This window comes from Pseudomonas sp. LBUM1662, from assembly GCF_059695915.1.
Genome location: NZ_CP166793.1, coordinates 5,574,790 through 5,688,257, shown reverse-complemented (window position 1 = coordinate 5,688,257; position 113,468 = coordinate 5,574,790). Strand labels below are relative to the sequence as shown.

109 protein-coding genes, 2 tRNA genes, 1 other RNA gene, 2 pseudogenes and 1 riboswitch (2 of these 115 only partly in view) are annotated in these 113,468 nt (G+C 60.0%); of the genes and pseudogenes, 62 read left to right on the top strand and 52 right to left on the bottom strand.

Annotated features, from left to right (window positions below):
• Nucleotides 1–1,148: the 5' portion of a short-chain fatty acid transporter gene (locus tag ACA049_RS25855; RefSeq protein WP_497330872.1), read on the bottom strand. 271 nt of this gene lie to the left of the window's left edge; the window shows 1,148 of its 1,419 coding nt (coding positions 1–1,148); the start codon lies at nt 1,146–1,148; the stop codon falls past the left edge of the window.
• Between the two features lie 201 nt (nt 1,149–1,349).
• Here ACA049_RS25855 and ACA049_RS25850 point away from each other — a divergent pair, with 201 nt between their 5' ends.
• From ACA049_RS25850 to ACA049_RS25835, 4 genes and pseudogenes are all read left to right on the top strand, one after another.
• Complete coding sequence (locus ACA049_RS25850; RefSeq protein ID WP_497330870.1) at nt 1,350–2,663, top strand: MFS transporter; 1,314 nt, start codon at nt 1,350–1,352, stop codon at nt 2,661–2,663.
• A gap of 80 nt (nt 2,664–2,743) precedes the next feature.
• Nucleotides 2,744–3,568 (top strand): annotated as a pseudogene (locus tag ACA049_RS25845) (PAS domain-containing protein); the annotation flags it as partial.
• Complete coding sequence (locus ACA049_RS25840) at nt 3,548–4,108, top strand: methyl-accepting chemotaxis protein (RefSeq protein WP_497336979.1); 561 nt, start codon at nt 3,548–3,550, stop codon at nt 4,106–4,108. The pseudogene ACA049_RS25845 and the gene ACA049_RS25840, both read left to right, overlap by 21 nt.
• Before the next feature lie 57 nt (nt 4,109–4,165).
• Nucleotides 4,166–4,765 (top strand): flavin reductase family protein, encoded by a 600-nt coding sequence (locus ACA049_RS25835; protein WP_497330868.1) that lies wholly within the window; start codon nt 4,166–4,168, stop codon nt 4,763–4,765.
• Nucleotides 4,766–4,777: 12 nt separating this feature from the next.
• Here ACA049_RS25835 and ACA049_RS25830 read toward each other — a convergent pair whose 3' ends face one another.
• The gene (locus ACA049_RS25830) at nt 4,778–5,146 is read right to left on the bottom strand and encodes a cupin domain-containing protein (protein ID WP_497330866.1); all 369 of its coding nucleotides are present in this window, start codon (nt 5,144–5,146) and stop codon (nt 4,778–4,780) included.
• A 77-nt stretch (nt 5,147–5,223) separates the two neighbouring features.
• A complete protein-coding gene (locus tag ACA049_RS25825) occupies nt 5,224–6,033 on the bottom strand; it encodes an AraC family transcriptional regulator (protein ID WP_497330864.1) in 810 nt (269 codons plus the stop codon).
• 151 nt (nt 6,034–6,184) lie between these two features.
• Between ACA049_RS25825 and ddlA the strand changes: the two genes are divergently transcribed.
• Entirely contained in the window at nt 6,185–7,279 is a 1,095-nt protein-coding gene (ddlA, locus tag ACA049_RS25820; RefSeq protein WP_497330862.1) for a D-alanine--D-alanine ligase, read from the top strand.
• A gap of 33 nt (nt 7,280–7,312) precedes the next feature.
• Entirely contained in the window at nt 7,313–7,657 is a 345-nt protein-coding gene (locus ACA049_RS25815) for a gamma-glutamylcyclotransferase family protein (RefSeq protein ID WP_497330860.1), read from the top strand.
• A gap of 84 nt (nt 7,658–7,741) precedes the next feature.
• Here ACA049_RS25815 and ggt read toward each other — a convergent pair whose 3' ends face one another.
• Nucleotides 7,742–9,574 carry a gamma-glutamyltransferase gene (gene ggt / locus ACA049_RS25810; RefSeq protein ID WP_497330858.1) on the bottom strand — a complete coding sequence of 611 codons (1,833 nt, stop codon included), beginning with the start codon at nt 9,572–9,574 and terminating at the stop codon, nt 7,742–7,744.
• 165 nt (nt 9,575–9,739) lie between these two features.
• On the opposite strand from ggt, the gene ACA049_RS25805 reads away from it, so the two are divergent.
• Nucleotides 9,740–10,849: a DUF2817 domain-containing protein gene (locus ACA049_RS25805; RefSeq protein ID WP_497330856.1), complete on the top strand. Its 1,110-nt coding sequence runs from the start codon at nt 9,740–9,742 to the stop codon at nt 10,847–10,849.
• 72 nt (nt 10,850–10,921) lie between these two features.
• On the opposite strand, the gene ACA049_RS25800 is transcribed toward ACA049_RS25805, so the two are convergent.
• Both ACA049_RS25800 and ACA049_RS25795 read right to left on the bottom strand, forming a co-directional pair.
• A tRNA-Met gene (locus ACA049_RS25800) sits at nt 10,922–10,998 on the bottom strand.
• Nucleotides 10,999–11,114: 116 nt separating this feature from the next.
• Nucleotides 11,115–13,172: a methyl-accepting chemotaxis protein gene (locus ACA049_RS25795; RefSeq protein WP_497330854.1), complete on the bottom strand. Its 2,058-nt coding sequence runs from the start codon at nt 13,170–13,172 to the stop codon at nt 11,115–11,117.
• Between the two features lie 332 nt (nt 13,173–13,504).
• Here ACA049_RS25795 and ACA049_RS25790 point away from each other — a divergent pair, with 332 nt between their 5' ends.
• A complete protein-coding gene (locus ACA049_RS25790; protein ID WP_497330852.1) occupies nt 13,505–14,722 on the top strand; it encodes an MFS transporter in 1,218 nt (405 codons plus the stop codon).
• Between the two features lie 173 nt (nt 14,723–14,895).
• Here the strand turns inward: ACA049_RS25790 and ychF are convergent, their stop codons facing one another.
• The 8 genes from ychF to ACA049_RS25750 form a co-directional block, all read right to left on the bottom strand.
• Entirely contained in the window at nt 14,896–15,996 is a 1,101-nt protein-coding gene (gene ychF / locus ACA049_RS25785) for a redox-regulated ATPase YchF (RefSeq protein WP_046053455.1), read from the bottom strand.
• A gap of 22 nt (nt 15,997–16,018) precedes the next feature.
• Nucleotides 16,019–16,603: an aminoacyl-tRNA hydrolase gene (pth, locus tag ACA049_RS25780; RefSeq protein WP_046030136.1), complete on the bottom strand. Its 585-nt coding sequence runs from the start codon at nt 16,601–16,603 to the stop codon at nt 16,019–16,021.
• A 170-nt stretch (nt 16,604–16,773) separates the two neighbouring features.
• The gene (locus ACA049_RS25775) at nt 16,774–17,376 is read right to left on the bottom strand and encodes a 50S ribosomal protein L25/general stress protein Ctc (RefSeq protein WP_109634809.1); all 603 of its coding nucleotides are present in this window, start codon (nt 17,374–17,376) and stop codon (nt 16,774–16,776) included.
• A gap of 141 nt (nt 17,377–17,517) precedes the next feature.
• Complete coding sequence (locus tag ACA049_RS25770; protein ID WP_003208392.1) at nt 17,518–18,459, bottom strand: ribose-phosphate pyrophosphokinase; 942 nt, start codon at nt 18,457–18,459, stop codon at nt 17,518–17,520.
• 45 nt (nt 18,460–18,504) lie between these two features.
• A tRNA-Gln gene (locus tag ACA049_RS25765) sits at nt 18,505–18,579 on the bottom strand.
• 36 nt (nt 18,580–18,615) lie between these two features.
• Complete coding sequence (ispE, locus tag ACA049_RS25760) at nt 18,616–19,467, bottom strand: 4-(cytidine 5'-diphospho)-2-C-methyl-D-erythritol kinase (protein WP_497336977.1); 852 nt, start codon at nt 19,465–19,467, stop codon at nt 18,616–18,618.
• 2 nt (nt 19,468–19,469) lie between these two features.
• Nucleotides 19,470–20,087 (bottom strand): lipoprotein insertase outer membrane protein LolB, encoded by a 618-nt coding sequence (gene lolB, locus ACA049_RS25755; protein WP_497330850.1) that lies wholly within the window; start codon nt 20,085–20,087, stop codon nt 19,470–19,472.
• A gap of 4 nt (nt 20,088–20,091) precedes the next feature.
• Complete coding sequence (locus tag ACA049_RS25750) at nt 20,092–21,816, bottom strand: tetratricopeptide repeat protein (RefSeq protein ID WP_497330848.1); 1,725 nt, start codon at nt 21,814–21,816, stop codon at nt 20,092–20,094.
• A gap of 182 nt (nt 21,817–21,998) precedes the next feature.
• On the opposite strand from ACA049_RS25750, the gene hemA reads away from it, so the two are divergent.
• The 6 genes from hemA to ACA049_RS25720 all read left to right on the top strand — a co-directional run bounded on the left by hemA (nt 21,999) and on the right by ACA049_RS25720 (nt 27,365).
• On the top strand, nt 21,999–23,288 hold the full coding sequence (gene hemA, locus ACA049_RS25745; protein WP_438657660.1) for a glutamyl-tRNA reductase: 1,290 nt from the start codon (nt 21,999–22,001) through the stop codon (nt 23,286–23,288).
• On the top strand, nt 23,285–24,367 hold the full coding sequence (gene prfA, locus ACA049_RS25740) for a peptide chain release factor 1 (RefSeq protein ID WP_497330845.1): 1,083 nt from the start codon (nt 23,285–23,287) through the stop codon (nt 24,365–24,367). The genes hemA and prfA overlap by 4 nt, the downstream gene beginning before the upstream one ends.
• Nucleotides 24,368–25,198 carry a peptide chain release factor N(5)-glutamine methyltransferase gene (prmC, locus tag ACA049_RS25735; RefSeq protein ID WP_497330843.1) on the top strand — a complete coding sequence of 277 codons (831 nt, stop codon included), beginning with the start codon at nt 24,368–24,370 and terminating at the stop codon, nt 25,196–25,198.
• Nucleotides 25,192–25,947: a molybdopterin-synthase adenylyltransferase MoeB gene (locus ACA049_RS25730; protein WP_497330841.1), complete on the top strand. Its 756-nt coding sequence runs from the start codon at nt 25,192–25,194 to the stop codon at nt 25,945–25,947. Before prmC ends, ACA049_RS25730 begins: the two co-directional genes overlap by 7 nt.
• A complete protein-coding gene (gene murI / locus ACA049_RS25725) occupies nt 25,940–26,731 on the top strand; it encodes a glutamate racemase (RefSeq protein WP_497330839.1) in 792 nt (263 codons plus the stop codon). Before ACA049_RS25730 ends, murI begins: the two co-directional genes overlap by 8 nt.
• Before the next feature lie 115 nt (nt 26,732–26,846).
• Complete coding sequence (locus ACA049_RS25720) at nt 26,847–27,365, top strand: acyloxyacyl hydrolase (protein ID WP_497330837.1); 519 nt, start codon at nt 26,847–26,849, stop codon at nt 27,363–27,365.
• Nucleotides 27,366–27,494: 129 nt separating this feature from the next.
• Here the strand turns inward: ACA049_RS25720 and ACA049_RS25715 are convergent, their stop codons facing one another.
• The 12 genes from ACA049_RS25715 to ACA049_RS25660 form a co-directional block, all read right to left on the bottom strand.
• Complete coding sequence (locus tag ACA049_RS25715; protein WP_497296102.1) at nt 27,495–27,800, bottom strand: YkgJ family cysteine cluster protein; 306 nt, start codon at nt 27,798–27,800, stop codon at nt 27,495–27,497.
• A gap of 53 nt (nt 27,801–27,853) precedes the next feature.
• Entirely contained in the window at nt 27,854–28,357 is a 504-nt protein-coding gene (locus ACA049_RS25710) for a DUF2878 domain-containing protein (protein ID WP_497330835.1), read from the bottom strand.
• Nucleotides 28,350–29,621, bottom strand: coding sequence for a class I SAM-dependent methyltransferase (locus tag ACA049_RS25705; protein WP_497330833.1), 1,272 nt, complete (start codon nt 29,619–29,621; stop codon nt 28,350–28,352). Before ACA049_RS25705 ends, ACA049_RS25710 begins: the two co-directional genes overlap by 8 nt.
• The gene (locus ACA049_RS25700) at nt 29,608–30,423 is read right to left on the bottom strand and encodes a DUF1365 domain-containing protein (protein WP_497330831.1); all 816 of its coding nucleotides are present in this window, start codon (nt 30,421–30,423) and stop codon (nt 29,608–29,610) included. The genes ACA049_RS25705 and ACA049_RS25700 overlap by 14 nt, the downstream gene beginning before the upstream one ends.
• Nucleotides 30,420–31,667: an NAD(P)/FAD-dependent oxidoreductase gene (locus ACA049_RS25695; protein WP_497330829.1), complete on the bottom strand. Its 1,248-nt coding sequence runs from the start codon at nt 31,665–31,667 to the stop codon at nt 30,420–30,422. The genes ACA049_RS25700 and ACA049_RS25695 overlap by 4 nt, the downstream gene beginning before the upstream one ends.
• A complete protein-coding gene (locus ACA049_RS25690; RefSeq protein ID WP_462028666.1) occupies nt 31,664–32,446 on the bottom strand; it encodes an SDR family NAD(P)-dependent oxidoreductase in 783 nt (260 codons plus the stop codon). The genes ACA049_RS25695 and ACA049_RS25690 overlap by 4 nt, the downstream gene beginning before the upstream one ends.
• Nucleotides 32,443–32,865, bottom strand: coding sequence for a nuclear transport factor 2 family protein (locus tag ACA049_RS25685; RefSeq protein ID WP_497330826.1), 423 nt, complete (start codon nt 32,863–32,865; stop codon nt 32,443–32,445). The genes ACA049_RS25690 and ACA049_RS25685 overlap by 4 nt, the downstream gene beginning before the upstream one ends.
• Nucleotides 32,858–34,303, bottom strand: coding sequence for a deoxyribodipyrimidine photo-lyase (phrB, locus tag ACA049_RS25680; RefSeq protein WP_497330824.1), 1,446 nt, complete (start codon nt 34,301–34,303; stop codon nt 32,858–32,860). Before phrB ends, ACA049_RS25685 begins: the two co-directional genes overlap by 8 nt.
• Before the next feature lie 11 nt (nt 34,304–34,314).
• Nucleotides 34,315–35,256 carry a MerR family transcriptional regulator gene (locus tag ACA049_RS25675; RefSeq protein ID WP_497330822.1) on the bottom strand — a complete coding sequence of 314 codons (942 nt, stop codon included), beginning with the start codon at nt 35,254–35,256 and terminating at the stop codon, nt 34,315–34,317.
• Nucleotides 35,256–36,218, bottom strand: a complete 963-nt coding sequence (locus ACA049_RS25670) for a YbgA family protein (RefSeq protein ID WP_497330820.1) — start codon at nt 36,216–36,218, stop codon at nt 35,256–35,258. Before ACA049_RS25670 ends, ACA049_RS25675 begins: the two co-directional genes overlap by 1 nt.
• Nucleotides 36,219–36,436: 218 nt before the next feature.
• Entirely contained in the window at nt 36,437–36,652 is a 216-nt protein-coding gene (locus ACA049_RS25665) for a TIGR02450 family Trp-rich protein (protein WP_497330818.1), read from the bottom strand.
• A complete protein-coding gene (locus ACA049_RS25660; RefSeq protein ID WP_497330816.1) occupies nt 36,649–37,635 on the bottom strand; it encodes an NAD(P)/FAD-dependent oxidoreductase in 987 nt (328 codons plus the stop codon). Before ACA049_RS25660 ends, ACA049_RS25665 begins: the two co-directional genes overlap by 4 nt.
• Before the next feature lie 196 nt (nt 37,636–37,831).
• Here ACA049_RS25660 and ACA049_RS25655 point away from each other — a divergent pair, with 196 nt between their 5' ends.
• Together ACA049_RS25655 and hemH are read left to right on the top strand one after the other, a co-directional pair.
• Nucleotides 37,832–38,734, top strand: coding sequence for a TIGR01777 family oxidoreductase (locus tag ACA049_RS25655; RefSeq protein ID WP_497330814.1), 903 nt, complete (start codon nt 37,832–37,834; stop codon nt 38,732–38,734).
• Between the two features lie 13 nt (nt 38,735–38,747).
• Nucleotides 38,748–39,773, top strand: a complete 1,026-nt coding sequence (gene hemH / locus ACA049_RS25650) for a ferrochelatase (protein WP_497330812.1) — start codon at nt 38,748–38,750, stop codon at nt 39,771–39,773.
• A gap of 105 nt (nt 39,774–39,878) precedes the next feature.
• On the opposite strand, the gene ACA049_RS25645 is transcribed toward hemH, so the two are convergent.
• Both ACA049_RS25645 and upp read right to left on the bottom strand, forming a co-directional pair.
• Nucleotides 39,879–41,153: a uracil-xanthine permease family protein gene (locus tag ACA049_RS25645; protein WP_131059474.1), complete on the bottom strand. Its 1,275-nt coding sequence runs from the start codon at nt 41,151–41,153 to the stop codon at nt 39,879–39,881.
• A 2-nt stretch (nt 41,154–41,155) separates the two neighbouring features.
• Nucleotides 41,156–41,794, bottom strand: coding sequence for a uracil phosphoribosyltransferase (gene upp / locus ACA049_RS25640; RefSeq protein ID WP_201120549.1), 639 nt, complete (start codon nt 41,792–41,794; stop codon nt 41,156–41,158).
• A 165-nt stretch (nt 41,795–41,959) separates the two neighbouring features.
• Between upp and ACA049_RS25635 the strand changes: the two genes are divergently transcribed.
• The 4 genes from ACA049_RS25635 to ACA049_RS25620 all read left to right on the top strand — a co-directional run bounded on the left by ACA049_RS25635 (nt 41,960) and on the right by ACA049_RS25620 (nt 43,978).
• Nucleotides 41,960–42,517, top strand: coding sequence for a hypoxanthine-guanine phosphoribosyltransferase (locus tag ACA049_RS25635; RefSeq protein ID WP_162437176.1), 558 nt, complete (start codon nt 41,960–41,962; stop codon nt 42,515–42,517).
• A gap of 3 nt (nt 42,518–42,520) precedes the next feature.
• Nucleotides 42,521–42,994: a WbuC family cupin fold metalloprotein gene (locus ACA049_RS25630; RefSeq protein WP_497330810.1), complete on the top strand. Its 474-nt coding sequence runs from the start codon at nt 42,521–42,523 to the stop codon at nt 42,992–42,994.
• 147 nt (nt 42,995–43,141) lie between these two features.
• Nucleotides 43,142–43,627, top strand: coding sequence for a hypothetical protein (locus tag ACA049_RS25625; protein ID WP_461988438.1), 486 nt, complete (start codon nt 43,142–43,144; stop codon nt 43,625–43,627).
• Nucleotides 43,628–43,690: 63 nt separating this feature from the next.
• Complete coding sequence (locus ACA049_RS25620; RefSeq protein WP_157713313.1) at nt 43,691–43,978, top strand: PA4642 family protein; 288 nt, start codon at nt 43,691–43,693, stop codon at nt 43,976–43,978.
• Between the two features lie 169 nt (nt 43,979–44,147).
• Here ACA049_RS25620 and mqo read toward each other — a convergent pair whose 3' ends face one another.
• Entirely contained in the window at nt 44,148–45,656 is a 1,509-nt protein-coding gene (gene mqo / locus ACA049_RS25615) for a malate dehydrogenase (quinone) (RefSeq protein WP_497330807.1), read from the bottom strand.
• A 739-nt stretch (nt 45,657–46,395) separates the two neighbouring features.
• The gene (locus tag ACA049_RS25610) at nt 46,396–46,629 is read right to left on the bottom strand and encodes a hypothetical protein (protein ID WP_010458219.1); all 234 of its coding nucleotides are present in this window, start codon (nt 46,627–46,629) and stop codon (nt 46,396–46,398) included.
• A 205-nt stretch (nt 46,630–46,834) separates the two neighbouring features.
• On the opposite strand from ACA049_RS25610, the gene ACA049_RS25605 reads away from it, so the two are divergent.
• Complete coding sequence (locus tag ACA049_RS25605) at nt 46,835–47,419, top strand: YajG family lipoprotein (protein ID WP_219094382.1); 585 nt, start codon at nt 46,835–46,837, stop codon at nt 47,417–47,419.
• A gap of 176 nt (nt 47,420–47,595) precedes the next feature.
• Here ACA049_RS25605 and ACA049_RS25600 read toward each other — a convergent pair whose 3' ends face one another.
• A complete protein-coding gene (locus tag ACA049_RS25600; RefSeq protein WP_084320502.1) occupies nt 47,596–47,802 on the bottom strand; it encodes a hypothetical protein in 207 nt (68 codons plus the stop codon).
• A 192-nt stretch (nt 47,803–47,994) separates the two neighbouring features.
• Between ACA049_RS25600 and ACA049_RS25595 the strand changes: the two genes are divergently transcribed.
• Nucleotides 47,995–48,273, top strand: a complete 279-nt coding sequence (locus ACA049_RS25595) for a hypothetical protein (protein WP_497330805.1) — start codon at nt 47,995–47,997, stop codon at nt 48,271–48,273.
• A gap of 113 nt (nt 48,274–48,386) precedes the next feature.
• On the opposite strand, the gene ACA049_RS25590 is transcribed toward ACA049_RS25595, so the two are convergent.
• Nucleotides 48,387–49,553 carry a 1-acyl-sn-glycerol-3-phosphate acyltransferase gene (locus ACA049_RS25590; protein ID WP_109634759.1) on the bottom strand — a complete coding sequence of 389 codons (1,167 nt, stop codon included), beginning with the start codon at nt 49,551–49,553 and terminating at the stop codon, nt 48,387–48,389.
• 139 nt (nt 49,554–49,692) lie between these two features.
• Between ACA049_RS25590 and ACA049_RS25585 the strand changes: the two genes are divergently transcribed.
• The 3 genes from ACA049_RS25585 to ACA049_RS25575 are packed head-to-tail and all read left to right on the top strand — an operon-like array spanning nt 49,693 to nt 50,804.
• On the top strand, nt 49,693–49,875 hold the full coding sequence (locus tag ACA049_RS25585) for a CPXCG motif-containing cysteine-rich protein (RefSeq protein WP_497330803.1): 183 nt from the start codon (nt 49,693–49,695) through the stop codon (nt 49,873–49,875).
• A gap of 9 nt (nt 49,876–49,884) precedes the next feature.
• A complete protein-coding gene (locus tag ACA049_RS25580) occupies nt 49,885–50,145 on the top strand; it encodes a putative signal transducing protein (protein WP_497330801.1) in 261 nt (86 codons plus the stop codon).
• A gap of 35 nt (nt 50,146–50,180) precedes the next feature.
• A complete protein-coding gene (locus tag ACA049_RS25575; RefSeq protein WP_497330799.1) occupies nt 50,181–50,804 on the top strand; it encodes an SOS response-associated peptidase in 624 nt (207 codons plus the stop codon).
• 96 nt (nt 50,805–50,900) lie between these two features.
• Here ACA049_RS25575 and ACA049_RS25570 read toward each other — a convergent pair whose 3' ends face one another.
• Together ACA049_RS25570 and ACA049_RS25565 are read right to left on the bottom strand one after the other, a co-directional pair.
• Nucleotides 50,901–51,644 carry a methyl-accepting chemotaxis protein gene (locus ACA049_RS25570; protein ID WP_371916308.1) on the bottom strand — a complete coding sequence of 248 codons (744 nt, stop codon included), beginning with the start codon at nt 51,642–51,644 and terminating at the stop codon, nt 50,901–50,903.
• A gap of 111 nt (nt 51,645–51,755) precedes the next feature.
• Nucleotides 51,756–51,953: pseudogene (locus ACA049_RS25565) on the bottom strand (HAMP domain-containing protein); the annotation flags it as partial.
• Nucleotides 51,954–53,311: 1,358 nt separating this feature from the next.
• On the opposite strand from ACA049_RS25565, the gene ACA049_RS25560 reads away from it, so the two are divergent.
• A complete protein-coding gene (locus tag ACA049_RS25560) occupies nt 53,312–54,130 on the top strand; it encodes a M48 family metallopeptidase (protein WP_497330797.1) in 819 nt (272 codons plus the stop codon).
• A 148-nt stretch (nt 54,131–54,278) separates the two neighbouring features.
• Here ACA049_RS25560 and ACA049_RS25555 read toward each other — a convergent pair whose 3' ends face one another.
• The 3 genes from ACA049_RS25555 to ACA049_RS25545 form a co-directional block, all read right to left on the bottom strand.
• Entirely contained in the window at nt 54,279–54,863 is a 585-nt protein-coding gene (locus ACA049_RS25555) for a TMEM165/GDT1 family protein (protein WP_497313641.1), read from the bottom strand.
• 89 nt (nt 54,864–54,952) lie between these two features.
• Nucleotides 54,953–55,077: riboswitch (yybP-ykoY riboswitch) on the bottom strand.
• Between the two features lie 39 nt (nt 55,078–55,116).
• The gene (locus ACA049_RS25550) at nt 55,117–56,115 is read right to left on the bottom strand and encodes a methyltransferase (protein WP_497330795.1); all 999 of its coding nucleotides are present in this window, start codon (nt 56,113–56,115) and stop codon (nt 55,117–55,119) included.
• A 33-nt stretch (nt 56,116–56,148) separates the two neighbouring features.
• Nucleotides 56,149–57,114, bottom strand: a complete 966-nt coding sequence (locus ACA049_RS25545) for a 2-hydroxyacid dehydrogenase (RefSeq protein WP_497330793.1) — start codon at nt 57,112–57,114, stop codon at nt 56,149–56,151.
• A gap of 243 nt (nt 57,115–57,357) precedes the next feature.
• Between ACA049_RS25545 and ACA049_RS25540 the strand changes: the two genes are divergently transcribed.
• The 7 genes from ACA049_RS25540 (at nt 57,358) to ACA049_RS25510 (ending at nt 68,155) form a co-directional block, all read left to right on the top strand.
• Nucleotides 57,358–57,987 (top strand): LysE family translocator, encoded by a 630-nt coding sequence (locus ACA049_RS25540; RefSeq protein ID WP_497330791.1) that lies wholly within the window; start codon nt 57,358–57,360, stop codon nt 57,985–57,987.
• Between the two features lie 302 nt (nt 57,988–58,289).
• Nucleotides 58,290–59,972, top strand: a complete 1,683-nt coding sequence (locus tag ACA049_RS25535; RefSeq protein WP_497330789.1) for a fatty acid--CoA ligase — start codon at nt 58,290–58,292, stop codon at nt 59,970–59,972.
• 337 nt (nt 59,973–60,309) lie between these two features.
• Nucleotides 60,310–62,196, top strand: a complete 1,887-nt coding sequence (locus ACA049_RS25530; protein WP_497330787.1) for a DUF1302 domain-containing protein — start codon at nt 60,310–60,312, stop codon at nt 62,194–62,196.
• Between the two features lie 28 nt (nt 62,197–62,224).
• Nucleotides 62,225–63,589, top strand: a complete 1,365-nt coding sequence (locus ACA049_RS25525; protein WP_497330785.1) for a DUF1329 domain-containing protein — start codon at nt 62,225–62,227, stop codon at nt 63,587–63,589.
• Nucleotides 63,590–63,877: 288 nt separating this feature from the next.
• Nucleotides 63,878–66,616, top strand: a complete 2,739-nt coding sequence (locus tag ACA049_RS25520) for a winged helix-turn-helix domain-containing protein (protein WP_497330783.1) — start codon at nt 63,878–63,880, stop codon at nt 66,614–66,616.
• A gap of 88 nt (nt 66,617–66,704) precedes the next feature.
• On the top strand, nt 66,705–67,346 hold the full coding sequence (locus ACA049_RS25515) for an MBL fold metallo-hydrolase (RefSeq protein ID WP_010458191.1): 642 nt from the start codon (nt 66,705–66,707) through the stop codon (nt 67,344–67,346).
• 101 nt (nt 67,347–67,447) lie between these two features.
• The gene (locus ACA049_RS25510) at nt 67,448–68,155 is read left to right on the top strand and encodes a YiaD family glycine zipper/OmpA-like lipoprotein (RefSeq protein ID WP_219094406.1); all 708 of its coding nucleotides are present in this window, start codon (nt 67,448–67,450) and stop codon (nt 68,153–68,155) included.
• A gap of 247 nt (nt 68,156–68,402) precedes the next feature.
• Here the strand turns inward: ACA049_RS25510 and ACA049_RS25505 are convergent, their stop codons facing one another.
• Nucleotides 68,403–68,837 carry a Z-ring associated ZapG family protein gene (locus ACA049_RS25505; RefSeq protein WP_010458168.1) on the bottom strand — a complete coding sequence of 145 codons (435 nt, stop codon included), beginning with the start codon at nt 68,835–68,837 and terminating at the stop codon, nt 68,403–68,405.
• 144 nt (nt 68,838–68,981) lie between these two features.
• On the opposite strand from ACA049_RS25505, the gene ACA049_RS25500 reads away from it, so the two are divergent.
• From ACA049_RS25500 to zapE, 3 genes are all read left to right on the top strand, one after another.
• Nucleotides 68,982–69,611 (top strand): alpha/beta hydrolase, encoded by a 630-nt coding sequence (locus ACA049_RS25500; RefSeq protein ID WP_497330780.1) that lies wholly within the window; start codon nt 68,982–68,984, stop codon nt 69,609–69,611.
• 24 nt (nt 69,612–69,635) lie between these two features.
• Nucleotides 69,636–70,991 (top strand): tryptophan--tRNA ligase, encoded by a 1,356-nt coding sequence (locus tag ACA049_RS25495; RefSeq protein ID WP_497330778.1) that lies wholly within the window; start codon nt 69,636–69,638, stop codon nt 70,989–70,991.
• A gap of 91 nt (nt 70,992–71,082) precedes the next feature.
• Entirely contained in the window at nt 71,083–72,177 is a 1,095-nt protein-coding gene (zapE, locus tag ACA049_RS25490; RefSeq protein ID WP_497296013.1) for a cell division protein ZapE, read from the top strand.
• A gap of 197 nt (nt 72,178–72,374) precedes the next feature.
• Here zapE and ACA049_RS25485 read toward each other — a convergent pair whose 3' ends face one another.
• Entirely contained in the window at nt 72,375–73,271 is an 897-nt protein-coding gene (locus ACA049_RS25485) for a GlxA family transcriptional regulator (RefSeq protein ID WP_178082360.1), read from the bottom strand.
• Nucleotides 73,272–73,516: 245 nt separating this feature from the next.
• On the opposite strand from ACA049_RS25485, the gene ACA049_RS25480 reads away from it, so the two are divergent.
• The gene (locus ACA049_RS25480; RefSeq protein ID WP_497330776.1) at nt 73,517–74,653 is read left to right on the top strand and encodes an acyl-CoA dehydrogenase family protein; all 1,137 of its coding nucleotides are present in this window, start codon (nt 73,517–73,519) and stop codon (nt 74,651–74,653) included.
• A 106-nt stretch (nt 74,654–74,759) separates the two neighbouring features.
• Here ACA049_RS25480 and ACA049_RS25475 read toward each other — a convergent pair whose 3' ends face one another.
• Nucleotides 74,760–75,800, bottom strand: coding sequence for an NADP(H)-dependent aldo-keto reductase (locus tag ACA049_RS25475; protein ID WP_497330774.1), 1,041 nt, complete (start codon nt 75,798–75,800; stop codon nt 74,760–74,762).
• 245 nt (nt 75,801–76,045) lie between these two features.
• Between ACA049_RS25475 and rplM the strand changes: the two genes are divergently transcribed.
• From rplM to ACA049_RS25440, 7 genes are all read left to right on the top strand, one after another.
• Nucleotides 76,046–76,474, top strand: a complete 429-nt coding sequence (gene rplM / locus ACA049_RS25470; protein ID WP_007905295.1) for a 50S ribosomal protein L13 — start codon at nt 76,046–76,048, stop codon at nt 76,472–76,474.
• A gap of 14 nt (nt 76,475–76,488) precedes the next feature.
• Nucleotides 76,489–76,881, top strand: coding sequence for a 30S ribosomal protein S9 (gene rpsI, locus ACA049_RS25465; RefSeq protein ID WP_002555064.1), 393 nt, complete (start codon nt 76,489–76,491; stop codon nt 76,879–76,881).
• A gap of 267 nt (nt 76,882–77,148) precedes the next feature.
• Complete coding sequence (gene petA, locus ACA049_RS25460) at nt 77,149–77,742, top strand: ubiquinol-cytochrome c reductase iron-sulfur subunit (protein WP_008060255.1); 594 nt, start codon at nt 77,149–77,151, stop codon at nt 77,740–77,742.
• On the top strand, nt 77,742–78,953 hold the full coding sequence (locus ACA049_RS25455) for a cytochrome b (RefSeq protein ID WP_046819000.1): 1,212 nt from the start codon (nt 77,742–77,744) through the stop codon (nt 78,951–78,953). Before petA ends, ACA049_RS25455 begins: the two co-directional genes overlap by 1 nt.
• Nucleotides 78,953–79,735 carry a cytochrome c1 gene (locus ACA049_RS25450; protein ID WP_497330772.1) on the top strand — a complete coding sequence of 261 codons (783 nt, stop codon included), beginning with the start codon at nt 78,953–78,955 and terminating at the stop codon, nt 79,733–79,735. Before ACA049_RS25455 ends, ACA049_RS25450 begins: the two co-directional genes overlap by 1 nt.
• A 150-nt stretch (nt 79,736–79,885) precedes the next feature.
• Entirely contained in the window at nt 79,886–80,503 is a 618-nt protein-coding gene (locus ACA049_RS25445) for a glutathione S-transferase N-terminal domain-containing protein (protein ID WP_027922678.1), read from the top strand.
• 16 nt (nt 80,504–80,519) lie between these two features.
• Nucleotides 80,520–80,933 (top strand): ClpXP protease specificity-enhancing factor, encoded by a 414-nt coding sequence (locus ACA049_RS25440; RefSeq protein ID WP_008155980.1) that lies wholly within the window; start codon nt 80,520–80,522, stop codon nt 80,931–80,933.
• Between the two features lie 202 nt (nt 80,934–81,135).
• Here the strand turns inward: ACA049_RS25440 and ACA049_RS25435 are convergent, their stop codons facing one another.
• The 4 genes from ACA049_RS25435 to ACA049_RS25420 form a co-directional block, all read right to left on the bottom strand.
• On the bottom strand, nt 81,136–81,714 hold the full coding sequence (locus ACA049_RS25435) for a BON domain-containing protein (RefSeq protein ID WP_010458144.1): 579 nt from the start codon (nt 81,712–81,714) through the stop codon (nt 81,136–81,138).
• A complete protein-coding gene (locus ACA049_RS25430; RefSeq protein ID WP_008025961.1) occupies nt 81,711–82,304 on the bottom strand; it encodes a phosphoheptose isomerase in 594 nt (197 codons plus the stop codon). The genes ACA049_RS25435 and ACA049_RS25430 overlap by 4 nt, the downstream gene beginning before the upstream one ends.
• A gap of 104 nt (nt 82,305–82,408) precedes the next feature.
• Nucleotides 82,409–82,771 (bottom strand): YraN family protein, encoded by a 363-nt coding sequence (locus tag ACA049_RS25425; RefSeq protein ID WP_258699142.1) that lies wholly within the window; start codon nt 82,769–82,771, stop codon nt 82,409–82,411.
• The gene (locus ACA049_RS25420) at nt 82,771–84,582 is read right to left on the bottom strand and encodes a penicillin-binding protein activator (RefSeq protein ID WP_497330770.1); all 1,812 of its coding nucleotides are present in this window, start codon (nt 84,580–84,582) and stop codon (nt 82,771–82,773) included. Before ACA049_RS25420 ends, ACA049_RS25425 begins: the two co-directional genes overlap by 1 nt.
• 175 nt (nt 84,583–84,757) lie before the next feature.
• Here ACA049_RS25420 and rsmI point away from each other — a divergent pair, with 175 nt between their 5' ends.
• The 18 genes from rsmI to lpxC all read left to right on the top strand — a co-directional run bounded on the left by rsmI (nt 84,758) and on the right by lpxC (nt 104,264).
• The gene (rsmI, locus tag ACA049_RS25415) at nt 84,758–85,663 is read left to right on the top strand and encodes a 16S rRNA (cytidine(1402)-2'-O)-methyltransferase (protein WP_167362276.1); all 906 of its coding nucleotides are present in this window, start codon (nt 84,758–84,760) and stop codon (nt 85,661–85,663) included.
• A gap of 76 nt (nt 85,664–85,739) precedes the next feature.
• An RNA gene (rnpB, locus tag ACA049_RS25410) (RNase P RNA component class A) lies at nt 85,740–86,093 on the top strand.
• 355 nt (nt 86,094–86,448) lie between these two features.
• Complete coding sequence (mraZ, locus tag ACA049_RS25405; protein ID WP_008147486.1) at nt 86,449–86,904, top strand: division/cell wall cluster transcriptional repressor MraZ; 456 nt, start codon at nt 86,449–86,451, stop codon at nt 86,902–86,904.
• Nucleotides 86,901–87,848 (top strand): 16S rRNA (cytosine(1402)-N(4))-methyltransferase RsmH, encoded by a 948-nt coding sequence (gene rsmH, locus ACA049_RS25400; RefSeq protein ID WP_497330768.1) that lies wholly within the window; start codon nt 86,901–86,903, stop codon nt 87,846–87,848. The genes mraZ and rsmH overlap by 4 nt, the downstream gene beginning before the upstream one ends.
• The gene (ftsL, locus tag ACA049_RS25395) at nt 87,845–88,138 is read left to right on the top strand and encodes a cell division protein FtsL (RefSeq protein ID WP_438657758.1); all 294 of its coding nucleotides are present in this window, start codon (nt 87,845–87,847) and stop codon (nt 88,136–88,138) included. Before rsmH ends, ftsL begins: the two co-directional genes overlap by 4 nt.
• Complete coding sequence (locus ACA049_RS25390; RefSeq protein ID WP_497336974.1) at nt 88,138–89,877, top strand: peptidoglycan D,D-transpeptidase FtsI family protein; 1,740 nt, start codon at nt 88,138–88,140, stop codon at nt 89,875–89,877. The genes ftsL and ACA049_RS25390 overlap by 1 nt, the downstream gene beginning before the upstream one ends.
• Nucleotides 89,877–91,340, top strand: coding sequence for a UDP-N-acetylmuramoyl-L-alanyl-D-glutamate--2,6-diaminopimelate ligase (locus tag ACA049_RS25385; RefSeq protein WP_109634712.1), 1,464 nt, complete (start codon nt 89,877–89,879; stop codon nt 91,338–91,340). The genes ACA049_RS25390 and ACA049_RS25385 overlap by 1 nt, the downstream gene beginning before the upstream one ends.
• Nucleotides 91,333–92,700: a UDP-N-acetylmuramoyl-tripeptide--D-alanyl-D-alanine ligase gene (locus tag ACA049_RS25380; protein ID WP_497330765.1), complete on the top strand. Its 1,368-nt coding sequence runs from the start codon at nt 91,333–91,335 to the stop codon at nt 92,698–92,700. The genes ACA049_RS25385 and ACA049_RS25380 overlap by 8 nt, the downstream gene beginning before the upstream one ends.
• Nucleotides 92,700–93,782, top strand: a complete 1,083-nt coding sequence (mraY, locus tag ACA049_RS25375; RefSeq protein ID WP_109634708.1) for a phospho-N-acetylmuramoyl-pentapeptide-transferase — start codon at nt 92,700–92,702, stop codon at nt 93,780–93,782. Before ACA049_RS25380 ends, mraY begins: the two co-directional genes overlap by 1 nt.
• A 5-nt stretch (nt 93,783–93,787) precedes the next feature.
• Nucleotides 93,788–95,134, top strand: coding sequence for a UDP-N-acetylmuramoyl-L-alanine--D-glutamate ligase (gene murD, locus ACA049_RS25370; RefSeq protein ID WP_497330763.1), 1,347 nt, complete (start codon nt 93,788–93,790; stop codon nt 95,132–95,134).
• Nucleotides 95,131–96,348 carry a putative lipid II flippase FtsW gene (ftsW, locus tag ACA049_RS25365; RefSeq protein ID WP_374039706.1) on the top strand — a complete coding sequence of 406 codons (1,218 nt, stop codon included), beginning with the start codon at nt 95,131–95,133 and terminating at the stop codon, nt 96,346–96,348. The genes murD and ftsW overlap by 4 nt, the downstream gene beginning before the upstream one ends.
• Nucleotides 96,338–97,408 carry an undecaprenyldiphospho-muramoylpentapeptide beta-N-acetylglucosaminyltransferase gene (gene murG / locus ACA049_RS25360; RefSeq protein ID WP_497330761.1) on the top strand — a complete coding sequence of 357 codons (1,071 nt, stop codon included), beginning with the start codon at nt 96,338–96,340 and terminating at the stop codon, nt 97,406–97,408. Before ftsW ends, murG begins: the two co-directional genes overlap by 11 nt.
• A complete protein-coding gene (gene murC / locus ACA049_RS25355) occupies nt 97,401–98,861 on the top strand; it encodes a UDP-N-acetylmuramate--L-alanine ligase (protein ID WP_497330759.1) in 1,461 nt (486 codons plus the stop codon). Before murG ends, murC begins: the two co-directional genes overlap by 8 nt.
• Entirely contained in the window at nt 98,858–99,826 is a 969-nt protein-coding gene (locus tag ACA049_RS25350) for a D-alanine--D-alanine ligase (protein ID WP_497330757.1), read from the top strand. Before murC ends, ACA049_RS25350 begins: the two co-directional genes overlap by 4 nt.
• A gap of 4 nt (nt 99,827–99,830) precedes the next feature.
• On the top strand, nt 99,831–100,700 hold the full coding sequence (locus tag ACA049_RS25345; protein WP_497330755.1) for a cell division protein FtsQ/DivIB: 870 nt from the start codon (nt 99,831–99,833) through the stop codon (nt 100,698–100,700).
• Nucleotides 100,701–100,715: 15 nt separating this feature from the next.
• Entirely contained in the window at nt 100,716–101,975 is a 1,260-nt protein-coding gene (gene ftsA / locus ACA049_RS25340) for a cell division protein FtsA (RefSeq protein ID WP_008147519.1), read from the top strand.
• 71 nt (nt 101,976–102,046) lie between these two features.
• The gene (ftsZ, locus tag ACA049_RS25335; RefSeq protein ID WP_007943486.1) at nt 102,047–103,240 is read left to right on the top strand and encodes a cell division protein FtsZ; all 1,194 of its coding nucleotides are present in this window, start codon (nt 102,047–102,049) and stop codon (nt 103,238–103,240) included.
• A 112-nt stretch (nt 103,241–103,352) separates the two neighbouring features.
• The gene (gene lpxC / locus ACA049_RS25330) at nt 103,353–104,264 is read left to right on the top strand and encodes a UDP-3-O-acyl-N-acetylglucosamine deacetylase (protein ID WP_095130494.1); all 912 of its coding nucleotides are present in this window, start codon (nt 103,353–103,355) and stop codon (nt 104,262–104,264) included.
• 181 nt (nt 104,265–104,445) lie between these two features.
• Here the strand turns inward: lpxC and ACA049_RS25325 are convergent, their stop codons facing one another.
• The 8 genes from ACA049_RS25325 to ACA049_RS25290 form a co-directional block, all read right to left on the bottom strand.
• Nucleotides 104,446–105,942, bottom strand: coding sequence for a sensor domain-containing diguanylate cyclase (locus ACA049_RS25325; RefSeq protein ID WP_497330753.1), 1,497 nt, complete (start codon nt 105,940–105,942; stop codon nt 104,446–104,448).
• Between the two features lie 148 nt (nt 105,943–106,090).
• Entirely contained in the window at nt 106,091–107,410 is a 1,320-nt protein-coding gene (locus tag ACA049_RS25320) for an OprD family porin (RefSeq protein WP_497330751.1), read from the bottom strand.
• A 195-nt stretch (nt 107,411–107,605) separates the two neighbouring features.
• A complete protein-coding gene (locus tag ACA049_RS25315; protein ID WP_497330749.1) occupies nt 107,606–107,830 on the bottom strand; it encodes a hypothetical protein in 225 nt (74 codons plus the stop codon).
• 79 nt (nt 107,831–107,909) lie between these two features.
• The gene (locus ACA049_RS25310; RefSeq protein ID WP_497330747.1) at nt 107,910–108,125 is read right to left on the bottom strand and encodes a hypothetical protein; all 216 of its coding nucleotides are present in this window, start codon (nt 108,123–108,125) and stop codon (nt 107,910–107,912) included.
• Nucleotides 108,126–108,130: 5 nt separating this feature from the next.
• Complete coding sequence (locus ACA049_RS25305; protein ID WP_497330745.1) at nt 108,131–109,495, bottom strand: heavy metal sensor histidine kinase; 1,365 nt, start codon at nt 109,493–109,495, stop codon at nt 108,131–108,133.
• Nucleotides 109,485–110,162, bottom strand: coding sequence for a heavy metal response regulator transcription factor (locus tag ACA049_RS25300; RefSeq protein WP_077044915.1), 678 nt, complete (start codon nt 110,160–110,162; stop codon nt 109,485–109,487). The genes ACA049_RS25305 and ACA049_RS25300 overlap by 11 nt, the downstream gene beginning before the upstream one ends.
• Before the next feature lie 9 nt (nt 110,163–110,171).
• Nucleotides 110,172–113,273 carry a multidrug efflux RND transporter permease subunit gene (locus ACA049_RS25295; protein ID WP_497330743.1) on the bottom strand — a complete coding sequence of 1,034 codons (3,102 nt, stop codon included), beginning with the start codon at nt 113,271–113,273 and terminating at the stop codon, nt 110,172–110,174.
• Nucleotides 113,270–113,468 carry the end of an efflux RND transporter periplasmic adaptor subunit gene (locus tag ACA049_RS25290; RefSeq protein WP_497330741.1) on the bottom strand. It continues 962 nt past the right edge of the window, so 199 of the gene's 1,161 nt are visible here — the last part of the coding sequence; the start codon falls outside the window, past its right edge; its stop codon occupies nt 113,270–113,272. Before ACA049_RS25290 ends, ACA049_RS25295 begins: the two co-directional genes overlap by 4 nt.

Here is a 113,468-nt window from a genome sequence, read left to right as displayed (position 1 = left end):
TTACCGCCGCCGGACGGAATGAAGAAGCCGAGGATCGCCGAGTACACGCCCATCAGCAGCGCATAAGTGTCATGGGACGCGATGCTGACGAAGAAGGTCGAGATGTGGTGCGCCAGGGTCTGCGCATCGGTGCCTTTGACCGTGGTCATCAGCGCCGCGATCGAGCCATACAGCGGAAACTGGATCAGCACGCCGGTGGTGGTCGGCACGGCTCGGGCCACGGCATCGAGGAAACTGCGTGGACGCCAGTGCAGCAGCGCGCCGAGCATGATGAACAGGAAGTTGTAAGTGTTCAGGCCCGAGATCGCGCTGATCGCCGGTTTGGTCGAAAACTCATGGAACAACCATCCCGCCGCCAGCAGCACCAGCAGAATCGTCAGCAGCGGACTGTGCTCCAGCCATTCGCCGGGACGAGTGCGCGGTTGCAGCGGTGGCAGATTAAAGCTGGGGTCGATGCCACAGGCTTCGGCGTCGCGAGCAGTTTTCGGCCCCGGCGCAGTGGCGTAGGCGATGATCAGCGAGATCACGATCAGCGCCAGCAACATGACGCCCGACTGCCAGAGGAAGATGGTCTGGGTGAACGGAATGACGCCAGTGATCGACAGAATCGATGGCGGCAGACTGGCCGGGTTGGCCTGCAATTGCGCAGCGGACGACGACAGGCCCAAGGCCCACACGGCACCAAGGCCCAGATACGCGGCAGCACCGGCGGCGCGGTAATCCATTTTCAGGTCGGTGCGGCGGGCGAGGGCGCGCACCAGCAGACCGCCGAATACCAGCGACAAGCCCCAGTTCAACAGGGATGCAACCATGGAGATCAACGCGACCCAGGCCACGGCCGAGCGCCCGTTTTTCGGGATCCGGGCCAAGCGGTCGATGAGTTTCACCGCCGGCGGGGAGCTGGCGACCACATAACCACCGATCACCACGAACGCCATCTGCATGGTGAACGGGATCAGGCTCCAGAAACCATCACCAAACGCCATCGCCGCATCGGTCGGTTTTGCGCCCATGAACAGGGTCGCCACGGCCACGATGATCACCGCCAGCGCGGCAAATACCCAGGAGTCGGGGAACCAGCGTTCGGCAAAGCTTGAACAGCGCAGGGCAAAGCGGGCGGAGCGGGTATCTTCGATATCAGCGGCCACGGGAGTACCTCGAATTTTTATGTTTATTGTGGTCTTTGGGGCGGCAAAGGCCCGTCTGGACAGGTGCCAACAGTAAATCAATCAGTCATATTTTGTGACGAAGATTAACCAGTCTGAGACTTTGGTCTAACGGGTTGTCCGTGGGCGCATTTACGTAGACCATGGGCGCCTTGGTTTTTTGCCCGTGCCAGAGTTCTTTTCATGACTGCCCACACCGATTTGCGCCCGGCGCCGTTCAGCCGCTCGGACTACAAGACCCTTGGCCTGGCGGCCCTTGGTGGCGCGCTGGAAATCTACGACTTCATCATTTTCGTATTTTTCGCGCTGACCCTCAGCCAGCTGTTCTTCCCGCCGGAAATGCCCGAGTGGCTGCGCTTGCTGCAAAGCTTCGGGATCTTCGTGACGGGTTATCTGGCGCGCCCATTGGGCGGCATTCTGATGGCGCATTTCGCCGACCGACTGGGGCGCAAGAAGGTCTTCAGCCTGAGCATCCTGATGATGGCGCTGCCGTGCCTGCTGATCGGGATCATGCCGACCTACGCGCAGATCGGCTATTTCGCACCGCTTTTGCTGTTGATCCTGCGGGTTCTGCAAGGCGCGGCGGTCGGCGGAGAAGTGCCGAGCGCCTGGGTGTTCGTCGCCGAACACGCGCCGGCCGGGCATCGCGGTTATGCCCTTGGCTTCCTGCAGGCCGGGCTGACCTTCGGCTACCTGATCGGCGCCCTGACGGCGACCTTTCTGGCGCAGGCGTTCACCCCGGAGGAAATCCTCGATTACGCCTGGCGCTACCCATTCCTGCTGGGCGGCGTGTTTGGCGTGATTGGTGTCTGGCTGCGTCGCTGGCTCAGCGAAACCCCGGTGTTCATGGCCATGCAGGCGAAGCGCGATGCCGCTGTCGAACTGCCGTTGCGTACGGTCTTGCGTGAACATCGCCTGGCGATATTGCCAGCGATGCTCCTCACCTGCGTGCTGACCTCGGCGGTGGTGGTGTTCGTCGTCATCACCCCGACCATGATGCAGAAAACCTTCGGCATGACCGCCAGCCACACCTTCGCCTTGAGCGCGTTGGGCATTGTGTTCCTGAACATTGGCTGCGTACTCGCCGGGTTGCTGGTCGATCGCATCGGTGCCTGGCGCACGGTCATGCTGTATAGCCTGTTGCTGCCGCTGGGCATCGGCGTGCTTTATACGTGCCTGATCACCGGCGGCGACTGGATCGGCTTGGCGTACGCGATTGCCGGGCTCGGTTGCGGGGTCGTCGGCGCGGTGCCGTCGGTGATGGTCAGCCTGTTTCCGGCGCGGATTCGCGTCTCGGGGATTTCCTTCACCTACAACATTGCCTACGCGGCATGGGCAAGCATCACACCGCTGTTGCTGATCGGTCTGATGCCGTGGAGTCCGTGGATTTGCGTGATCTTCAGTGCGGTAATGGGCGCGGTGGGCGTGAGCAGCGCGGCGTATTTCGGCACACGCATGCCACGGGTTGAACACTGCCCGGCCGCCGGCACGGCATGAATGAAAGACCCGTCAGGCGGGCCGCAACTATTTTTGTAGGACAAGCCTGAAACACTCTTCAGAAAATATTCGCAAGGCCGATGGCTAGGCTGCATGCCGCTTTCCATCCCTGTCCATCGGTGCTTTCCATGTTCAACAAACGCTTGAAGCAGGAGCTGTCGGCTCTTCGCGAAGAACTCTCCAGCCTTCAGCAAGTGAAGGAAAGTCTGGAAAGCGAGATGCTGGTCCTGACCCTCGATCCCGAGGGGCGGATTCAATCGGTCAATCAGAACTTCCTCGGCGAGATGCTCTACAAGAGCAGCGACCTGATCGGCCGGCACATCGAAGACATCGTCCCGGCCCATGTGAAATCGGATGAATTCCATCACCGCTTCAAAGCTGCGCTGAACCGTGGCGAACACTTCGCCGGTGCCGTGCGTTTGTTGCGAGGCAATGGCCAGGAAGCCTGGCTGCGCTCGATTGCGCAACCGGTGCGGTCTTCGGAAGGGCGCATCAAGCACTTCTCGGTTTACTCCAGCGACCTGACCCGCACCATTGAGGCATCCCGCGAGCACGAGAACCTGATCGGCGCCCTGGTGCGTTCGACGGCGGTCATCGAATTTGATCTCAATGGCAACGTGCTGGCGGCCAACGAGCGGTTCCTCAGCGGCATGGGTTACAACCTGGCGCAGATCAAGGACAAACATCACCGTACATTCTGCGAACCCGAGGAACACAACAGCGCGGAATATCAGAATTTCTGGCGCCGCCTGAACGCCGGCGAGTTCGTGGCGGGCCGGTTCAAGCGTGTGGACAGCCACGGTCGTGTGGTCTGGCTGGAGGCGTCCTACAACCCGGTGGTCGACGCCAACAACACGCTCTATAAAGTGGTGAAGTTCGCCACGGTGATTACCGATCAGGTCAATCAGGAGCAGGCGGTCGCCGAAGCGGCCAACATCGCCTACAGCACCTCCCAGCAAACCGATCAAAGCGCCCAGCGCGGCACCGCCGTGGTGACTCAAGCGGTGGACGTGATGCGTGATCTGGCCAGGCACATGCAAACCGCCGGCGAAGGCATCGAAGCGTTGAACGAGCAATCGCTGGTGATTGGCTCCATCGTCAAAACCATCAGCGGCATTGCCGAACAGACCAACCTGCTGGCGCTTAACGCGGCGATCGAAGCGGCGCGTGCCGGTGAACAGGGCCGGGGTTTTGCCGTGGTCGCGGACGAAGTGCGGCAACTGGCTTCGCGCACCAGCCAGGCCACCGATGAAATCGTCGGCGTGGTGCGTCAGAACCAGGACATGGCGCGCAATGCCGTGGCCCTGATGACCGACGGTCAACTCCAGGCAGAGCAAGGCCTGGAGCTGGCGGCGGAAGCGGGCACGGTGATCGTCGAGATCCAGGACGGCGCGCAGAAAGTGGTGAACGCGGTCGGGCAGTTTGCCAATCAACTGGCGACTTGATGCCTGCGCTCCTTTTGGAAATCGCTACAATCGGCGTTTTCCAAAGGAGCAGCCTTCATGAGCGTTTCTCACCGCCGTCCGGTTCCCTTGTCCAAGGCTTATCGCCTGCTCAATCACGGGCCGACCGTGTTGGTCAGCGCGGCCCATGACGGCCAGCGCAACATCATGGCCGCTGCCTGGGCCATGCCGCTGGACTTCGAACCGCCGAAAATCGCCGTGGTGCTGGACAAGTCCACCTGGACCCGACAACTGCTGGAAGCGTCGGGAACCTTCGTGCTGAACGTTCCCTGCGCTGCCCAGGCCGATATCGCCCAGACCGTTGGCTCGACCTCGGGCCTGGAGCTGACTCAAGGCCAGGGCCTCGACAAGTTTCAGGTGTATGGCCTGCAGACCTTCAGCGGTGAGCTGATCGACGCACCGATGCTTGAAGGTTGCGTCGCCTGGCTGGAGTGCCGATTGCTGCCAGAGCCCAACAATCATCAGCAATACGACCTGTTCGTGGCCGAGGTGATTGCCGCCCAGGCCGATGAGCGTGTGTTCAGCGAGGGCCGTTGGCACTTCGAAGGGCACGATGCATTGCGCACCTTGCACCACGTGGCGGGTGGGCATTTCCTGACGATCGGTGACCCGGTGGACGGCAAGACGCTGCAGCCGTAAACCGGCTGCTTTTCACACCCAGACGTCATTCTGCGCCGTGCGTTCGCCACCTTCGCTGCCCGTGTTCAACACACCCTTGGGCTCGATCAGCAGCAACTTAACTTCGTGTTCGGCGCTGGGTTTGTGCTCCACGCCCTTTGGCACCACGTACATTTCGCCCGCGTTCAGCAGCACGTGGCCATCGCGAAAGTCGATGCGCAACTGCCCTTCGAGCACGATGAAGGTCTCGTCGGTATCCAGGTGATCGTGCCAGATGAAATCCCCCAGCAGTTTCACCACTTTGAACTGGTAGTCGTTCATCTCGGCGATGACCCGAGGGCTCCAGTGCGCGTCGATGCGGGCGATCTTTTCAGCGAAGTTCAGGCTTTGGTAGGCGTTCATGAAACGAGCTCTCGTGGTTGATCGTGAATCCACGATAGCCAGCGCGACAGCAAGCTTCTTGTACGATTGTGCGTGGATCAGCCGCGGTGCATTTTCATCCAGCGGGCGGGCGACAGGCCGTAGGTCTTGGTGAATTGCCGGGTCATATGGCTCTGGTCGGTGAAACCGGCGATCAGCGCGGCGCTTACCAGTGACTGGCCCTGGATCAGCAGGGCGCGGACCAGGTCCAGGCGGCGCATTGTCAGGTATCGATAAGGGCTGGTGCCGAACAACAGGCGAAAATCCCTCGACAGGCTCCAGCGATCCCGACCGCTGTGTTGCGCCAGTTCCTCCAGTGTCACGGTGCGGTCCAGGGCACTGTGGATAAATTCCCGTGCACGTTCTGCCGCCACGTAGTCGAAGCGCTGGCGTTTGCCGGACGTGCCGGAAACGCTGCTCAAGGCGTGCGCCAGATCGAACAGCGCGTCCTGTTCTTCCAGCGGGTCGAGGGGGCAATCCAGGCTTCGCAGCAGCACGTCGGTGGCGGCGAACAGGCGTGGGTCGGTCGACAATCCGGTCTTGATGAATGGCAGCGGTTGGCCGCCGAGTATCTGCTGGATCAGCGCCGGTTCGATGTACATCATTCGGTATTTGAAACCGGCCTCGGTGCCGGCCTCGCCATCGTGGACTTCGTCCGGATGCAGCACCAGCGTCCCGCCCGGCAGACTGTGCCGCCAGCCGCCGCGGTACTGAAAGCTTTGCACGCCGGCCAGAGTCCGGCCGATTGCATAGGTGTCATGGCGGTGGAGGTCGTAGCCATGGCCGGCAAAAAACGCCTCGAAACGCTGAACCGCGCCCACATCGGGTGCGCGGTGGAACCAATCGATGGGAGGCGGATGCTTGGCCATGGTGTCGTTGTATTGAACTCAATGTAGAACACGTTAACCCAGTGACTGGCCACCTGTCTGCTGCCGATCGAACCGCCCGATTGGTAGAAAATTACCGGCTAATGTTGCAAGGTGTCGGACATTCGCTGAAGCCAAAAAGGTGGGCCAGGTAATGCGCAAGCTGCGTGTGGGGATTGTTTTTGGGGGCCGTTCGGCCGAGCACGAAGTGTCGCTGCAATCGGCGAAAAACATCGTCGATGCGCTGGATCTGTCGCGCTTTGAACCGGTGCTGATCGGTATCGACAAACAGGGTCATTGGCACCTCAACGACCCTTCGAATTTCCTGCTGAACCAGGAAAATCCGGCCCTGATCGCCCTCAACCAGTCCAACCGGGAACTGGCCGTGGTGCCGGGCAAGGCCAGTCAGCAATTGGTCGAAACCTCCGGTCAGGAACTGCTGGGCCACGTCGATGTGATCTTTCCGATCGTGCACGGCACGCTGGGTGAAGACGGTTGCCTGCAAGGTTTGCTGCGCATGGCGGATTTGCCGTTTGTCGGCTCTGACGTGCTTGGCTCGGCGGTGTGCATGGACAAGGACATCAGCAAGCGTCTGTTGCGTGACGCCGGGATTGCGGTCACACCGTTCGTGACCCTGACCCGAGCCAGTGCCGCGCGCACGGGGTTCGCCGAGGTCCAGGGCAAACTCGGCCTGCCATTGTTCGTGAAACCGGCGAATCAGGGCTCGTCCGTGGGCGTGAGCAAGGTCAGCAATGAAGCCGAGTACACGGCGGCCGTGGAGCTGGCCCTGGGTTTCGATGAAAAAGTCTTGATCGAATCCGCCGTCAGCGGCCGCGAGATCGAGTGCGCCGTGCTCGGCAACGAGGACGCTATCGCCAGCGGTTGTGGCGAGATCGTGGTGCGCAGCGGTTTCTATTCATACGACAGCAAGTACATCGACGCTCAAGCGGCAGAGGTCGTGGTCCCGGCCAACATCAGCACCGAGGCCAGTGAGCGCATCCGTGCCTTGGCCGTCGAGACGTTCCAGGTACTGGGCTGCTCCGGGCTGGCGCGGGTCGATGTGTTCCTGACCGACAGCGGCGAAGTGCTGATCAACGAAATCAACTCGTTGCCCGGCTTCACCCGCATCAGCATGTACCCCAAGCTCTGGCAAGCCACCGGCATGACGTACAGCGAACTGGTCAGCCGCTTGATCGATCTGGCGCTGGAGAAACACAAGGCACGGCAAGCGCTGAAGATCACTCGCTGAGCGACGCGCGACTATTCAATCAAGGATTTATGGATGAGCGATTCAACGGTGTACCTGTTTTCCTACGGCACCTTGCAGGACAAAGCGGTGCAACTGGCCAACTTCGGGCGCGAACTGACCGGCAGTGCCGACGCGATGCTGGGTTACGAGCAGTCCTGGGTCAAAATCACCGACCCAGAAGTATTGGCCACCAGCGGCAAGACGCACCACCCGATTCTTCGTCCGGGCAGCGCCGGCTGCGCGCCGATTCCGGGGATGGTGTTTCAGATCACACCCGAGGAGTTGGCTGCCGCCGATAGGTATGAAGTAGCGGATTACAAGCGTGTGAGTGTGGTCCTTCAATCCGGGATTGAAGCTTGGGTGTACGTGAGCGTGTAGTTACGCAGCACGCCGTTATCCCGAATGACGTATGTGAAAAAGGGCCTACCTTCCGGTAAGCCCTTGCTTATTAACTCGTAGGACTCAATCCCCCAACGCGGCCCCCTCACGCCGAGGATCGGCCCCGCCCGCCAACGACGCTTTCCCCTGCGCATCTTTCACCCGAACAATTGCCTGGGTGCCGCTGGTCATGTCGATCTCGCTCACGCTGTGCCCTTTGTCCTTCAACCCCTGAATCAATCCGGCGCTGAACTGGCCTTCTTCCAGCTCCGTCGGGCCGTTGCGGCTGCCGAAGTTGGGCAGGTTGATGGCCGCTTGCGGGTCGAGGTTCCAGTCGAGCAGGCCGATGGTGGATTTGGCGACGTATTCGATGATCTGCGAGCCGCCGGGCGAACCGATGGTGGCGAGGAATTCGCCGCTCTGGCGATCGAAGATCAGTGTCGGCGCCATGGACGAGCGGGGGCGTTTGCCCGGTTCGACGCGGTTGGCGACTTTCTGCCCGTTTTCTTCAGGGATGAACGAGAAGTCGGTCATCTGGTTGTTGAGCAGGAAGCCCTGCACCATTACATGCGAACCGAACGCGGATTCGACGGTGGTGGTCATGGACACCGCGCCCCCTTGGTCATCGACCGCCACCACTTGCGAGGTGGAGATGCGCAGCGGTGAGCGGTCCGGCGCGTAGGCGACCTTGATGCCCGGCGGTGTGCCGGGTTTGGCCGTGTTCATGCTGCGATCGCCGATCAGGGCGGCGCGGCTGGCCAGATACGTCGGGTCCACCAGGCCTTTGACGGGGACGGGCACGAAGTCGGCGTCGGCCAGATAGAGCGCGCGGTCGGCATAAGCCAGGCGCTCGGCTTCGGAGATCAGGTGCACGGCTTCGGGCGTCGGCTCGGTACCGGCGGGTTTATCGGTCTTGAGCGGTTTCATTGAGGCCATGGCAAAGCGCGGATCACGAGCCTCCAACGCCTGGAGTGTGCCGAGGATCTGCGCCACGGCGATCCCGCCCGACGACGGCGGCGGCATGCCGCAAACCTGCCAGCGTTTGTAGTCGGTGCACAGCGGCGCGCGTTCCTTGGCCTTGTAACTTTGGAGGTCATTCAGGGACAAGCTGCCTGGGTTGGCGTGGCCCTGAACCTTGGCGACGATTTCTTGCGCAACCGGCCCTTTGTACAGCGCATCCGGCCCTTCTTTGGCGATGCGTTTGTACACCGCGGCCAAAGCCGGGTTTTTCAGTTGAGTACCGGCTGCTTTCGGGCTGCCATCGGCATTGAGGAAGTACGCCATCATGTCCGGCGAGCGGCGCATGGACGAGTCTGAAGCGATCAGTTGATGCAGGCGCGGCGAGATGGCGAAGCCTTGCTCCGCAAGTTTGATAGCCGGTTCGAACAGCTGCGCCCACGGCAGGCGACCGTGTTTTTGGTGAGCCAGCTCAAGCGCCCGCAACACGCCCGGCGTTCCCACTGAGCGACCCCCAATCTGCGCCTGGGTGAAAGCCATCGGTTTGCCGTCGGGCTGCAGGAAAAGCTTCTCCGTGGCGCCGGCCGGAGCGGTTTCGCGACCGTCGTACGTGCGAACGTTCTTGCCATCCCACAACACAATCAACGCGCCGCCGCCGATGCCGGAAGATTGTGGCTCCACCAGCGTCAACACCGCCTGCATCGCGATCGCAGCATCAATCGCCGAGCCGCCCTTACGAAGCATCTCCCGGCCAGCTTCGGCTGCCAGAGGATTGGCCGCGGCGGCCATGTGTTTCGAGGCGTATTGGGTTTTCAGGTCGGTGCGATAACCCGACGCAACTTCCGGCGCGATTGGCAACTGTGAAGTCGGCGGGGCGTTGCAGGCAGCGAGGGTTAGCGCGGTGGCGATCAGCGAAAGGGCTGACAGGCGATAGCGACTCAAGTGGAAGGCTGAGATCACGTGGGGGCACTCCGTCCGATGGAAAATATCAGGGGACTTTATCGGCCGACCGGGCGAGGTGCAAACCATGGACTACAGCGAAGATGCTTTTGTCCTTCATCAGTTGACGGATTTTCTGTAGGGTCGAGGGCATAAGACGGGTCAGAAGATCAACAAGAGGCAGCCATGCAGACCGAGTTTCCTACCCAGCCGAGTTATCGCACCCAGCGTGAGCAATTCCTCGCGGCAGCGACCGCGGCTGGCGCGACGTTGACCGAGTATCCGCACCCACTCAAAGGGCCATTCGGCGAGTCATTGAGCACCGATGTGGCTGTGTTGGGCGATCCGGGTGCCAAGCGACTGCTGATCGCCTTGAGTGGCACACATGGGGTGGAAGGTTTTTATGGCTCAGGATGCCAGATCAAATGGATGCAGGAACTGGGCAAGCGCTCACTGCCGGCCGATGTCGCGGTGGTGATGATCCACCTGATCAATCCCTGGGGCACCGCATGGCTGCGTCGGGTCAACGAAGACAACATCGACCTGAACCGCAATCACCTGAACTTCGAACGTCCGCTGCCGGACAATCAGGCTTACGCGGCGCTGCATGAAATCTACGCCTTCACCGAGTTGCGAGGCCCCGGGCGTGACCGCGCCGATGCCTTGCTCGACGGGCAAATTCGCGAGCACGGCTGGCCGGCGGTGATGTCGATTGTCGAGGGTGGCCAGCACAGTCATCCCGATGGCCTGTTTTATGGCGGGCTGGCGCCGAGCTGGTCGAACCGCACGCTGCACGAAATCCTGCAAAAGCATATTTCCCACGCCGAGGTCGCAATGTGTTTCGACTTGCACACTGGTGCGGGTGAGTACGGCCATCCGATGTTGTTGACCATCACTGAGTCGGCCTATCCGGCGCTCCCGGATGCGCAGGCCATTTATGGTCCTTGGCTTTACACGCTACTGACCGGCGCCGACACGCTGAGCGAAACCGGTGTGGCAGCCACCGCCACGGGCTACACCTCACAGGCTTTGATCAATGCGCTGCCGCAGGTAAAACTGATGCCGTTCGTGATCGAGTGCGGGACGTATCCGGGGCCGGACGTTCATCGTCATTTGCGCGATGATCACTGGCTGCACCTGCACGGCAATCCGAGCGATGCGGTAGGGCGGGAGATCAAACTGAATCTGCTGGAGCAGTTCTATCCTGCTGACAGCGACTGGCAGGCGATGGTCTGGCTGCGCACCTGGCAGATTTGGGAGCGCGCGTTGTCGGCGTTGCCGACGGTTCGTTCTTGATGTGCTGTTGAGAGGCACTTTTCTCGAGGCATAAAAAAACGGCCTACCTTTCGGTAAGCCGTTTTTAGTACTTGGTGGCTACACAGGGACTTGAACCCCGGACCCCAGCATTATGAATGCTATGCTCTAACCAACTGAGCTATGTAGCCAAGTGGCGCGCATTATTCACCGGTAATGCAGATGCGTCAAGCGTAAATCTAAAATATTTCTCTACGCTTTCAACCGCTTATCCACCTGAGCCGAAAATCCGGACCGGAGGAGGGCGTCAACTGAGCTGAAATCTCCCGGTATTGGCACTCAAGGCCTTGCTGCCCTGGCTCAAGGTGTCCGCCGCCAGGTTCACCGCCCGTGCGCCTTCTAGCAATCTTACCGCTGCCTGATCGACCTGCTGGATGTTGCCGCTGACTTCATCGGCAGTGCTGGCCTGTTCCTCAACCGCCGTGGCGATTTGCGCCAGGGTGTCGGTCACGCCTTGCACCGCGAGGGCGATTTCGCCGAGGCGCTCACCCAGGCCAGTGACCGACTGGGCATCGCTTTGCGCCTGGCTACAGGCCGCTTCCATCAGGCTCACCGCCTCATTCACCGTACTGCGCAGGCTGTCGACCGTACCGGCGATCTGCGCCGTGGAGGACTGCGTGCGTTGCGAGAGACTGCGCACTTCATCCGCCACCACCGCAAATCCACGGCCTTGTTCGCCAGCGCGAGCCGCTTCGATCGCCGCGTTGAGCGCCAATAGGTTGGTCTGCTCGGCGACGCCGCGAATAGTGTCGACGACCAATTGAATCTGTTGCCCTTGTTCGCTGACCCGGCCGAGTGCCGCCGCCGTGTCGTTCAAACGCTGGTTGAGCTGCTGAATGCTCGCCGTGGTGCGCTGGCTGTCGCGGCTGCTGTCGGCTGCAATGCGTTGGGTGTGTTGAGCGCTGCCGGAGGCCTGTTCGCAGCTCTGTGCAACACCTTGCGAGGTCGCCGCCAATTGCGTGGCCGCAGCAGCGATCTGGCTGATCTGCAACTGCTGCGCTTCGACTTCGCCCAAGGCGCCGCTGGAGTGATGGTTGAGGGTGCGCACCGCGTTACTCACCTGCAAGGTTTCGTGATCGACCCCCAGCAAGCTGTTGCGCAGTTGCACCACCGCAACATTCAGCGCGGTGCTGATGGCCGCCAGTTCGTCGCGCCCCTGCACTGGCACTTGCAGGCTGAGGTTGCCATCGCGCAATGCTTCGGCCAGCAGGGTAATACCGCTGGCGCTGCGACGGATCGAGGCCTGCAAGCAGATGAACAGGTACAGCGCGGCCAGCAGCAGGCAGCCAAAGATCGTCGCCACCAGAATGAACTGGCGAATCGCCGAGCCGTGGTAGTAATCCAGACGCTGATCCAGCGACACCAAGGATTGCTGGCGCAGCGAGGCGAGGTCGGTAAGCAGGCTGTCGAGACTGCGTTCAAATTCTTCCGGCTTGAGCTTGATACTGCCGCCGAAGACGCCGTCATCGAGGACTTTCAGTTCAGCATCCAGATGCTTGAGGCTGTCGTGGTATTGCCCGGCCCAGCTTTGCAAGGCGCTGGGCAGGCGTGCTTCCAGGAGGCTGGCGGTTTTCACCAACTGTTCCCGGGCATCGCCGATGCGGCTGCGCAAGTCGCGCAATTGCAGGCGACTTTGCAGAGTGAACTGCCCGGAGACCACCGACGCCTGGCCGACACTGGCCAGACGGCCAACCCGCTCAATCAGGTCTGGCGCGTGTTGCGTCGAGATTTGCGTCAGCAGGTAGGTTTCCAGCCACGGCGCGAGCGTCAGGCGATTGTCCATGGCGATCTGCTCGCGCAGGGCTTGCAACGCACTCAAGGCATTGGTGAAACGATCATAGCCATCCGGCCACCAGCCGACGCTGCTCAGGCTTTTCGAGTCGAGGCTGTTGAGCGCGGTTTGCAGGGCCTGATAACGGACCAGGGTTTCGCCCTCGGCGCCTTCTGTTTGCAGTGCATTGCCGAGGTCCGAAGTGGCTTGGGCGACGGCGGGTTGAACCGCATCAAACGCGGCCATTGCGGCAAGGGTCGCAGGGGTTGGCTGGCGATTGGTTTCCGTCGCGCGCCAACGGGCGGCGCGATCACGTTGGGCGGCGAGCAGGTTATCCAGCGCATCCAGGGCCAGCAGCTGCCGAACGCCGGCACGTTCGCCAGAGATCAAATTAAGTTTGGCGCGATAGTCCTGACCGATCATCAACAGGCTGCCCGCCAGCGGCAGGATAAACAAAAGGAACAACAGCTGAAATTTGCGTGCGAAGCCAAAACGCCCCAGCAATCCGATCCCCGGTGATAAAAAAGCCTGCATGCCCCATGACTCCTCTGGACACCACGCACCAATGGCGTGCGTCGAGGCCGTTGCGACCGCGACTTGTGCCCCTTTAAAAGGCCTCGAAAGTTCACCCTTGTCAGCTCTGTAGGCCGACTCTGTGGCGAAACTTCCCATTCTCGGTCCCCTTTGTAAGGGGCCGCGTTGAAGCGGATTAACAAGGCAAGATTCAGACCATGGCGTTGCGCTATCACCTACTTGTCGATGAATGTCGAGGTCGTTAGCAGGCTAAGGGGATGGCGCTGGCGCACTGAAAAATGGCACATTGACGCACCTGCCCGTGTGCACCCATCCGCTGTACGGAAATTCTCATGGCTATTACCAACGCTCAGACCGGCGCGACGTCGGCACCCGCGACTCCACAAAGCAGCCCTCTGGTCATGCGCATCATCGGCGCGGTGGCGCTGGCGCATTTGATCAACGACCTGATTCAGTCGGTGCTGCCGTCGATTTATCCGATGCTCAAGGCCAACTATGGCCTGACGTTTACCCAGGTTGGATTGATCACGTTGACCTTTCAGCTGACAGCTTCATTGTTGCAGCCATGGGTCGGTTATCACACCGATCGCCATCCCAAACCCTGGCTGCTACCGGCAGGAACGGTCTGCACGCTGATCGGCATTTTGATGATGTCGGTGGTCGGCAGCTTCCCGATGATTCTGCTGGCGGCGGGGTTGATCGGCATCGGCTCGTCGACCTTTCACCCGGAAGCGTCCCGTGTGGCGCGACTGGCGTCGGGCGGGCGCTTCGGCTTGGCGCAATCGACCTTTCAGGTCGGCGGCAATGCCGGTTCAGCCTTTGGCCCTTTGTTGGCGGCAGCGATCATCATTCCCTTCGGTCAGGGCCACGTGGCCTGGTTTGGCTTGTTCGCCGTGTTTGCGTTGTTCGTGCTTTATCGGATCAGCCGCTGGTACGCCAATCACTTGAACCTGTTCAAGCTCAAACAAGGTCAGGCGGCCACCCACGGACTGTCGAAACGCCGGGTGATCAGCGCGCTGGTGGTGCTCGGGCTGCTGGTGTTCTCCAAGTATTTCTACATGGCGAGCTTCACCAGTTACTTCACCTTCTACCTGATCGAGAAGTTCGACCTGTCGGTGGCGAGTTCGCAACTGCATCTGTTCCTGTTCCTCGGCGCCGTGGCGGCGGGAACCTTCTTCGGTGGGCCGATTGGCGACAAGATCGGGCGTAAGGCGGTGATCTGGTTCTCGATCCTTGGCGTCGCGCCGTTCACGCTGATCCTGCCTCACGTTGATCTGTTCTGGACCAGCATTCTCAGCGTGGTGATTGGCTTCATCTTGGCGTCGGCGTTCTCGGCGATTGTGGTTTATGCCCAGGAACTGGTGCCGGGCAATGTCGGGATGATAGCTGGGGTGTTCTTCGGCTTGATGTTCGGTTTTGGCGGGATTGGCGCGGCGTTGCTGGGTCATCTGGCGGACATTCACGGCATCGAATACGTGTACTTCCTGTGCTCGTTCTTACCGTTGTTTGGCGTACTGGCGATCTTCCTGCCGAGAACCAAAAAGCCTTGAACACCGCCGACCCTGTAGGAGCGAGGCTTGCCCGCGAAGCTTCTTGAGCCGGTGATGACGCCTTCGCGGGCAAGCCTCGCTCCTACAGGATTAGGTATCGCCCGGATTTCAGGCACAAAAAAGCCGCGTATCAAACGCGGCTTTTTCTTGTGCGGCAGCTTCGTTCTGAAAACTCAGACGTTGAAACGGAAGTGCATCACGTCGCCGTCTTTAACGATGTAGTCCTTGCCTTCCAGACGCCATTTACCGGCCTCTTTGGTGCCGGCTTCGCCCTTGTACTGGATGAAGTCGTCATAGGCGATGACTTCGGCGCGGATGAAGCCTTTTTCGAAGTCGGTGTGGATCACGCCAGCAGCTTGTGGTGCGGTAGCACCGACGCGGACGGTCCAGGCGCGGACTTCTTCGACACCGGCGGTGAAGTAGGTCTGCAAGTGCAGCATCTCGTAGCCGGCGCGGATCACGCGGTTCAGGCCAGGCTCTTCAAGGCCCAGGGCTTCGAGGAACATGTCTTTCTCTTCGCCGTCTTCGAGCTCGGCGATTTCGGCTTCGATCTTGTTGCAGACCGGAACCACCATGGCGCCTTCTTCTTCGGCGATGGCCTTGACGATGTCCAGCAGCGGGTTGTTCTCGAAACCGTCTTCAGCGACGTTGGCGATGTACATGACCGGCTTGGTGGTCAGCAGGTGGAAACCACGAATCACCGCTTTATCGTCAGCGCCCATGGTCTTCATCAGGGTGCGCGCAGGCTTGCCGAGGGTGAAGTGAGCGATCAATTGCTCCAGCAGGCCTTTCTGGACCACGGCGTCCTTGTCACCACCCTTGGCATTGCGCGCGACTTTCTGCAGTTGCTTCTCGCAGCTGTCGAGGTCGGCGAAGATCAGTTCCAGGTCGATGATTTCGATGTCGCGTTTCGGGTCGACGCTGTTGGAGACGTGAATCACGTTCTCGTCTTCGAAGCAGCGGACCACGTGGGCGATGGCATCGGTCTCACGGATGTTGGCGAGGAATTTGTTGCCCAGGCCTTCACCTTTCGAGGCGCCGGCAACCAGGCCTGCGATGTCGACGAATTCCATGGTGGTCGGCAGGATGCGCTTTGGATTGACGATGGCCGCCAGGGCTTCCAGGCGCGAATCCGGCATCGGCACGATACCGGTGTTCGGCTCGATGGTGCAGAAGGGGAAGTTCTCGGCCGCGATCCCGGATTTGGTCAGGGCGTTGAATAGGGTGGACTTGCCGACGTTAGGCAGGCCGACGATGCCGCAATTGAATCCCATGGTGTTTTCCCCGAGGAGTGAGTCAGGCCTTCTGGCTGTGCAGGTTTTTCATCGCGCGGTTCCATTCCCCGGCGAGGATATCCGGCAGCACGCCGAGGGCAAAGTCGATGCTGGCATCGAGTTTTTCCTGTTCGGCGCGTGGCGCACGACCCAGGACGAAATTTGAAACCATACTGGCAACGCCCGGGTGGCCAATGCCAAGCCGCAAGCGGTGAAAGGTATTCTGATTGCCCAGTTGCGCAATGATGTCGCGCAACCCGTTGTGACCGCCGTGGCCGCCGCCCTGTTTGAGTTTGGCAACGCCCGGTGGCAGGTCGAGTTCGTCATGCGCCACGAGGATTTCTTCAGGCTTGATGCGGAAGAAACCGGCGAGTGCCGCCACGGCCTGGCCGCTACGGTTCATGTACGTGGTGGGAATCAGCAGACGAACATCCTGACCCTGATGCGAATAGCGCCCGGTCAGGCCGAAATATTTGCGATCCGCCACAAGGTTTACACCCTGCGCGTTCGCGATGCGCTCAACAAAAAGGGCCCCTGCGTTATGCCGGGTCTGTTCGTATTCAGCGCCTGGATTTCCCAGGCCAACGATCAGTTTGATGGCAGTCACGATAGGGGCCCTTCCTTGGAGTGGTGGATAACATCGCCGCAATCGGTCAGTGCGGCGAAAGTGGACGACAAGTGCTCATTTACCATTATGTAAACTCCGCGTTCTCGCCCGCTTTCTCGCTACGTTCCAGTCCGCGATGTTACTTGATCACTCCGGCATGACAGAGTGAATTACTCTGCTTCGCCTTCTTCGGTAGCTTCTGGAGCAACACGTGGAGCGTGGACGTTGGCAACAGCCTTGTCATCGCCGTGTGCCAGAGCAACAAACTCAACGCCTTTAGGGGCTTTGAGGTCGGACAGGTGAATGATCGAACCGATTTCGGCGTTGGCCAGGTCGACTTCGATGAACTCAGGCAGGTCCTTCGGCAGGCAGGTCACTTCGATTTCCGAAACAACGTGCGAAACTTCGCCGCCTTTCTTGATCGGAGCTTCTTCACCAACAAAGTGTACAGGCACGATAGCGGTCAGTTTCTGGCCAGCTACAACGCGTACGAAGTCGGCGTGCAGCACGTGGCCTTTGGCCGGGTGACGCTGCAGAGCTTTGATGATTACGTTTTGCTTGGTGCCGCCAACGTTCAGCTCGATGATGTGGCTGTAAGCCGCTTCGTTTTCGAGCAGTTTGGCAACTTCTTTAGCCAGCATGCTGATGGATTCAGGGGCTTTTTCGCCACCGTAAACTACAGCTGGAACCAGGCTTGCGAGACGACGCAGGCGGCGGCTCGCACCTTTCCCCAGGTCGGAACGCACTTCAGCATTCAGAGTAAAATCGTTCATGTTGTATCTCCAAAATAACCACATTCGCCCCAGCGGTTGCGACCAGCGCTAAAGGCGATATGGGCAAAAAAGCCCCGCCCCGACAGGAATGCCGGGGCGGGGCGCTTTTCGTCAACGAGACAGTCGAGAAGGGCAGGGCCCTTAACGGAACATCGCGCTGATCGATTCTTCATTGCTGATGCGGCGGACCGCCTCGGCAACTACCGGCGCGATATCCAGTTGACGGATACGCGAGCAGGCTTGAGCTGCAGCGGACAACGGGATGGTGTTAGTCACCACCAGTTCGTCCAGCATGGAATTTTCGATGTTTTCGATCGCCCGACCGGACAGCACAGGGTGTGTGCAGTAGGCGAAAACCTTGGCAGCGCCATGCTCTTTCAGGGCCTTCGCCGCGTGGCACAGAGTGCCGGCGGTATCGACCATGTCATCGACCAGAATGCAGGTACGCCCTTCGACATCACCGATGATATGCATCACTTCAGAGTGATTGGCTTTCTCACGGCGTTTGTCGATGATCCCGAGATCCACGCCCAGGGATTTGGCAACGGCACGTGCACGCACGACGCCGCCAATGTCCGGGGATACGATCATCAGGTTTTCGAAGCGCTGATCTTCAATGTCATCCACCAGAACCGGGGAGCCGTAGATGTTATCTACCGGAATATCGAAGAAACCCTGGATTTGGTCAGCATGCAGATCAACCGTGAGAACACGGTCGATGCCGACTACGGTAAGCATGTCAGCAACGACTTTCGCGCTGATAGCCACACGTGCGGAACGCGGACGGCGATCCTGACGGGCATAACCAAAGTAAGGAATAACAGCAGTGATACGAGTAGCCGAGGAGCGGCGGAAGGCATCAGCCATCACTACCAGTTCCATCAGGTTATCGTTGGTCGGAGCGCAAGTCGGCTGAATAATGAAGACATCTTTACCGCGGACGTTTTCATTGATCTCGGCAGTAATTTCGCCGTCGGAGAACTTACCGACAGAGATGTCACCGAGAGGGATATGCAGCTGACGTACAACACGCCGAGCCAGATCGGGGTTAGCGTTCCCCGTAAAGACCATCATCTTGGACACGCGCAGTACCTAGAGGCTGAGGGTAACCTGGATGAGTATAGAAAATGGCAGGGGCGGCTGGATTCGAACCAACGCATGGCAGGATCAAAACCTGCTGCCTTACCGCTTGGCGACGCCCCTGTATCTGTTGCAACGATTACCCAGTAATCGGTTCCTTTAGAGCAGACTTTGCAGCTTGCGATGCAACATCGAAACGTTGCTTCCTTTTGCTACAAATCCTGTAAGGGTCTCTGTAAGAAGGGCCGAGACTTTATCAGCTTCAGCTTTGCTTGGGAAGCCCCCAAACACACAACTTCCAGTTCCGGTGAGTTTTGCTTCGGTAAATTTACCTAACAAATTCAAAGCGTTACGTACATCTGGATAACGCCTTGCTACCACCGGTAAGCAGTCATTTCGACTGTTTCCCTTGGGAACGGGGCGCACTTTAATGGGAGAAGAGTTACGTGTCAACAACGGATCTGAAAAAATTTCTGCTGTACTTACAGAGACTTGCGGCACCAGCACGACATACCACGGTTCTTCGGGGTCTACAGGGGTGAGTTTCTCCCCTACGCCCTCGGCAAAAGCGGCGTGGCCACGCACGAAAACCGGGACGTCGGCGCCCAGTGTCAGGCCCAGCGCAGCCAGGCGATCCTCATCCCAGTCCAGTTGCCAGAGATGATTCAGGCCGAGCAAAGTCGTCGCGGCATTTGAACTGCCGCCACCGATACCACCGCCCATGGGCAGGATTTTTTCGATCCAGATGTCGATGCCGAGCGAACAACCGGATTGCTCCTGAAGTTTTTTTGCAGCTCGAACAATCAGGTTGCTGTCATGAGGAACGCCGTCGAATTCGGTGTGCAACCGAATCACGCCGTCATCGCGCACGGCGAAGGTGATTTCATCGCCGTAATCGAGAAACTGAAAAATCGTCTGCAACTCGTGATAACCGTCTTCACGGCGACCGAGGATGTGCAGCATCAAGTTGAGTTTGGCCGGGGAGGGCAGCGTCAAGCGCGGAGCAGTCATGTTCACTGCCCCAGTTTGCGTGGTTGCCATTCCTTGATCACCAGCGTGACATCAAGGTCGGTGCCATGCAGTTTGATCCGCTCGGGCAGCCAATAGCCGTTTTGCTCGGCGTAACTGAGGTATTCCACTTTCCAGCCATCCTGCTCGAGATTGGCCAGGCGACTGTCGGCATCCAGGGTCAGGCGACTTTTGCTGTCCGGTGCCGGAAGCCCGCGAACCCACCACGCCAGATTCGACACTGGTAGTTTCCAGCCGAGCTGTTCTTCGACCAGCGCTTCCGGTGTCGTGGCGTCATAACGCCCTTGATTGGCCACTTCCAGCGAAACTTTGCCAGGGCGACCGGTCAGGCGAGCTGCGCCTCGACCCAGTGGCCCGGAAAGGCGGATGTCGTAGTAATCCTGGCGTTGCAGCCAGTACAGCGTGCCGCTGCCCGAATCTTTTGGCGCACGGATGCCGATCTTGCCGTTGATCTGCCAGCCATCAAGGCTGGTCAGCTGTTGTTTGTAATCGCGCCATTGGGCCGGATTGCCTTGGCCCTGGACCGATTCGCGAGCGCCGAAGCCCGCGCAACCGGCGAGCAGGGCGATGAAGCTGAAAACAATAAGGTGGCGCAAAAACATAATCTTAAAGAGTCTCTGATCCGGTCAGGCGCTTGATGGTGCTGCGCAGGATGGGGCTGTCGGGTTGTTCCTTGAGGAACTTGCTCCAGATTTGCCTGGCTTCGCGTTGCTTGCCATTGGCCCACAGGACTTCGCCCAGGTGGGCGGCCACTTCCTGATCGGGAAAACGCTCCAGGGCCTGGCGCAGGTAACGCTCGGCTTCGTCGAGGTTGCCCAGGCGGAAGTGCACCCAGCCGAGGCTGTCGAGTACTGCCGGGTCTTCCGGGTTGATCTGGTGTGCTTGTTCGATCAGGGCCTTGGCTTCGGCGTAACGCGTCGTGCGGTCGGACAGGGTGTAGCCGAGGGCGTTCAACGCCATGGCATTGTCCGGGTCGCGCTTGATGATCAGGCGCAGGTCTTTTTCCATCTGCGCCAGGTCATTGCGTTTTTCCGCCTGCATGGCGCGGGTGTAAAGCAGATTCAGATCGTCCGGGTACTTTTGCAACGCGGTTTGCAGAACGTTCCAGGCCTTGTCGGGCTGCTTGTTGGCAGACAACGTTTCGGCTTCGATCAGGTACAGCTGGATCGCGTAGTCGGGTTGCTCGTCGCGTTCGGTAGCCAGACGGCGTTGGGCTTCGGCGGTCTTGCCGTTGTTGATCAGGATATCGGTCTGGCGCAGTTGCGCAGGCAGGTAGTCATTGCCGGGGCCGACCTGGGCGTACTCGATCAGCGCGCCTTGTGGATCGTTGCGCTCTTCCGCGATACGACCTAGGTTCAGGTGCGCCGAATCGACGTGGCTTTCCCGGGCAATCAAATCTTCCAGGTAGCCCTTGGCCTCGTCCCAGGCCTTGGCTTCCAGGCACACCAGCGCCAGGGAGTAACGCAGTTCGTCGTCTTCCGGGTATTGCTGAACCAGGCTGGAGAATTCGACTTTGGCGTCGTCCATGCGGTCCTGTTCAACCAGCATGCGCGCATACGTCAGGCGCAGGCGTTTGTCGTCCGGGTATTTCTTGATGCTTTTTTGCAGCAACGGCATGGCTTCGTCGCCACGGTTGAGCCCTTGCAACAGGCGCGCGCGCAGCAGGATCGGGGCAATTTCGCCATCGTCCGGTGGATTGTCCTCCAGCAGGGTCAGCGCGCCTTTGGCGTCACCGTCCTGTTGCAGCAGCAAGGCCTTGCCGAAAATCAACTGGTTGTTGTTCGGGTGGCGCTGCAATAAACGGTCAAAACTTTTCATCAGGCCGTTGCGCGTGTCCTGGTCGGTATCGGCCGCGGACAGGGCAAGAAAGTCGAAATGCGTGTCGCCCTTGCCGAGCAGGACTTTTTCCATATAGACCATGGAGTCGTCATAACGCCCGGCGCGCGCCAGTTGCACGGCAGCCGCGCGTTGCGCCTCGAGGTCGTCCGGGGCGTTTTTCGCCCAGATCAAAGCGGTATCGAGGGCAGCCTGATCGGCGCCCAGGTACTCGGCGATGCGGAAAGCCCGTTCGGAGATGCCCGGATCCTGTGTATTGATGGCCTGGGTCACATAGTTGTCTAGGGCAATGTCGAAACGATTGCGCTGGCCGGCCAGTTCGGCGCTCAACAGGCTGAAGACGGTTTCTTCACTGAATGAGCTGTAAACCTTGGGCTTTTCAGGGGCCGGAGTGCTGTCTTCGACCGGCGGCGTACCGTCCGACGATACGGGTGCCAAGACCTGGCAGCCGCTAAGGAAGACAAAAGCGAGGAGCAACGCGGAAGATCTATTCATATAGAGAGAGGACGACTAACCTGCGGTCGGATCATCATGACACAAGCCTTCGGCCAAACATAACCGTGTCTCGAATGATGCCTTTATAGAGGCAGGACATTGGGACAATAGTCAGCGGTAGTTGTTCTGGCTCTGTCGAAGTAGGACAATTGCCGGCTTCACGTCACCATCAGCGACCTTGAATGGCCTTCCTTGCACTCGGTATCAACCACAAGACTGCTTCAGTAGACGTCCGCGAGCGCGTGGCCTTTACCCCTGAGCAGCTGGTGGAGGCCTTGCAGCAGCTCTGCCGACTTACCGACAGCCGCGAAGCTGCGATCCTTTCCACCTGCAATCGCAGTGAACTGTATATAGAACAGGATCACCTTTCGGCTGACATCGTGTTGCGCTGGCTGGCCGATTATCACCATTTGAGCCTCGACGAGCTGCGCGCGAGTGCTTATGTGCACGAAGATGATGCGGCAGTTCGTCACATGATGCGGGTCGCCTCCGGGCTCGATTCGTTGGTGCTGGGTGAACCGCAGATTCTCGGTCAGATGAAATCGGCCTACGCCGTGGCGCGTGAGGCCGGCACCATCGGTCCGCTGCTCGGGCGTTTGTTTCAAGCGACGTTCAATGCCGCCAAGCAAGTGCGCACCGACACGGCCATCGGCGAGAACCCTGTGTCCGTGGCGTTTGCCGCCGTCAGCCTGGCGAAACAGATTTTCAGTGACTTGCAACGCAGCCAGGCCTTGCTGATCGGCGCCGGCGAGACCATTACCCTGGTCGCCCGCCACCTGCATGAACTGGGTGTGAAGCGCATCGTGGTTGCCAACCGTACCCTGGAGCGCGCGAGCATCCTGGCCGAGCAGTTTGGCGCCCATGCCGTTTTGCTGTCGGACATCCCGGCCGAGCTGGTGCGCAGCGACATCGTCATCAGCTCCACCGCCAGCCAGTTGCCAATTCTCGGCAAGGGCGCCGTGGAAAGCGCCTTGAAACTGCGCAAGCACAAACCGATCTTCATGGTAGACATCGCCGTTCCCCGGGATATCGAGCCTGAAGTCGGCGAGTTGGACGACGTTTACCTGTATAGCGTCGACGATCTCCATGAAGTGGTCGCCGAGAACCTCAAGAGTCGCCAAGGCGCAGCCCAGGCGGCAGAAGAGATGGTCTCGGTCGGCGCCGAAGATTTCATGGTCCGCCTGCGTGAACTGGCGGCGGTGGATGTGCTCAAGGCCTATCGCCAACAAAGCGAGCGCATGCGCGACGAAGAATTGCAGAAGGCCCAGCGCATGCTGGCCAACGGCAGCAGCGCCGAAGACGTGCTGGTGCAATTGGCGCGCGGCCTGACCAACAAACTCTTGCACGCCCCGAGCGTGCAGTTGAAAAAGCTTTCTGCCGAAGGCCGCCTCGATGCGCTGGCCATGGCCCAGGAACTCTTTGCCCTGAATGAGGGCTCATCGGATAGCTTTTCGGATAAGAAACCGCAATGAAAGCGTCACTGCTCAATAAGCTGGACATCCTCCAGGACCGTTTCGAGGAATTGACCGCCTTGCTTGGCGATGGCGAAGTCATTTCCGATCAGAACAAATTCCGCACCTATTCCAAGGAATACGCGGAAGTCGAACCGATTGTCGCCACCTATAAACAGCTGCTCAAAGTGCAAGGCGACCTCGAAGGCGCCCAGGCATTGCTCAAGGACAGCGACCCGGACATGCGCGAAATGGCCGTGGAAGAAGTTCGCGAAGCCAAAGAGCAACTGATCGACCTCGAAGCCAGCCTGCAACGCATGCTGCTGCCCAAAGACCCGAATGACGGGCGCAACGTGTTCCTCGAAATCCGTGCCGGCACCGGCGGTGACGAGGCGGCGATTTTCTCCGGCGACCTGTTCCGCATGTATTCGCGTTACGCCGAGCGTCGCGGCTGGCGCGTGGAAATCCTCTCCGAGAACATCGGCGAGCACGGCGGCTATAAAGAAGTCATCGCCCGGGTTGAAGGCGAAAACGTCTACGGCAAACTGAAATTCGAATCCGGCGCGCACCGCGTGCAACGGGTTCCGGCCACCGAATCCCAGGGGCGCATCCACACCTCGGCCTGCACCGTGGCGGTGTTGCCCGAGCCGGATGAGCAGGAAACGATCGAGATCAACCCGGCGGACCTGCGGGTCGATACCTATCGTTCCTCCGGTGCCGGTGGACAGCACGTCAACAAAACCGACTCGGCGATCCGCATCACGCACTTGCCGTCCGGCATTGTCGTTGAGTGCCAGGAAGAACGTTCCCAGCACAAGAACCGCGCCCGGGCGATGTCCTGGCTGTCGGCCAAACTCAACGATCAGCAAACCAGCGCCGCCGCCAATGCGATCGCCAGCGAGCGTAAGTTGCTGGTCGGTTCGGGTGATCGCTCCGAGCGCATCCGCACGTATAACTTTGCCCAGGGCCGGGTCACCGACCACCGGGTCAACCTGACGCTGTACTCCCTCGACGAAATCCTCGCGGGCGGCGTCGATGCGGTGATCGAACCGTTACTGGCCGAATTCCAGGCCGATCAATTGGCAGCGATAGGTGAGTAAATGACGATCATTGCCAGTTTGTTGCGCGCCGCCGATCTGCCCGACTCGCCCACGGCGCGCCTGGATGCCGAACTGTTGCTGGCCGCCGCGTTGGGCAAGTCCCGCAGCTTTCTGCACACCTGGCCGGAACGCATTGTGCCGAGCGAAGCGGCGCTGAAATTTACCGAATTCCTGCAGCGTCGTCGTGGCGGTGAGCCGGTGGCCTATATTCTGGGGCAGCAAGGGTTCTGGAAACTTGATCTGGAAGTTGCGCCGCACACGCTGATCCCGCGCCCCGACACCGAATTGCTGGTGGAAGCCGCGCTGGAACTTTTGCCCGCCACACCCGCCAACGTCCTCGACCTTGGCACCGGCAGCGGCGCCATTGCACTGGCGTTGGCCAGCGAACGTCCGGCGTGGAAAGTCACTGCGGTGGATCGTGTACTCGAAGCCGTAGCGCTGGCCGAGCGCAATCGTCAGCGCCTGCACCTGAACAACGCCACCGTGTTGAGCAGCCATTGGTTCAGCGCCCTGGAAGGTCAGCGTTTTCAACTGATCATCAGCAATCCGCCTTACATCGCCTCCGCCGATCCGCATCTGGTGGAAGGCGACGTGCGCTTCGAACCGGCCAGCGCCTTGGTGGCCGGCGTCGACGGGCTCGACGATCTGCGTCTGATCGTCGCCCAGGCGCCGGACTATCTGGAGGCCGGTGGCTGGCTGATGCTCGAACACGGTTACGATCAAGCCATGGCAGTACGCGATTTGCTGCTGACCCGCGGCTTTGAAGAAGTCCACAGCCGCACCGATCTGGGCGGCCACGAACGTATCAGCCTGGGGCGCCTGCCGTGCTGAATGATCAGGAATTGTTGCGCTATAGCCGGCAGATTCTGTTGCAACACGTCGACATCGACGGCCAGTTGCGACTGAAAGAAAGCCGCGTATTGATCGTCGGCCTCGGCGGTCTTGGCTCACCGGTGGCGCTTTATCTGGCAGCGGCTGGTGTCGGTGAGTTGCATCTTGCGGACTTCGACACCGTCGATTTGACCAACTTGCAACGCCAGATTGTTCACGACACGGACAGCGTCGGCCTGAGCAAGGTCGATTCAGCGATCCGCCGACTGAGCGCAATCAATCCCGAGATCCAGTTGATCGCCCATCGCACCGCGCTGGACGAAGATTCCCTGGCCGCCGCCGTGGCTGCGGTGGACCTGGTGCTGGACTGCTCCGACAATTTTTCCACCCGCGAAGCGGTCAATGCTGCCTGCGTCGCCGCCAGCAAACCGCTGGTCAGCGGCGCGGCGATTCGCCTTGAAGGGCAATTGTCGGTGTTCGACCCACGCCGCCCGGAAAGCCCGTGTTACCACTGTTTATATGGTCACGGCAGCGAGGCCGAATTGACCTGCAGTGAAGCCGGCGTTGTCGGTCCCTTGGTTGGGCTGGTGGGCAGCCTTCAGGCGCTGGAAGCCCTGAAACTGTTGGTGGGTTTCGGCGAGCCGCTGGTGGGGCGCCTGTTGTTGATCGATGCCTTGGGCTCGCGCTTCCGTGAACTGCGGGTCAAGCGTGATCCGGGCTGCAGCGTCTGTGGTTCGAAACATGCGTGAAGCGCCGATCGGCGTGTTCGACTCCGGCGTCGGTGGGCTCTCGGTGCTGTCCGAGATCCAGCGCTTGCTGCCCAACGAGTCTCTGCTGTACGTCGCCGATTGCGGCAATATTCCCTACGGCGAGAAAACCCCGGCATTCATCCAGCAGCGTTGCAGTGTGATGGCCGAATTTTTTCAGCAGCAGGGCGCCAAGGCCTTGGTGCTGGCCTGCAATACGGCGACGGTTGCGGGTGTCGCCGATTTGCGGCGTGATTTCCCTGAGTGGCCCATCGTCGGCATGGAGCCCGCGGTCAAACCCGCTGCTGCCGCCACCCGCAGTGGCGTGGTCGGCGTACTCGCCACCACCGGCACGTTGCAGAGCGCCAAGTTCGCCGCCTTGCTCGACCGTTTTGCCACCGATGTACGCGTCATCACTCAGCCGTGCCCCGGCCTGGTGGAGCTGATTGAAAACGGCGATCTGCACAGCGAGGCATTGCGTCAGTTGCTGGCCGGGTATGTCGGGCCGTTGCTCGGCGCCGGGTGCGACACAATAATTCTGGGCTGCACGCATTATCCCTTCCTAAAGCCATTGCTTAAGCAGATGATCCCCGATGACATCAGCTTGATTGATACCGGCGCCGCTGTGGCGCGGCAACTTCAGCGCCTGTTGGCCGAGCGTGAATTACTCGCCGACGGACCCGCCCGTGCAGCACAGTTCTGGACGAGTGCCGATCCGGAACATTTCAGAAATATCTTGCCGATACTGTGGAATACCGCTGGCGTTGTGCGAAGCTTCGATGAGTAACTAAAAAGTTGGGGGCAAACGAATAATTGGGGTGAACTTCTGATTAAACGTCGACTTCTATAGCGGTGAGCAACAAAAAAAACCTTACGAAATCGTTCGGAAAAGGATGTTTCTAATGAAGCGACTATTCTGCTTGGCCGCGATTGCGGCCGCACTGATGGGGCACAGTTTTACTGCACAGGCGGCAGGCGTGGAGTTCGCGGTCGGCCAGACCAGCGAGTCGACCATGACCTATCGATTGGGCATGCAATTCGATTGGGACAAGAGCTGGCTGCAGAGTGATGTCGGTCGTTTGACCGGTTACTGGAGCGGCGCCTACACCTATTGGGATGGCGACGAAGCCTCCAGCAATCACAGCCTGTCGTTCTCGCCGGTGCTGGTTTACGAATTTTCCGGCCAGACCGTCAAGCCTTACGTGGAGTTGGGTGTTGGCGTCGCGGTGTTCGCCAGTACCGAAGTTGAAAACAATCAACTCGGCAGTGCCTTCCAGTTTGAAGACCGGTTCGGCTTTGGCCTGCGCTTTGCGGGCGGGCATGAAGTCGGGATTCGTGCGACGCACTATTCCAATGCCGGGCTCAGTAGCCCGAACGACGGTGTAGAAAGCTACGCGCTGCACTACACGATGCCGTTGTAAGACTGGACTCGGTCAAATGTGGGAGCGGGCTTGCTCGCGAAAGCGGTTTAACATTCAACATTGGTGTTGACTGAAAGTCTGCATTCGCGAGCAAGCCCGCTCCCACATTGAGTTTGCGTGACTTCAAATTCAGCGATACACCGTGCTAATCCCCTGGCGCTCATCGATGCATTCCGGTGCGCCCATCTCGAACTCCCGGCAGATCAGCGGGCGTTTTTCGTAGATGGTGCACATCATGCTGTTGCGATCCAGCGCAGCGCACCAGCCGTCATCCAGACGCAACATGACTTCCCCGCCCCAATCATCGGTATCGATAAATCGTTCGGGCACGCCCGTGTCGGTGATCAGCATGACTTCGAGCTGGCAGCAGCAGGCTGCACAGGTCGAACACGTGACGGCCGGCTCGGTGATTTGCGTGTGGGGAATGGTTTTCATGGCGCGCAGTGTAAGGCAGTGGGCCGATGCTGTGTGAAAGGCCTGACGGACGCTTAGCTGCGAGTGTCCGCCGCCAGCCGTTGCGCCATGAAATGCAGCGCGGGAAACAGCAAGGCCCAGAGCAGCCCGATGCCAAGCAGCGTTGGCGCCTGGCCGTAGGGAAATTGCACGCCGGCCAGTTGTCCACCGGCGTAATACGACAACGGCCCACCCACTGCGCCCAGCAAGCTGCCGAGCCACCAAGGGCTTGCGCTCCATTGCAGGGAATGGCGCAACGTCGTTGCCAGTAACGCCCACAACAGCATCAGCCATAGCGGAATCAAGGGCGCGACGTCGGCGAAGTCGAACACCCCCAGCCAGCGCAATGAACTGTCGACGGTGGTGCCCAGCAGCACAACACTGAGGATCAGGCGGCCTTCATCAGCCCAGCGACTTATCCACAGCAGATGAATCAACAGCACCGCCAACGCCACCAATAACCACAGACTGTGGCCCCCGACCACGCAGGCAAACCAGCCGAGCTGAAACAGTACGGCATTGGCCACGCGCTCAAGCATCGAAGCGGCCCAGCAGCGGCGCAGGCATCGCCGACGGTTTGGCCAGCAGCAACTGCGCGGTGCCAATGGTGCGCTCCAGGAATCCGCCTTCGCAGTAACACAGGTAAAACTCCCACAACCGCAGGAAATGGTCGTCGTAGCCCAGTTCGATCAAACGACCCTGGGCGCGGCGAAAATTCTCATGCCACAGACGCAGCGTTCGCGCGTAGTGCAGGCCGAAATCCTCCATGTGCAGCATGTTCATGTCGGTGTCGCGGCTGATGATCTCCAGCATCTTCTGCACACAGGGCAGGGCGCCGCCGGGGAAAATGTAGCGCTGAATGAAATCGACACTGCCCTTGGCCTGTTCGTAGCGCTGTTCGCGGATGGTGATCGCCTGCAACAGCATCAAGCCGTTGCTTTTGAGCAGCTGCGCGCATTGCTTGAAATAGACCGGCAGGAAGCGATGGCCGACCGCTTCGATCATCTCGATCGACACCAGTTTGTCGTACTGCCCGGTGAGGTCGCGGTAATCCTTGAGCAGCAGCGTGACCTGGTCTTGCAGGCCGAGGGCTTCGATGCGTTGTTCGGTAAAGGCGTGCTGCTCTTTTGAAAGCGTGGTGGTGGTGACCTTGCAGCCGTAATGCTGCGCCGCATAAAGCGCCATGCTGCCCCAGCCGGTGCCGATCTCCAGCAAGTGATCGCTGGGTTTCAGCGCGAGTTTCTGGCAGATCCGTTCCAGCTTGTTCAACTGCGCCTGTTCCAGGCTGTCTTCGTCCGTCAGGAACTGCGCGGCGGAATACATCATGGTGGGGTCGAGAAATTGTTCGAACAGGTCGTTGCCCAGGTCGTAATGGGCGGCGATGTTTTTCTGCGAGCCCTTGCGCGTGTTGCGATTGAGCCAATGCAGCCCTTGAACGAAGGGTCGGCCGAGTTTCGCCAGGCCGCCTTCCAGTGCATCCAGCACCTCAAGGTTGCTGACGAACACGCGAACCACCGCGGTCAGGTCCGGCGAACTCCAATAACCATGGATATACGCTTCGCCAGCGCCGATCGAGCCGTTACCTGCCACCAGCCCCCACGCCGCGGCGTCGAGGATATGGACCTCCCCGATCAATGGGCTGCTCGTGGTACCGAAGACATGCCGTTCGCCGTTTTCGATGACTACCAGTTGTCCATGTTTGAGCTGCTTCAGTTGCCGCAGTACGCCACGGCGCAGGAGCGATCCGGTCAGGCCGTTGGTGCTGAGCAGATTGACTTTGGCCGAGGCACTAGAGGATTTCATGACGGCGATCCTTGGGGGGCACCATGGCGGTTTGAACGCTGCCAACGGCAGCGTGATGAGCAAAGATCGGTGCGCGTTTGAGCAGCAGGCGCAGGGCCTGCCAATAGATCGCCAGGCAGGTTTTCGCCGTCATCCACGGAAAGCGCCGCAAGTAACGGTGCAGGCTGGCGCGATCCAGTGCTTCGCGTTTCAGGTTGAGCGTGGCGTCGAACAATTTCAGCTCACCCTGCCAGTCAGCCATGTGCACACCAAGCTTTTTTGCAGCGGGGCTGAAACTCATGCGGTATTCCAGATCCGGCGGCAAAAACGGCGAGACGTGGAACGCCTTCGCCACGGCAAAATGTTGATGGAAATCGCTCAGATTCGTCGGCGCCTTGGCCGGCAACACATAGTGATAACGTTCGCGCCACGGGGTGTTGGTGACTTCGCAAAGAATCGCCGCCAGTTGCCCGTCAGCTTCATGGCAGTAGAAAAAACTCACCGGGTTGAACGACAAGCCCCAACTGCGTGCCTGGGTCAGCAGGCAGACCGAACCTTGCGGTTCATGGCCGATGGCTTGGCTGACGAGTTGGCGCACCGCGTCAATCAGGCGCACGCCGCTGCCGGTCCAGGTTTTGAGGTAATCGCTCTCGCGAAACGAGAACGGTGCGAAGCGACTGTTGCCCGAGAGCGGCGATAAACCGAGTACGGCGTCCTGTTCGTCGAGGTCCAGGTACAACAGGCCGATCCGGTAACGGAAGGCATGAGGCTTGGGGGCGAACCGCCGATGGGCGATCCAGCCGCTGTAGAGGGCGCTGTTCACAAGACTTCGCCAAACGAGCGAGCAACGCGCAACGCGCTGACCACGCCGTCCTCGTGAAAACCGTTGGCCCAATAGGCGCCGCAATAGTAAGAATGCTGCGCGCCGTCCAGTTCTTCCCAGCGGCTTTGCGCGGCAACGGCGGTCAGGCTGAATTGCGGATGGGCATAGGTGAATTTGCCGAGCACTTTGCCCGGTTCGATACCCGCGCTCTGGTTGAGGCTGACGCAGAACGTGGTGTCGCTCTGGATGCCTTGCAGGATGTTCATGTCGTAGGTGACGGCGGCCCGTGTGTGGCCCGGGCCACCGAGGCGATAATTCCAGCTGGCCCACGCGAGTTGTCGTGTGGGCAGCAGGTGTGTGTCGGTGTGCAGCACCACTTCGTTGTCGGCGTAGGGCAGGGCGCTGAGGATCGAGTGTTCGGCATCGCTCGGCTTGGCCAGCAGTTTCAGGGCTTGATCGCTGTGGCAGGCAAACACCACTTTGTCGAATCGCTCGCTGCCGGCGGCGCTGTGGATAACAACGCCTTCCTCATCGCGCTCGACCCGGGTTACCGGGCAGCCGAGACGGATCTTCTCTTTGAAGGTCGCCGTCAATGGCCCGATGTAAGCACTCGAGCCGCCTTCGATCACCTGCCATTGCGGGCGATTGTTAACGGACAGCAGGCCGTGATTCTTGAAAAACCTGACAAAAAATTGCAGCGGGAAACCGAGCATCTCGGCCATGGACATCGACCAGATCGCTGAGCCCATCGGCACGATGTAATGCAGGATGAAGCGCTCGCCATAGCGGCCGATTTTCAGATAGTCATCCAGCGTGGTGTCGGCGGCGATTCGCCCTTCATCCAAGTCGCGCCGGGCTTCTTTATTGAAGCGCTGGATGTCGCGCAACATGCCCCAGAACCCCGGCGACAACAGGTTACGGCGTTGGGCGAACAGGCTGTTGAAGGTGTTGCCGTTGTATTCAAGCCCGGTGTCCGGGTCCGTCACCGAAAAGCTCATTTGCGTCGGCTTGAACGCCACGCCGATCTGGCCCAGCAGGCGAATGAAATTCGGGTAGGTCCAGTCGTTGAACACAATGAAACCGGTGTCCACGGCGTAGCGCTGGCCATCGACGGTCACCTCCACGGTGTGGGTGTGACCGCCGATCCAGTCGCCGGCCTCGAACAGGGTGATCTCATGCCTGCGATTGAGCAGGTAGGCGCTGGTCAGCCCCGAGATCCCGCTGCCGATAATGGCGATGTTCACGGCACATCCCGGATTGGCGGACTGCTGCGCACCATGCGCTTGCCGATCGCCAGTTTCACGCAGTTGGGCATTTTCGACAGAGGCCAGAGCGCCGCCATGAACAATCCCGGAAAGGCGATCTCCAGGGGACGATTTTTGAGCTTGGCAAAGATGTGCCGTGCGGCTTTGGCCACTGGCCAACTGAGCGGCATCGGGAAATCGTTTTTCGCCGTCAGCGGGGTCTCGACAAACCCCGGGCTGACCACCGTGACTTCGATGCCTTCCGGCGCAAGGTCAATGCGCAGGGATTCGAACAGGTAACGCAGCCCGGCCTTTGACGCGCCATAGGCTTCGGCCCGTGGCAGCGGCAAATAGGTCACCGAACTGGCGACGCCCACCAGATGCGGCGCAGTGCCCTTGCGTAGCAGCGGCAAAGCGGCCTCGATGCAATAGGCGCTCGCGAGCAGATTGGTGCGCACCACGTGCTCGACGATCGACGCATCGAACTGCTGAACGTCGACATATTCGCAGGTGCCAGCGTTGAGGATGACCGTGTCCAGAGAGCCCCATTCATGAGCGATTTGCTCGCCGATTTCGCGAACCGTCTGACTGTCGGTCAGATCGCCAGGCACCACCAGCACTTGCCCGGGATAACGCTGGGACAAGACTTTCAGCACCGCTTTGGAGCGCGAACTCACGGCCAGGTGAGCGCCGGTTTTCAGTATTTCTTCGGCCAGTGAGGCGCCAATGCCGCTGCTGGCGCCCGTCAACCAGTATCGCCGTGGAGGTGTCAGGCTCATCCCATTCTCCTTTTCAGCCAGGCAATCGCCCGACCCAATACGGGTAAATGTTCGTAAAGCAGTGCCCCGGCATCGAAGTAATCCCGATGGCGGTAAACCTTGTCGCGCCAGAGCAGGTGCGAGCACCCGTCAACCTGAATCAACTGGCCACCGCGCAGGCGCGGATGGCGGTAACTCATGACCCAGCGCAAATACCCTTCGCCGTCGCCGGTCTGGTCGAAGCCGTGAAAGTCGAAACCCAGTTCGGTGACGTTGGCGTAGAGCTCGGTGAAGTAGCTGCGCAACTGACCGAGCCCTTGCACGTCGTGCAGCGGATCGGTGAAGTGCACGTCTTCGGCATAGAGCTCGCCGAGGCGCTGCAAACTGTCTTTGTCCAACTGCGCGAATTGCCGGGCAAAATGCTGCAGGAAATCACTCATGAGCGCCTCCGGCATTCTGTCGTGATGGCAGGTTCTTGAACGCAGCCAGAGCACGTTCGCGGGTCTTGCCTGGATTGACGATTGGCGATGGATAATCCACAACACCGAACAAGCCTTCGAGTTTCGCCGGGTTGTGAATTTCTTTCCTGTTTAGCCCCGCCAGTTCCGGCAACCAGTGCTTGATGAACACGCCTTCGGCGTCGAATTTCTCCGACTGGCTCAGCGGATTGAAAATACGGAAGTAAGGTGCCGAGTCGGTACCCGTGGACGCACTCCACTGCCAGCCACCGTTGTTCGCCGCCAGGTCGCCGTCGATCAAGTGGCGCATGAAAAAGCGCTCACCTTCGCGCCAGTCGATCAGCAGGTTCTTGGTCAGGAACATCGCCACGACCATGCGCAGGCGATTGTGCATCCAGCCGGTTTCGAGCAGTTGGCGCATGGCCGCGTCGATGATCGGCAGGCCGGTACGCGCTTGTTGCCAGGCCAGCAGTTCTTCCGGAGCGTCACGCCAAGGCAGTGCTTCGGTTTCCGGGCGGAAGGCGCGGTTACGCGATACGCGTGGGTAACCCACCAGAATGTGTTTGTAGAACTCGCGCCACAGCAGCTCGTTGATCCAGGTGACCGCGCCGACCTTGCCGCTTTCGAACTCGCCTTGATTGCTTTGCAGGGCGGCGTGCAAACACTGGCGTGGGGAAATCACCCCGGCGGCGAGATAAGCCGAGAGTTGGCTGGTGCCGGGTTTGGCCGGGAAGTCACGCTCGTTCTTGTAGTAGTCGATGTGGGCGTCGGTGAAGGTGTTGAGGCGGCGGCCGGCTTCGGCTTCACCGGCTGGCCAGAGCGTGCGCAAACTGTCGCCGGGCGCTTCGAAACCTTCAACGCTCGACGGGATCGTGTCGCTGCTGATGTCCAGGGGCGCTTGAGCCATGGGGGCGATCACCCGGCTCGGCAGTGATCGGTGCAGGCGTTCGTAACAGACCTTGCGGAACTGGCTGAAGACTTGAAAGTAAGTGCCGGTCTTGGTCAGCACGGTGCCTGGCTTGAACAGCAGTTGATCGAGATAACTGAAGAAGTCGATGCCGTTGGCCTTCAGCGTTTCGGCTACCGCCGCATCACGGCGGCTTTCATGAACCCCGTATTCCTCGTTGACGTGCACCGCCTCAACGTTCAATTGCTGACACAGCTCGAGCAGAACCTTCGGTGCGTCATCCCAGCGAGGGGCTTGGCGGATCAGCAGCGCAATGTTCAGCTCGCCCAGCGCGCGGCTCAGTTCACCCAGGTTGCGCAGCCAGAAATCCACTTTGCACGGTGCGTCATCGTGTTCCAGCCATTGCTGTGGACTCAACAGGTAGACCGCCACCGTCGGGCCGCGAGCGGCGGCGGCCGAGAGGGCGCTGTTGTCGTGTAGGCGCAAGTCGCTGCGCAGCCAGATCAATTGCATGGCGGTATCCATTAAATAAGCCCACGCTTGATCAGTTCCTGATGAGCCGACAACGGGTCTTCGGCCAGGAACAAATCAGCGATCTCAGTCGTTTTTACGGACAGCTCGGCGTGGTGAATGCATACCGTTGGTCCGGCGATTATTTTTGGGCAACTGGCGCCGCTCAAAAGTTTCGGCAGCTGCGAAAGATTCATGGCTTTGCTGGAATACAGCAGTACGCCGCGGGCTTGCAGGTGATCGACCGCCAGCGCAAGTTCGCCCGCCGGCAGCGGCCAGTCGAACACTTCCACCGGGCAATCGGCGCTGCTGATCAGCCACGCGGTCAGCCACAGGTGCGGTTCCAGTGGCAGGTCTGAGTGATTGATCAACAGCAGCGGGGCGGTGCGTAACTGACGATTGTTATGGTAGATGCGTGCGCCGAATTTGCTGCGCAGCCAGGAGAAGAAAAACACCCGCTCCATCTGCGCGCCGAACTGGCCCTGCCAGCGTTGTTCCAGTTCCGCCAGCAACGGCATCAGCAGTTGTTCGCACAAGGTGCGTGGCGGATACAGCGCCATGGCTTGATTGACGGTGTCATCAAGCGTGCGTTCATTCAGTTGGGTCACCGCTTGCAACAAAGTCTCGCCCAGCACCTGCCAATCGTTTTCGAGGGTTTCGGTAAAGGCCTGCGGCGTGTCGAGCAGTTGCTTGACCTGACTGACGGCCACGCCGCGATTGAGCCAGGTGAGGATCGTCATAATCCGTTGCACATGTTCAGCAGAAAACAGCCGATGCCCCTTGGGTGTGCGCTGGGGCACGATCAGCCCATAGCGCCGTTCCCAGGCGCGCAGGGTCACAGCGTTCACGCCGGTCTGGCGCGCCACTTCGCGAATCGGCAACCAGCCTTCGTCCAGGGCTTTCTTGAAGTCATCGCCGAGGTCTTCCCGGGCGCTGGTGTCGAGTGGATTTTTCATTAGATTGCGTTTCGCAGGCTGAGGTTTTCCGGGTGCGGCTGAAGGTAAACCTGCTGCGCGATGTACGGATCCGGGTGTTGGCGGAAGTAGTGTTTGAGCAATGTCAGTGGCACCACCAGCGGCACGATGCCGTGCCGGTATTGGCCGATGACGTGCTGCACTTCCTGTTTGTCTTCAGGGCTGATGACCTGTTTTAGGTAACCACTGATGTGCTGCAGGACGTTGCTGTGAGTGCGGCGCGTGGCGCATTTTTTCAATGCAGCCATCAGCTCGCTGAAATAGCGTGGGCCGAGTTCGTCTGGATCGGTCTGGCCCATGTTGCCCAGCAGGTTACCCAAGGTTTTGTATTGCACCGGGTTGTGGGCCATCAGCAGGTATTTGTAGCGTGAGTGAAAGTCCGTGAGACCGCGCCGGGTCAGGCCTTCTCGCAGCAACTGCTGCCAGGCGCTGTAGGCGAACACGCGGGTGAGGAAGTTTTCGCGCAGCACCGGGTCGTTGAGACGGCCAGCTTCTTCCACGGGCAAGTCGGGGTGAAGGGCGCAGAAGGCCTGGGCGTAGATACCGCGACCACCACCGTCTACAGGTGATCCGTTGGCGTGGTAGACCTTGACCCGGTCAAGGCCGCACGAAGGGGATTTCTGCATGAAAATGTAGCCGCAGATATCGCCCAGTTCCGCGGCCATTTTCCGACCGTACTCGGCGAGCGGCCGGGTGACGTTGATCTCGGGGTGGACGGTGCCGACTGCCTCGGGATGTTCGGGGTCACCGATCAGGCGGATCGGTTCGCGAGGAATACCCAGGCCAATGGCGACTTCCGGGCACACCGGGACGAACTCGAAATAGTCGGTGAGGGTTTGGCTGCACAGGCGCGATTCCTTGTGGCCGCCGTTGTAACGCACCTCCGCCCCCATCAAGCAGGCGCTGATGGCGATTTTCGGTTGGGTCGCTGGCTGTACACGCATCGGAACACCTCGAATCAAGACTTGTACAGAGTGGTTGCTCTGTACAACTTTATCTTCATCATAGATTCAAAGGTGTACAAGTCAAATTATTTGTATAAGTTTTCGAGGGGGGTATGCAATTCTCATGTGGGAGCGGGCTTGCTCACGAATGCGGTGCGTCAGGCGACAATGGGCAGCAGACGGTCCGCATTCGCGAGCAAGCCCGCTCCCACAGGATCCTATTTCCAGCCGAGGATCCAGGCGTCGCTATCTTTCAGGAACTGCCAGGCGAAACGCTGATTGCGTTGGGTCAGCACCGCCTGCAACTCGACGTCCAGCACCGTGCCTTCCTCATCGCGGAACAGCTCGGTCACCAGAAAATGTTTTTCGCGGTTTTGCGGGTGGGCTGCTGTCCATTTCGACAGCAGCAATTTACTCGGATTAATGCGATTCACTGCAAGTGCTCATGTAACCGTCGCGCAGCTTCCTGACCACTGAGCCAGGCGCCTTCGACACGCCCGGACAAGCACCAGTCGCCACACACATACAGGCCCAGATCGGCATCGGCCAGGGCGCCCCATTCGTGACTGCTGGCGGGACGCGCGTAGAGCCAGCGGTGCGCCAGGCTGAAGGTCGGAGCGGGCATGGCGCTGTGCAGCAGCTCCGCAAATGCGCCGTGCAGTTGCTCGATCACCGCTTCCTTGGGCAGGTCGATATGTTGCCGGCTCCAGGCGCTGGTCGCATGCAGCACCCAGGTGTCGAGGGTGTTGTCGCGCCCGGGTTTGCTGCGGTTGCGCGCGAGCCAGTCCAGCGGGCTGTCCTGCACGAAGCAACCTTCCAGGGGAGTGTCCAGCGGTGTATCGAACGCCAGTGCTACCGCCCAGGTCGGCTCCATTTTTACCCCGGCGGCGGCCCCGGCGAGTTTCGGCGCGGAGGCCAGCAGTGCAGTGGCTTGAGGCGCCGGCGTGGCGATCACCACGTGACTGAACGGACCATGGGTGAAGCCCTCGGCGTCTTGCAGATGCCAGTGTTCTTCACCGCGATACACCTCGGTGATCCGGCAGGCGAAATGCACTTCCAGATCGCCGAGCAGGCCGCGCGTGATGGCGCTCATGCGTGGCGTGCCGACCCAGCGCGTTTGTTCGTCCGGCGACAGGTTGAGCTGGCCACCGTGGAAGGTGTAGAGCTGCGGCGTCCATTCGGCGACCCAGCCGTGGGTTTGCCAACGCTGGACCTCGGTGACGAAGCGACGGTCGCGGGCAGTGAAATATTGCGCGCCCATGTCCAGAGCACCCGCATCGCTGCGCTTGCTCGACATGCGTCCGCCACTGCCGCGGCTTTTATCGAAAAGTTGAACGACATGCCCTGTATCTGTCAGGGCTTGCGCGGCTGAGAGCCCGGCGATGCCGGTGCCGATGATTGCGATAGGTACAGTCATAGGGGCCTCGTTTACCTTTCTGTACAGACTACGCCGTGGTTGAAACCTGTACAATATTGTTTTTTGGTATAACTTTTAGCGTTCTCGATCTGACAGCTTGGCCTATTGTTAAACACAGACACTGCCCGATATCAAAGATCCCTGCTTATAAAAATAGACTAGTGATCAGGGTAAAACGCCACGCGAGGAAGAAGTCATGCACATATTGCTGACCGGCGGTACTGGTTTGATAGGACGTCAACTCTGCCGACACTGGTTGAGCCAGGGACATCGACTGACCGTATTGAGCCGCACACCTGAAAAAGTCGCAAAAATATGTGGTGCACAGGTTCGAGGCATCGCGTTGTTCGAGGACCTCGGACAAGAACCGGTGGACGCGATTATCAACCTGGCCGGCGCACCCATTGCCGACCGGCCATGGACGTCCAGGCGCAAGGCTCTGCTCTGGAGCAGTCGCATCACCCTGACCGAAACCCTGCTGACCTGGCTCGAAACCCGCGAGCAAAAACCGCAGGTCTTGATCTCGGGATCCGCCATCGGCTGGTACGGCGACAGTGGCGAGCGGGAGCTGACGGAAGCGTCTCCGCCGTCCATCGATGATTTCGCCAGTCAGTTGTGCATTGCCTGGGAAGAAACCGCGCAGCGTGCCGAGGCCCTCGGTGTTCGGGTGGTGCTGATTCGAACTGGTTTGGTGCTGTCCGCCGAGGGCGGCTTTTTGTCGCGGCTGTTGCTGCCGTTCAAACTGGGCCTGGGCGGGCCTCTGGGCAGTGGTCGGCAGTGGATGCCGTGGATTCATATCAACGATCAAATCGCCCTGATTGATTTTCTTCTGCATCGCAACGACGCCAGCGGTCCCTATAATGCCTGCGCGCCTAAACCGGTGCGCAACAGCGAGTTCGCCAAGACATTGGGCAGCGTGCTGCACCGCCCGGCGTTCATGCCGATGCCGGCCCTGGCCTTGAAAGTGTGTCTGGGCGAGTTGTCCCTGCTATTGCTGGGTGGCCAGAAGGCCGTACCGGTGCGCCTGCTGGAAGCGGGTTTCACTTTCCAGTTCACTGATTTGCGCGCGGCCCTGGACGACCTGTCCAGCCGCCTTTGAAATAGGACGTTGCATGACCGATCACGCATTGCTTCTGGTTAACCTGGGTTCACCTGCCTCCACGTCGGTGGCGGATGTGCGCAGCTACCTCAATCAATTTCTGATGGACCCGTACGTGATCGACCTGCCGTGGCCGGTGCGACGCTTGCTGGTGTCGCTGATCCTGATCAAACGTCCAGAGCAATCGGCCCACGCCTACGCGTCAATCTGGTGGAAGGAGGGCTCACCGTTGGTGGTGCTCGGCCGTCGCCTGCAACAGGCGATGACTACGCAATGGACCCACGGGCCGGTTGAGCTGGCGATGCGTTACGGCGAGCCGTCGATTGAGTCGAAACTGGTTGAACTGGCGGCCCAGGGCCACAAAAGAATCACCCTCGCGCCGCTTTATCCACAGTTCGCCGACAGCACCGTGACCACGGTGATCGAGGAAGCCAAGCGGGTGGTGCGCGATAAGCAGCTCGACCTGCAGTTTTCGATTCTCCAGCCGTTTTACGATCAGCCGGAATACCTTGATGCGTTGGTCGCCAGCGCCCAGCCTTATTTGCAGCAGGATTACGATCACTTGCTACTTAGCTTCCACGGTTTGCCGGAGCGCCACCTGACCAAGCTCGATCCGACGGGCAAGCATTGCTTCAAGGATGAGGATTGCTGCAAGAACGCTTCTCCAGCGGTGTTGGCCACCTGTTATCGCGCGCAATGCCTGCGCACGGCAGCGCTTTTCGCCAAGCGCATGGGCTTGCCGGACGGCAAATGGTCGGTGTCGTTTCAGTCGCGTCTGGGGCGGGCGAAATGGATCGAACCCTACACCGAAGCGCGCCTGGATGAGTTGGCGGGAATGGGCGTGAAGAAAGTCCTGGTGATGTGCCCGGCGTTTGTCGCCGATTGCATCGAGACGCTTGAGGAGATCGGTGATCGCGGGAAGGAATTGTTCCGCGAGGCGGGGGGAGAGGAGTTGGTGCTGGTGCCGTGCCTCAACGATGATCCGCAGTGGGCGCGGGCGTTGACCACCTTGTGTGAAAGAGCGCCGCTGGCGCTGTAAAAGCTTCGCGGGCAAGCCTCGCTCCTACAGGGAGAGCGTCGATCAATAAAACGACGCAAAACTTGTAGGAGCGAGGCTTGCCCGCGAAGGCATTCTCAAGGCTGACTACAACAACGGCTCATCTGCCTTCTTGTGCTTCCAGCTGTCATTACCCGGCAGCAGCAGATTCAAGCCGATCGCCACCACCGCGCACAGCGCGATGCCTTTGAGGCCGAAGTCGTCCGGGCCCGTCCCGGTGCCGACCAGCACACCGCCAATCCCGAACACCAGCGTCACCGAGACAATCACCAGATTGCGTGCCTCGCCCAGGTCGATCTTGTGGCGAATCAGCGTGTTCATCCCTACCGCGGCAATCGAGCCGAACAACAGGCACAGAATCCCGCCCATCACCGGCACCGGAATGCTTTGCAGCAGCGCGCCGAACTTGCCGACGAACGCCAGGCTGATGGCAAAGATCGCCGCCCAGGTCATGATTTTCGGGTTGTAGTTCTTGGTCAACATCACCGCGCCCGTCACTTCGGCGTAGGTGGTGTTGGGCGGGCCGCCGAACAAGCCGGCTGCGGTGGTGGCAATGCCATCGCCGAGCAGGGTGCGGTGCAGGCCGGGTTTCTTCAGGTAATCACGACCGGTCACGCTGCCGACGGCAATCACCCCGCCGATATGCTCGATGGCCGGCGCCAACGCTACCGGAACGATGAACAGAATCGCCTGCCAGTTGAACTCCGGCGCAGTGAAGTGCGGAATCGCAAACCACGGTGCCGCGGCAATCTTCGCGGTATCAACGACACCGAAATAGAACGCCATGGCAAAACCCACCAGCACGCCGGAAATGATCGGCACCAGGCGGAAGATGCCTTTACCGAACACCGCGACGATCAGGGTGGTCAACAGCGCCGGCATCGAGATCAGCATGGCGGTCTGGTAATGAATCAGCTCGGTGCCGTCGCCAGCCTTGCCCATCGCCATGTTGGCGGCAATCGGCGCCATGGCCAGGCCGATCGAGATGATCACCGGGCCAATCACTACCGGCGGCAGCAGCCGGTCGATGAAACCGGTGCCTTTGATCTTCACGGCCAGGCCGAGGAAGGTGTAGACGAAACCCGCCGCCATCACGCCGCCCATGGTCGCCGCGAGGCCGAACTGGCCCTTGGCGAGAATGATCGGGGTGATAAAGGCAAAGCTCGACGCCAGGAACACCGGCACCTGACGTCCGGTGACGATCTGGAACAGAATCGTCCCAAGACCTGCGGTAAACAGCGCCACGTTCGGGTCAAGGCCGGTAATCAGCGGCATCAACACCAGGGCGCCGAAGGCCACGAACAGCATCTGCGCGCCAGACAGCACCGTGCGCCAGAGCGGATCGTTGAACTCTTGCTGCATGCTCAAGCGTCCTTCTGCTTGGTACCGAAGATCTTGTCACCGGCATCGCCCAGGCCTGGGATGATGTAACCGTGTTCGTTGAGTTTTTCGTCAATGGAGGCGGTGTAGATCGTCACGTCCGGGTGCGCTTTGCCTACAGCGGCAATGCCTTCCGGCGCGGCAACCAGCACCATGGCGCGGATGTCGCGGCAACCGGCCTTTTTCAGCAGGTCGATGGTTGCGACCATGGAACTGCCGGTGGCGAGCATCGGGTCGATGATCATCGCCAGGCGTTCGTTGATTTCCGGAACCAGTTTTTCCAGGTAGGTGTGGGCCTGCAGGGTTTGTTCGTTGCGGGCCACGCCGACGGCGCTGACTTTGGCTCCCGGGATCAGGCTCAGCACGCCTTCGAGCATGCCGATACCGGCGCGCAGGATTGGCACCACGGTAATTTTCTTGCCGGCGATTTTCTCCACCGACACAGTGCCGCACCAGCCTTCGATGTCGTAGGTTTCCAGCGGCAAGTCTTTAGTGGCTTCGTAGGTCAGCAGGGCACCGACTTCCTGAGCGAGCTCACGGAAATTCTTCGTGCTAATGTCGGCGCGGCGCATAAGGCCGAGTTTGTGACGGATCAGCGGATGGCGGATCTCGAGGATGGGCATGGGAAAGGCTCCGGCGGCGGGCAAAAAAACCGGCCTAGATTAATCTATCCGAGGGTGTTGTCCTATAGACATACAGTACGTTAGTCCACAAACGCTTGATCTGGCCTCGCTTGATGCGTACCTTTGCCCGCTTTTCCTGAATCCCGCCACCCCCTGGAGAGCGCCATGTCCGCTGATCTCGAGCATATCCGTCAAATCATGCGAGAGGCTGACTGCCTGTACACCGAAGCTGAAGTCGAGGCGGCCATCGCCCGCGTCGGTGCACACATCAACGAACAGCTGGCTGACAGCAATCCGGTGGTGTTCTGCGTGATGAACGGCGGTCTGATTTTCGCCGGCAAGCTGCTCACCCATCTGCAATTCCCGCTGGAAGCGTCCTACCTGCACGCCACCCGCTATCGCAACGAAACCAGCGGCGGCGACCTGTTCTGGAAAGCCAAGCCGGAAGTGTCGTTCATCGACCGTGACGTGCTGATCATCGACGACATCCTCGACGAAGGTCACACCCTGGGCGCGATCATCGACTTCTGCAAACACGCCGGCGCACGCAAAGTGCACACCGCCGTGCTGATCGACAAGGACCACGACCGCAAGGCTCGCCCGGACCTGAAAGCCGATTTCGTCGGCTTGCCGTGCATCGACCGTTACATCTTCGGTTACGGCATGGACTACAAAGGCTACTGGCGTAATGCCAACGGGATTTTTGCTGTTAAAGGAATGTAATCATTGGCCACGCCGAGCTTTCTTGATCAAACGCTGTTCACCGAACTGGCCGAGAAGGCTGCGGCCAATCCGCGCGGGCGCCAGCACCACAACTTCCATCAGATGGAAGAGCCGTGCCATCGCATGGCCGTGGGTTTGCAGCCGAGTACGTACATTCCCCCTCATCGGCACCTGAGTGATGACAAGGCGGAAACGCTGTTGGTGCTGCGGGGGCGTCTCGGCCTGTTGATTTTTGATGAGTCCGGAGGCGTTATCCACACGCGGGTTCTGCAAGCTGGTGGCGAGTCGGTGGGCGTGGACCTTCCTCCCGGTGTGTTCCATGGCCTGGTCGTGCTGGAAGCCGACAGCCTGATGTTCGAATGCAAGGCCGGGCCTTATCGGCCGGTGGGTGAGGGTGAGCTGGCGCCGTGGGCGCCACGCGAAGGCGAGCCGGGTGTGGCCGAGTATCAGGCCTGGATGCGCGCGCAGTTCGATTGATCTCCGCTTGTTTCAGGAGCGAGGCTTGCCCGCGAAGACGGCGTGTCAGTCAAAATAGTTATCGACTGACACACCGCCTTCGCGGGCAAGCCTCGCTCCTACAAGTCCCCATGCTAGAGTGCTCGGCCCCGCCCTTCGGAGCCTGTCATGAGCCTTTTGATCCGCAGCTGCGCCGCCCTGTTGCTGACCCTCAGCCTGCCTCTGGCGGCTGCCCCGGCGCCGATGCACGCGCAGTTCCTGCCTCCCGACGACCTGACCCTGCGTGACGCCGAACCGGAACAGCAGCAACTGTTGCAGGTCACTGAGTATTCGGTGGTGGTCGGCAGCCAGCGTCAGTCCAATCAGCAGCCGATTCCTGTTACGTCCCCCTTGCTGATCCGCCTCAAGGGCAAGTCCCTGAACAAAGGCGCGACCATCAATCAGGTGCTGGTCAACTTCGACGGCGAAAGCAAAAGCCTGAAAAAACCGATCTACGACGAAAAGAACAAGACCCTGACGCTGTTTTACCCGATGGCGCAGTACCGGGTCGTGATCGATCTGTTGCGCAATGACACGGTGTATTGCCAGTTCCTCAGCTACGCCAACGGCCATATCTGGGCTGATCTGCACACCGGGGCTGTTCGTCCGCGTTGAGCCCTGCGCCCGGGCAGGGGTAAACTGCCTGCCCCGTGAAATGTCTGCGAGCTGGAGTCGGCAATGCGTAAAGATAAGAAACAAGTGATTGGTGACGAGATCGGCGATGAGCAGATCAAGTTGTTTCTGGATTTCGAACCGGTCGACGCCACTTCGCCGTCCCTGCATAAGCTGATCAAGGCCTACCGTGGTCTGCGTATCGATGATTTCGAGCGTTTTCTGACGTTCTTCGTCGAAGCCGGGCATGACCTGGATGGCAAGGATGAACACGGTAATGATTTCGTCGCGGTGATCAAGGATCAGCGCAATGCGGCTGAGTACATCGAGTTGATCGCCAAGGCTCGTGGTTAAGATCAAAAGATAAGATCAAGAGATCGCAGCCTCGTTTTACTCGACAGCTCCTACAGGTATACGCAATCCCTTGTAGGAGCTGTCGAGTGAAACGAGGCTGCGATCTTTTAAAGGCACAAAAAAAACGCCCCGCTCTCACTGAGAACGGGGCGTTTTTTATGCAACCGAATCAAGCGTAGCTTTCGGTCTCGTTACTGGCTTCAACCAGTTCCAGCGCGACGTTGTTGTGCGCATTGATCTTGCGATACAGCGCAGCGTCGGTTTCCAGAACCTTTTCCCGGGCCGGGAAGATTTCCGCCAGTTTGGCAGCCCATTCACCGGACGCCTTGTTCGGGAAGCATTTTTCGATCAGCTCAAGCATGATCGAAACAGTCACCGAAGCACCTGGAGACGCGCCGAGCAGGGCGGCAAGGGAACCGTCCTTCGCCGCGACCAGTTCGGTACCGAACTGCAGAACGCCACCCTTTTTCGGGTCTTTCTTGATGATCTGCACCCGTTGGCCGGCCACTTCCAGGCGCCAGTCTTCGGCTTTCGCTTCAGGGTAGAAACGGCGCAGGGAGTCCAGGCGCTGCTCCATCGACTGCATCACTTCGCTGACCAGGTACTTGGTCAGGTCCATGTTGTTTTTCGCCACGGCCAGCATCGGGCCGATGTTGCCGGCGCGAACCGACATCGGCAGGTCCATGAAGGAGCCGTGCTTGAGGAACTTGGTGGTGAAACCGGCGTAAGGTCCGAACAGCAGGGACTTCTTGCCATCGACCACTCGGGTGTCCAGGTGCGGCACCGACATCGGTGGCGAACCCACGGCAGCCTGGCTGTAAACCTTGGCCTGGTGGTGTTTGACCACTTCCGGGTTGTCGCAACGCAGCCACTGACCGCTGATCGGGAAGCCGCCGAAGCCTTTGCTTTCTTCGATGCCGGACGCCTGCAACAGCGGCAGTGCCGCGCCGCCCGCGCCGAGGAACACGAACTTGGCGTCGACTTCACGGGTGTTGCCGCTGTTGACGTCCTTGATGCTGACGGTCCAGCCGCTGCCGTTGCGCTTGAGACCGGTCACGCGCTTGCAATACTTGACCTGGGCATCGGGTGCGCTGGTCAGGTGCTTGAGCAATTGATTGGTCAGGGCGCCGAAGTTGACGTCGGTGCCATTCATCACGCGGGTGGCGGCAACGACTTCGTCAGCCGGACGGCCCGGCATCATCAATGGCATCCACTCGGCCATGGTGGCCTTGTCTTCGGTGTATTCCATGTCCGAGAAGGCGTGGTGCTTGCTCAGGGTCTTGAAGCGTTCCTTGAGGAAGGAAACGCCATTGTCGCCCTGCACGAAGCTCAGGTGCGGCACCGGGCTGATGAACGTCTTGCACGAGCCGAACGTGCCTTTTTTGGTCAGGTAGGACCAGAACTGCTTCGACACTTCAAACTGAGTGTTGATGTGCACGGCTTTCTTGATGTCGACGCTACCGTCGGCGGCCTGAGGCGTGTAATTGAGCTCACACAGCCCGGCGTGACCGGTACCGGCGTTGTTCCACGGGTTCGAACTCTCCGCAGCACCGGAATCCATCAGCTCGACGACTTCCAGCTTGATCGCGGGGTCGAGTTCTTTGAGCAGTACGGCAAGGGTGGCACTCATGATGCCGGCCCCAACCAGTACTACGTCGACTGCTTCGTTATGCGCCATTTAACGCGTCTCCAAAATCTGCAGCACCAAATTGTCGGCATGGCGGCCAGGTGTTCAGGGGCGTGTCAGTGATGCCCCAGGTACCCATGGCCAGTGTCGCCATGTCCGAATCTTCGCAATTTTTCGCAACTTCGACGGATGCATGCGGCCGGGCCTAAAGAGTTACATCAACTCATCTCAGCGCGCGGCTGGCAATTCGACTTATGGTCGAGACATCCGTTTGTGCAACCAAATCCGTAGCGGACAGGCTTCAGGCTCCGGTGTTCGAGGAGTACTCGGTCCTGTGTCGTTGGGCTGTTTCAGACGCTAATGGTGCATGTTCAGACGCAAAACTATTCATTTGCTCGCCACACTCTTGTGAAGTTGTGAAAACCCGTTTTTTTCACGCTCTTTTGAAGACGTGAACCTCAAAAAAGGGCTGTCCCAGCCTGGCACTGTGCCCGGATGGATTGCCGTCATGGGGTACATGACAGGCAAAACGGGCAAACAGCTCAGTAACCGAGCGTAATGACAGCTCTGCAGATTCGCGAAAAGTGGGGTTTTTGCTCAAGGAACAGCAAGCGCGCCAGCTTCACTCGATCTGTGTGGGCGGCTCTCTGTGGGCGGTGCGGGGTGCCAATACCGAAGCATTGACGGTGCTGCGAGGCCCGATCAGGAGACGTCCTTATAATCGGGGGGAGATTGTATCTAAGAAACGCAGGGAAATGGACGTGTTTAATGACTTTTATTAGGCGTCTGGTCAGGTGGTCAACAGATGTTGCACCCGTGCACGTGGCCGACGCTGGCTGACACGGGCGCTAGGCGGCAGCGGATGGTGCAGCCAGTTGAGGCGGATTTCTTCGATTTCGACCCAGCCATCGCCCATCGGCTGGAGGCTGCACTGCTTGAACGCCTGGCAGTGGCCATTGCGGTCGAGCAGGGCGAAGCTGCGGTGCAGCGGGCGTGGTGCGAACAGCGAGATGAGATAACGCATGGCAAAGTACCTTGTGGGTGACCTGCCGAGAAGGTTGCCAGCAAGCCGTGACGTGAAAGTGTATGGGCGATGACAGATGTGTGACAGGAACCGGTTTCCCAAGGGTTTGTCAGACATTTCAGTATTCACTGTGAGGTGCTAGTTACCCGCAGTGGCCCACCGCTATACTGCGGGCCTGTTTGTGCCTGATTCTGGAGAGAAGAGCATGTTGCAACGCCTGTTGTTCGGTTTGATCACTGTGACCAGTTTGACCCTCGTCGGCTGCGCCCACAGCCCGCAACAACTGAACCCTGAACCCAAGCTGACGACTCAGCTGGCGCCGGTCGGCCATGGTCAGCCGGTGGTGGTGCGTGTGGTGGACGGACGTCCGTCGCCAACCCTGGGCACCCGTGGTGGCTTGTACCCTGAGACCAGCGCGATCACCGTGCAGGGCGCGCAGATCCTGCCGAAGTTGCAGGCTCAGGCCGAGGCGGCCGTGCGGTTGCTGGGCTTTACCCCGACCTCGAATGCGCTGAATGCTCCACAGTTGACAGTCACCCTGGCCGAGCTGAAATATCAGTCGCCCAAAGAAGGCATGTATGTGACCGAGGCGACCATTGGCGCGACCTTCCGCTCCGATGTGCAGAACGCCAACCGTCGCTACAGCGGTCGTTACGGTGCGTCCCTGGATCAGCGCTTCGGTATGGCGCCGAACCAGGAAACCAACACCAAGCTGGTCAGTGATGTGTTGAGCGATGCGTTGACGCGTCTGTTCAAGGACCCGACGATTGGTCAGATTCTCAGCGAATAATTTTTCGCCGGATCAAAAAAAGCCCGGTGCCAGCAATGGCCCCGGGCTTTTTCATGCCTGACTACCACCCATTGTAGGAGCGAGGCTTGCCCGCGAAAGCAGTGTTTCAGGCGACTCAAATGTTGAATGTCAGACCGCCTTCGCGGGCAAGCATCGCTCCTGCAGGTGTTCTGTGGTCAGGCCGCTTGCGAATAAAAATCCAGAACGCTCACGCCCGTCAGCAAATCCGTCTCCGGCAAATCCGCATGTTGATGCCCGCCGAGCGCGCAATACACCAGCCAGTGGCGGTCCTGAACGTTAAAGGCGAGGCTTCCTACGAGGGCTTGTTGTTCGTCACTCTGGGCGATGAGGTAGAGGCGGTCCTGGTTTTCGGCGTGCAGCATGACGGTTTCCATGTCGGTTTCGAGGGCCGCCAGACTGGCGTATTCAGATGACGGAGCCGTGACACAGGACAGCATTTGGTCAGATGGTTCGTTATTTGTCGGAAAGGAAGGGCAGGTGGACAGGCTTTCGGTAGAATCCGCGCCGCAGTCGCCGGTTCGGCGTCTGCCACACCTGTTTTGCCGAGGTTCGTGATGTCGTTGCATCTGATTTCGCTGTTCACCCAACATCCTGCCAAGCTGATCAACCTGCTGGCCTTGCTGTTGGCTTTCCCGGGTGGCTGGCTGCTGCATGCCACTCGCCGCCGTGAACAACGCGCCATGGCGAGCCTGGTCGCCCAGCGTCAAAGCCGTCCGAGCGAAGAGCCCACGCTGGATTGGGCCACCTTGCGCATGAACCGGTTCTTCTACCGCTTCGGTTTCGCCTGCCTGGGGCTGGCGTTGCTGGTGTCGTGGATCAGCACCCGCTTCTGAATCGCTGAAAGCAAAAGATCGCAGCCTCGTTGCACTCGACAGCTCCTACAGGTGGATGCGATCCATTGTAGGAGCTGTCGAGTGAAACGAGGCTGCGATCTTTTGATCTTGCCTTAAAGCGGCAACCCGGCTTTCACCCGGTACTGATTGCGCACCGGCGTCGCATATTGCAGCACCAGATACGGACGATGTTCCTCGGGGCAAGCCTCCAGACGACGCTGCCATTCTTCCTGGGCCTTGGCCAGTTCGTCCGCCGCAAACACCTCGGCAGCCTTCGGCACCTGCAGTTGCGGGTCGGCGTCTTTCCACTGCGCGTAAGCCAGATAGTGAACCGGGAACAACCGGTAGCCGCCGAGAATTTGCCGGTCCATCTCGATCGCCAACTGCTTGGTGTCGTCGAACAGCTCGGTGATCGGCGCAGCGAAGTTCACGTGCACCCGGCCCTTGTAGCCGGTGATGCCCTTGGCGATGCTGACGTCGTCCTCACCCGGCACTTTGGTGTAACTGCCGGTGGTGGCGCGGATGAACAGCTCGCGGGCCTTGGCCTGGTCGCACGGGTCGTATTCGTAGCTGATCGACACCGGGCTGACGTTAAGCGAGCGGATGACTTCACCGAACGGCTCGTCCTTGCGGCTCATGTGGAACATCTTCAGGATCGCCGACTCGGTGCGGTCGTCGCCGTCCTTGGCCCGGCCTTCGGCCTGGGCGATCCAGATGGAGGCGCAATCGTTGCGGATCGAGTGGTTGATGTAGGCCGACAGCAGCTGATACGCCGCCATCTTCTCGCGACGCCCGGTGATCGAACGGTGCACGATAAAGCTCTTGTTCAGGCGCATCAGGTCACTGACGAAGGGCTTTTGCAGCAGGTTGTCGCCGATCGCGATACGCGGTGTCGGCAGGCCGGCGTGGTATACGGCGTAGTTGACGAAGGCCGGGTCCATCACGATGTCGCGGTGGTTGGCGATGAACAAGTAGGCGCTGCCGGACTTGAACTGCTCGACGCCGGTGTACGTCACCCCGTCCGTGGCTCGCTCGATGGTGTGGTCGACGTACATCTCGACTTTGTCCTGCAGCGTGGCCACCGACGTGACGCCGGCGAACTCACGGCGCAGCCGATGAGCTATAAGAGGTTTGAGCGCCCAGCCGAAAGCACCGGCAAAGCGCGGGAAGCGGAAGTGGATGAGGATATCTAGAAACGCCTTGTCGCCGAGCAGTCGGTCCAGCACCGCTGGGACTTCGCTGTCGTCGTAAGGTCGGATGGCATCGAATTCGCCCATCATGCTCTCTTGTTAGAAACGGCTAGGGTAAGTAAAGGTTTTGATCGAAAACCAACGGGGCACGGTCTGAAAAGTTAGCCAGACAAAAATAGCCCTGCAAATAGACCGGCGATTATACGCACAAGTCACCTGGGAGACCGCGATGCTGGAAACTGCGCTGTATGAATGTCCGTATTGTGGTGAAGAGGTTGAGACGACGGTGGATCTGTCCGGCGGCGATCAGACCTATATCGAGGACTGCCAAGTATGTTGTCGGCCGATCACGTTTGTGTTGCAGGTTGACGGCACGGAATGGCATCTCGAGGTTTTCAGCGAAAATGAGTGAGGGGCGTCTATGCAGCGAATCTACGAGCCGGAAAACCTGATGGAAGGGGAGTTGCTGCAAGGCATGCTGGCCAGTGAGGGCATCGAGGCGCATCTGGAGGGCCGCGATTTAGTCGGCGGCACCGGCGAATTGCCCATCTTCGGCCTGCTGGGCTTGTCGGTGGACAACGACCAGGCCGAATACGCCCGGGAGCTGATCACCGCGTACAATGCCGCGCTGCCACTGCCCGGTGATGAACCGGACAGTTTTCCCGGCACGCTGGTCTGTTAGGCTGGCGTTCGTTTTATTGAGAGTCGTGTTGCCCCATGTGTGGACGTTATGCCCTGTTTCGCTGGAACCCCGCCTTCGCGGCCCTGCCTGGCTTCCCCGCCGATCAGCAGGCCCAGTGGAATATTTCCCCCAACGATTCGGTGCTGATGCTGCGTGCAGGCGTCGACGGCCAGCGTGAGTTGGCCCGGGCGCGCTGGGGTTTGACGCCACCGTGGCTGACGGATCTTTCCCGCACCCCGGCCCATGCCCGGGCCGAAACCGTTGCCGAACAACCGATGTTTCGCCAGGCCTTGCGCGAGCGCCGATGCCTGTTGCCGGCCAACGGTTTTTACGAATGGCGCGGCACCACTCGCAAACGGCCGTATTGGCTGACGCCGGGAGAGGGCTCGACCTTGTTTTTTGCGGCGATCTGGGAAGCGTATCCGGTGCAGGAGCAGGTGTGGCTGAGCACCGCAGTGATCACCCAGCCGGCGGCGAGCCAGCGTCGGCCATTGATTCTGGATGAGGCGGGGCAGGCGGCGTGGCTCAATCCCGAAACGCCATTGCATGCCTTGCAGGCGTTGCTCGCCAGTGAACCCGCGGGGTTGCGCGAGCGGGTGTTGGCGAATCTGGTGAATGATCCGAAGCTCAATGGGCCGGAGTGTTTGACCCCGGGTTGATTCGGCATCTGTACCGACGCCTTCGCGGGCAAGCCTCGCTCCTACGGATCACTCTTTCCTGTAGGAGCGAGGCTTGCCCGCGAAGAGGCCTTTGGATCAGACCTTGAACTGATTGATCAACCGCCGCTGCTGCTCGGCCAGCTTGGTCAGATCCGCACTCGCCGCACTCGACTCATCCGCGCCGCCTGCCACTTCATTGGCCACTTGCCCGATGTTGATCACGTTACGGTTGATGTCATCCGCGACCGCGCTCTGCTCCTCGGCTGCACTGGCAATCTGCGTGTTCATGTCATTGATGACCGATACCGCCTGAGTAATCGTCTCCAGCGCTTCAGCTGCCTTCGCCGCGTGCTGCACGCTTTCATCAGTGCGGTTCTGGCTGTCTTCCATGACCCGCACCACGTCGCGGGTGCCTTGTTGCAGTTGCTGGATCATGGTCTGGATTTCTTCCGTGGCCTTCTGGGTTTTCTGCGCCAGGTTGCGCACTTCATCGGCCACCACCGCAAAACCACGGCCCTGTTCGCCCGCGCGGGCCGCTTCAATGGCCGCGTTCAGGGCCAGCAGATTGGTTTGCTCGGCGATCCCGCGAATGGCGGTCAGGATCGCGTTGATGTTCTCGCTGTCCTTGGCCAAGGTCTGCACTACGCCGACAGCCTTGCCGATTTCCACGGCCAGCACGCCAATCGAGTTCGACGTGTCGCGCACGATCTGCATGCCCTGGGCCGCTGCCTGATCGGCATGGCTGGCGGCTTGCGCAGCCTGGGTCGCGTTGCGTGCCACGTCCTGGGCGGTCGCGGTCATTTCATGCACCGCCGTCGCCACTTGATCGATCTCGGCCATTTGTTTCTGCACGCCGATGTTGGTGCGGATGGCGATGTCGGCGGTGTGTTCCGACGAATCGCTGACGCTCTGCACCGAGGTCACCACCTGGGTGATCATCGCCTGCAATTTGGCCAGGAACGTGTTGAAGCCTTTGGCGATCGAGCCCAGTTCGTCGGCGCGGTCGCTGGTCAGGCGACGCGTCAGGTCGCCTTCGCCTTTGGCGATGTCGTCGAGCATCGCGACCATTTGCTTGAGCGGGCGGGCGATGCCGTGGCCCACCAGCCAGATCACCAGCAGACCGATACCAGCGATCAACAAACCGACCATGGCCATGCCGAAGGTGTCGGACTTGCGCTGAGCGTTCAGGTCACCCTGCAGTTTTTGCAGGTCGGCCATCACTGCGTTCAACGGCAGTTGCAGCATCAAGGTCCAGCGCGCATCGGTCTGGCCGATGCCGAACGGCAGGTACAACTCGATCCGGCCCTGAGCCTTGTCGACGGTGTAAGTCACTTCGCCGCGCTTGAGATTGGCCATGTTGGCAATCTGCTTGCCGTCGAGAATGTCGCTGACCTTCTCGCCGAATTTGCTCGGATCCTTGGTGTAGGCCACGATTCGGCCGTTACCGCCGATCAGCGCCATTTCCCCTGCGCCGCTGTACAGTTTCTGATTCGCGCCCAGCAACATTTCCTGGATGAAGTTCACCGACAGGTCGGCACCGACGATGCCCTGGAAGGCGCCGTTGAGCATGATCGGTTCGATAAAGGAGGCGAGCATGACGATTTTGTCGCCGACTTTGTAGGGCGCCGGATCGATCACGCAGGACTTTTTGGTTTCTTTCGAACACAGGTAGTACTCGCTGGCGCGGACCCCGGTGGACAGGGTTTTCTGGTCATCAACGTCCACCAGTTTGTCCAGGCCCAGGGTGCCGTCCTCGTTGCGGAACCACCACGGCAGGAAACGTCCGTTGCTGGCGTCGATGCCGACTACCTTGGTGTCGACGTAAGCGGCGTCGTTGTGGTCGAGCGCGTCTTTTTCCCAGCCTATATAGGTGCCGAGAATTTTCGGGTTCTTGGCCACGTTTTCCTTGATCAGGCTGATCAGCTGTTCGCGGCTCAGACTCAGTTGCGGCTTGCCGTCGGCGCCCGGTGTGCCGATCAGTGCGTTGACCCGCACCAGGCCGCCGGCGATCAGCAGCGGCGCTTCGAGTTCGCGTTGGATCTGGCTGACCTGGGTCTGCGCCAGGGAGGTCAGGCGCTGCTCGATGACTTGCTCGAATTGTGCTTGGGTCCGCTCCTGGACCATGTCTTGCGTCCGGGCGCCGGAAAACAGTGCGTACAGCACCAGCGCGGCGACTACGCTAAGAACGATGGCGCCAGCGAGGGCCGCCACGGAAAACTGGATCGACTTGAATTTCATGGGTGCTCCGCACGCAAGAGGACGTCTGCGGTGGTGTATCGGCAGGCGCCCGGAGGGCCATGAGCGGGGTTGGGCGAAATGGCTGTTTTGGAGTGTTGGATGTCGCAAATGAATCATTGCGGGCCGGTGTCGGCCGTGGCGGGCGTCGGTATGTGAATTTTTTCCTACGGCCATGAGAGTTTTGGCTGAAATAGGCGTCTACTCATCTGCGTAACTGGCGTCGATACATTTCCGCCCAGGATACGCGCCATGTTTCCAGGGAGTTTTTGATGAACAAGACATTGGTTGTGTGTGCGCTGAGCGCAGGTTTGCTGCTTGCCGGTTGTCAGTCGGTCAATACCACCAGCGGTGGCGCCGTGGGCGTCGAGCGCAAGCAGTACATGTTCAGCATGTTGTCCACCGACGAAGTCAACCAGATGTACGCCCAGTCATATCAAAAGACGGTCGGAGAGGCGAACACCAAAGGCGTGTTGGACAAGACCAGTAACGACGCCAAACGCGTGCAGGCGATCGCTGACCGGCTGATTGCCCAGGCGCCGGTTTTCCGTCCGGACTCGGCCCAGTGGAAATGGGAAGTCAACCTGATCAAGAGCGACGAGCTCAATGCCAACTGCGGGCCTGGCGGCAAGATCATTTTCTACACGGGGCTGATCGACAAACTGCAACTCACCGACGATGAAATCGCCGCGATCATGGGCCATGAAATCGCCCACGCCTTGCGCGAGCATGGTCGTGAAGCAATGTCCAAGGCGTACGGCGTCGAGATGGCCAAGCAGGGCGCTGGCGCGTTGCTCGGTCTGGGGCAGGACAGTCTGGCCCTGGCGGACACGGTGGCGAAATACGGCATGACCTTGCCCAACAGTCGTGGCAATGAAAACGAGGCGGACTTGATTGGCCTGGAGTTGGCGGCCCGCGCCGGTTACAACCCGAATGCGGCGATCACGTTGTGGAACAAGATGAGCAAAGCCTCGGAAGGCGCGCCACCGGAGTTCTTGAGTACTCACCCGGCTTCGTCCAGCCGGATTGCTTCGTTGCAGGCAGCGATTCCGAAGGTGATGCCGTTGTACGAGAAAGCGCCTAAATCCTGATAGTCAGGCGTTGATGCCGCTGACGCCTTCGCGGGCAAGCCTCGCTCCTACAGGTTTTGGTCGATTACATAATTTGTATAAGACACAAAACCTGTAGGAGCGAGGCTTGCCCGCGAAGAACGATAACGCGGTCTAACGCCCTACCACGTCAAACCCAGCCGCTGCTTTGCATCGCCTTGTACACCGCCACAATCGCCAGGATCAGGAACGCCGCTGCCGCCAGGCGGCGGATCAGGGTGAGCGGCAATTTGTCCGCCGCAAAGTTGCCCGCCAACACCACCGGCACGTTGGCAATCAACATCCCTGCAGTGGTGCCGATGATGACCAGCCACAGTTCCGGGTATTGCGCGGCGAGCATCACGGTAGCGACCTGAGTCTTGTCGCCCATTTCGGCCAGAAAGAACGCAATCAGCGTGGTCAGGAACGGCCCGAACTTGCGGGCGGTGCTGGCTTCATCGTCGTCCATCTTGTCGGGCACCAAAGTCCACAGCGCGGTCGCGGCGAAGCTTGCGGCGAGGATCCAGTGCAACACGGCATCCGAGAAGAAACTCCCGAACCAGGCACCCACTGCACCGGCTGCTGCATGGTTGGCCAGGGTCGCGGCGACGATGCCGGCGATGATGGGCCAGGGTTTGCGAAAGCGGGCAGCGAGAATGAGCGCGAGCAGTTGCGTCTTGTCGCCGATTTCGGCCAAGGCAACGATTGCGGTGGGAACGAGCAGAGAGTCCAGCATCAGGGTTTTTCCTAAGGGGCGGGTCGACACGGCTATGACACGTACAGCCTTCCCGCCCCGGGTAAGGTGTTCGTGTCATAGGTCTTGTCAAACCCTGCGATCCGTCTGATGCGGACGCTTGGGTCGCATACGCCATGGTCTGTTGACCAAGTATGTTGACGTATGCCGGACGAGCATGGCGCTCGTGGGAGACTACTCCCCTAGGACGGAGCGGATTCTGCCTAGGCAAATCCGATTGGGCAAGCAGAAAGTTTTATCCGCGCTTGGCCCGGTAAATCCTGAAACCCTGTCCTTCAGCCTTGATCGCACAGATGCCCAAGTGCTCTTCGATCAGCGGTTGATACTTCAGGAAGCTGTTGGCGACCAAGCGCAGTTCGCCGCCGTTTTTCAGATGTTTCGCTGCTTTTCGCAGCAAGTTCTCGGTGGCGAAGTAGTCGGTGTGGACGCCGACGTGGAACGGCGGGTTGCTCAGAATCGCGCTCAAACCCATCGGTGCCGCGTCGATGCCGTCACCGGTAATCACGTCGGCTTCCAGACCGTTGGCGGCCAGCGTCAGGCGACTGCTGGCGGCAGCGAAGGCGTCGACGTCGAGCAAAGTGACCTGATTGTGCGGATAACGGCGTTTCACAGCAGCACCCAACACACCCGCGCCGCAACCGAAGTCCAGTAAGTGGCCGCTCGGCAACTTGTCCAGATGCTCCAGCAGCAACGCGCTGCCCCGATCCAGCCGACCGTGACTGAACACGCCCGGCAGGCTGATGACTTTCAGCGGACCTTCGGCCAGCGGCAGCTCATAGGTCTGGGCCAGGCTTTCCAGTGATTTGGCTTCTGGCGCGTTGGCCACGGTGACCAGCCAGAGCTGGCAATGCCGCGCGCTGTCGAGCTTGCGTGGCTTGCCGAACGGGTTCAGTTGCTTGGCCGCGCCTTCGATGCCGCTGCGTTTTTCGCCCACCAGGTACAACTCGCGACCGGCCAGGCGCGAGGCGAGGGCGTTGAGGATGTAGTCGGTCAGGTCCTTGGACTTGGGCAAAAACACCACCGCCGTTTCGAACTCGCGCTCGGGTGCGTTCACGCCAAAATGGCTACGCTCGGCAAAACGTGCGTCGAGCGCCGCTTGATCGCCGGCGTGCCAGCACCAGCCGTGGGCATCGGGCAGACGGCCCAGCAAGTCGTCGGCGGGCAAACCGGCCAGCAGCACCGAACCCTGGAATAACTCGGCCTGACGAAGCAGTACTTCACTGCGCGGATCCATAACTGCTCCTGTGAAAAAAAGTGCCGCAGTCTATCAACTGACGACCCGCAGCGCTTTACCGCTGAAAAATCCCTGCGCGTTTTCGGTCAACTGACCGACGATCCGCTGGCGCGCCTCGCGACTGCCCCAGGCGTTGTGCGGCGTAACGATCAACCGTGGAATATCGTGGGCCAGCAAAGGATTGCCGGCAGTCGGCGGCTCAACGCTCAACACGTCGGTGGCCGCACCACCCAGATGACCGTTGCTCAGGGCATCGGCCAGCGCCTGCTCATCGATCAAGCCACCGCGCGCGGTGTTGACCACGAAGGCGCCGGACTTCATCGAGGCCAGTTCGCGGGCGCCGATGAAATGGCGGGTGTGTTCGTTGAGCGGGCAATGCAGGGTGAGGGCGTCGATTTGCGGCAGCAGTTCATCCAGCGGCAAGCGATCCGGCCGAGCAGGGCGCCCCGGAATCTGCCCCAGCAACACGCGCATACCGAAGGCTTCGGCCAGCCGTGCGACTGCGCCACCCAGTTCGCCATGGCCGAGCAGGCCGAGGGTTTTGCCTTCCAGTTCGACGATCGGGTAATCCAGCAGGCAGAACTGTTTTGCTTGCTGCCAGCGACCTTCGCCGACGGCTTTCTGATAATCGGCCAGGCGCGTGGCCAGGTTGAGCAACAACATGATCGTATGCTGCGCCACCGACGGCGTGCCGTAACCCTGGCAGTTGCAGACTGTGATGCCGTGGGCACGAGCGGCCGCGAGGTCGACGTTGTTGGTGCCGGTGGCGGTGATCAGGATCAGCTTCAGTTCGGGGCTGGCGGCAATGGCGGCGGCGTCGATCAGGATTTTGTTGCTGATGGCCACGGTGGCGCCCTTGAGGCGTTCGATCACCTGGTCCGGCGTGGTCTGTGCGAACAGCTGCAAATCGTCAAAGCAGGCGCGCAACGGGCTGAGGTCGAGATCACCCAGGTCCAGGGAAGGGTGGTCGAGGAAAACGGCGCGGCGAGAGTTCGTCATCAACTGTACCTTTTGTGCGGTGAACTGAAGGCGTAATCTGCCGAGCCTACCAGATGAAACAAATGGTTACCCATTGCCAGGCAGGACGCCGAACCTGTGGGAGCGGGCTTGCTCGCGAAGGCGGCGTGTCAGATAACAAAGATGTCGACTGACACTCCCTCTTCGCGAGCAAGCCCGCTCCCACAGGAGGTGGTGTTTACCTGTGAATTTCACTTTGACCGATCTACCCCAAAAGGAGCCCCCATGTACTGGACAGAGTTCTTGACCGTTGCCCTGATTCACTTGCTCGCCGTTGCCAGCCCCGGCCCGGATTTCGCCGTGGTGGTGCGTGAGAGCGTGACCCACGGGCGCCGCGCCGGGACCTGGACAGCGCTGGGCGTCGGTACGGCGATTTTCCTGCACGTCGGTTATTCGCTACTCGGCATCGGCCTGATCGTGTCGCAGTCAATCGTGCTGTTCAACGCCTTGAAATGGGCGGCGGCTGCCTATTTGCTGTACATCGGCTACAAGGCCCTGCGCGCGCAACCGGCCAAAGCGGTGGCTGACGATCTGCACAAAGAAGCCGGCGAGCGCACGCCTCGTGGTGCGTTTACCTCAGGTTTCGTGACCAATGGCCTGAACCCGAAAGCCACGCTGTTCTTCCTGTCGTTGTTCACCGTGGTAATCAACCCGCATACGCCGCTGGCGGTACAGGCCGGCTACGGGCTCTATCTCGCCGCAGCGACCGCCGTGTGGTTCTGCCTGGTGGCGCGGCTGTTCAGCCAGCAGCGCGTGCGCGCCGGTTTTGCCCGCATGGGCCATTGGTTCGACCGGACCATGGGCGTGGTGCTGATCGCCATCGGCGTCAAACTCGCCTTCACCGAGATGCACTGACCTCCCGCTGAGCCGTGTAGGAACTGTGTAGGAGCTGTGTAGGAGCTGTCGAGTGAAACGAGGCTGCGATCTTTTGATCTTGTTTTTAAAAAGATCAAAGTCAAAAGATCGCAGCCTCGTTTCACTCGACAGCTCCTACATGGCTCCTACACAGACCCTGCAGTTCCGGGGTGAATACTGGCGCAAAGCTAGCATTTGTACGGCTCTGCAAATCATTCCTTTGGCTGATTTGGCCGGCGTATAAGGGTTCTAGAGTGGTTACCTCTAAAAGCCAACACCGTGCAGTCAGAAAAGGGATTCTTATGTTGCAGACTCGCGTTATCCCCCCAGCCGAAGGCGCTTACCAGTATCCGCTGCTGATCAAACGGCTGCTGATGTCTGGCGCTCGTTACGAGAAAACCCGCGAGATCATTTACCGCGACCAGTTGCGCTACAGCTATCCGACCCTGATCGAGCGGGTCGCGCGGCTGGCCAACGTGCTCACGGAAGCCGGGGTCAAGGCCGGCGATACCGTGGCGGTGATGGACTGGGATAGCCATCGGTATCTGGAATGCATGTTTGCCATCCCGATGATCGGGGCGGTGATTCATACCATCAACGTGCGCCTGTCACCGGAACAGATCCTCTACACCATGAACCACGCCGAGGACCGCTTTGTGCTGGTCAACAGCGAGTTCGTCGGGCTGTACCAGGCGATTGCCGGGCACCTGACCACGGTCGAGAAAACCCTTCTTCTGACTGATCTGCCGGAAAAAACTGCCGACTTGCCGAACCTGGTCGGCGAGTACGAGCAGTTGCTGGCGGCTGCGAGTACGCACTACGACTTCCAGGATTTCGACGAGAACTCCGTCGCGACCACGTTCTACACCACGGGCACCACCGGCAACCCTAAAGGCGTGTATTTCACCCATCGGCAACTGGTGCTGCACACCATGGGCGTGTCGACCATCATGGGCGCCATCGACAGCGTGCGCCTGCTGGGCACCAACGACGTGTACATGCCGATCACCCCGATGTTCCACGTGCATGCCTGGGGCTTGCCGTATGTGGCGACCATGCTCGGGCTCAAGCAGGTTTATCCCGGGCGTTACGACCCGGAATACCTGGTGGAGCTGTGGCGTAAGGAGAAGGTCACCTTTTCCCACTGCGTGCCGACCATCCTGCAAATGGTCCTCAACGCCAAGGCGGCGCAAGGCACCGATTTCGGCGGCTGGAAAATCGTCATTGGCGGCAGTGCGCTGAACCGTGCGCTGTACGAAGCGGCCAAGGCCAAGGGCATTCAATTGACCGCCGCTTACGGCATGTCGGAAACCGGGCCATTGGTCTCGTGTGCTCACCTTAACGATGAGCTGATGGCCGGCACAGAAGACGAACGCACCACCTATCGCATCAAGGCCGGCGTACCCGGGCCTTTGGTGGAGGCGGCGATCGTCGACACCGACGGCAACTTCCTGCCCGCCGATGGCGAGACTCAGGGCGAACTGGTGCTGCGTGCGCCGTGGCTCACCGAGGGTTACTTCAACGAGCCGCAGAAAGGCGCCGAGCTCTGGGCCGGGGGCTGGCTGCACACCGGCGACGTGGCGACGCTGGACAGCATGGGCGTGATCGACATCCGTGATCGCATCAAAGACGTGATCAAGACCGGTGGCGAGTGGATATCGTCCCTGGACCTCGAAGACCTGATCAGTCGCCACGTGGCGGTACGCGAAGTAGCAGTGGTGGGCATCGCCGATCCACAGTGGGGCGAACGCCCGTTTGCACTGCTGGTGATCCGCGAAGGGCATGAGATCGGGGCTAAGGAGCTCAAGGAACACCTCAAGCCATTCGTGGAATTGGGCCACCTGAGCAAGTGGGCGATCCCGAGCCAGATCGCCCTTGTTACTGAAATTCCCAAGACCAGTGTCGGCAAGCTCGACAAGAAGCGTATCCGCCTCGACATCACTGAATGGCAGGCCAACAACAGCACCTTCCTCTCGACGCTTTAAGCGCCTTCTGGCGTGCCCGAAAAGGCACGCCAGCCCCACCAAGCAAGCGCTTGGCTTGTGAAATCCGAATTTTCAGCCATCCTTGCCGTGCCGACAGGTGTCGGACTGGCGAAAGGACTGTTCCAGAGTGGCTGGCAGCTGCAAATCACACTTTAGAGGGATCAAGCTCTACTACCTGCTGGCTATAGTCCGCTCAAGGATTTTTAAGAACGGAGCAAACGCACAAAACGGGGCGATGCAATTTTGGAGTGACTTCGGGACGCCTTGGCTCCCCGTCACCCACAACGTTTTTAGAAGTGCTAACTGCCATAACAATAATGCACATGGAGTAGCGTCGATGACATCAGTAAACAAGTTCTGGCGCCGGGCGAAATTGCCCCTGGCGGTCAGTCTCGCCTCTTCGCTCGCCGGGCCTGCATTCGGCGTCAGTTTCAACGTTGGTGAAATCGAAGGTCAGTTCGATTCGTCCCTCTCGATCGGCTCCAGCTGGTCTACCGAGAGCGCCAACAAGAACCTCATCGGCGTGAACAACGGTGGTCGTGGCCTGTCCCAGACCTCCGATGACGGTCACTTGAACTTCGAGAGCGGCAAAACCTTCTCGAAGATCTTCAAGGGCATCCATGACCTTGAATTGAAATATGGCGACACCGGCGTTTTTGTCCGTGGCAAATACTGGTACGACTTTGAACTGAAAGACGAAAGCCGTCCGTTCAAGGACATCAGCGACAGCAACCGCAAGGAAGGCGCCAAGTCCGCCGGCGGCCAGATCCTCGACGCCTTCGTCTACCACAACTACTCCGTTGCCGATCAGCCGGGCTCCGTGCGTCTGGGCAAGCAGGTCGTGAGCTGGGGTGAAAGTACCTTCATCGGCGGCGGCATCAACTCGATCAACCCGATCGACGTGTCCGCGTTCCGTCGTCCGGGTGCCGAGATCAAGGAAGGCCTGATCCCGGTCAACATGTTCTATGTGTCCCAGAGCCTGACCGAAAACCTGTCGGCCGAAGCGTTCTATCAGCTGGAATGGGACCAGACCGTTGTCGATAACTGCGGCACGTTCTTCTCGCAGCCGGATATCGTTGCCGATGGTTGCGACACCAACCTGCGCGTGCTGAACAAGCGCTCGCAGATTCCAGCCGTCGCGTTGGGGCCATTGGCCGGCGCCGGCGTGGACGTCAACGAGGAAGGCGTACTGGTCCGTCGCGGACCGGACCGCGATGCACGAGACAGCGGCCAGTGGGGCGCGTCCCTCAAGTACATGTTCGAGCCTCTGGACACCGAGTTCGGTGCCTACTTCATGAACTACCACAGCCGTGCGCCGATCTTCAGCGCCACGGGTGCGCCGCAGTCGGTCTATAACACCGCTGCTGCACTGCCAGGTCCGTTCGCCGCACTCGCGCCGTTGCTGGTGGCGGGTAACTCGAAATACTTCATCGAATACCCGGAAGACATTCGCCTCTACGGCCTGAGCTTCTCCACCACCCTGCCTACCGGTACGGCGTGGAGCGGTGAACTGAGCTACCGTCCGAACGCACCGGTGCAGCTCAACTCCACCGACATTCTGTTCGCCGGTGTACGTCCTCTGGGCGGCGCATTGGGTAACGCTTCGTTGCTCTCTGCCCCGCCGGGTCAAGACCTGCACGGCTATCGTCGCAAGGAAATCACCCAGTTCCAGACCACCCTGACGCACTTCTTTGACCAGGTCATGGGCGCAAGCCGTCTGACCCTTGTGGGCGAAGTGGGCGTGACTCACGTTGGCGGCCTGGAAAGCACCTCCGACGTCCGTTACGGCCGCGATCCGGTCTACGGCCCAGGTGAATTGCCAGCCACTGGCACGGTGAATACCTGCGTGGCACTCAACACCAGCACCATCAACGGTGCCGGCCCTGGTACGCCGACCAACAACCGCAGCCGCAACTGCAACGACGAAGGTTTCACCACGTCCACTTCGTGGGGCTACCGTGGTCGCGCCATCTGGGAATACAACGACGTGTTCGCCGGTGTGAACCTCAAGCCGAACGTGGCCTGGTCCCACGACGTCAGCGGTTACTCGCCTGGCCCTGGCGGCAACTTCGAGGAAGGTCGCAAAGCAGTGAGCCTGGGCGTCGATGCCGAGTACCAGAACACCTACACCGCGAGCCTGGCCTACACCAACTTCTTTGATGGCAAGTACACCACCGTCGATGACCGCGACTTCGTTGCGCTCAGCTTCGGCGTGAACTTCTAAGCACTGTTTTTTCAGGACGAACACACATATGAAAATAACAAAGAGTCTGTTCCACGCTGGAGTTCTGGGGCTTTCGCTGCTGGCGACCAGCGTCATGGCAGCCGTGCCTGCCGCCGAAGCGGACAAACTGGGCAAGAGCCTGACGCCGATGGGCGCCGAGATGGCGGGTAACGCCGACGGTTCGATCCCGGCCTGGAAACCGATGGCGAAAAACGCCGGCACCGTCGACGGCAAAGGCTTCCTGTCTGACCCGTTCGCCAGTGAAAAACCGCTGTTCACCATCACCGCGCAAAACGTCGACCAGTACAAAGACAAACTCGCTCCGGGCCAGGTCGCGATGTTCAAGCGCTACCCGGAAACCTTCAAGATGCCGGTTTACCCGTCCCATCGCGGCGCGACCGTGCCGGATGACGTGTTTGCCTCGATCAAGAAAAACGCCACCAACACCAACCTGGTGTCTGGCGGCAACGGTCTGGAGAACTTCGAAACCGCCGTGCCGTTCCCGATTCCGAAGACCGGCGTTGAAGTCATCTGGAACCACATCACCCGCTATCGCGGTGGCAGCGTGACCCGTCTGGTAACCCAGGCCACGCCGCAGCCGAACGGCTCGTACAGCCTGGTGTACTTCCAGGACCAGTTCGTGTTCCGCGACAAGATGAAGGACTACGATCCGGCGAACCCGGGCAACATCCTGTTCTACTTCAAGCAGAAAGTGACCGCTCCGGCACGTCTGGCCGGTGGTGTGCTGCTGGTGCACGAAACCCTCGACCAGGTTAAAGAGCCGCGTTCGGCGTGGGTCTACAACGCCGGTCAACGTCGTGTGCGTCGTGCGCCACAAGTGTCTTATGACGGGCCGGGTACTGCGGCTGACGGCCTGCGTACTTCCGACAACCTGGACATGTACAACGGTGCGCCGGATCGCTACGACTGGAAACTCGAAGGCAAGAAAGAGATGTACATCGCCTCCGACAGCTACAAGCTCGACTCGCCACAACTCAAGTACGACGACATCATCAAGGCCGGTCACATCAACCAGGACCTGGCTCGCTACGAGCTGCGTCGCGTCTGGCATGTGGTCGCCACCCTGAAGGAAGGTCAGCGTCACATCTACGCCAAACGTGACTTCTACATCGACGAAGACACCTGGCAAGCCGCAGTGATCGACCACTACGACGGTCGCAATCAACTGTGGCGTGTGGCGGAAGCTCACTCCCAGAACTACTACAACGTTCAAGTGCCTTGGTACACCCTGGAAACCTTGTACGACCTGCAATCGGGCCGCTACCTGGCACTGGGCATGAAGAACGAAGAGAAGTCGGCGTATGACTTCGGCTTCACCGCGACCACCAGCGATTTCACACCCGCTGCATTGCGTCAGGACGGGGTTCGTTAACCTGCACTGAACAGAGGCCGCATCCTCGAAAAAACGCCCCGACTGGTTCGGGGCGTTTTTTTTTGCCTGGCCATCCATGCATCCGTAGGAGCGAAGCTTGCTCGCGAAGGCGGCCGTATCTACATCGCATGTTTTCAGATACACCGCGTCATCCCCGATCGCGGGCAAGCCTCGCTCCTACATTCTTTTTGTAGCCATTTGTAGCAATAACCTTCATTCCCTCTTCGTTTACCGATAGTCTGCGGACATCTGCAACGCCGCCACCCGCAATTCAAACAAGAGCCGGCCATGACTGATCTGTCCCCACTCCCGGGCCCTGCAAGCGTTGCCGTCGCGGCACTGGACGGGCGCTTTTTTCGGCCCCCGTTGCCCGACGGCCATGTGCTGCGGCCTCGTCTGTGCGAGCGCCTGAGTGCCGGCCTCGGTGGCAGGCTGTTGCTGGTCAGCGCACCCGCCGGGTTCGGCAAGAGCTCATTGGCGGTGGAGTTCTGCCAGGGTCTGCCGGCCCATTGGCACAGCCTGTGGCTTGGGCTGAGTCCTCGGGACAGCGATCCGGGGCGTTTCCTCGAGCGCTTGCTCGAAGGTCTTCAAGATTATTTTCCGAAGCTCGGCAGCCAGGCCCTGGGCCTGCTGAAAATGCGCCAGCGCCATCAGCCCTTCGCTTTCGAAGAATGGCTCGACGGATTGCTGGATGAGCTGGCCATCCACCTTTCGCCGATGACGCCTTTGCTGCTGGTGCTGGATGACTATCATCTGGCCCAGGGCCCGGTGCTTGATCGTTGCCTGCAATTTTTCCTCAATCATTTACCCGATGGCCTGCTGGTCATGGTGACCAGTCGACAGCGTCCAGACTGGCACCTGGCGCGCTTGCGCCTGTCGCGGCAACTGCTTGAATTGCATGAGCAGGACCTTCGACTGACCCACGACGAAGCCCTCACATTGCTCGATCGACACAGCAGTTCCTTGCGTGGCGAGGCACTGGAAAGCCTGATCCAGCGCAGCGAAGGCTGGGTCGCCGGGCTGCGTTTCTGGTTGCTGGCGGCGTCCGAGGCAGGCACCGACGGTGCGTTGCCGCAGTCGCTGCACGGTGGGGAAGGGCTGATTCGCGATTACCTGCTTGAAGAAGTCATCGATTGCCTGCCCGCAGAGGTGCAGTCGTTCCTTTACGACACCGCACCTCAGGAACGTTTTTGCAGCGAGCTCTGCGACGCGGTTCGCGAGGCTCATGACAGTGCCGAAATCCTGCGTTTCCTTCAGGCGCACCAGGTGTTCCTGGTGCCGCTGGACGAGCACGGACACTGGTATCGCTATCACCATTTGTTTTCCGACCTGCTGCGTACCCGGCCCACCGCGCAGTCGATCGTGCCGGCCGCCAGCCTGCATCTGCGCGCCTGTCGCTGGTTCAATGCGCAGGGTTTGCTCGACGAGGCGGTGGAGCAGGCGTTACGCGCCGGGCACCTGGACGTTGCGGCGAACCTGGTGCAAAACCTCTCTGAAGAACAGCTGCTCGCCGAACAGAACGTCGGCATGCTGCTGCGCTGGAAAATGGACTTGCCCGACAGCCTGCTGATCAGCACCCCGCGGCTGATCGTGCTCTACAGCTGGGCGTTGGGGCTGGCCTGTCAGCTGGACGCTGCCGAGGAGCTGGCGGCGCACTTGAGCCGCTTCCTGCCAGCCCCGTCGGCGACCGCGCAGAAGTCCATGCTGGCGCAATGGCTGGCCCTGAGCGGCATCGTCGCCCGGGGCCGAGGCAATCGCGCGCTCACGCAACTTTACTGCACCGAAGCGCTGGAAAGCCTGCCGGCCAAGCGCTACGGGCAACGGCTGATGTGTCTTTCGACCTTGTCCAACCTGGCGATTGCCGACGGCGACCTGTGGCGTGCCCGCAGCTTGAACCGTGAATCGCTGGAATTGGCGCAACGAGTCGGCAACCCATTGTTCGAAGCGCTGGCCCATTACGACCGTGCGCGCGTGCTGCAAGCGCGTGGGGAAATCCTGCGCTCACTGCAAGAAGTCCGTCAGGGCCTGCAACGCCTGCAAGGGTTATCCCCGCAACGGCTTTACGCCGTGCGTGCACGCCTGACCTTGTACGAAGGCTTTTTGCTGGCCGTGCGCCTGCAGCCGCAAGCCGCACGGGCACGTCTGCAAACCGGTTTGAGTGAAGCCCGGGCCTGTCGCGACATCAGCGTGTTGATCGGCCACTGCGTGATCGCCCGACTCGAGGGCAGCAGCGGCGAGTTCGCCAAAGCCTTCGCCGAACTTGCCGAAGCCGAACGTCTGATGCACATCTGGGACGTGCCGCCGATCTACTATCTGGCGATGATTACGCTGGTCAAATGCGAACTCTGGCTGGCCCAGGGGCGTACCGATCTGGCCGAAGCCTGGCTGGCGCGACTGGGCCAGACCTACAACGGCGACCACGCGGCCGCGCCACCGGAATTTCATCCACAACTGCCACTGCACATCGAATTGCAGCAAGCCTTGCTGGAGGTGATTCAGGGGCAGCCAATGCTGGCCGAGGGGCGTTTGAACGCGCTGCTTGAGCATGGGCAGAAATCGGGACGGCAAATGCTCAGCGTGATGGCGCTGACGCAGAAAATCACCCTGTTGCTGGCGAGCGGCCGTGAACCGGAGGCCCGCAAAGCGCTGGTTCAGGCACTGGAAGCGGCCAACGGCGGCGTCCTGCAACCGTTCGACGCGTTGCTGACCGAACACCCGGACTGGCTGCGCGGGCAACTTCAACTCTGTGCTCCGACGGTGATTTCGCAGAACCTGGCCGAAAAACTTCCGGTCATGGCCGCTCGCCCGGCGCTGGAGGCATCCCCTGGGGCGGAACAGCTCAGCGCCCGTGAGTTGGCCGTCCTGCGCCTGATCGCCCAAGGTTGCTCTAACCAGGAAATCAGCGATCAGCTGTTCATCTCGCTGCACACGGTCAAGACCCACGCCAGCCACATCAACAGCAAGCTTGGGGTTGAGCGACGCACGCAGGCGGTGGCGCGGGCCAAGGAGTTGGGCGTGCTGGGGTAGCGCATTTTCAAGATCTACAGGGTCCACAAAAAGACTTGCTACGGTTTTGTGCCAAAATTGCCCATCCCTGTTTTCCGAGCATGCCCAGATGTCCCAGCAGCCCACCCTGATCCGCGAAACCTTCCCCGTCGGCCCCTTGCAGTGCAACTGCACAATCATCGGCGACCCGATCACCAAAAAAGCCATCGTGGTCGACCCGGGTGGCAATCACGAATTGATCCTCGCGCGCCTCGACGCCCTAGGCCTGAAAGTGGTGAGCATCATCCACACCCACGCGCACCTGGATCACTTCCTGGCTTCCGGTCAGCTCAAGGAGAAAACCGGCGCGACCCTGCACCTGCATAAAGAAGATCAGTTCCTTTGGGACAATCTGGAGATGCAGTGCCAGATGTTCGGTGTGCCTTACACGCCGGTGCCGTCGCCGGATCGCTGGTTGGCCGACGATGAAGAATTGGCTTGCGGTTGCGGCGTGGCGTTGCACACGCCGGGTCATACACCGGGTTCGATGAGCTTTTGGTTTTCCGAGGCTAAGCTGCTGATTGCCGGTGACACGTTGTTTCGTCGCGGGGTAGGGCGCACGGATTTGTGGGGCGGCGATCAGGCGACCATCGTGCGGTCGATCAAGCAGCGGCTGTATACGCTCGATGAAGAGGCGACGGTGGTGACCGGGCATGGTCCGGACACGCGCCTGGGCGATGAAATGCGCGAGAACCCGTTTGTGCGGGCTTGAAGGTAACCGACGGAATTTTCCTCGGCCAAAATGATCAAACGCCCGCAAAGGTCCAATGCCTTAGTCAGTTGCACCCCAGAATGCAAAAGTAGGAGCTCTTCATGTTCACCAAGCAGCGTTTGATTATTGTCGCTACGGCTGTGGCCTTGTTGTCTGGCTGCGCCTCGCCTAACCCTTACGACAACCAGGGCCAGGCCGACGGTGGCTCCACCGGCATGAGTAAAACCGCGAAGTACGGTGGCCTCGGCGCTCTGGCCGGTGCACTGGCCGGTGCCGCCATCGACCACAACAACCGTGGCAAGGGTGCGTTGATTGGCGCCGCCGTCGTGGGCGCTTCCGCTGCCGGTTACGGTTACTACGCTGACCAGCAGGAGAAGAAGCTACGGGCCAGCATGGCCAACACTGGTGTCGAGGTGCAGCGTCAGGGTGACCAGATCAAGCTGATCATGCCGGGCAACATCACGTTCGCTACCGATTCGGCGAATATTGCCTCCAGCTTCTATCAGCCGCTGAACAATCTGGCCGGCTCGCTCAAGGAGTTCAGCCAGAACCAGATCGAAATTGTCGGCTACACCGACAGCACCGGCAGCCGCCAGCACAACATGGACCTGTCCCAGCGTCGTGCGCAGAGCGTGGCGACTTACCTGACCTCGCAAGGCGTCAGCGGTGCCAACCTGTCGGCTCGTGGTGCCGGGCCGGATAACCCGATTGCGAGCAACGGCGACGTCAATGGCCGGGCGCAGAACCGTCGGGTCGAGGTCAACCTGAAGGCGATTCCGGGCCAGCAGTATTCGCAACCGACCCAGTAGTAAATGGCCTGACTGAACCCCAGGCATAAATAAAGCCCGCCCGATCCTCTGCAGATCGGGCGGGCTTTTTTGTGGCGCCAGTTCCGGCCCCTTCGCGAGCAAGCCCGCTCCCACATTAGATCGCGGTCTACTGTGGGAGCGGGCTTGCTCGCGAAGGGGCCGGAACTGGCAGCTCAACAATCAGCGACAAAAAAAAGCCCCTGGACAATCACTCATCCGGGGGCTTTTTGTTTCGCGCGAAACCTGATTACTTTTTCAGGCCGTAATGTTCGTCGAGCATGCCCGGCGCGTTCGGGGCTTTCGGTGCGTAATCACGAGGCGGCTCCTGATTGCGCGGTGGCGTCAGGCGCTCCCGTGGAGCCTGCGCCGAATCGGCGTGCAGGGCGGCCAGCAAGCGTTGACGAGTCTGCTCGTCCAGGGCCAGGCGGTTGGCACCCTCGGCGAGGTGATCCTGCACTTCCTGATAGCTCGCAGTCAGCTTCTTGACCAGGTTTGCAGTGCTGTTGAAGTGGGTGACCACCTCGTTCTGATAACTGTCGAAACGTTCCTGAATGTCATCCAGCTGACGTTGTGTGCTGCTCGGCGCGGCATTCGGCACCAGGCGAGCGATCAGGAAACCTATGGCGACACCCACAACCAGGGCAAGAGTCGGCAACAACCAAACTAAGAGCGAGTGTTCCACGAGTCCTTCCTCTATAAACGGCTTTGCTTTACGTTAACGGCTCGAACCTGCGCTGTATACCGCGATTCACTCGCAATAGATTGGCACAGACAATTTGCTAGACGAGTCGACCCGATTCGAGGTCACGGAGTTCCTTCCTTGCTTATGCGTGAAACCCCTGTAGTGATTGATGGTCCGGTAGGACAACTGGAAAGCCTTTATCTGGACAATGAGCAGCCACGCGGCCTGGCGCTGATCTGCCATCCGAACCCGGTGCAGGGCGGCACCATGCTCAATAAAGTGGTCTCGACCCTGCAGCGCACCGCGCGCGATGCCGGTTTGATCACGTTGCGTTTCAACTACCGGGGCGTCGGTGCCAGCGAAGGCTCCCACGACATGGGCACCGGTGAAGTCGACGATGCGCAGGCCGCCGCCGAATGGCTACGGGCCAGACACCCTGACTTGCCGCTGACCCTGTTCGGTTTCTCCTTCGGTGGTTTTGTTGCAGCAAGTCTCGGCGGACGCCTGGAAGCCAAGGGCGAGCAGCTCAAGCATTTGTTCATGGTAGCGCCAGCCGTCATGCGCCTGGGCGATCAGGATCAACTGCCACAGAAGGGTGAGCTGACCCTGATCCAGCCGGAAACTGACGAAGTGATCGATCCACAACTCGTCTACGAGTGGTCCGGCAAGCTCGAACGTCCCCATGAGCTGCTGAAAGTGGCAGAATGCGGACACTTTTTTCATGGCAAGCTGACCGATCTCAAGGATCTGATCCTGCCGCGTCTTTCGAACTGATTGCAGTCTGACAAGCGATTACCCATGACGACTCGTACCCGAATTCTTACCGGCATCACCACCACCGGCACGCCGCACTTGGGCAACTACGCCGGTGCCATCCGCCCGGCGATCCTGGCCAGCCGTGACAGCAATGCCGATTCGTTCTACTTCCTGGCCGACTACCACGCCCTGATCAAATGCGATGATCCGCTGCGCATCCAGCGCTCGCGTCTGGAAATCGCCGCGACCTGGCTGGCCGGTGGCCTGGATGTGGACCGCGTGACGTTCTATCGCCAGTCCGACATCCCTGAGATCCCCGAGCTGACCTGGCTGCTGACTTGCGTCGCCGCAAAAGGCCTGCTCAACCGCGCCCACGCCTACAAGGCCTCGGTAGACAAGAACGTCGAGACCGGCGAAGACCCGGATGCCGGCATCACCATGGGCTTGTACAGCTACCCGGTGCTGATGGCGGCGGACATCCTGATGTTCAACGCCCACAAGGTGCCGGTCGGCCGTGACCAGATCCAGCACGTGGAAATGGCCCGCGACATCGGCCAGCGCTTCAACCACTTGTTCGGTCAGGGCAAAGAATTCTTCACCATGCCCGAGGCGTTGATCGAAGAAAGCGTCGCCACGCTGCCAGGCCTCGACGGCCGCAAGATGTCGAAGAGCTACGACAACACCATTCCGTTGTTCAGTAGCGCCAAGGAAATGAAGGACGCGATTTCGCGGATCGTTACCGACTCCCGCGCGCCGGGCGAAGCGAAAGATCCGGACAATTCGCACCTGTTCACCCTGTTCCAGGCGTTTGCCACGCCGGCACAGGCCGATGAATTCCGCAGCGAATTGTTGCAGGGCCTGGGTTGGGGCGAAGCGAAGAATCGTCTGTTTCAGTTGCTCGATAGCGAGCTGGGCGAGTCCCGCGAGCGTTATCACCAGTTGATCGAGCGCCCGGCAGACCTGGAAGACATCCTGCAGGTCGGCGCCAAAAAGGCCCGCTCGGTGGCGACACCGTTCCTCCACGAACTGCGTGAAGCGGTCGGCCTGCGTTCTTTCGTTGCCCAGACCCAAGTCGCTGCGACGACCAAGAAGAAAGCCGCGAAAGCCGCGCGTTTTGTCAGCTTCCGCGAAGAAGACAGCAGTTTCCGCTTCCGTCTGTTGGCGGCCGATGGCGAGCAACTGCTGTTGTCGCGCAACTTTGCCGACGGCAAAACCGCCGGCCAGGTGACCAAGCAATTGCAATCGGGTCAGTCGCTGGACGTGCGCAGTGAAGACCGCAGCTTCAGCGTCTGGCTGGAAGGCGAATGCGTGGGCGACAGCCCGACCTTTGCTGACAACGCCGCTCGCGACGTCGCCATCGACGCCCTGCGGGTTGCGCTGACGCCGGCTCAGGAATAAATCAACGGCTCGGTCCGACCAAGGGCCGATTGCCATTCCCACGGGCCGTCGCTACAGTGACGGCCCGTTTTTGTTGCCTTGCTAACGAATTATGACGCCCCTAGAACGATATCAAGCTGATCTGAAACGCCCGGAATTCTTCCATGACGCCGCGCAGGAAACCGCCGTGCGCCATTTGCAGCGCCTGTACGACGATCTGGTCGCTGCGTCGAACAACAAGCCGGGCCTGCTCGGCAAACTGTTTGGCAAGAAAGACCAGGCACCGGTCAAGGGCCTGTATTTCTGGGGCGGCGTGGGTCGCGGCAAGACTTACCTGGTCGACACCTTCTTCGAAGCGCTGCCGTTCAAGGAAAAGGTCCGTACTCACTTCCACCGCTTCATGAAGCGTGTGCACGAAGAGATGAAGACCCTCGGCGGCGAGAAGAACCCGCTGACCATCATCGCCAAGCGCTTCTCCGACGAAGCCCGGGTGATCTGTTTCGATGAATTCTTCGTGTCCGACATCACCGACGCGATGATCCTCGGCACGCTGATGGAAGAGCTGTTCAAGAACGGCGTGACCCTGGTTGCTACCTCGAACATTGTGCCGGACGGTCTGTACAAGGACGGCCTGCAACGTGCGCGCTTCCTGCCGGCCATTGCGTTGATCAAGCAGAACACCGACATCGTCAACGTCGACAGCGGCGTCGATTATCGTCTGCGTCACCTCGAGCAAGCCGAGCTGTTTCATTTCCCGCTGGACGAAGCCGCTCAGGAAAGCCTGCGCAAGAGCTTCCGTGCCCTGACGCCGGAATGCACGGCCGCCGTCGAGAATGACGTGCTGATGATCGAAAACCGCGAAATCCGTGCGGTGCGTACCTGTGACGACGTGGCCTGGTTCGACTTCCGCGAACTGTGCGACGGCCCGCGTAGCCAGAACGACTACATTGAACTGGGCAAGATCTTCCACGCCGTGCTGCTCAGCGGTGTCGAGCAGATGAGCGTCACCACCGACGACATCGCCCGACGCTTTATCAACATGGTCGACGAGTTCTACGACCGTAACGTCAAGTTGATCATCTCGGCTGAAGTGGAGCTCAAAGACCTCTATACCGGCGGTCGCTTGAACTTCGAATTTCAGCGCACGCTCAGCCGTCTGCTGGAAATGCAGTCGCACGAATTCCTGTCCCGGGCGCACAAGCCGTAGGGCGATTTGGATAACCAAACAAAAGGGCCTGCATTTGCAGGCCCTTTTTTTGTGCTCAAAACTTCTGACACACCACAAACCCTGTGGGAGCGGGCTTGCTCGCGAAAGCGGCGTGTCAGTCGACATCAATGTTGAATGTCAGTCCGCATTCGCGAGCAAGCCCGCTCCCACAGTTAATTTGTGTTGGGTTCCAGGACCTATGCAGCTTGCTGAAATTGCTGCCGATACTGGTTCGGCGACAATTCCGTGTGCTGGCGGAACAGCCGCGCGAAGAAGCTCGCGTCGTCATAACCGACTTCATAACTGATGGTCTTGATGCTCTTGCGGCTACCTGACAGCAAACCCTTGGCGGTTTCGATGCGCAGGCGTTGCAGGTAATGCAGCGGCTTGTCGCCAGTGGCGGTCTGGAAGCGGCGCATGAAGTTGCGGATGCTCATGCCGTGTTCGCGGGCGACGTCTTCGAAGCGGAATTTGTCGGCGAAATGTTCTTCGAGCCAGTGCTGGATCTGCAGAATGATCACGTCCTGGTGCAACTTCTGCCCGCCGAAACCGATGCGTCCTGGCGAATAGCTGCGCTGCACTTCGTAGAGAATGTCCCGCGCCACGGCTTGCGATACGTTGGCGCCGCAGAAGCGTTCGATCAGGTAGATGTAAAGATCACACGCCGACGTGGTGCCGCCTGCGCAATACAGGTTGTCGGCGTCGGTCAGGTGCTTGTCCTGATTGAGCTGGACCTGTGGGAAGCGCTCGGCGAAGGCATTGAAGAAGCGCCAGTACGTGGTCGCTTCCTTGCCATTGAGCAACCCTGCCTCGGCGAGCCAGAACACCCCGGTCGCTTCACCGCAAAGCACGGCGCCGCGAGCGTGTTGCTGGCGCAGCCATGGCAGGACCTGTGGATAACGTTGGCAAAGGGTATCGAAATCGTCCCAGAAGGCCGGGAGGATGATGACGTCGGCATTTTCCAGGCCGCCGTCCACCGGCATGATCACATCGCTGAAGCTGTTCACCGGTTTGCCGTCGGGGCTGACCAGCCGGGTTTCGAACGCCGGCGTCAGGCCCTGGCCCAGTTGTTTGCCGTAGCGCAGGCTGGCCAGGTGGAAGAAATCCTTGGCTTGCATGAGGGTGGAAGCGAAAACCCGGTCGATAGCCAGGATGCTGACGCGCCGCAAGGGCGTGGAGACTTGGTTAGACATAATTCAACTTTATTCTTATAGGGGAAAGTGGTCACCAGACGGCTGGATCGTCTTATTTTTTGTCTGATGTGTCCAGTGTCCTGTATCCGATGCGGGGCTTAGTCTCTGAAGGTCAACTCCTTCTAACAATTAACGACAGGTGCCGCATGATCCCCAGAACCTTGTTCAGTTCCGAGCACGAATTGTTTCGCGAGAGCGTGCGTACGTTCCTCGAAAAAGAGGCGGTGCCGTTTCATGGGCAATGGGAAAAACAAGGCTACATCGACCGTAAACTCTGGAACAAGGCAGGGGAGGCGGGGATGCTTTGCTCGCATCTGCCGGAGGAATACGGCGGGCTGGGGGCGGACTTTCTCTACAGCGCAGTGGTGATCGAGGAGGTTGGTCGTCTCGGCCTGACCGGGATCGGTTTTTCACTGCATTCGGACATTGTGGCGCCGTACATCCTGCATTACGGCAGTGAAGCGCTGAAGCACAAATACCTGCCGAAACTGGTGTCTGGCGAGATGGTGACCGCGATTGCCATGACCGAGCCGGGTGCCGGTTCCGACCTGCAAGGGGTGAAGACCACTGCCGTGCTGGAGGGCGACGAGTACGTGATCAATGGCTCCAAGACCTTCATCACCAACGGCTATTTGGCTGATCTGGTGATCGTCGTGGCCAAGACCGATCCGAAGGCCGGCGCGAAGGGCACCAGTCTGTTTCTGGTCGAGGCCGACACCCCGGGTTTTGACAAGGGCAAGCGCCTGGAAAAGGTCGGCATGAAGGCTCAGGACACGTCGGAGCTGTTCTTCCAGGACGTGCGGGTGCCGAAGGAAAACCTGTTGGGGCAGGCGGGCATGGGCTTCGCTTACCTGATGCAGGAATTGCCTCAGGAGCGACTCACTGTTGCCATCGGCGGGCTTGCTTCAGCCGAAGCGGCGTTGAAATGGACGCTGGATTACACCCGTGAGCGCAAGGCGTTCGGCAAGGCAATTGCCGACTTCCAGAACACGCGCTTCAAACTGGCGGAGATGGCCACTGAAATCCAGATCGGCCGGGTGTTTGTGGATCGCTGTCTGGAGCTGCACCTGCAAGGCAAGCTGGATGTGCCGACGGCCGCGATGGCCAAGTACTGGGGCACCGACCTGCAATGCAAGGTGCTCGACGAATGCGTACAGCTGCATGGCGGTTACGGATTCATGTGGGAATACCCGATCGCCCGGGCGTGGGCGGATGCGCGGGTGCAGCGGATTTATGCGGGGACCAATGAAATCATGAAGGAGATTATTGCGCGGTCGCTTTGATTTTGCGGTGACTGGACTGACGCCCTCGCGAGCAAGCCCGCTCCCACAGGGGAATGCGTTCCAAATGTAGGAGCGGGCTTGCTCGCGAAGGCTTTTTATCGGGCGATCAAGGAGCCGGGTTAGGGTGATCCTTGTGAATCGCCTCAATCCCCTCCAGCACTTCGTCGGAAAGTTTCAGCTCGAAACTGGCGATGTTGCTCTCCAGTTGCTCCATGGTGGTGGCGCCGATGATGTTACTGGTCACGAACGGCTGCTGGGTGACAAACGCCAACGCCATCTGTGCCGGGTCCAGACCGTGTTCACGAGCCAGCGCCACATAACGGCTGCACGCAGCTTCCGACTGCGGGTTGAAATAGCGGCTGAAGCGGCTGTAGAGGCTCAGGCGACCTTTCGGCGGACGCGCGCCACCTTCGTACTTGCCTGACAGGAAACCGAACGCCAGCGGCGAATAGGCGAGCAAGCCGCATTGTTCGCGGATGGCGATTTCCGCCAGGCCGACTTCGAAGCTGCGGTTGAGCAGGTTGTACGGGTTCTGGATCGACACCGCACGCGGCCAGCCACGGGCTTCGGCCAGGGCGAGGAAGCGCATGGTGCCCCACGGCGTTTCGTTGGACAGACCGATGTGGCGGATCTTGCCGGCCTTGACCTGTTCGTCCAGCGCTTCGAGGGTGTCCTCCAGCGGCGTCAGGTTGGCTTCGATCTTGTGTTTGTAGCCCAACTGACCGAAAAAGTTGGTGCTGCGCTCTGGCCAGTGCAGTTGATAGAGGTCGATGTAGTCGGTCTGCAGGCGCTTGAGGCTGGCGTCCACGGCTTCGGTGATGTGCTGGCGGTTGTGCCGCAGGTTTTTGTCGCGGATGTAATCGATGGTGTTGCCCGGGCCGGCGATCTTGCTGGCCAGGATCCAGTCGGCGCGATCACCGCGACTTTTGAAGTAATTGCCGATGTAGCGTTCGGTGGTGGCGTAGGTTTCGGCCTTCGGCGGCACCGGGTACATTTCGGCGGTGTCGATGAAATTGATCCCGGCGTCCTTGGCCCGTTCGATCTGGGCGAAGGCTTCAGCTTCAGTGTTTTGCTCGCCCCAGGTCATGGTTCCGAGGCAGATGGCACTCACGTTCAGATTGGTTCGGCCTAGCTGGCGATAGTCCATCGGGTGCTCCTTGGGCAAAACAATCATAAAAGCAGGTTGAAATATTTTTCGCAATCTGCATAATTGCGCACCTCTTTCTGCAGTGGAAGTGATGCGCCGCCGCCGAAGAATCTTGCCGTTGAACGGACGCGCCGACCCGAGCCCCCGAAAGCGTCTGTATCCGGCTGCCTTTGACTTGTCAAAGTACGCACTATTCAGTAAGATCCGCCGTCTAATTTACAGGGCGGCCCCTGAGGCTATAAAGAATGAAAACTTTTACTGCTAAACCGGAAACAGTACAGCGCGACTGGTTTGTCGTCGACGCTGCAGGTCAGACCCTGGGTCGTCTGGCCACCGAAATCGCGAGCCGTCTGCGTGGCAAGCATAAAGCTGAGTACACTCCTCACGTTGACACCGGCGATTACATCGTCGTTATCAATGCCGAGCAGATTCGTGTAACCGGTGCTAAAACCACCGACAAAATCTACTACTCCCACTCCGGTTTCCCGGGCGGCATCAAGTCGATCAACTTCGAAAAGCTGATCGCTAAAGCCCCTGAGCGCGTGATCGAGACCGCGGTCAAAGGCATGCTGCCTAAGAACCCGCTGGGTCGCGACATGTATCGTAAGCTGAAAGTCTATGCGGGCGCTGTACACCCTCATACTGCTCAGCAGCCCCAAGAACTGAAGTTTTAACGGAATAGTTCATTATGTCGGCGACTCAAAATTACGGCACTGGCCGTCGCAAGACCGCAACCGCACGCGTTTTCCTGCGTCCGGGTACTGGTAACATCTCCATCAACAACCGTTCGCTGGATAATTTCTTCGGCCGCGAAACTGCCCGCATGGTAGTTCGTCAGCCGCTGGAATTGACTGAGACTGTCGAGAAGTTCGACATCTACGTCACCGTGATCGGCGGTGGTGTAAGTGGTCAAGCTGGCGCAATCCGCCACGGTATCACTCGCGCACTGATGCAGTACGACGAAACCCTGCGTGGCGCTCTGCGCAAAGCTGGCTTCGTTACTCGCGATGCTCGTGAAGTTGAACGTAAGAAAGTTGGTCTGCGTAAAGCGCGTAAGCGTCCGCAGTACTCGAAGCGTTAATTCGCTTTCGCGTTCAAAAAGAACGCCCAGTTTCCTCGCGAAGCTGGGCGTTTTTTTATGGGCGCAATTTATCAAAGAATTGCGCTGTGACAACTTGCCACAGCCGTAGAGCCCCTATACTGCAAGGCTTGGCAGTGGAGCCCCTCGGTAATTACCTTGTCAGAATTGGGGCTTTTCATTACCATTCGGCAAAATTTTTATAAGTTCAGATTTTTACTTAGTAGACGCCTGATTTAACAGGCCACAAAGCTGATGGGAGAGGACTGAATGAGCAATGACGGCGTGAATGCAGGCCGGCGTCGCTTCTTGGTAGCAGCCACATCCGTGGTGGGTGCTGCAGGAGCGGTGGGGGCTGCGGTCCCGTTCGTGGGGTCATGGTTTCCCAGTGCCAAGGCGAAAGCCGCAGGTGCACCGGTGAAAGTGAATGTCAGCAAAATCGAACCAGGTCAGCAGATGATTGCTGAGTGGCGCGGTCAGCCGGTGTTCATTGTCCGCCGTACCGAGGAAATCCTGGGGAATCTGAAAAAGATCGAGGGCCAGTTGTCTGACCCTACCTCCAAGAACTCGACACAACCGACCTATGTCGACCCGGAAACGCGTTCGATCAAGCCAGAAGTTCTGCTGCTGATCGGTATCTGCACGCACCTGGGTTGCTCGCCGACCTTCCGTCCAGAAGTGGCACCTGCGGATCTGGGCAAGGATTGGGTAGGTGGTTATTTCTGCCCTTGCCACGGTTCCCACTACGATCTGGCTGGCCGCGTCTACAAGTCGCAACCTGCGCCTTTGAACCTGCCAGTTCCCCCGCATTCCTATGAGACCGATGACATTATTGTCGTTGGCGTCGATACGGAGAAAGCGTGATGAGCAAGTTCATGGATTGGGTTGATGCGCGCTTTCCCGCGACCAAAATGTGGGAAGACCATCTCAGCAAGTACTACGCCCCGAAGAACTTCAACTTCTTCTATTTCTTTGGCTCCCTGGCGCTGCTCGTTCTGGTCAACCAGATCGTTACCGGTGTCTGGCTGACCATGAGCTACACCCCGTCGGCGGAAGAAGCCTTTGCCTCCGTCGAATACATCATGCGCGACGTCGAGTACGGCTCGATCCTGCGTCTGTTGCACTCCACCGGCGCTTCGGCGTTCTTCATCGTGGTCTATCTGCACATGTTCCGTGGCTTGCTCTACGGTTCGTACCAGAAGCCGCGTGAGCTGGTGTGGGTCTTCGGCATGCTGATCTACCTGGCGCTGATGGCTGAAGCCTTCATGGGTTACCTGCTGCCGTGGGGCCAGATGTCCTACTGGGGTGCCCAGGTGATCATCTCGCTGTTCGGTGCGATCCCGGTCATCGGTAACGACCTGACCCAGTGGATCCGTGGTGACTACCTGATTTCCGGTATTACCCTGAACCGCTTCTTTGCGCTGCACGTTGTGGCCCTGCCGATCGTGATTCTCGGTCTGGTGGTGTTGCACGTCCTGGCGTTGCACGAAGTCGGCTCGAACAACCCGGATGGCGTTGACATCAAGAAACACAAAGACGAAAACGGCGTACCGCTGGACGGCATTGCCTTCCACCCGTACTACACCGTGAAAGATATCGTCGGCGTGGTGGTGTTCCTGTTCATCTTCTGCTCGATCGTGTTCTTCTTCCCGGAAATGGGCGGCTACTTCCTCGAGAAGCCGAACTTTGAAGTGGCGAACGCCTTCAAGACCCCTGAGCACATCGCTCCGGTCTGGTACTTCACACCGTTCTACGCGATTCTGCGGGCGGTTCCGGACAAACTCCTGGGCGTTATCGCCATGGGCGCGGCCATCGCTGTGCTGTTCGTCCTGCCGTGGCTGGACCGCAGCCCCGTCAAGTCGATGCGCTACAAAGGCTGGCTGAGCAAGATCTGGCTCTGGGTGTTCTGCATCTCGTTCGTGATCCTGGGTGTGCTGGGTGTTCTGGCGCCGACTCCAGGCCGTACGTTGCTGTCGCAGGTCTGCACCTTCCTGTACTTCGCCTACTTCATTCTGATGCCGTTCTACACCAGGCTCGAGAAGACCAAACCGGTTCCGGAAAGGGTGACTGGCTGATGAAAAAGCTATTTGCTGTACTGATTCTTGCTGCCATGCCTGTCCTGTCCTTCGCGGCCGAACACGGTGGTCCAGAGCTGGAAAAAGTCGACATCGACGTTTCTGACAAAGCAGCCATGCAGGACGGCGCGCGTACGTTCGCCAACTACTGCATGGGCTGCCACAGCGCCAAGTTCCAGCGTTACGAGCGTGTTGCCGATGACCTGGGCATCCCGCATGACCTGATGCTCTCGAAGCTGGTGTTCACCGGCGCCAAGATTGGCGACCACATGAACATCGGCATGCAGCCGGCAGACGCCAAGACCTGGTTCGGTGCGGCGCCGCCCGACCTGACCCTGGTCGCTCGCGTTCGTGGCACTGACTGGCTCTACGGTTACCTGCGTTCGTTCTATGAAGACCCGTCGCGTCCCTGGGGCGTGAACAACAAGGTCTTCCCGAACGTCGGGATGCCTAACGTTCTGGTCGGCCTGCAGGGTCGTCAGGTGGTAGGCTGCAAACAAATTCAAATCGTCGAAGACGGCAAGAAGCAATACGATCCGCTGACCGGTACGGCTCTGACTCATGAGGCGTGTGACCAGCTGACTGTACTGCCGAAGACCGGCACGCTGAACGCAGAGCAGTTCGACGAGAAGGTCAAGAATCTGGTGACCTTCCTGGCCTATTCGGCCAACCCGGTGAAGCTGCAGCATCAGCGCATCGGTACCTATGTGTTGCTGTACCTGGCGTTCTTCTTCGTATTCGCTTACTTGCTCAAGCGTGAATACTGGAAAGACGTCCATTGATAAAGCTGTAAGCAATTGCTGTTAATCGCACGCGCCCAGGGGCGTCTCTGAAGGTGTAACGAGTCTGGCAAGCCAGACGTTACGGGAGGCGTCTTCTGGGCGCGTGCGTTTTTCCGCTTCCGATAATTTCAACAAGCGAGGAGGACCGCCATGGGCGTGACCAATCGGTTGGCCTGTTACTCCGACCCCGCCGACCACTATTCCCACCGAGTGCGCATCGTACTTGCAGAGAAGGGTGTCAGCGCAGAGATCATTTACGTGGAAGCTGGTCGCCAGCCGCCTAAACTGATTGAAGTGAACCCTTACGGAAGTCTGCCCACCCTGGTCGATCGTGACCTGGCGTTGTGGGAGTCGACCGTGGTGATGGAATATCTGGATGAGCGTTACCCGCACCCGCCCTTGCTGCCGGTTTATCCTGTGGCGCGTGCCAACAGCCGTCTGCTGATTCATCGTATTCAGCGTGACTGGTGTGGCCTTGTGGATCTGATCCTGGATTCCAAGACCAAGGAAGCCGCCCGTGTCGTGGCTCGTAAAGAGTTGCGTGAAAGCCTGACTGGCGTGTCGCCGTTGTTCGCCGACAAGCCGTTTTTCCTCAGCGAGGAACAAAGTCTGGTGGATTGCTGCCTATTGCCAATACTCTGGCGTCTGCCGATTTTGGGTATTGAACTGCCGCGGCCTGCCAAGCCGCTGCTTGATTACATGGAGCGCTCGTTTGCGCGTGAGGCTTTCCAGGCGAGTCTGTCTGGTGTCGAACGCGATATGCGCTAAGGCTTAAGGAGCCGCTATGAACTCCAGTCGACCTTATCTGGTCCGCGCGCTCTACGAGTGGATTGTGGACAACGATTGCACCCCGCACATGCTGGTCAATTCCGAGTATCCGTCGGTGCAGGTGCCTCAGGGTTTTGCCAGTGACGGACAGATTGTCCTGAACGTATCACCGGCTGCCGTGCGTCATCTGCACATGGACAACGAGGCTGTCAGCTTCGAAGGGCGCTTCGGTGGCGTGCCGCACACTTTGTACGTGCCTATCGCATCGATCCTGGGTATTTACGCCCGGGAGAATGGTCAGGGCATGGTGTTCGATCTGGAATCGCCTATGGAAGACGAGGAAGAGATTGAGCCGGATGACGATATTCCGCCACCCGACAGCGAGCCGCCGCGTCCCAGCGGTCGACCCAGTTTGAAAGTGGTGAAGTAATAAAAAAGGCGATCCGCAAGGATCGCCTTTTTTGTTACTTCGCCACCTTCAAACGTAGGAGCTGTGTAGGAGCTGTCGAGTGAAACGAGGCTGCGATCTTTTGATCTTGATCTTTAAAAAACAAGATCAAAAGATCGCAGCCTCGTTTCACTCGACAGCTCCTACATTGCTCTTACAGGTCGACGGTGGCCTTAAGTAGGTGTCAGTCGATGTACTCAAACAGCTTCACAATCTTCTGCACACCGGAAACGCTCTGCACCAGATTGGTGGCCTGAGCGGCTTCCTGCTTGGTCAGCAAGCCCAGCAAATAAACGATGCCATTCTCGGTGACGACCTTGATGCGCGAACCCGGGATGTTCGGGTCGGTGAGCATCTGGGTCTTGATCTTGGAGGTCAGCCAGGTGTCGTTCTGACGGGCAAGGAAGCCGGAAGGCGGCAGCACTTGCAGTTCGTTATGCACCTTCTTCACCCGCTGGACCGCAGCGGCAGCCTGTTCGGCCTTGGCCTTGAGTTCGGCAGTCGGTGTTTGTCCGGCGAGCAGCACGACACCGTTGAAGCTGGTGACGACGATGTGCGAATCGTTGTCCAGGGCCGGGTCGGCCTTGGCGACGTTCACGCCGACTTTTGTGTCGATCAGGGAGTCGTCGATCTTGCTGCCGAAGGTGCGCGTGCCGCGGTCATCTTCAATCGGCGCTTCACGGCTGGCTTTAACCACCGAAGTGCAGCCGCTGATGCCGAGGCACAGGGTCAAGGCCAGAAGGCCTAGGCGATTAGGGGTCATTCTTCACTCCCGAACAGTTGGCTGTCGATCAAATCGCAAAGGCAATGGATCGCCAGCAGGTGGACTTCCTGAATACGTGCGGTGACGTTGGCCGGTACGCGAATCTCGACGTCCTCGGGCAATAGCAATGAAGCCATGCCTCCGCCATCGCGACCGGTCAATGCTACGACAATCATTTCGCGATCATGTGCGGCCTGGATCGCTTGAATTATGTTCGCCGAGTTGCCGCTGGTGGAAATCGCCAGCAATACGTCACCCGGCTGACCGAGGGCGCGGATCTGTTTGGAGAAGATTTCGTTGTAGCTGTAGTCGTTGGCGATCGAGGTGATCGTCGAGCTGTCAGTGGTCAGCGCAATGGCTGGCAGGCTCGGACGTTCGCGCTCGAAGCGGTTGAGCAGCTCCGACGAAAAGTGCTGGGCATCACCGGCTGAGCCGCCGTTGCCGCAGGAAAGCATTTTGCCCTCATTGAGCAGGGCGTTGACCATCACCTGGCTGGCTTGCTCGATGTGCGGTGCAAGTACGTCCATCGCCATTTGCTTGGTATCGATACTGGCCTGAAAAAGCTGGCGAATTCGGGATTGCATGTCCATCTGTGTGACCTTAATTAGCGCGGCTACTCGGCACATGAATGTGCAGCCCGCAAAGCAAAGAGCAAAAGTGTTGGGTAAAGGTGTCCGCTTCGGGATACGCGCAATCAGCTGTCGAAGGCATTCTGCAACCAGTTCAACTGATCGAGGCTGCTGTCGATGGCAACCACGTCGAAGCGGCAGGGGGAATTGGCCCAACGCGACTCGCGCTGAAGAAAATACTGCGCGGCGAAAATCAGTTTCTGCCGTTTGCGCCCATCGATGCTGTCGAGCGCTCCACCCCATTGGGTGTTTTTTCTGTAGCGGACTTCAACGAATACTACTGTATCGCCATCAAGCATGACCAGATCAAGCTCGCCGCGTTTACACAACCAGTTCTGCGCCAGCAGGCGCAGACCCTGTTGTTGAAGATGCTCGAGCGCATGGCGCTCGGCATCCTTGCCGCTTTGCTGGCGTGACCTGTCAGGCATCAGCGCGGGGTATCCGGCAGGCGTTGAACCTGACCGCTGACGAACTGTGCCCACGGCAACTGGCGCACCACACGCTGGTTCTGAGTCATGCCCAGGCTGCCCGACTGGCCTTCAATGCGGCTGTCCGGCAGAGCCTTGAGTTGCCCCAGTCGCGGCGCCAGGCGATACGCATCCACGCCCATTGCGTACAGGCGGCCGAGGCTGCCGCCGGCTTGTGGCCATTGTGCGGTGACCTGTTTGCGCAGCGGATCATTGGCGTCCAGCAACCATGGGGTTTCGCAGAAGCGAATACCGTTCATGTCGTTGTACTGATTCACGTCGCCGCTGGCACTGAATACGTGGGACGTGGCGTAAACCGGCACATCGCCCGCGTACTGGAAGTTCAGGGTCGGTTTGATCTGCTGGGCCTGTTGCGGCGTCGCGGCCAGGAAGATGAACTCGATGTCCTGACGGCGCGAAGGCTGGGCTGCTACCTGCGAACCCACGGTGCTTTGCAGGCTCTTGGCGCGACCTTCGCTCTGGCGCAGCTGGAACATGTCGGCAATCTGCTGGGCCAGTTGCACCGGTTGGTCAACGCGTTCGGTCGCAACGATGCTGCCACCGTTGGCTTGCCAGTCCTGGCTGAAGGCGCGCAACACGCGATCGCCCCATTCGCCTTTCGGCACCATGATGGCGGCACGATGCAGGCCGTCGGCGCGAGCGCGACGAGACACTTCGCGGGCTTCGTCTTCAGCGGCAAGGCCAAACTGGAACAGCTGGGCCGGACCTTGTTCACCTTCGCTGTAGTTCAGCGCCAGGGTGGTGATCGGCAGTTGCGGGCGAGCGCTGAGTTGTTTGACCAGCGGTTTTTCCAGCGGACCGACCACCAGTTGCACGCCGTCGGCCTGCGCCTTGCGATAGAACTCGTCCATCGAGGTCAGTTTCGAGCTGTCATAGAACTCGATGGCTGGCGGCTTCTGCCCGGCTTGTTGAGCCTGGTAGTGAGCGGCCATGAAGCCTTCACGCAGTGCTTTGCCGACCGAAGCCAGTGGGCCGTCTTGCGGCAGCAGCAGGGCGATCTTGCTCAGGGGCTGGCTGGCCAGTTCCTTGAGCTTGGTCAGTGGCAGCGGCAATTGAATGGCGGCCGGGTGTTTAGGGTTCTGGGCGCGCCAGTTGTCGATCGCGGCTTGCTGCTGTTCCAGGGTGCCGGCAGTTTTCACCGCCAGTGCCAGGCCCATCCAGCCACCGAGGTCATCATTGGTGGTGGGTTGCAGTTGATCGGTTGGCAGCGAGGCGATCAGGGTCCAGATCGCTTCGTGGTTTTTGGCGGCCGCTTCACCTTCGAGCATGGGCGCAATGAAGATGCGCTCCCGCGCTGCGGCCAGCGTCTGCCCATCGGCTTCAAGGGCGCGAGCATGGACAGTGCCGGTGCGAACCTGTTGCTCGACCGGCAATTCGCTCAGGCGTTGCAGGCTCGGATGGCTCAGGGCAGTCAACGCCGCCTTGGGCTGATTGCGCGCCATGGCCAGTTCCGCCGCCAAGGTACTGGCGAAGACTTGTTGGCCAGGCTTGAGTTGTTCCACCGGAACCTGTTGCAGGATTTGCGCGGACTGGCCGGCATTGCCCTGACGATAAGCCAGGTCGGCCGCGCTCAGGCGCAGCAGCGCGGCTTTTTCCGGGTCCTTGCTTTGAGTAGCCTGTTCGAGCAGTTGCTCGATACTGGCGTCCGGGGTCCGTGGAAGTTCGCCAAGGCTGGAAGAGGGCGAGCTGGCGCAAGCCGCCAGCAAGGCAGCGAGGCAGAGGGCAGTGAACAGCCGCAGGCAAGCGATCATGTAGTGTTCCTGATACTCGATCAAATTAGCGTGGAATTGTACCCAAGCACTGGCCGGGGCGCGATGTTACTGGCGTGAATCGATCAATTTAGCTCGTGCAAATGTTGCAGCGCTGCACAAACGCCTGAAAAACCCGAGGAGGGCGGGGCGATCGCAAGCGCCGCTACGCGCTACAATGTCGCCTTTTACCGATCATGAGGTGTGCGCTTTGACTGCTCCAGGTGCTTTGAATTCCGCTGCTGGCTCGCTTTATGTGGTGGCGACGCCCATCGGCAACCTGGACGACATCAGTGCGCGTGCGCTGAAAATCCTGCGCGACGTCGCGTTGATCGCCGCCGAAGACACCCGCCACTCCCAGCGCCTGATGCAACATTTCGGCATTCCCACGCCGCTGGCGGCCTGTCATGAGCACAACGAGCGGGATGAAGGTAGCCGCTTTATCACGCGTCTGCTGGCAGGCGACGATGTGGCGCTGATCTCCGATGCCGGCACGCCGCTGATTTCCGATCCGGGTTATCACTTGGTGCGTCAGGCCCGTGCCGCCGGGATCAATGTGGTCCCGGTCCCGGGGGCCTGTGCATTGATCGCGGCGTTGTCGGCGGCGGGTCTGCCGTCGGACCGCTTCATTTTCGAAGGTTTCCTGCCGGCCAAGGCTGTTGGTCGCCGCGCTCGCCTTGAGTTGGTCAAGGAAGAACCGCGCACACTGATTTTCTATGAGGCGCCGCATCGCATCCTTGAGTGCCTGCAAGACATGGAACTGGTATTCGGCCCCGAGCGTCCGGCGTTGCTGGCCCGTGAAATCACCAAAACCTTCGAAACCCTTAAAGGCTTGCCGCTGGCCGAACTGCGCGAGTTCGTCGAGTCGGACAGCAATCAGCAGCGCGGCGAGTGCGTGGTGTTGGTGGCCGGCTGGTCGGTTCCTGAGACCGAGGACGCGGTCAGCAGCGAAGCCATGCGCATCCTCAACCTGTTGCTCGAAGAGATGCCGCTCAAGCGTGCGGCGGCATTGGCCGCGCAAATTACCGGTGAGCGCAAGAATGTGCTCTATCAGGTGGCGCTGGATAAACAGAAGGGCGAGTAAAAACCCGACGCGCAGGAGCGCCCGAAGGCGTTTAGCGCTTGTTCTTCGGCCGCTCTGCCGTTAACCTTCGCGGCGGAGAGTCGATTGGACAGTCGCTGCCCTCTATGAAAATTAGGGGGGGGAGGAAAGTCCGGGCTCCATAGGGCGAAGTGCCAGGTAATGCCTGGGAGGCGTGAGCCTACGGAAAGTGCCACAGAAAATAACCGCCTAAGCGCTTCGGCGCCGGTAAGGGTGAAAAGGTGCGGTAAGAGCGCACCGCACGTCTGGCAACAGTTCGTGGCTAGGTAAACCCCACTTGGAGCAAGACCAAATAGGGTCCCAAGGCGTGGCCCGCGCTGGGACCGGGTAGGTTGCTAAAGATGTCCAGTGATGGCCATCGTAGACGAATGACTGTTCAAGACAGAACCCGGCTTACAGATCGACTCTCCACCTTTTTCTTACCCCCTGCTTTAATCATTGAGCAGGGTGCTGGTAGTAGCAATTTCCCTCCTTTCAGAAACGTTGCCAGAACACTTTCGTAATACCGAAAAAATCTTACTCTTAACAAATTACTTTAACTTTCGAGTGCAGCCTTCTGTGCTGATTCAAGTTATCGGGCAAATTCATCCGTCAGATTGTCGTTACCCCTCCGTTTACCCTCCTAAATCTCAGTTCTGTAAGGGTTTTCCTTTAAACCGCGCCTTGACGGTGCGGTGGCCGCATTCCTATAGTGTGCGCAAGTGGCGGAAAGTGGCATGAAGTGGGTTTTTTGAGCGTAAAACGCTAATATTTGGAGAAACGCTGACGTGTTTCGCGGAGCTAACGCTATCAGTCTCGACGCAAAGGGCCGTCTCGCCATGCCGAGCCGGTACCGTGACGAGCTCGTTTCGCGTAGTTCCGGTCAGCTGATCGTCACAATTGATGCCGTTGATCCGTGTTTGTGTGTTTACCCCCTCGATGAGTGGGAAATTATCGAAACCAAACTGCGCGCACTGCCTTCGCTTCGCGAAGAGAACCGCCGCCTGCAACGTTTACTGATTGGTAATGCCGTCGACCTCGAGCTCGATGGCAGTGGTCGTTTTCTGGTTCCGCCGCGTCTTCGTGAATATGCCAAGTTGGATAAGCGCGCGATGTTGGTAGGCCAACTGAACAAGTTCCAATTGTGGGACGAGGATGCCTGGGATGCGGTTTCTGCCGCTGACCTGGCTGCTATTCAACAACCGGGCGCCATGCCTGATGAACTGCGTGATTTGATCCTGTGACTATTGATAGCGGCTTTAACCACATCACCGTACTGCTTGACGAAGCCGTGGAGGCTCTCGCCGTACGTCCTGATGGCTGCTATCTGGACGGCACGTTCGGGCGCGGCGGGCACAGCCGGTTGATCCTCAGCCAGCTCGGTCCCGATGGTCGAGTCCTCGGATTCGACAAAGATCCTCAAGCGATTGCCACCGGGCAAACGCTAGCGGCCGAAGACGGCCGCTTTGTCGTTGTGCAACGCAGCTTTGCCGAGCTCGGTTCGGAAGTGGCTGAGCGCGGTCTGCACGGCAAGGTCAGCGGCGTTTTGCTCGACCTGGGCGTGTCTTCGCCACAGCTCGACGACCCTGAGCGCGGCTTCAGTTTCCTCAATGATGGCCCGTTGGACATGCGCATGGACCCGTCTCGCGGGATCAGCGCTGCCGAATTCGTCAACACCGCACCCGTGGAAGAAATCGCCCGCGTTTTCAAGGAATACGGCGAAGAGCGTTTCTCCGGCCGCATGGCCCGTGCCGTGGCCGAGCGCCGCGACATCAAGCCGTTCGAGCGCACAGCCGACCTGGCTGAAGTCCTGAAAGTCGCCAACCCGGCATGGGAAAAGGGCAAGAACCCGGCCACCCGTGCGTTCCAGGGCCTGCGTATTCACGTCAACAACGAACTGGGTGATCTGGAAGCCGGCCTCGAAGCCGCACTGGAATGCCTGGAAGTGGGCGGCCGTCTGGTCGTCATCAGCTTCCACTCGCTGGAAGACCGTATCGTCAAACTGTTCATGCGCAAACTGGTGAAAGGCGAAGCCGACAACCTGCCGCGCAACCTGCCGGTCCGTCACGTTGCTTTCGAACCGATCATCAAAGTCCATGGCAAAGCGCAGACGGCCTCCGACGCCGAACTCAAAGCCAACCCACGTTCCCGTAGCGCCGTCATGCGCGTCGCGGAGAAGTTGCGGTGAGCAAGCTTTTCGCCAAGCCACTGCCCGGCGGCAGCTTTTTCATGCTGCTGCTGTTTCTGGCTGTGCTCGTGTCGGCCATCGGCGTGTCGTACAGCGCCCACTGGAACCGGCAGTTGCTGAACTCGCTGTATGCCGAATTGAGCGTGCGCGACAAGGCGCAGGCGGAGTGGGGCCGGTTGATTCTCGAGCAGAGCACCTGGACCGCGCACAGCCGTATCGAAGTCCTGGCCACCGAGCAACTGAAGATGCGCATTCCCGGCGCCGCTGAAGTGCAGATGGTGGCGCCATGATGAAACTCGAAGGCGCACTGTTCCCATGGCGTTTCCGCCTGGTGCTGGGCTTGCTCGGTGTCATGGTCGCGGCTATTTGCTGGCGCATTATCGACCTGCAAGTCGTCGACCGTGCCTTCCTGAAAGGCCAGGGCGATGCGCGCAGCGTTCGTCACATTCCGATTCCGGCTCACCGTGGTCTGATCACCGACCGTAACGGCGAGCCTTTGGCCGTGAGTACCCCGGTCACCACGCTGTGGGCGAACGCCAAGGAAATGCAGCTGGCCAAAGAGAAATGGCCTGCACTGGCAGCCGCGCTGGGCCAAGACCCTAAAGCCCTGGCCGAACGTCTCGAAGCCCAGGCCAACAAAGAATTCATCTACCTGGTGCGCGGGCTGACCCCCGAGCAGGGCCAGTCTGTACTCGACCTGAAAGTGCCGGGCGTCTACGGCATCGAAGAGTTCCGGCGTTTCTACCCGGCCGGTGAAGTCACCGCGCACATGGTCGGCTTTACCGACATCGATGACCACGGACGTGAAGGGGTCGAACTGGCCTACGACGAATGGCTGGCCGGGGTCCCTGGCAAGCGGCAGGTCATCAAGGATCGGCGTGGCCGACTTATCAAGGATGTCCAGGTCACTAAAAACGCCAAGGCCGGCAAGCCCTTGGCGTTGTCCATTGACCTGCGCCTGCAATACCTGGCCAACCGCGAGCTGCGTAACGCGATCATCGAGAACGGCGCCAAGGCCGGCAGCCTGGTGATCATGGACGTGAAGACCGGCGAGATCCTCGCCATGGTCAACCAGCCGACCTACAACCCGAACAACCGTCGCAACCTGCAACCGGCGATGATGCGCAACCGCGCCATGATCGACGTGTTCGAGCCGGGTTCGACCATGAAAGCCATTTCCATGAGCGCCGCGATCGAAACCGGGCGCTGGAAACCGAGTGACACCGTCGAGGTGTACCCGGGCACCTTGCAGATTGGTAAGTACACCATCAAGGACGTGTCCAAGTCCGAAGGCCCTGTACTCGACCTGACCGGCATCCTGATCAATTCCAGTAACGTCGGCATGAGTAAGGTCGCGTTCGATATCGGCGGCGAAACCATCTTCCGCCTCGCGCAGAAAGTCGGCCTCGGCCAGGACACCGGCCTCGGCTTCCCTGGCGAGCGCGTCGGCAACCTGCCGAACTACCGCGAATGGCGCAAGGCTGAAACCGCGACGCTGTCTTACGGCTACGGTATTTCCGTCACCGCGATCCAGTTGGTCCACGCCTTCTCGGCCCTGGCCAACAATGGTCGACTCGCGCCGTTGACCCTGATCAAGACCGACAAGGCGCCGCAAACCACGCAAGTGCTGCCGGAAGCCGTCGCGAAAACCATGCAGACCATGCTGACCCAAGTGATCGAGGCCCCGCGCGGTGTATTCCGTGCGCAGGTGCCGGCGTATCACGTGGGCGGCAAGTCCGGTACTGCACGTAAAACGTCGGTCGGCACCAAAGGCTACGCCGAGAATTCCTATCGCTCGCTGTTCGCCGGTTTCGGCCCGATGAGCGATCCGCGTTACGCAATCGTGGTGGTGATCGATGAACCGACCAAGGCCGGTTACTTCGGTGGTCTGGTTTCGGCGCCGGTATTCAGCAAAGTGATGTCCGGGACGCTGCGCCTGATGAACATCACCCCGGATAACCTGCCACCGACGCAAACCGCTAACGCCACACCGGTCGTTCCACTGAAAGCCAATGGAGGGCGCGGCTAATGTCTTTGAGCCTGAACAAGATTTTCGCCCACGCCGGCCGCGATCTGTTGATCCGCGAACTGACCCTGGACAGCCGCAATGTGCGAGCTGGCGATCTGTTTCTCGCCGTTCCTGGTGGCAAGTTCGACGGGCGGGCGCACATCGCCGACGCCTTGCAGCGCGGCGCTGCTGCCGTGGCTTATGAAGTCGAAGGCGCTACCGTGTTGCCGATCACCGACGTACCGCTGATTCCGGTCAAAGGCCTGGCGGCGCAGCTGTCGGACATCGCCGGTCGCTTTTATGGCGACCCGAGCCGACACCTGAACCTGGTCGGTGTGACCGGCACCAACGGCAAGACCAGCGTCACGCAACTGGTTGCGCAAGCGCTGGATTTGCTTGGCCAACATTGCGGCATCGTTGGCACCCTGGGCACCGGTTTCTACGGCGCGCTGGAAAGCGGCCTGCACACCACGCCGAACCCGATCGCCGTGCAAGCGACCTTGGCTGACCTGAAAAAGGCCGGCGCCAAAGCCGTTGCGATGGAAGTGTCTTCCCACGGTCTGGATCAAGGCCGCGTGACCGCGTTGGCGTTCGATGTGGCGGTGATGACCAACCTGTCGCGCGATCACCTCGATTACCACGGCACCATGCAAGCCTATGGCGAAGCCAAGGCCAAGCTGTTTGCCTGGAACGATTTGAAGTGCCGGGTGATCAACCTCGACGACGAGTTCGGCCGCCAACTGGCTGCGGACAAACGTGAGTCGCGCCTGATCACCTACAGCCTGGAAGATGCCAGCGCCTACCTGTATTGCCGTGAAGCGCAGTTCGACGACGAAGGCGTGCGGGCTACGCTGGTCACGCCTCAGGGCGAACACCATTTGCGCAGCACTTTGCTCGGCCGTTTCAACCTGAGCAACGTGCTGGCTGCGGTCGGTGCCTTGCTCGGCCTGGACTACGCGCTGGATGAAATTCTCAAGGTCCTGCCGAAACTCGAAGGCCCGGCCGGTCGCATGCAGCGTCTCGGCGGTGGCACCCAGCCGCTGGTGGTGGTCGATTACGCCCACACCCCGGATGCGCTGGAAAAAGTCTTGATGGCCCTGCGTCCTCACGCCAAAGGCCGTTTGCTGTGCCTGTTCGGTTGCGGCGGTGATCGCGATCGTGGCAAGCGTCCGCTGATGGCTGAAGTGGTCGAGCGTCTGGCCGACGGCGTGCTGGTCACCGATGACAACCCGCGCACCGAAGACCCTTCGCTGATTTTCGATGACATTCGCGCCGGTTTTACCGCTGTGGATAAAGTCACCTTCGTCGCCGGCCGTGGCCAGGCGATTGCCCAGTTGATCGCCAGCGCCTCGGCGGATGACGTGATTGTCCTGGCCGGTAAAGGTCACGAGGACTATCAGGAAATCAACGGCGAGCGTCACGCTTTCTCCGATCTGGTCGAGGCTGATCACGCCTTGACCGCGTGGGAGGTGGCCCATGCTTAAAGCCATGAAACTGAGCGAGCTGACCGGCGCACTGAATGCACGATTGATCTCGACTGATGCCACCTTCGATGGTGTCAGCATCGACAGCCGCGCGATCAAACCGGGCCAGCTGTTTATTGCCCTGACCGGCCCGCGTTTCGACGGTCATGATTATTTGAACGACGTGGCCAGCAAAGGCGCGGTCGCCGCACTGGTCGAGCGCGAAGTCGCCGACAGCGCATTGCCGCAATTGCTGGTCAAGGACACCCGCCAGGCCCTAGGCCAACTGGGCGCGATGAACCGTGCAGCGTTTACCAACCCTGTCGCGGCGATCACCGGTTCCAGCGGTAAAACCACGGTCAAGGAAATGCTCGCGAGCATTTTGCGCACCCGCGGTCTGGTTCTGGCGACCCGCGGCAACCTGAACAACGATCTCGGCGTGCCGCTGACCCTGCTCGAACTCGCGCCGGAACACACCTCCGCCGTGATCGAACTCGGTGCTTCGCGTCTCGGCGAAATTGCCTACACCGTCGCCATGACCAAACCGCATGTCGCCGTGCTCAACAATGCCGGGACCGCCCACGTCGGCGAGTTCGGCGGGCCGGACAAAATCGTTGAAGCCAAGGGCGAGATCATTGAAGGGCTGGATGCCGATGGCGTCGCCGTTCTCAATCTTGACGACAAGGCGTTCGGCATCTGGAAGGCTCGTGCCGGCGGCCGCAAAGTGCTGACTTTCGCCCTGAACAACCCAAGCGCCGACTTCTACGCCAGCGACCTGGATCGCGATGCGCGCGGCTGCCCGGCCTTCAACCTGCACAGTCCTGAAGGTGTGGAGCGCGTTCAATTGAACCTGCTCGGCACCCATAACGTCGCCAATGCCATGGCCGCCGCGGCTGCCGCGCATGCCCTGGGCGTGTCGCTGTTCGGCATCGCCACCGGCCTCGGTGCCGTGCAACCGGTCAAGGGGCGCACCGTTGCGCAACTGGCCAGCAATGGCATGCGCGTGATCGATGACACGTACAACGCGAACCCCACCTCCATGTGCGCCGCCGTTGATATACTCGCCGGCTTTTCCGGCCGCACCGTTCTGGTGCTCGGGGATATCGGCGAATTGGGCGATTGGGCGGAGCAGGGGCACCGCGATGTGGGCGAGTACGCCCGCGGCAAGGTTTCCGCGCTTTACGCTGTCGGGCCACTGATGGCTCACGCCGTGAACGCTTTCGGTCCACAGGCCTTTCACTTCAGCACTCAGGCTGAACTGATCAAGGCCCTGGGCGCCGAGCAAGACACCAACACCACCATTTTGATCAAGGGCTCGCGCAGCGCTGCGATGGAAAACATCGTCGCCGCTTTGTGCGGGTCCAGCCTGGAGAAACATTAATGCTGCTGCTGCTAGCGGAGTATCTGCAACAGTTCTACAAAGGCTTCGCGGTCTTTCAGTACCTGACCCTGCGCGGGATCCTCGGTGTGCTGACCGCGCTGGTTTTGTCGCTGTGCTATGGCCCGTGGATGATCCGCACTTTGCAGAACCGTCAGATCGGTCAATCCGTTCGCAACGACGGTCCGCAATCGCACCTGTCCAAGTCGGGCACCCCGACCATGGGCGGCGCACTGATTCTGTCGTCCATCGGTGTCAGCACCTTGCTATGGGCTGACCTGAGCAACCGTTATGTCTGGACCGTGTTGCTGGTGACGTTGCTGTTCGGCGCCATCGGTTGGGTCGACGACTACCGCAAAGTGATCGAGAAAAACTCCAAAGGCTTGCCGAGCCGCTGGAAGTATTTCTGGCAGTCGGTGTTCGGCCTCGGCGCGGCGATCTTCCTTTATATGACCGCTGCGACGCCGGTGGAAACCACCCTGATCCTGCCGATGCTCAAGGACTACAGCATTCCGCTGGGCATAGGCTTTGTCGTTCTGACCTATTTCGTGATTGTCGGCTCGAGCAACGCGGTCAACCTGACCGATGGCCTCGACGGTCTGGCGATCATGCCGACGGTGATGGTCGGCGGCGGCCTGGGGATCTTCTGCTACCTGTCCGGTAACGTGAAGTTCGCCGAATACCTGCTGATTCCATACGTGCCGGGTGCCGGTGAGTTGATCGTGTTCTGCGGTGCGTTGATCGGTGCGGGCCTCGGGTTCCTCTGGTTCAACACCTATCCGGCACAAGTCTTCATGGGCGACGTCGGCGCACTGGCGCTGGGCGCTGCGCTTGGCACCATCGCGGTGATTGTCCGTCAGGAAATCGTCCTGTTCATCATGGGCGGCGTGTTCGTGATGGAAACCCTGTCCGTGGTTATCCAGGTTGCTTCTTTCAAACTGACCGGTCGCCGCGTATTCCGCATGGCACCGATTCACCACCACTTTGAACTCAAGGGCTGGCCTGAGCCACGCGTGATCGTCCGATTCTGGATCATCACCGTGATTCTCGTACTGGTCGGCCTTGCCACCCTGAAGCTGAGGTAGAACGAGTGTCTCTGATCGCTTCTGACCACTTCCGCATCGTTGTCGGCCTCGGCAAGAGCGGCATGTCCCTGGTTCGCTTCCTGGCGAACCGGGGCACGTCGTTTGCTGTGGCCGATACGCGGGAAAATCCACCGGAACTGGCCACGCTCAAGCGTGACTATCCGCACGTGGAAGTGCGTTGTGGCGAGCTGGACGTCGAATTCCTGTGCCGTGCCGACGAGCTCTACGTGAGCCCCGGCCTGGCGCTGGCGACCCCGGCCCTGCAGGCTGCCGCCGCCCGAGGCGTGAAATTGTCCGGCGACATCGAGCTGTTCGCGCGTAACGCGAAGGCGCCGATCGTCGCCATCAGCGGTTCCAACGCGAAAAGCACCGTCACCACCCTGGTCGGCGAGATGGCTGTGGCCGCGGGCAAGCGTGTCGCTGTCGGTGGCAACCTCGGAACGCCAGCGCTGGACTTGCTCGACGACGACGTCGAGTTGTACGTGATGGAGTTGTCGAGCTTCCAGCTCGAAACTACCGATCAACTCAACGCCGAAGTGGCGACCGTACTCAACGTCAGCGAAGACCACATGGACCGCTACAGCGGTCTGCCGGCCTATCACCTGGCCAAGCACCGGATCTTCCGTGGTGCGAAGCAGTTTGTGGTCAACCGTCAGGATGCCCTGAGCCGTCCGCTGATGGGCGAGGGCCAGCCGTGCTGGACCTTCGGTTTGAGCAAGCCCGATTTCAAGGCCTTCGGTATCCGCGAAGAAGACGGCGAGAAATACCTCGCTTTCGAATTCCAGAACCTGATGCCGGTCCGCGAGTTGAAGATTCGTGGCGCCCACAACCAGTCCAACGCCCTGGCGGCCCTGGCACTGGGCCACGCTGTCGGCCTGCCGTTCGACGCCATGCTCTCGAGCCTGCGTACTTTCGCTGGCCTCGAACATCGCTGCCAATGGGTCCGTGACCTGGATGGCGTGAGCTACTACAACGATTCCAAAGCCACCAACGTCGGCGCCGCACTGGCCGCCATCGAAGGGCTGGGCGCGGACATCGACGGCAAGGTCGTGCTGATCGCCGGTGGCGACGGCAAAGGTGCCGAGTTCAATGATCTGCGTGATCCGGTGGCGGCCAACTGCCGTGCCGTGATCCTGATGGGCCGCGACTCCGACAAGATCGGCGAGGCCATTGGCGACGCCGTGCCGCTGATCCGCGTCGGTTCTCTGGTCGAAGCGGTGGAACAATGCCGCGCCGTTGCGCAACCGGGCGACGTGGTGCTGTTGTCGCCTGCCTGCGCCAGTTTCGACATGTTCAAGAATTACGAAGACCGTGGTCATCAGTTCGTCCGCGCCGTGGAGGAACTGGCATGAGCCTGCTCAATATCATCAAGCCTTATCCGTCGCCGATCATCACCGGGCGCGGCATCGACCTCGACTTCCCGATGCTCGCCGGTTGCCTGGCCTTGATCGGCCTCGGGCTGGTCATGATCGCCTCGGCCTCGACCGAAGTAGCGGCCGTGCAGTCGGGCAGTGCCCTGTACTACATGATTCGCCACCTGATCTACATCGTGCTGGGCCTGGGTGCCTGCGTTGTCACCATGATGATTCCGATCGCCACCTGGCAACGCCTGGGCTGGCTGATGCTGATTGGTGCGTTCGGCTTGCTGGTGATGGTGATCATCCCGGGCATCGGCCGTGAAGTGAACGGTTCGATGCGCTGGATCGGCTTCAGTTTCTTCAACGTCCAGCCGTCCGAGATCGCCAAGGTGTTCGTGGTGATCTACCTCGCCGGTTACCTGGTGCGTCGCCAGAAAGAAGTGCGCGAAAGCTGGATGGGCTTCTTCAAGCCGTTCATCGTTCTGCTGCCCATGGCCGGTCTGTTGCTGATGGAGCCAGACTTCGGCGCCACCGTGGTCATGATGGGTGCGGCGGCGGCGATGCTGTTCCTCGGTGGGGTCGGGCTGTTCCGGTTTTCCTTGATGGTGGTCCTGGCGGTCGGGGCAGTGGTGCTGTTGATTCAAGTGCAGCCGTATCGAATGGCGCGTCTGACCAACTTTGCCGATCCGTGGGCCGACCAGTTCGGTGCCGGCTATCAGTTGTCGCAAGCCTTGATCGCGTTCGGTCGCGGCGAATGGCTGGGTGTTGGCCTGGGCAACAGCGTGCAGAAACAGTTTTACCTGCCGGAAGCCCACACCGACTTCGTGTTCTCGGTCCTCGCTGAAGAGCTGGGTGCCGTGGGTTCCTTGTGCACGGTCGCGTTGTTCGTCTTTGTGTGCGTGCGTGGCATGTACATCGGTTATTGGGCCGAGAAGGCCAAGCAATTCTTCGCCGCCTACATTGCGTACGGCTTGTCGTTCCTGTGGATCGGCCAGTTCCTGATCAACATCGGGGTGAACGTCGGCTTGCTGCCGACCAAAGGCCTGACCCTGCCGTTCCTCAGTTATGGCGGCAGTTCGTTGGTGATCTGCGGTGCCTGTCTCGGCTTGTTGTTGCGCATCGAGTGGGAGAGTCGAACCCACCTGGGCAGCGAAGAGATGGAGTTCCATGAGAGCGACTTCGCCGAGGAGCCGACCCATGGGCGCTAACGTCTTGATCATGGCGGGCGGCACCGGTGGCCACGTGTTCCCGGCGCTGGCGTGCGCCCGCGAATTCCAGGCCCGCGGTTACACCGTGCACTGGCTCGGAACGCCGCGCGGCATCGAAAACGACCTGGTGCCGATGGCCGGTATCGAGCTGCATCGGATCAATGCCACCGGTTTGCGCGGCAAGGGCAAGTTGTCCCTGCTCAAGGCGCCGTTCATGGTGCTCAAGTCGGTCTGGCAGGCGCGGGCGATCATTCGTCAGCTGCGGCCGGTGTGCGTGGTCGGCTTCGGTGGTTTCGTGACTGGTCCTGGCGGCGTTGCAGCCAAACTGGCCGGCGTGCCGGTGATCGTTCATGAGCAGAACGCCGTGGCCGGTACCGCCAATCGGTTGCTGGTGCCGTTGGCCGCCCGAGTCTGTGAAGCGTTCCCTGACACCTTTACCCTGTCGGACAGCCGTCGGACCACCGGTAACCCGGTGCGCACCGAGCTGTTCCTCGAAACACAGCGCCCCGCCCTGGCGGGTCGCAAGGCGCGTTTGCTGATCCTGGGCGGAAGCCTGGGCGCAGAGCCGTTGAACAAGTTGCTGCCTGAAGCCCTGTCGCAAGTCGCCCCCGACCTGCGCCCGGAAGTGTTTCATCAGGCCGGCAAAAACCACGATGAAGTGACTGCAGAGCGCTACCGCGCGGCTGGCGTCGAGGCGCAAGTGCAGCCTTTCATCAAAGACATGGCCCAAGCCTATGGCTGGGCCGACCTGGTGGTGTGCCGCGCAGGCGCATTGACCATCAGTGAACTGGCTGCCGCCGGTCTGCCCTCGGTGCTGGTGCCTTTGCCCCACGCGATCGACGATCACCAGACCCGCAACGCCGATTATTTGGCCCGTGAAGGCGCTGCCTTCCTGATGCCGCAAAGAACGACTGGCGCAGCGGATCTTGCCGCGCGCCTGACAGAGGTCCTGATGCAACCACAACGACTCAACGACATGGCCACTGCGGCACGCCGCCTGGCCAAACCCGATGCAACCCGTAACGTGGTCGATACCTGTCTGGAGGTGGCCCATGGTTGAGAAACAGAAAGCCATGAAGCAACCGGAAATGCGCCGCATCCGTCGCATCCACTTCGTCGGCATCGGCGGCGTGGGCATGTGCGGTATCGCCGAAGTGTTGCTGAACCTGGGCTATGAAGTGTCCGGCTCCGACCTGAAAGCCTCTCCAGTGACCGAGCGTCTCGAGTCCTTTGGGGCGCAAATCTTTATCGGCCACCGTGCCGAAAACGCTGCCTCTGCTGACGTGCTGGTGGTGTCGAGCGCCGTGAACACCTCCAACCCGGAAGTCGCGACTGCTCTGGAACGCCGCATCCCTGTGGTGCCGCGCGCCGAAATGCTCGCTGAGCTGATGCGTTATCGCCACGGCATCGCCGTCGCCGGTACGCACGGCAAAACCACCACCACCAGCCTGATCGCTTCGGTGTTCGCGGCCGGTGGCCTGGACCCGACGTTCGTCATCGGTGGCCGACTGAACGCTGCGGGCACCAATGCCCAGCTCGGCACCAGCCGCTACCTGATTGCCGAAGCCGATGAAAGCGATGCCAGTTTCCTGCACTTGCAGCCGCTGGTGGCCGTGGTCACCAACATCGACGCCGACCACATGGCGACCTACGACGGTGACTTCAACAAACTGAAGAAAACCTTCGTCGAGTTCCTGCACAACCTGCCGTTCTACGGTCTGGCGGTGGTGTGCCTGGACGATCCGGTGGTGCGTGAAATCCTGCCGCTGGTGAAACGCCCGACGGTCACTTATGGCTTCGGCGATGACTGCGACGTGCGCGCCATCAATGTGCGCCAGCAAGGCATGCAGACCTTCTTCACCGTGCTGCGCCCTGATCGCGAGCCGCTGGATGTCTCGGTGAACATGCCGGGTAACCACAACGTATTGAATGCGCTGGCGACCATCTGCATCGCCACCGACGAAGGCGTCAGCGATGAAGCCATCGTTCAGGGCCTGTCCGGCTTCCAGGGTGTCGGCCGTCGCTTCCAGGTCTACGGCGAACTGCCGGTAGACGGCGGCAACGTGATGCTGGTCGACGACTACGGTCACCACCCGACCGAAGTCGCGGCGGTGATCAAAGCCGTACGGGGTGGCTGGCCGGAGCGCCGTCTGGTGATGGTGTACCAGCCGCACCGTTACAGCCGCACCCGCGACCTGTACGACGATTTCGTCAATGTACTGGCCGACGCCAACGTCTTGCTGCTGATGGAAGTCTACCCGGCCGGTGAAGAACCGATCCCGGGCGCCGACAGCCGCAAGCTGTGCAACAGCATCCGTCAGCGTGGTCAGCTCGACCCGATCTACATCGAGCGTGGTGTCGACCTCGCGCCGCTGGTCAAACCGCTGCTGCGTGCCGGCGACATCCTGCTGTGCCAGGGCGCCGGTGATATCGGTGGTCTTGCCCCGAAACTGTTGGCCAGTCCGCTATTCGCGGGTGCTGTGGCCGCGCCGACTGCGGGGAAATTGAAATGACTGCTGCTTACGTCAACCTCGTCTCCACAATCGCGCCGAAAGACTTCGGCCGCGTCGCCGTGCTGTTCGGCGGCAAGAGTGCCGAGCGTGAAGTGTCCCTGAAGTCCGGTAACGCTGTCCTCGACGCGCTGCTGAGTGCTGGTGTGGACGCGTTCGGCCTCGATGTGGGCGATGACCTTCTGCAGCGTTTGCTGAACGAAAAGATCGACCGCGCCTTCGTCATCCTCCACGGTCGTGGCGGTGAAGACGGCAGCATGCAGGGCCTGCTTGAATGCCTGGGTATTCCGTACACCGGCAGCGGCATTCTGGCTTCGGCGCTGGCCATGGACAAGCTGAGGACCAAACAGGTCTGGCACAGCCTGGGCATTCCGACGCCACGTCACGCTGTACTGAGCTCCGAGGCTGATTGTATTTCGGCAGCGACGGAACTGGGCTTCCCTTTGATCGTCAAACCGGCCCATGAAGGTTCAAGTATCGGGATGGCCAAAGTGACCTCCGCGTCGGAATTGATCGACGCCTGGAAAGCGGCCAGTACCTACGATTCGCAAGTGTTGGTCGAGCAATGGATTCAAGGTCCTGAGTTCACCATCGCCACCCTGCGTGACCAGGTGTTGCCACCGATTGCCCTGGGCACGACGCACAGCTTCTACGACTACGACGCCAAGTACGTGGCTTCCGATACCCAGTACCGGATCCCGTGTGGCCTGGACAGCAACAAAGAAAAAGAACTGATGGACCTCACGGCGAAAGCCTGTGAGGCGCTGGGTATCGCCGGTTGGGGCAGGGCAGACGTGATGCAGGACGCCGACGGGCAGTTCTGGTTCCTCGAAGTCAACACCGCTCCGGGCATGACTGATCACAGCCTGGTGCCGATGGCGGCCCGTGCTGCCGGTCTGGATTTCCAGCAACTGGTTCTGGCGATTTTGGCCGCCAGCATTGCCGGCAACAACGAGCCTCGAGGTTAAGACCATGCAAGGCGCACAGCTGAGACATCAGCCCCCTCCAGCACCCGGCCGCAAGCCGGTGCCTCGGGGTGCCAGCCGAATGGTGGCCAAAGAGCCGATGTCTGCGCGCCTGCCGAAAGCCAATTTTGGCTTTCTGAAAAGCCTGTTCTGGCCGGTGCTGTTGGTGGCGCTGGGGTTCGGCACTTACGAAGGCGCACAGCGTTTGCTGCCGTACGCCGACCGGCCGATCACCAAAATCGCGGTGCAGGGCGACTTGAGTTACATCAGCCAGCAAGCGGTGCAGCAGCGGATCGCCCCGTACGTGGCGTCAAGCTTCTTCACCATCGACCTGGAGAGCATGCGCACCGAGCTTGAAACGATGCCATGGATTGCCCACGCCGAAGTGCGCAGGGTGTGGCCGGATCAAGTGGTGATCCGCCTGGAAGAACAACTGCCGGTGGCCCGTTGGGGCGATGAATCGCTGTTGAACAACCAGGGGCAGGCGTTCACCCCGCGTGAGCTGGCGAACTACGAACACTTGCCACAGCTGTTCGGCCCACAACGGGCACAACAGCAGGTGATGCAGCAATACCAGGTGCTGAGCCAGATGCTCAGGCCGATGGGCTTCTCGATTGCACGCCTGGAGTTGCGTGAACGAGGCAGCTGGTTCCTGACCACCGGCGCCGGCAGCGCGGGCCCGGGGATCGAACTGCTGCTGGGACGCGGCAAGCTGGTGGAAAAGATGCGCCGCTTCATTGCCATCTACGACAAGACGCTTAAAGAACAGATTACGAACATTGCGCGCATCGATCTGCGCTACGCCAACGGCCTCGCTGTTGGCTGGCGGGAACCTGTAGCGCCCACGACAGCCCAACCCGCTGTCGCGAAGAATTAAGAAGAGGCAGGACCCATGGCAAACGTGCAAAGCGGCAAAATGATCGTCGGTCTCGATATCGGCACCTCCAAGGTGGTGGCGCTGGTCGGCGAGGTCTCGGACGACGGCACGCTCGAAATCGTCGGGATCGGCACTCATCCGTCCCGTGGCCTGAAGAAAGGCGTGGTGGTGAACATCGAGTCCACCGTGCAATCGATCCAGCGCGCGATCGAAGAAGCGCAGCTGATGGCCGGTTGCCGGATCCACTCGGCGTTCGTCGGCGTGGCGGGCAATCATATCCGCAGCCTGAACTCCCACGGCATCGTGGCGATTCGTGATCGCGAAGTCAGCTCCGCCGACCTTGAGCGCGTCCTCGACGCCGCCCAGGCCGTGGCGATCCCGGCTGACCAGCGCGTGCTGCACACCCTGCCGCAGGATTACGTGATCGATAACCAGGAAGGCGTTCGTGAGCCGCTGGGCATGTCGGGCGTGCGTCTGGAAGCCAAGGTTCACGTGGTCACCTGCGCCGTCAACGCCGCACAGAACATTGAAAAATGCGTGCGCCGCTGCGGTCTGGAAATCGACGACATCATTCTCGAGCAACTGGCTTCGGCCTACTCGGTCCTGACCGACGACGAGAAAGAGCTGGGCGTGTGCCTGGTGGACATCGGCGGCGGCACCACCGACATCGCGATCTTCACCGAAGGCGCGATCCGTCACACCGCGGTGATCCCGATTGCGGGCGATCAGGTGACCAACGACATCGCCATGGCGTTGCGCACCCCGACCCAGTACGCCGAAGAAATCAAGATTCGCTACGCCTGCGCCCTGGCCAAACTGGCCGGTGCCGGTGAAACCATCAAGGTCCCAAGCGTTGGCGATCGTCCACCGCGCGAGCTGTCCCGTCAGGCCCTGGCCGAAGTGGTCGAGCCGCGTTACGACGAGCTGTTCACGCTGATCCAGGCCGAACTGCGTCGCAGCGGCTACGAAGACCTGATTCCGGCCGGCATCGTGCTGACCGGCGGTACGTCGAAAATGGAAGGCGCGGTCGAACTGGCCGAAGAGATCTTCCACATGCCGGTCCGCCTGGGCGTGCCCCATGGCGTCAAGGGCCTGGATGACGTGGTGCGCAACCCGATTTATTCCACTGGCGTTGGCTTGTTGATGTACGGCCTGCAGAAGCAGTCCGACGGGATTTCGTTTTCGGGCATCAGCAGCCGCGACAGCTACAGCAATGAAGAACCGAAAGCCGCCTTGCTCGATCGCATCAAGAGCTGGGTACAAGGCAACTTCTAAAGATTTACCGCAGCACCGTTGTAGCTACACGCAGTAGGCGAAAAAACTAGAGAACGTAAAGGAGAGGGAAAATGTTCGAACTCGTAGACAACATCCCCGCAAGCCCGGTAATTAAAGTTATCGGTGTTGGCGGAGGCGGCGGCAACGCTGTCAACCACATGGTCAAGAGCAACATTGAAGGCGTTGAATTCATCTGCGCCAACACTGATGCCCAGGCGCTGAAATCCATCGGCGCGCGGACCATCCTGCAACTCGGTACCGGTGTGACCAAAGGTCTGGGCGCCGGCGCCAACCCTGAAGTAGGTCGTCAGGCCGCTCTCGAAGATCGCGAGCGCATTGCCGAAGTCCTGCAGGGCACCAATATGGTGTTCATCACCACAGGCATGGGCGGTGGTACCGGTACCGGTGCTGCGCCAATCATTGCTGAAGTGGCCAAGGAAATGGGGATCCTCACCGTTGCGGTGGTGACTCGTCCGTTCCCGTTCGAAGGCCGCAAGCGCATGCAGATCGCCGACGAAGGTATCCGTCTGCTGTCTGAAAGCGTCGACTCGTTGATCACCATTCCCAACGAGAAGCTGCTGACCATCCTTGGCAAGGACGCAAGCCTGCTGTCCGCATTCGCCAAGGCCGACGATGTATTGGCCGGTGCCGTTCGCGGTATCTCCGACATCATCAAGCGTCCGGGCATGATCAACGTCGACTTTGCCGACGTACGCACCGTGATGAGCGAAATGGGCATGGCGATGATGGGCACTGGCTGCGCCAGCGGTCCGAACCGTGCACGTGAGGCCACCGAAGCGGCCATTCGCAACCCATTGCTCGAAGACGTGAACCTGCAAGGTGCACGCGGCATCCTGGTGAACATCACCGCCGGTCCTGACCTGTCCCTGGGTGAGTACTCCGACGTGGGTAGCATCATCGAAGCCTTCGCTTCCGAGCACGCGATGGTCAAGGTCGGTACCGTTATCGATCCGGACATGCGCGACGAGCTGCACGTGACTGTGGTTGCCACCGGTCTGGGCGCGAAAATCGAGAAGCCTGTGAAGGTCATCGACAACACCGTTCACACCTCCATGGCCTCCCAGCCGCAACAATCGGCGCCCGCTCGTCAGGAACAACCGGCGGTAAACTACCGTGACCTGGACCGTCCGACCGTCATGCGCAACCAGGCTCAGGCCGGTGCTGCGACTGCCGCGAAGATGAATCCGCAAGATGATCTGGACTACCTGGACATCCCGGCTTTCCTGCGTCGTCAGGCTGATTGATGGAATGTATCAGGGCTATGAAGGTGATTGGTGTTCAGCAAAGGTCTGGTCTGCTATTATCGCCAGCCTTTGTTGATACCAGTTCGCAATTTGCGCTGAAGCGGCCCAAGCCATGATTAAACAACGCACACTGAAAAATATTATCCGTGCTACAGGTGTAGGCCTGCACTCCGGGGAGAAGGTTTACCTGACCCTCAAGCCTGCACCTATCGACACCGGCATTGTGTTTGTTCGTGCCGACCTCGATCCGGTCGTGCAGATTCCTGCCCGCGCGGAAAACGTTGGTGAAACCACGATGTCGACCACATTGGTCAGTGGTGACACCAAAGTGGATACGGTGGAGCACTTGCTCTCGGCCATGGCTGGCCTGGGCATCGATAACGCCTACGTCGAGCTCTCCGCGTCTGAAGTCCCGATCATGGATGGTAGCGCTGGACCCTTCGTATTTCTGATTCAGTCGGCTGGCCTGGAAGAACAGGACGCCGCCAAGAAGTTCATCCGGATCCTGCGGGAAGTGACAGTGGAAGACGGCGACAAGCGCGCCACTTTCGTCCCTTTCGAAGGTTTCAAAGTGAGCTTCGAGATCGATTTCGATCACCCGGTTTTCCGTGACCGCACACAAAGTGCAAGCGTGGATTTTTCCAGTACTTCGTTCGTAAAAGAAGTCAGCCGCGCCCGTACCTTTGGTTTCATGAGTGACATCGAGTACCTGCGCAAGCACAACCTCGCACTCGGCGGCAGCGTTGAAAACGCTATTGTGGTCGACGCGGATGGTGTACTGAACGAAGACGGCCTTCGCTATGAAGACGAATTCGTGAAGCACAAGATCCTCGATGCAATTGGTGACCTCTACCTGCTGGGCAATAGCCTGATTGGTGAGTTCAAGGGCTTCAAGTCCGGACATGCATTGAACAACCAGCTGCTGCGCAAGTTGATTGAGCAGACAGATGCTTGGGAAGTCGTGACTTTCGAAGACGCCAGCACTGCACCGATCTCTTACATGCGTCCCGTTGCGGCCGTGTAAGTAAAAAAACCTCTCTAGTTTTTAAAGGCTGCCTTCGGGTGGCCTTTTTTTATGCCTGCGGGAAAGAGGTGTGGTGTTTGTTCCGGCCCCATCGCGGGCAAGCCTCGCTCCTACGGTAGACCGAGTGCCCCTGTAGGAGCGAGGCTTGCCCGCGAAGAGGCCAGTGGCGACACCGCAGATTTCAAGCCGTGGCGACCACCCGATTCCGCCCACCTTCCTTCGCCTGATACAACGCCTTGTCCGCCGCAAACAGCAAACTCTCCAGGCTGATATCTTTCGCTGTCGTCCAGGTACTGATCCCGATACTGACAGTCATCGGCGAATCGGCACCCTCAACCCATGGCAACTGCTCAACCGCCTTGCGGATGTTTTCGGCAATCTGCCGCGCACCCGCGCGTTCGGTTTCCGCCAGGATCACCGAAAACTCCTCGCCGCCGTAACGGGCCGCCAGGTCCGCCGGTCGTCGGACGTGGGCGCTGATGACATTGGCCAACGCGCGCAGCGCTTCGTCGCCGGCCTGATGGCCGTGGCGGTCGTTGAACGCCTTGAAATGGTCGGCGTCGATCATCAACACCGACAACGGCATGCCGGAACGTTGGGCGCGAAACCATTCATGACGCAGGGCCTGATCCAGGGTTCGGCGGTTGGCCAGCCCCGTCAACGCATCGGTGGCGGCCAGTTGCGCCAACTCATGTTCGGCGTGGTGACGCCGGCGCAGTTCCCGGCGGAGCAACCACGTCAGCCACAGCAGGCTCACGCACAAGGCAACGGTTGCAGAGCTGACCACCACCGCCGTGCGCTTCCAGGCGGCAAAGACTTCATCACTGGACAGCGCAACGATGACGATCAACGGCAAATTCCCGACCTTGGAAAAGGTGTACAGGCGCTTGTCACGGTATCGATCGGACATACTGGTGAAGCTGCCGTTGCCTTCTTTGACGATGCGCTGGAAATTGGGGCGGTTACTGAAATCCTTGCCGATAAGCTCTTCGGCCAGACGGGGTTGCTGGGCCAGGAGAATCCCGTTCTTGCTGATCAGATTGACCGTGCTGTCGCGGCCGATGCTCAAACTGTTGAACAACTGATCGAAGTAACTCAAGCGCATGGCGGCTTCGGCCACGCCCAGAAACTCACCCTGGGCGCCGCTCAGCCGTCGACTGAAACTGATACGCCAATCCTGCTCGGGCGACCTGGCCCTGAAGGGGGGGCTGATGAACATGCCCGGGTCCGGGTTGTTCACGTGAGACTTGAAGTATTCGCGATCGGCGTAGTTGCCTTGCCTCGGCTCCACCGACGCCGAGTCGGCGATCACGTCGCCCTTATTGTCGAGCAACAAAATGTTGCCCTTGTACGGCGCGGCAGTGGCGCGGTCGAAATAGGCCATATGGCGAATGGCTGGAGAAACGCTCTTAAGGTCTTCTCGCTGGGAGGCGGCGATCAAACCCAGCAGGGAAATATCATAGAGTTCGACATTGCGCAGCACGTCGGCGTCGATCAATTGCACGATGTTGTTGGCGGCGCGAGCGGCGGACAGTTCAGCGTTGGCGCGTTCACGGATCAGCAGGAAGGTGACGATGCTGAGTATCGCAATCACCAACAGCACACTGCCGAGAATCAGAAGTCGCTCCGATCGTGTCGAGCCAATCGGATCTTGAGATTTCACACTGCTCACACTCATGGTTCTGACTTCTGCAAATAAGGCGTTATGAAAGTTTTCTTACAAGAATCGGGCAGAGTCCCAGAAACCGGTTGCGTCCAGAGCGCTTGTATAAATGCCGGATAAAAAAAAGGCCAGCAAAACATGCTGGCCTTTTTCTTAGAGAAGCTTAGAAGACATTGAGCGGGTAGTCGACGATCACCCGGTATTCATCGGTGTCTTGATCCAGCGCGCCGTAGCCATTGCCGCCACGGTTGGTGGCCCATTGCAGGCGCACCGCCAGGTCCTTGGCCTCGCCAGCCTGGACCACGTACTTCAGATCAATGTCGCGCTCCCAGTGCTTGGCATGTTTGCCGTCGGCGCTGTACCACGAGGCATAGCCGCGGCTGTCCGGATCGACTTGGGTCAGGTCCAGTTCACCCCGGGAGTACGACAGCGCCGAGGTCAGGCCGGGCAGCCCGAGGCCAGCGAAGTCATAGGCGTACTTGAGTTTCCACGAGCGCTCGTTCGGGCCGTTGAAGTCCGAATACTGCTGGGAGTTGTCGAGGAAGACGCTGTCGCCCTGGCTGATGTAGTCGAACGGCGTGTTGCCGTTGACCCGCTGATACGCCGCCGTAACGCTGTGAAAGCCCACGCCGACGGTGAAATGCAGGCTGTAGGTGTTGTTGTCGATGTGGCCCAGCAGCGCATCGCCGGTGTCTTGCGTGTGATAGAAGTGCAGGCCCGGGTTGAGGCTGACCAGGTCATTCAGCGCGTAGGTGTAATCCAGGTCGTAGTAGTACTGGTTCCAGATGTCCTTGAGTTCGGACGCATAAAGGCTGCTGGTCAACCCCGGCAGACCGCTCCAGGCCACGCCGGCCCAGTTCAGGTGCTGACTGTCGTCACCGTCAGCCAGGCTGCCGTAGGAGGTGCCGATGCGGGTGTGACCGCTCTGGTTGTACGGTTTGGTGAAGCTCGCCTGGCCCCCTTCGATCAGGAAACCGTCGAAGCTGTGGTTGGTCAGGCTCACGCCGCGAAAGGTCTGCGGCAGCATGCGGGTCTCGCCCCCGGCAATCACCGGGTTGGCGAGGAACAGGTCGCCGGCCTTCAACTCGGTATCAAAGGCGCGCATTTTCAGCGTGCCGCCCGCCGTCGAGAATGACCCCGGCGCTTTGCCGTTGCCATCGCTGATCGGCAGGATGCTTGAGCCATCCGTGCCGCCACCGCCGTCGAGCTTGAGCCCGAGCATGGCGTGGGCATCAACGCCGAAGCCGACGGTGCCCTGGGTGAAACCCGACTCAAAGATGCCGAGGAAACCCTGGCCCCATTCGATGTTGTCGTCCGCCTGCTGCAGGCGGTTACGGTTCATGTAGTAGTTGCGGGCATTGAGGTTGAGGCTCGAACCCTCCACAAAACCTTCGTGGCTGGATTCGTCGGCGGCGTGGGCGGCGGGGGTCATCGTTGCAGCGATTGCAATGAACAGCGGGGTGAAGCGGAGAGGGAAACGCACTTGCGGTAAAGCTCCTTGGGTCAACTAAGCACTTCATATGCTTGAGGTGCAAAATGTTTCTTGTTAGGGAAGACGAACCGAACGGCGTTTAAACCACAACGAAAAAAAGCCGCTGATAGCAGCGGCTTTGAAGACAACTTTTCAAAGGGAAGAGCCAATGAAAAGTGTCGAGGGAAACTAAGCGAATGCGCAGAGTCAGCTATCTTTCTCAACCTGTGGTCGGGTGGCAGACGTGGACGCTTGAGGGGTTTGCGCAGCGTCCTGAGCCTTGGCCGTCATTTCGCTCTGATGCTCTTCATACGCAGCGGCGCGTGCGGCATTTTGCGCGACGAAGGCTGGCGATTCTTCAGCCATGGCGAACGGAGACAGGAACAAAGAGGACAAAACGAAAGCGCTGGCAATACCCATAGTGTTGGACATCTTTAAAACCTTCTTGCTTGGCAAGTGCTGTTTGGTGCGGCAACGATAAGGGGGATCGGAGAGGGGAAAAAGAGCGGATTCATGAAAGGACTGTTGCGTTAAAAGCAACAATAGCCAGGACGATGCAGTACGTGTAGCAGCTGCCGAGCAGCGCGAGGCTGCGTTCGGCGACGAAGTCGTCGTAAACCCTGAATACGCGGTCTATCTGACAGACCGCATCGCCTGATTTCACGACGACTCCGTCGCCGAACGCAGCCTTGCGCTGCTCGGCAGCTGCTACAGGGGCCGCGTGCATAGGGTTTAGACCGGGAGGTGGATGCCGAAGGTGTTCATGCCGTGATCACTGCGCACAAACACATCCCCGCCATGCATCAACGCAATCGCCTTGACGATCGCCAACCCCAGCCCGTGGTTGTTGCCGCTGTTGCTGCGCGAGGCATCCACCCGATAGAAACGCTCGAACAACCGAGGCAGATGCTCGCTGGCAATCGGCGATCCAGGGTTCGCCACCCCGATGCTCACCTGATGCTCTTCAACCTCGATCCGCACCTCGATCACTTGCCCAGGCCCGGTGTGCTGCACCGCGTTGCTCAGCAGATTGATCAACGCCCGACGCAGATGCGCAATCTCGATTCGCACCTGCGCATCCCCACTGACCTGCACCTGAACCTGCGCGTCTTCGAGGATGAAATCCAGATACTCCAGCGTTGTCGCCACTTCATCGGCCAGTGAGGTGGAGGTCAGTGTGGTTGCCTTGCTGCCCTGATCCGCGCTGGCCAGAAACAACATGTCATTGATGATTGAACGCAGCCGTTCCAGCTCTTCAAGGTTCGATTGCAGCACTTCGAAGTAGTGTTCCGCCGAGCGCCCACGCGTCAGCGCAACCTGGGTCTGGCCGATCAGATTGGTCAGCGGCGAGCGCAATTCGTGGGCGACGTCGGCGTTGAACGACTCAAGGCGTGAATAGGCCTGCTCGACGCGCTCCAAGGTCGAGTTGAAGGAATTGACGAACTGATTTAGCTCCGGCGGCAACGGTGACAGGCGCAAGCGCCCGGAACGCAACGGCGGCGCCAGGCGCTGGGCTTCCTGCGACAACTTGATCAATGGTTTGAGACCAATGCGCGCCACCCAATACCCCAGCGCCGACGCCAGCAACACGCCGACAATCGCCAGGCTGATCAGCGCGATCAGCAAATGATGCTGGGTCTGCAGAAACGTCTCGGTGTCGATGCCGATCATGAAGCGCAGCGGCGGTCGTTGATCCTTGGCCGGGAACTGGCTCACCAGCACTTTCAGCGGATAAGGCTGATCCGGCAACGTCATGTCGCGCATCCCCAGCGGCCCTTCGGCAAAGGCGCGTATCTGCGGTGTCAGGTTGCCGTATTCGTAGTGCGGATCGCCGCTGATGATCCAGAAACTGATGCGCTTGTCTTCTTCACCGAGCAGCTTGAGCTTGTTGTTGATCTTCACCCAATGCTCGGGCGTGCCGTAACGCCCGACCGTGGATTCGAGCACGCTGTAGCGCGCGTCCAGCTCAGCCTCGGGCAACAGCCCCAAGCCTTTATCGACCTGTTGATACAAGGCCCAGCCGATCAACAGGAACACCAAAAGCGCCACCAGCGTGAACATCCCGCTGAGGCGCAGGGCAATCGAATTACTGGACACCGCGGCTCTCCAGCACATAACCCATGCCCCGGATCGTGTGCAGCAGTTTTTCGTCGAACGGCCCGTCGAGCTTGGCCCGCAGGCGTTTGATCGCGACTTCGACGACGTTGGCGTCACTGTCGAAATTGATGTCCCAGACCATCTCGGCAATCGCCGTTTTCGAGAGAATTTCACCCTGCCGACGGGCCAGCACGCTCAGCAGAGAGAACTCCTTGGCGGTCAGGTCCAGACGCGTACCGGCGCGGGTGGCTTTACGGCTGATCAAATCTATCCACAGGTCGGCGATGCTCACTTGCACCGGTTCATGACCGCCGCTGCGCCGGGTCAGCGCTTGCAGGCGCGCCACCAGTTCCAGGAAGGAAAACGGCTTGCCGAGGTAATCGTCGGCACCGTCGCGCAGGCCTTTGATGCGATCTTCCACACGCTCGCGGGCGGTGAGCATGATCACCGGGGTTTGCTTGCGCGCACGCAACGCGCGCAGGACGCCGAAGCCGTCGAGGCCCGGCAGCATGACGTCGAGGACGATCACCGCATAGTCGCTTTCCAGCGCCATGTGCAGGCCTTCGACGCCGTCGCGCGCCAGGTCCACGGTGTAACCCTGTTCCGTCAGGCCGCGGTGCAGATAATCCGCGGTTTTTTCTTCGTCTTCGATAATCAGAACGCGCATGACCCCGCCTCAGTCTGTGGTTGCCAGCGCCGGCATCGGTGCGGGTTTGGGCTTATGGAATAGCCGCTCCAGCCACAAGTATATGACCGGAGTGGTGAACAGCGTCAGCGCCTGGCTCACCAGCAAGCCGCCGACCACCGCGATGCCCAATGGCTGGCGCAGTTCGGCGCCGGTGCCGTAGCCGAGCATCAGTGGCAGCGCGCCGAGCAGGGCGGCGAGGGTGGTCATGATGATTGGCCGGAACCGCGTGATACAGGCCTGATAGATCGCCTCTTCCGGCGGCAAGCCGCCCTTGCGTTGGGCTTCCAGCGCAAAGTCGATCATCAGGATGCCGTTCTTCTTCACGATCCCGATCAGCAGCACCAGCCCGATCAACGCCATGATCGAAAAGTCCTGGCCGCAAATCCACAGCATGATCACCGCCCCGAGGCCCGCCGATGGCAGGGTCGAGATGATGGTCAGCGGATGCACGAAGCTCTCGTAGAGCACGCCCAGAATGATGTACACCGCCACCAGAGCCGCCAGGATCAGCCACGGCTGGCTGGCCAGCGAACTCTGGAACGCTTGCGCCGCGCCCTGGAAGTTGCCGCTCATGGCCGCCGGCATGCCGATCTCGGCCTTGGCCTGGTTGAGCATGATCACCGCATCGCCCAACGCCACGCCGGGGGCGAGGTTGAACGACAAGTTGGCAGCCGGGAACATGCCGTCATGAGCGATGGACAGTGGGCCGACCGTTGGTGCGTCGAATTTCGCCAGCGCCGAAAGCGGCACCATTTCCCCGCTCAGCGGCGAGCGCAGGTAGAAATAATTGAGGCTTTCGGCCTTGCCGCGCTGCTTGGTGTCCAGCTCCAGAATCACGTTGTACTGGTTGATCTGGGTCTGGAATTCGTTGATCTGTCGCTGGCCGAACGCGTCGTACAGCGCTTCATCGACATCACTGGCGGTCAGGCCGAAACGCGCGGCGGCGCTGCGGTCGATGGTGATGTGGGTGATGCTGCCGCCCAGCTGCAGGTCGTTGGAAATGTCGCGGAACGCCGGGTTCGCGCGCAGTTTTTCCGTCAGGCGCTGGGTCCAGGTGCTGAGGGTCGCGCCGTCGTTGCTCTTGAGCACGTATTGGTACTGGGCGCGGCTCGGCCCGGAGCTAAGGTTGATGTCCTGGCCGGCGCGCAAGTAGAGCACGATGCCCGGGACTTTCATCAGTTGCGGACGAATGCGGTCGATGAACTGGCTGGCCGAGACGTCGCGGTCGGCGCGTTTTTTCAGGGAAATCCAGAAGCGGCCGTTGGCGATGGTCTGGTTACTGCCCGAGACACCGACGGAGTGGGAAAACGCCGCGACCGCGGGGTCTGCGGCGACGATTTCGGCCATCGCCAAGTGTTTTTTCACCATGTCGCCGTAGGAAATATCGGCGGCGGCTTCGGTGGTGCCAAGGACAAAACCGGTGTCCTGCACCGGGAAGAACCCCTTGGGGATAAAGATGTAACCGGCAATCGCCAGGCCCAGCGACAGGCAGAACACACCGATCATCAATTTCTGATGGGCGAGAGCGCGGCGCAGCAGTTTTTCATAGCCTGCGAGCAAGCGTTCGCCGAACGTGGGTTTGCTGTGGGCGTTATGCACCGGGGCGCGCATGAACAACGCGGCCAGGGTTGGCGCCAGCGTCAGCGACACCACTACCGAAATCATGATGGTCGAGGTGGCAGTCAGCGCGAATTCCTTGAACAGCCGCCCGACCACGCCGCCCATGAACAGCAACGGAATAAACGCCGCCACCAGCGAGAAGCTGATGGAGACCACGGTAAATCCAATCTCGCCGGCACCTTTGATCGCCGCCTCGCGCATGCCGTCGCCGGCCTCCAGGTGACGGTGAATGTTTTCCACCACCACAATCGCATCGTCGACCACAAACCCCACGGCCACCACGATTGCCACCAGCGTCAGGTTGTTCAGGCTGAAACCCATGATGTACATCAGGGCGAAACTGGCGACCAGCGACACACCCAGCACGGCGGACACGATCAGGGTCGCCGACCACTGGCGCAGGAACAGCGCCATCACCGCCACCACCAGCATGATCGCAATCAGCAGGGTGACTTCCACTTCATGCAGCGAGGCACGAATGGTCTGGGTGCGGTCGACCAGCACTTTGACCTGCACCGAGGCCGGCAGCATGGCTTCGAGGCCGGGCAGGGCGGCCTGGATGCGATCCACGGTTTCAACGATGTTGGCGCCCGGTTGCCGGGAAATCACCAGGTTGACCCCCGGTTTGTCACCGGCCCAGGCTTGCACGTAGGCATCTTCCGAACCGTTGACGACTTTGGCGACATCCTTGAGGTGAACCGGGGCTCCGTCCTTGTAGGAAACGATGAGTTGGCTGTATTCCTCGGGATGGAACAACTGGTCGTTGGTCGACAGCGTCGAAATGCTCGACTCGCCATACAACGCACCTTTGGCGAGGTTGAGGCTGGTGTTCTGGATGGCCAGGCGAATGTCGGCCAGGGTCAGGCCAATAGCGGCGAGTTTGTCCGCCGAGGCTTGAACGCGGATCGCCGGACGTTGCTGACCGGTGATGTTGATTTGGCCTACGCCGTCGATCTGACTGATCTGACGCGAGAGCAAGGTTTCCACCAAGTCACTGAGTTCAGTGCCGGGCATCTGGGTCGAGTTGACGCTGAGGATCAGCACCGGGCTGTCGGCCGGGTTGACCTTGCGCCACGTCGGCAGGGTCGGCATGTCTTTCGGCAGTTTGCCGGCGGCGGTGTTGATCGCGGCCTGAACTTCCTGGGCGGCGGTGTCGATGCTTTTGTCGAGGGTGAATTGCAGGGTCAGGTTGGTCGAGCCGAGGGCGCTGCTCGAGGTCATCTGGGTCACGCCGGGGATGGCGCTGAATTGCACTTCAAGCGGCGTGGCCACCGATGACGCCATGGTTTCGGGGCTGGCGCCGGGCAGTTGCGCGGCGACCTGGATGGTCGGGAATTCGGCTTCCGGCAACGGCGCGATCGGCAGACGCGGGAAGGCGATGACGCCGAGCAACACCAGGGCAAAGGTCAGCAGGATTGTCGCCACCGGATGATCGATGCACCAGGCCGAGACAGAGCCGTGGCCCTTCATGGCTTGGGCTCCGATTGCACCACTTGCGGCGGCTCGGTCAGCACCTGCACGGTCGAGCCGGGTTTGAGCCGCGACTGGCCGTCGCTGACCAGCACGTCACCCGGTTTGACGCCTTTGATGATGTCCTGGCCGCTGCCTTGGTGGACCATTTGTACGGTGACGGTTTCGACCTTGTCGCCGTTGACCCGGTACACG

Coding starts and splice junctions, on each gene's coding strand:
- ACA049_RS25850 (WP_497330870.1), top strand. CDS start 1,350: ATGACTGCCCACACCGATTTGCGCCCGGCGCCGTTCAGCCGCTCGGAC.
- ACA049_RS25835 (WP_497330868.1), top strand. CDS start 4,166: ATGAGCGTTTCTCACCGCCGTCCGGTTCCCTTGTCCAAGGCTTATCGC.
- ACA049_RS25830 (WP_497330866.1), bottom strand. CDS start 5,146: ATGAACGCCTACCAAAGCCTGAACTTCGCTGAAAAGATCGCCCGCATC.
- ACA049_RS25825 (WP_497330864.1), bottom strand. CDS start 6,033: ATGGCCAAGCATCCGCCTCCCATCGATTGGTTCCACCGCGCACCCGAT.
- ddlA (WP_497330862.1), top strand. CDS start 6,185: ATGCGCAAGCTGCGTGTGGGGATTGTTTTTGGGGGCCGTTCGGCCGAG.
- ACA049_RS25815 (WP_497330860.1), top strand. CDS start 7,313: ATGAGCGATTCAACGGTGTACCTGTTTTCCTACGGCACCTTGCAGGAC.
- ACA049_RS25805 (WP_497330856.1), top strand. CDS start 9,740: ATGCAGACCGAGTTTCCTACCCAGCCGAGTTATCGCACCCAGCGTGAG.
- ACA049_RS25795 (WP_497330854.1), bottom strand. CDS start 13,172: ATGCAGGCTTTTTTATCACCGGGGATCGGATTGCTGGGGCGTTTTGGC.
- ACA049_RS25790 (WP_497330852.1), top strand. CDS start 13,505: ATGGCTATTACCAACGCTCAGACCGGCGCGACGTCGGCACCCGCGACT.
- ychF (WP_046053455.1), bottom strand. CDS start 15,996: ATGGGATTCAATTGCGGCATCGTCGGCCTGCCTAACGTCGGCAAGTCC.
- ACA049_RS25775 (WP_109634809.1), bottom strand. CDS start 17,376: ATGAACGATTTTACTCTGAATGCTGAAGTGCGTTCCGACCTGGGGAAA.
- ispE (WP_497336977.1), bottom strand. CDS start 19,467: ATGACTGCTCCGCGCTTGACGCTGCCCTCCCCGGCCAAACTCAACTTG.
- lolB (WP_497330850.1), bottom strand. CDS start 20,087: ATGTTTTTGCGCCACCTTATTGTTTTCAGCTTCATCGCCCTGCTCGCC.
- ACA049_RS25750 (WP_497330848.1), bottom strand. CDS start 21,816: ATGAATAGATCTTCCGCGTTGCTCCTCGCTTTTGTCTTCCTTAGCGGC.
- hemA (WP_438657660.1), top strand. CDS start 21,999: ATGGCCTTCCTTGCACTCGGTATCAACCACAAGACTGCTTCAGTAGAC.
- prfA (WP_497330845.1), top strand. CDS start 23,285: ATGAAAGCGTCACTGCTCAATAAGCTGGACATCCTCCAGGACCGTTTC.
- prmC (WP_497330843.1), top strand. CDS start 24,368: ATGACGATCATTGCCAGTTTGTTGCGCGCCGCCGATCTGCCCGACTCG.
- murI (WP_497330839.1), top strand. CDS start 25,940: ATGCGTGAAGCGCCGATCGGCGTGTTCGACTCCGGCGTCGGTGGGCTC.
- ACA049_RS25720 (WP_497330837.1), top strand. CDS start 26,847: ATGAAGCGACTATTCTGCTTGGCCGCGATTGCGGCCGCACTGATGGGG.
- ACA049_RS25715 (WP_497296102.1), bottom strand. CDS start 27,800: ATGAAAACCATTCCCCACACGCAAATCACCGAGCCGGCCGTCACGTGT.
- ACA049_RS25710 (WP_497330835.1), bottom strand. CDS start 28,357: ATGCTTGAGCGCGTGGCCAATGCCGTACTGTTTCAGCTCGGCTGGTTT.
- ACA049_RS25705 (WP_497330833.1), bottom strand. CDS start 29,621: ATGAAATCCTCTAGTGCCTCGGCCAAAGTCAATCTGCTCAGCACCAAC.
- ACA049_RS25690 (WP_462028666.1), bottom strand. CDS start 32,446: ATGAGCCTGACACCTCCACGGCGATACTGGTTGACGGGCGCCAGCAGC.
- ACA049_RS25685 (WP_497330826.1), bottom strand. CDS start 32,865: ATGAGTGATTTCCTGCAGCATTTTGCCCGGCAATTCGCGCAGTTGGAC.
- phrB (WP_497330824.1), bottom strand. CDS start 34,303: ATGCAATTGATCTGGCTGCGCAGCGACTTGCGCCTACACGACAACAGC.
- ACA049_RS25675 (WP_497330822.1), bottom strand. CDS start 35,256: ATGAAAAATCCACTCGACACCAGCGCCCGGGAAGACCTCGGCGATGAC.
- ACA049_RS25670 (WP_497330820.1), bottom strand. CDS start 36,218: ATGCGTGTACAGCCAGCGACCCAACCGAAAATCGCCATCAGCGCCTGC.
- ACA049_RS25660 (WP_497330816.1), bottom strand. CDS start 37,635: ATGACTGTACCTATCGCAATCATCGGCACCGGCATCGCCGGGCTCTCA.
- ACA049_RS25655 (WP_497330814.1), top strand. CDS start 37,832: ATGCACATATTGCTGACCGGCGGTACTGGTTTGATAGGACGTCAACTC.
- hemH (WP_497330812.1), top strand. CDS start 38,748: ATGACCGATCACGCATTGCTTCTGGTTAACCTGGGTTCACCTGCCTCC.
- ACA049_RS25645 (WP_131059474.1), bottom strand. CDS start 41,153: ATGCAGCAAGAGTTCAACGATCCGCTCTGGCGCACGGTGCTGTCTGGC.
- upp (WP_201120549.1), bottom strand. CDS start 41,794: ATGCCCATCCTCGAGATCCGCCATCCGCTGATCCGTCACAAACTCGGC.
- ACA049_RS25635 (WP_162437176.1), top strand. CDS start 41,960: ATGTCCGCTGATCTCGAGCATATCCGTCAAATCATGCGAGAGGCTGAC.
- ACA049_RS25625 (WP_461988438.1), top strand. CDS start 43,142: ATGAGCCTTTTGATCCGCAGCTGCGCCGCCCTGTTGCTGACCCTCAGC.
- ACA049_RS25620 (WP_157713313.1), top strand. CDS start 43,691: ATGCGTAAAGATAAGAAACAAGTGATTGGTGACGAGATCGGCGATGAG.
- mqo (WP_497330807.1), bottom strand. CDS start 45,656: ATGGCGCATAACGAAGCAGTCGACGTAGTACTGGTTGGGGCCGGCATC.
- ACA049_RS25610 (WP_010458219.1), bottom strand. CDS start 46,629: ATGCGTTATCTCATCTCGCTGTTCGCACCACGCCCGCTGCACCGCAGC.
- ACA049_RS25605 (WP_219094382.1), top strand. CDS start 46,835: ATGTTGCAACGCCTGTTGTTCGGTTTGATCACTGTGACCAGTTTGACC.
- ACA049_RS25600 (WP_084320502.1), bottom strand. CDS start 47,802: ATGCTGCACGCCGAAAACCAGGACCGCCTCTACCTCATCGCCCAGAGT.
- ACA049_RS25595 (WP_497330805.1), top strand. CDS start 47,995: ATGTCGTTGCATCTGATTTCGCTGTTCACCCAACATCCTGCCAAGCTG.
- ACA049_RS25590 (WP_109634759.1), bottom strand. CDS start 49,553: ATGATGGGCGAATTCGATGCCATCCGACCTTACGACGACAGCGAAGTC.
- ACA049_RS25585 (WP_497330803.1), top strand. CDS start 49,693: ATGCTGGAAACTGCGCTGTATGAATGTCCGTATTGTGGTGAAGAGGTT.
- ACA049_RS25580 (WP_497330801.1), top strand. CDS start 49,885: ATGCAGCGAATCTACGAGCCGGAAAACCTGATGGAAGGGGAGTTGCTG.
- ACA049_RS25575 (WP_497330799.1), top strand. CDS start 50,181: ATGTGTGGACGTTATGCCCTGTTTCGCTGGAACCCCGCCTTCGCGGCC.
- ACA049_RS25570 (WP_371916308.1), bottom strand. CDS start 51,644: ATGGCCGAGATCGATCAAGTGGCGACGGCGGTGCATGAAATGACCGCG.
- ACA049_RS25560 (WP_497330797.1), top strand. CDS start 53,312: ATGAACAAGACATTGGTTGTGTGTGCGCTGAGCGCAGGTTTGCTGCTT.
- ACA049_RS25555 (WP_497313641.1), bottom strand. CDS start 54,863: ATGCTGGACTCTCTGCTCGTTCCCACCGCAATCGTTGCCTTGGCCGAA.
- ACA049_RS25550 (WP_497330795.1), bottom strand. CDS start 56,115: ATGGATCCGCGCAGTGAAGTACTGCTTCGTCAGGCCGAGTTATTCCAG.
- ACA049_RS25545 (WP_497330793.1), bottom strand. CDS start 57,114: ATGACGAACTCTCGCCGCGCCGTTTTCCTCGACCACCCTTCCCTGGAC.
- ACA049_RS25540 (WP_497330791.1), top strand. CDS start 57,358: ATGTACTGGACAGAGTTCTTGACCGTTGCCCTGATTCACTTGCTCGCC.
- ACA049_RS25535 (WP_497330789.1), top strand. CDS start 58,290: ATGTTGCAGACTCGCGTTATCCCCCCAGCCGAAGGCGCTTACCAGTAT.
- ACA049_RS25530 (WP_497330787.1), top strand. CDS start 60,310: ATGACATCAGTAAACAAGTTCTGGCGCCGGGCGAAATTGCCCCTGGCG.
- ACA049_RS25525 (WP_497330785.1), top strand. CDS start 62,225: ATGAAAATAACAAAGAGTCTGTTCCACGCTGGAGTTCTGGGGCTTTCG.
- ACA049_RS25520 (WP_497330783.1), top strand. CDS start 63,878: ATGACTGATCTGTCCCCACTCCCGGGCCCTGCAAGCGTTGCCGTCGCG.
- ACA049_RS25515 (WP_010458191.1), top strand. CDS start 66,705: ATGTCCCAGCAGCCCACCCTGATCCGCGAAACCTTCCCCGTCGGCCCC.
- ACA049_RS25510 (WP_219094406.1), top strand. CDS start 67,448: ATGTTCACCAAGCAGCGTTTGATTATTGTCGCTACGGCTGTGGCCTTG.
- ACA049_RS25500 (WP_497330780.1), top strand. CDS start 68,982: ATGCGTGAAACCCCTGTAGTGATTGATGGTCCGGTAGGACAACTGGAA.
- ACA049_RS25495 (WP_497330778.1), top strand. CDS start 69,636: ATGACGACTCGTACCCGAATTCTTACCGGCATCACCACCACCGGCACG.
- zapE (WP_497296013.1), top strand. CDS start 71,083: ATGACGCCCCTAGAACGATATCAAGCTGATCTGAAACGCCCGGAATTC.
- ACA049_RS25480 (WP_497330776.1), top strand. CDS start 73,517: ATGATCCCCAGAACCTTGTTCAGTTCCGAGCACGAATTGTTTCGCGAG.
- ACA049_RS25475 (WP_497330774.1), bottom strand. CDS start 75,800: ATGGACTATCGCCAGCTAGGCCGAACCAATCTGAACGTGAGTGCCATC.
- rplM (WP_007905295.1), top strand. CDS start 76,046: ATGAAAACTTTTACTGCTAAACCGGAAACAGTACAGCGCGACTGGTTT.
- rpsI (WP_002555064.1), top strand. CDS start 76,489: ATGTCGGCGACTCAAAATTACGGCACTGGCCGTCGCAAGACCGCAACC.
- petA (WP_008060255.1), top strand. CDS start 77,149: ATGAGCAATGACGGCGTGAATGCAGGCCGGCGTCGCTTCTTGGTAGCA.
- ACA049_RS25455 (WP_046819000.1), top strand. CDS start 77,742: ATGAGCAAGTTCATGGATTGGGTTGATGCGCGCTTTCCCGCGACCAAA.
- ACA049_RS25450 (WP_497330772.1), top strand. CDS start 78,953: ATGAAAAAGCTATTTGCTGTACTGATTCTTGCTGCCATGCCTGTCCTG.
- ACA049_RS25445 (WP_027922678.1), top strand. CDS start 79,886: ATGGGCGTGACCAATCGGTTGGCCTGTTACTCCGACCCCGCCGACCAC.
- ACA049_RS25440 (WP_008155980.1), top strand. CDS start 80,520: ATGAACTCCAGTCGACCTTATCTGGTCCGCGCGCTCTACGAGTGGATT.
- ACA049_RS25435 (WP_010458144.1), bottom strand. CDS start 81,714: ATGACCCCTAATCGCCTAGGCCTTCTGGCCTTGACCCTGTGCCTCGGC.
- ACA049_RS25430 (WP_008025961.1), bottom strand. CDS start 82,304: ATGGACATGCAATCCCGAATTCGCCAGCTTTTTCAGGCCAGTATCGAT.
- ACA049_RS25425 (WP_258699142.1), bottom strand. CDS start 82,771: ATGCCTGACAGGTCACGCCAGCAAAGCGGCAAGGATGCCGAGCGCCAT.
- ACA049_RS25420 (WP_497330770.1), bottom strand. CDS start 84,582: ATGATCGCTTGCCTGCGGCTGTTCACTGCCCTCTGCCTCGCTGCCTTG.
- rsmI (WP_167362276.1), top strand. CDS start 84,758: ATGTCGCCTTTTACCGATCATGAGGTGTGCGCTTTGACTGCTCCAGGT.
- ACA049_RS25390 (WP_497336974.1), top strand. CDS start 88,138: ATGAAACTCGAAGGCGCACTGTTCCCATGGCGTTTCCGCCTGGTGCTG.
- ACA049_RS25385 (WP_109634712.1), top strand. CDS start 89,877: ATGTCTTTGAGCCTGAACAAGATTTTCGCCCACGCCGGCCGCGATCTG.
- ACA049_RS25380 (WP_497330765.1), top strand. CDS start 91,333: ATGCTTAAAGCCATGAAACTGAGCGAGCTGACCGGCGCACTGAATGCA.
- mraY (WP_109634708.1), top strand. CDS start 92,700: ATGCTGCTGCTGCTAGCGGAGTATCTGCAACAGTTCTACAAAGGCTTC.
- ftsW (WP_374039706.1), top strand. CDS start 95,131: ATGAGCCTGCTCAATATCATCAAGCCTTATCCGTCGCCGATCATCACC.
- murG (WP_497330761.1), top strand. CDS start 96,338: ATGGGCGCTAACGTCTTGATCATGGCGGGCGGCACCGGTGGCCACGTG.
- murC (WP_497330759.1), top strand. CDS start 97,401: ATGGTTGAGAAACAGAAAGCCATGAAGCAACCGGAAATGCGCCGCATC.
- ACA049_RS25350 (WP_497330757.1), top strand. CDS start 98,858: ATGACTGCTGCTTACGTCAACCTCGTCTCCACAATCGCGCCGAAAGAC.
- ACA049_RS25345 (WP_497330755.1), top strand. CDS start 99,831: ATGCAAGGCGCACAGCTGAGACATCAGCCCCCTCCAGCACCCGGCCGC.
- ftsA (WP_008147519.1), top strand. CDS start 100,716: ATGGCAAACGTGCAAAGCGGCAAAATGATCGTCGGTCTCGATATCGGC.
- ftsZ (WP_007943486.1), top strand. CDS start 102,047: ATGTTCGAACTCGTAGACAACATCCCCGCAAGCCCGGTAATTAAAGTT.
- lpxC (WP_095130494.1), top strand. CDS start 103,353: ATGATTAAACAACGCACACTGAAAAATATTATCCGTGCTACAGGTGTA.
- ACA049_RS25325 (WP_497330753.1), bottom strand. CDS start 105,942: ATGAGTGTGAGCAGTGTGAAATCTCAAGATCCGATTGGCTCGACACGA.
- ACA049_RS25315 (WP_497330749.1), bottom strand. CDS start 107,830: ATGTCCAACACTATGGGTATTGCCAGCGCTTTCGTTTTGTCCTCTTTG.
- ACA049_RS25310 (WP_497330747.1), bottom strand. CDS start 108,125: ATGCACGCGGCCCCTGTAGCAGCTGCCGAGCAGCGCAAGGCTGCGTTC.
- ACA049_RS25300 (WP_077044915.1), bottom strand. CDS start 110,162: ATGCGCGTTCTGATTATCGAAGACGAAGAAAAAACCGCGGATTATCTG.
- ACA049_RS25295 (WP_497330743.1), bottom strand. CDS start 113,273: ATGAAGGGCCACGGCTCTGTCTCGGCCTGGTGCATCGATCATCCGGTG.